Here is a 113,333-nt window from a genome sequence, read left to right as displayed (position 1 = left end):
CGTGCGGACATGCGCGGGGTTCCTCTCTGCTGAGCGGTGCGGGCCGGAAGGTGCGGGTCACACGGCCGATGCGGCGTGCCGGGCGACGGTGTCCTCGTAGATCTCCCGGAAGAACATCGCGAGGATGTCCTGGACGTCGTCGATGTACTTGAACACCTGCTGGAAGTCCTCCTCGCTGAAGATCAGCTGGCGGAGGATGTCCCACATCTCCTGCGAGTGGTCCTCGGTGCTGTCGACGTGGAGGTGGGCGGCCTGCCCCTTGACGTTCTCCTTGCCGAGGCGCTTCTGGAGGTTGTCGACGATGGCCGGCTGGAGCTTGATCTGGGTGTACTCCACCAGGTAGTTGGAGACGACCGGGGCGAGGGCCGACTCGTGTTCCAGGGCGTAGTAGAAGAAGCCCTCGAAGAGGCGGGTGGAGAGGTAGGGCTCGGTGGCGAGGATCTCCTCCTCGGTGACGCCGGCGGCCGCGGCGTCGCTGATGTACAGCTTGTCGTGGAGCATCTCGTCGGCCTGGTACTGCGCGTAGTCGCGGGCGGCCCTGGGCGCGACCTGGGCGATCTTGTAGATGGCCTTGGACTGGCTGACCCGGGAGAGGCGGATCCGCCACACGTGTTCGATGAGGGTGCGGCGGTAGTACGCCTGGTGGAGTTCGGGCTCGGTCAGGTGGGAGGCGAAGGGAACGGTGGCCTTCCACTCCGCCATCTTCTTGTCCAGGTAGCGGTCGAGCTCGGCCTTCTTCAGACGGCTCTGCTCCTCGTCGTAGAACGGCTTCGGGTGGGTGATCCCGGTGCTCCGCACACGGTTCATGGTGGTTCTCCTTCTGGGTCAGCGGTAGCGGACGTGGAAGTGGTCCGTCGCGTGTCGGTCGAGGAAGTCGGTCTCGGCGTCCAGGCGGTCGGAGTCGGCGTCCCAGAGGGCGTCCATCAGGCAGATCCCCCGGTCGGACGCCTCGAGTTCGGTTCCCTCCGCCACATGGACCCGCAGGATCCGGGGCGGGCGGGTGGGCGGCTCGAAGCGGATCGCGTCGACGGTCCGCCCCTTCTCGCCGTACTTGCTGAGGAACACGGTCGCCCGGGTGGGCGCGCCGGTGCGCAGGGCCTCCAGCTGGGAGGCGTGGGCGAGCCGGTCGTGGAAGGCGTCCCGCGCGTCGTCGGGGAGCAGCAGGGACTCGGTCCACAGGTCGAGGAGGGAGTGCCCGGTGACGGTCTGGACGCTGGCGTTGATGAGGCTGCCGCCCATGCGGGGGTTGATCTCGATGATCTCCCAGCGCTTCCTCGACTCCCAGTACTTGACCTCGACATGGAAGGCGCCGTCGGTCAGACCGTGCCCCGCGAGGGCGGCGAGGCAGCGGGTGACGTGGTCGGATCCCTCCAGGACGAGGTCACGGCCGAGGCTCACGGGCGGGCTGACCGACATCCCCTCCAGGACGGTCCGCTCCAAGCGTTCCACCCGGGCCTTCTCGTGGACGCACAGGTGGTGGACCCGGCCGTCGAGGAGGAACGTCTCGAAGCTGAACTCGGGTCCCTCGACGTACTCCTCGACCAGGAAGTCGTACCGGTCCATGAAGATCGCCTTCATGCGCCGGTCGGCGCGCATCTGTTCCTGGATCGCGGGCAGGTCGGCCAGGTCCTCGACGTCGTCCAGGACGAAGGTCGCGAAGGACGAGGCACCGCGCACCGGCTTCACGAACCAGCGTGCGGAGGCGTCGAGTTCGGGGGGCGAGCCCGGGGTGATCCGGTGGACGCGGACGTCGCTCAGTTTCTCGGCGAAGAGGTGGCGGCGCAGTGCGTACTTGTCGAGGCAGAGGCGCAGCGCGGGTTCGGCGCAGTCGCGCGCGCCGAGCCGGTCGTTGAGTTCGGCCATCAGGAGCCGGTAGCCCTCGAAGGTGGCGAGGGCGGCCTCGACGCGGTAGCCACGGTCGGCGAGTTCGCGCACGGCCTTCTCGACGTCGCCGGAGTGCAGTTCGGGTTCCTCGGTGACCACGCAGTCCGCCAGGTGGCGGCGGCTCGCCTCCAGGGCCTCCGGCAGCTCCGGCCGGGAGCTGAGGGCGACCAGGGTCAGGCCGAGCCCGGTGGTGGCCGCGGCGACCTCCTCGGTGTACGACTTGCCCTGGTGCATGAGGAGCAGGATCGCTTTCTTCATGGGTGCATCTCCTCCAAGTCCCGGGTCTGCCGTCATCGCTGGCGGACCAGCTGCCGGTCCGCGGTCCGCTGCCGGTGGGCGCGCAGGATGTCCACGAGCCGGGCGGCGCCGCCCTCGCGGACCGGGTCGACGACGGGCAGTCCGGTGTCGGCCTCCAGCTTCTCGGCCTCCCGGCGGTAGTCCTCCTCGCTGAAGCCGACGCTGTTCACGCTGACGGCGGCGACCTCGGCGGGCCGTTCGAAGACGGTGAGCTCCTCGTTCATGCGGATGAGCTCGGGGATGGGGATGATGGGCGTCTCCCAGACCTTGGTCCGCTCGGCGCCGAGGCGATGGCAGAAGACCAGGGCGTGCGGCAGGGCACCGTGGAGGATGGCGAGGGCGACGCCGCTGAACCCGATGTGGTTGAGGGAGCCCTGGCCCTCGACGACGACCCACTCGTTGCCGGCGGCGGCCTCCATGACGACGTGCTCGACCGCGCCGGCCATGAAGTCGCCGGGTACGCCGTCGACCGCGATGCCGTGTCCGGAGATCAGCATGCCGGTCTGGCCGGTGGCGGCGAAGCCGGTGGGGGTGCCGGTGCGGTTGGCCTCGTGCCAGATCTGCAGGGCGGCGGTCTTCTTGCCGATGTTGGAGTCGCTGCCGCACGTGTGGATGACCCAGGTGTCCAGGTCCAGGACGCGGGCCCGGTTGAGCGGCACCGTCGGGGAGTCCTTGGTCTCCCACACGGTGACGCCCTGCGCGCGGACGGCGCGGGCGATGTCCGGGTCGTCGGTGAGGCGGTAGTGGATCGAGTTGATCAGGTGGAGTCCGTTGCGGACGGCCGCGAGGAGGTGCGGCTTCCATCCCGAGGGCAGTTCGGCGGAGTGCAGTCCCTTGCCGATGACCATGACCTCGGGGCGCAGGGGCAGCACGTGCTCGACGCGGCCGACGATCGGGATCGCGCCGCCGTAGCCGAGGACGTCCTGGACGGTGTGGCCGGCCTTGCGGCTGTCGATCACGGCGACGCAGCGGTCGCCGCGGTAGCGGATCAGCGAGGCGGCGATCTTGCTCGTGAAGAGTCCGAAGCACCCTTCGGCGAACAGTACGAAGTTCTTGTCGACCAGCTCCGCGTGGTTCAACTGATCCACGTCTTCCTCCATGGACTCGACGGTCGGATTGCCGTTGGCACGAGTGGCACGAGATGGTTCGGGCGCCCTACGCGACGGGCTCGGTCGTCAGGCGGTACCGCGCCCGCGCCTGGCGCACAGCCCGCTCGATCTGCTCCTGGGTGCCGCCCCGGAACAGGAAGCGGCCGCCTTGGAGCGTGGCGTACGAACCGGGCCGGGAGACCAGGACCTCACCCGCCCTCGGCACCAACTCGCGGTACACATACGGCACGTCACCCAGCAGCGAGGTGGCCGCGGTGACCCGCTGGGGCAGCGGCCTCGGCCCCGGGACGATCAGCCAGCCGCCGCCGAGATCCGGGTCGGTGACCGGCGGCTCCACCGGGCGGCCGAGCAGCACGTCGACCCACAGCCGGAAGAGGTTCACGCCATGGACGTCGTGGATGACGTACGGCACCTCGGCGCCCGGCACCCGCGCCCCGACCTCCAGGAACACCAGCTCGTCGCCGGTGTCGAAGAGTTCGAGGTGGAAGGCGGAGCCGCGCAGACCGAGCGCGGTCAGGCACTTGAGGGCGAAGTCCTCGCAGCGGCCGCGCACCGCGGGGTCCGTCTGGAGGACCGAGCCGAGCGGTTCGCCCTGGAGCTCGAAGTCCAGGCAGGTGGAGACGTAGCGCGAGGTGCACAGGAACAGCGGTTTGCCCCCGGCGTCCAGGACGCCGTCGACGTGCAGGATCTCGCCCCGTACGAACTCCTCGACCTCGAGGTCGTGCAGGCTCCGTTCGGCGCACAGGGCCCGCAGTTCCCCGGCCGAGGCGATCTCGCGCACGCCCTGGCTCGACGCCCCGCGCACCGGCTTGACGATCACGGGGTAGCCGAACTCCTCGGCAGCCGCGAGCATCTGGGCCTCGGTGCGGCAGGGTGCCCAGCGCGGCACGCGGAGGCCGGCCCGCGACACCGTCTCCTTCATGACGGTCTTGTCGCGGAAGCGGGAGGTCTCCTCAGGGGTCGCGCCCGGGACGCGGTACCGCTCGCGCAGGGTCGCCGCGAGGTCGAGAAGCATCTCGGAGAAGCCGATGACGTGGTCGAACGGGCCTTCGTCGCGAACGACGGCGTCGACGAGCGCGAGGACGGCATCCAGGTCGCCGAAGTCCCGTACGACGTGGACCCGTTCGGCGTCGGCGGGCACTCCGGCGCGGCCGCCCTCGTCGCACACGTACGTGACGCGGTCGGTCTCCGGGTCGAAGACGATCTCGGGAGCGGCGAGGCGGTTCTCCCAGCGCCGCTCGTCCTCGTACAAGGGCCAGCGGTTCAAGTACAGGATGGCGCCGGACATGGATGTGTCCTCACGGTTCACAGGATGCAGGGACGTGACCGGCCGGGCGGCCGGTTGACGGCGGCAGCGACGGCGGGCCTTTCGGAACCGAAGAATGAACCCGGACCTGAATACCGGGAACGGTCCCCCACGCGTTCTTCGCGCTGCCTCAGCCTGGCATGGGTCCGGCTCGGCCAGAATAGGACCTAAGTCCCAACGCCCCCGGCAGCAGGTGCTTCGGGCCCGCGAAGACCCGCTGCCGGCCGAGAGCGCGACAGGGTCCGGAACGCCGTGCGGGAAACGCCATGGGCAGATGGACCTATTGCCCGCGCAGCGCCCGGGACACAAAATTCTTGTCGCGCCCCCACCGCCGGAGGCGACTATTCCCGAACTGCCGCCCGACAGCGAAGCGGCAAGCGGTGGGATGACATGTTCTCGCTCCGCGGATATCGCCACTGCCGCGCGCAACGGGGACACGGCCCTGCGACTGGGCTTCGAAACCGGACGGAAATTCCGCGGGACAGGTGGTGGTGCTGCCGTGACGCAGCAGAGGACAGAGACGGTACGGCGGGCGAGTTCGGAGGACTTCCGGGACGCGATGGCCCGGTTCGCGGCCGGGGTCGTGGTGGTGACGACTCTGGGCGACGGCGGCTCGCCGCGCGGCTTCACGGCGAGTTCCTTCTGTTCGGTTTCGCTGCGTCCGCCGCTGGTCCTGGTCTGTCTGGCGAAGTCGGCCGACTCCTTCGCGACGTTCGCCTCCTGCGGGCGCTTCGCGGTGAGTGTGCTCGGTCCCGAACACCGGCCGCTGGCCGAGCGGTTCGCGACCAAGGGCGCCGACAAGTTCGCAGCGGACGGCCTGTCCCGTACGCCCGGCGGACTACCGGCGGTGGCGGGCGCGCTGGTCGAGCTGGACTGCGACATGTACGCCCGGCACCCGGCCGGTGACCACACGATCCTGATCGGGCGGGTATCGGGCGCGCGCCTGAGTGAGGGCGCGGGGACCCCCATGGTCTATTACGAGAGGTCCTTCCGGTTCCTGGCCTGAGGGAAACACACCATGGGCAATTGGGCCTATTGCCCGCGCAGTGCGCGGGACACAGAATTCATACCGCGCCCCCACCGTCGGGCGAATGATGGGAAACGGGAGATACGAGGATGCTGCTGCAGGTTGATCCGGTCGATTCCTTTTCCGGAACGTTCCGCGTCCCTTCTTCGAAACCGGAGACGCAACGGGCAATTCTTACCGGCACACTGGCCGATGGCACGTCACGGGTTTTCAACGATCTCCGCTGCGACGAGACGGAGACCATGAAGAACGCCTGCCGCGCCTTCGGCGCCAAGATAGTCGAGCACGAGGGATTCCTGGAGATCCAGGGCATCGGGCAGTCGTTCCCGCACGTCCAGCGCGTCATCCGGGCCCACGGCTCGGGTCTGGTGTTCCGCATCGTGACGGCGCTGGCCTCCGTACAGCCGTCTCCGGTCGTGGTGACGGGCGACGCGACCCTGCGCAACCGCGTGATGGAGCCCCTGCTGCAGGCGCTGCGCGAGCTCGGCGCGGACATCGAGTCGATCGTCAGCGAGAACAAGGCCCCGGTCGTCAACTGGGGACGCGGCCTGAAGGGCGGCACGTGCCGGCTGCCGGGCGACATCAGCTCGCAGTTCATCACCGCCATCCTGTTCGCCGCGCCGCTCGCCGAAGGACCGGTGGAGATCGAGGTGACGGGCGAGGTCTACTCCCCGTCGTACATCCGGCAGACGCTGGCGAGCCTGACCGACGCGGGCATCAAGGTCTCCGCGTCAGAGGACCTGCGGCACTTCCAGGTGGAGCCCTCCTCCTACCAGGCCCAGGACGTCACCACGCGCGAGGACTACACCTCGGCCTCGTACCTGCTGGCCGCCGCCGCGCTCTTCCCGGGCCGGACCGTCCTGACGAACGTGTACGGCGACAGCATGCAGGGCGAGTTCGCGATCGTCCCGATCCTGGAGCGCCTCGGAGTGAGCGTCACCTTCGACCGGGCCACCTCGTCGCTGACCGTCGACAACCCGCCGGGCAGCCTGTGCGGCGACTTCGAGGTGGACGCGCGGGACTGCCCGAACATCGTGCCCACGCTCGCCGCCCTCGGGGCGTACGTGCGGGGCAGCCTGCGGGTGACCGGCGGCCGTCTCACCCGCTTCCACAAGGCGTCCCGCATCGAAGCCATGGCCGCCGAACTGACGCGCGCGGGCGTGGACATCGAGGTCCTGTACGACGACGGGATCTGCGACGGCTTCGAGGTCCGCGGCGCGCGGACGTACCCCGGCGGAGTGACGCTGTCCAGCTGGGGCGACCACCGCATCTTCATGTCGCTGTTCGTGGCGGGCCTGCGGATGCGGTCCGCCAACCGGTTCTCCGGCTTCGAGGACGTCCGGCTGTCCTTCCCCACGTTCCTGGAGGAGTTCGCCAGGGCGGGAGTGCGGACGGCTGCCGTGGAGGAGGAGAACGCACCCGCCGAGACCGTCGGCTGACCGTGGCAGAGGTGTCGGCGCGCGGGCCGGATCTCCCGCCCGCGCGCCCCGTCCGGTTGCGCGCCGACGTCTCCGGGCTGCCGCGCTACGTCCCCGGCCGCGCCGCCCCCAGCGACCTGGTGGACAAGCTGTCGTCGAACGAGAACCCCTACCCTCCGCTGCCGTCGGTCGTCGCCGCCGTGCGCGCGGAGCTGGAGCGCGTCAACCGCTATCCCGATCCGGCGAGCGGCGAGCTGGTCGCGGAGCTGTCGTCCGCTCTCGCGGTGCCCCGGGAGCACCTCGTGCCCGGCACCGGATCTCTCGGGGTCACCAGGGACCTGTTGCGCGCCGCGGCCGGCGACGGGGACGAAGTCCTCTTCGCCTGGCGGTCGTTCGAGGCGTACCCGCTGCTCGTCTGGGGCACGGGGGCGACTTCGGTGCGGGTTCCGCTGCGTGACGAGCGGCACGACCTGGAGGCCATGGCCGACGCGGTGACCGACCGGACCCGTCTGATCCTCGTGTGCAACCCCAACAATCCGACCGGCACGGCCGTGCGCCGCGCTGAGCTCAGGTGTTTCCTCGACCGGGTGCCGGGTCACGTCCTCGTGGTGCTCGACGAGGCGTACCGCGAGTTCGTCGACGACAGGGACGTGCCCGACGGCATCGTGCTCCACCGCGACCGCCCCAACGTCGCCGTGCTGCGCACCTTCTCCAAGGCGTACGGCCTTGCGCGACTGCGCGTCGGGTACGCGGTCGCACATCCGCCGGTCGCGGCCGCGCTGCGGGCCTGCGCCGTGCCGTTCGGCGTCAGCGGACTCGCCCAGGCCGCCGCGCGGGCCTCGCTGAACGCGGGATCCGAGCTCCTTGAGCGGGTACGCACCCTGGTGGCCGAGCGCGCCCGGGTCACCCGCGCCCTGCGGGCCGCGGCCCTGGACATCCCCGACAGCCAGGCCAACTTCGTCTGGCTGCGCCTCGGTTCGCAGACACCGGCGTTCGCCGACGCGTGCGCGGCGGCGGGAGTCATGGTGCGGCCCTTCGGTGACGAGGGGGTGCGGATCACCATCGGCACTCCCGAGGAGAACGACCGTCTGCTGCGGATCGTGGGCGACTGGCGGGTGTGAGGCGGCCGGATTCCGGAATTCTGTCGACGACGCTGGACGGACCCTGGAATTCCGTCGACGACGCTGGACGGACCCTGGAATTCCGCCAACACCTTTTTGACGGACCCCCGAATTCCGTCACCACTCCCCCGTCGCACCAGGCATGATCATGGCCAATTCACGACCTTCGCCGATGTCTCCTTTCACAAACAATCCATGATTCAACCGAGAAGCACTACCAACTGCCCGCTGAAGCGTGTAGCTTTCGAGCCACGCTTGAGCAGATTCGGTCTAGGACTCGAGCGTCAAGTGGGACGCCCCGTCGGCACGATGCGCGCCGCTTTCCAGTCGCGCCTCCGATTCTTTGCAGCGTTCCCGTTTTCGTCTACGAGCGATCTGACGCGCTCACACGGGGGAGATTTCCTTGACGTCGGCCGTAAAACTCACCTGCCGGGAGGCAGACGTACTCCGCCTCCTCGCCCTGGGATTAAGCAACCGACTCATCGCCCGGAAACTCGACATATCCGAGAGGACCGCGAAGAACCACCTCAGCAGCATCTACCTGAAGATCGGCGCCACCCACCGCACGCAAGCCGCCCTCTACGCCCGGCAGATCGGCCTGATCGGCCCCGGGGAAGCAGCTCCGTACGCCCCGGAGACCACTCCCACCCCCGAGAAGCACGCACAACCCGCCTGCCCCACCCTCACCGCACGCGAGCAGGGCGTACTCCGCCTCCTCGCCCTGGGGTTGAGCAACCGACTCATCGCCCGCGAACTCGGCATATCCGAGAAGACCGTGAAGAACCACCTCAGCAGCATCTACCTGAAGATCGGCGCCACCCACCGCACGCAAGCCGCCCTCTACGCCCAATACGCCGGACTCGCCTCCTGACCGGCCCTCATCAGATCGGTTGGCGCCCGGCCCCAGGCGTCAGAGAATCGGCTGGCGGGCCCGCGCCGCCTCGATGTCCCGCACATGCTCTTCGGCCCAGAGCCGAACGGCGCGGAGCGGGACAAGCAGGGAGCGGCCCAACGGTGTCAAGGCGTACTCGACGCGAGGCGGATTCTCGTCGAACTCATGACGGCTGATCAAACCGTCGGCTTCCAGAGAACGCAGCGTTTCGGTCAGGACCTTCGGGGTGATGCCCCGGATGTGCCCCTTCAATTCACCGAAGCGGCGCGGCCCTTCGTCAAGAGCGTTGACGACGAACACGGTCCAGCGGGCGCCGATGCGATGCAGCACCGTGCGGCTCGGGCAGGTCGCCGCCATCACGTTGTACGCCTTGCCCATTGCTGCTCCCAGTTTCGTTGAAGATACCGGTATCAAATCCATACCGTAGTGCGCGATCCCGCGAGAGGGAAAGCCGTCTCGCACGCCCGGAACGCCGATGCCCTTGATCCGGAAGGACAGCCAGTTGGACACCAGCAGGCAACCCGAGCACAGCGAAGGGGCCGAGACGGCGGCCGCGGAGGACAGGGGAGGAGGGCCGGCGGCCTGGCTGGTGGCCCGCGGCCTCATCCCCGAGACGAGCCCCAAACGCGTCTTCGCCGCCGCGACCTTCGTCAACCAGATAGGCAAGGGCCTCTTCATCGCCGGGGCCGCACTGTTCTTCACCCGCTCCGTGGGCCTCCCGGTCTCCCAGGTCGGACTGGCCCTCGGCGCCGCCGCGCTGATCGGGCTCGCCGCCGGCATCCCCGTGGGCCGCCTGGCCGACCGGCGCGGCCCGCGCGAGGTCTTCCGGCTCGCGGTCGTCGTGCAGGCCCTCGCCGTGGCGGGACTGGTGTTCGTGCAGTCCTTCATCTCCCTGGTCGCGTGCGTGTGCGTGGTCGAACTCGCCACCTCGGCCGGTACGGCCGCCCGCGGCCCGCTGACCCGCACCCTCGGCGCCCCGAACCCCACCCGCTACCGCTCCTACCTGCGCGCCCTCAACAACATCGCCGTCGGCTGCGGAGCCCTCGCGGCCGGCGTCGCCGTCCAGGTGGACACCAGGACCGCGTACGTGAGTCTCATCCTCGGCACCGCCGTCATGTTCCTGCTCTCCGCGGCCGTCGCCTCCCGCATTCCGTCCGTGGCACCCAAACCCGTCCCGCCGGAAGGCAGCCGCTGGCCTGCCCTCAAGGACAAGCCGTACGTGACGCTCACCGCCCTGGACGGCATCATGACCATCCAGAACCAGGTGCTGATCTTCGCCCTGCCGCTGTGGATCATCGGGCACACCGACGCGCCGCGCTGGTTCGTCGGCGCGAGCGTCGCGGTCAACACCGCCCTCGTGGTCTGCCTGCAGGTACGGGTCAGCCGTGGCGTGGTCAGCAACGCGTCGGCCGGGCGGGTGGCGCGCCGCGCCGGGGTGGCGTTCCTGCTCGCCACCGCCCTCATCGCGGCGGCGGGCGGCGCGCCCGGCTGGGTCGCCGTGGTCGTCATCGTGCTCGGCGTGGTCGTCCACACCATGGGCGAACTGTGGCACGCCGCCGCCTCGTTCGAGCTGTCCTTCGGCCTCGCCCCGGAGCACGCGCAGGGCCAGTACTCGGGTCTGTTCGCCATCGGCCAGGGCCTGTCCAACGCGGTCGGGCCGCCCCTGCTCGGCGTGCTCTGCCTCGGCTGGGGCGAGCCGGGCTGGCTCGTCGTGGGAGCCCTCCTCCTGGTCGTCGGCCAGTTCGTACCGCTCGTCGTGCGCTGGTCCGACCGCATGCGCGTCCACAGCCCCGGCTGAGGCAACGCCGACGCCCCGCCCCTGGGGGAAAACCCCCAGCTCAGTCGGAGGAAAGCCGCGTTACGGCGGTGCCTGCCCCAGACCTAGCGTGAGCGACATGACAACGCCAGGTTCCCGGCAGGAGCAGTGATGATCGAGGTCAAGGGCCTGACCAAGCGGTACGGGCCGAACACCGCCGTCGACGGCTTGCGTTTCGACGTGACACCCGGCGCCGTGACGGGCTTCCTCGGCCCGAACGGTTCGGGCAAGTCGACCACCATGCGCATGATCATGGGGCTCGACCGCCCCGACGCCGGACACGCGCTGATCGCGGGCCGCCCCTACGCCGGACTGCGGCGGCCCCTGTGCGAGGTGGGCGCGCTCCTCGAAGCGCGCACGTTCCACCCGGGGCGCAGCGCGCGGGCGCACCTGGCCGCCCTGGCCGCGGCGGCTGACCTCCCGGCCGCGCGCGTCGACGAGGTCCTCGCCACCGTTGGCCTGAGCGACGTCGCCGGGCGCCGCGCCGGAACGTACTCGCTCGGCATGGCGCAGCGGCTCGGGATCGCGGCCGCGCTGCTCGGCGACCCCGGGGTGCTGCTGTTCGACGAGCCGGTGAACGGGCTCGACCCGGAGGGCGTGCGCTGGATCCGGGACCTGATGCGGTCGCTCGCCGCGGAGGGCCGCACGGTGCTGCTCTCCAGCCACCTCATCAGCGAGATGGCGCTCACCGCGGACCACTTGGTGGTGATCGGGCAGGGGCGGCTGCTCGCGGACACGTCCGTGCGGGAGCTGACCGGGCGCGGGCGGTCGCTGGAGGAGGCGTTCTTCGCCCTGACGGAATCCGCGTCCGCGTACCAGGGCACGGCCCACCCCACCGCCCGCCACGAGAACGCGTCCCACATCGAGCCCGGGAGGAACCCCCAATGACCGCCCTCGTCCCCACCGTGCACTCGACCCCCTTCGCGCGCGCGGCCCGCATGGAGTGGATCAAGCTCCGCAGTCTGCGTTCCACGGCGTGGGCGCTGCTGCTCACCGTCGCGGGCATGGTCGCCGTCGGAGTCGTCACGATGGCGCACACCAAGGCGCCGTCGCCCGCCAAGGCCGCCGTGTTCGACCCGACGAACAACGTGCTCGCGGGCGTCGCGCTCGGCCAGTTGGTCGTCGGCGTGCTCGGTGTCCTCGTCGTCACCGGGGAGTACTCCTGCGGCTCCATCCGCTCCACGCTCGCCGCCGTCCCCGACCGGCGCACGATGCTCGCGGCCAAGGCGGCCGTGTACGGCACCGTCACGCTGGTCGTGGGCGAGGCGGTCGCCCTCGTGACGTTCTTCGCGGGCCGCGCGGCCCTCGCCGACGGCGTGCCGCGCCCCGGCATCGGCGACCCGGGCGTGCTGCGGGCGGTGCTGCTCGCCGGCGCCTACCTGAGCCTCGTCGGGCTGCTCGGCATCGGCATCGGCGCCCTGACCCGGCACACCGCGAGCGCCATCGCCGCGCTCGTCGGCGTCACCTTCGTGCTGCCCGCGGTCATCGGCGGCCTCTCGGGCCCGACCGTCGCGAAGTTCTTCCCGACGATGATCGCCGGGAACTCCCTGGCCGTCGCCAAGCCCGTCGCCGACATGCTCACGCCCTGGACCGGCTTCGCCGTGCTGTGCCTGTACGTGGCCGTCACCCTCGGCGCGGGCGCCCGGCTGTTGGCCCACCGCGACGCCTGACTGGAAAATGATCACCATGCACGACTCCTCACGTACCGCCCGGCCCACCACCCCGCACCCCGCACCCGGCGCGCTCGGGGCGCGCGTCGCCACGGTCCTGCGCGCCCCGCTCACCCGTCGCGCCTGGGCCGAGGCGGCGTACTGCCTGCTGGCGTTCCCGCTGAGTCTGGCGGGCGGTGTCGTGCTGCTCGTGCTCCTCGCGCTGGGCGCGGGTCTGACGGTGTCTCTGGTGGGCGCGGTGATCGGCGTGCTGGTCCTGGTGGGGTGCCTGTGGCTGGCGCGCGGGCTCGGCGGGCTGAACCGGGGGCTCGCGTCGGGGCTGTTGGGAGAGCGGGTGCCGGCTCCGGTGCCGCCGCGCCCCGGCTCCGGGGTGTTCGGCCGCCTCGACGCGCGGCTGCGGGACGTCGCGGGCTGGCGGGCCGTCTGGTACGTCCTGGTGAAACTGCCGGTGGGCGCCCTCGGCATGTACGCGGTGCTCTTCTGGGTCACGGGCCTGATCAATCTCACGGCGCCGCTGCGGTGGGGCGTGTTCGGGCAGCAGGAGGCGCCCGCCGAAGGGGGCGGCATGCCCGTCCTCACGCCCGTCCCGATCGGCGGCTTCGAGGTGCACAGCCTCGCCGGTACGTTCGTGGCGGTTCCGCTCGGCCTCGCGCTGCTGCTGCTCGCGCCGTGGACGACGCGGCTCGTCGTGGAGGCCGACCGGCGGCTGCTGCGCACCCTGCTCGGGCCGAACCGCCTGGCGGCGCGCGTACGGGACCTGGAGGAGACCCGGGCGCTCGCGGTGGACGACTCGGTGGCGCTCCTCCGCCGGGTCGAGCGCGATCTGCACGACGGCGCGCAGGTACGGCTCGTGGCGGTGGCCATGGGCCTGGACATGATCAAGGAACGCCTCGGCGCGCCGGACGGCGGGAGCCGTGACGAGCCCGTCGACCTCGACCGCGTACGCCAACTCGTCGACGGCGCGCACCGCAACGCCACCGAAGCCCTCACCGAACTGCGCGACCTTGCCCGGGGCATCCACCCCCCGGTCCTCGACGACGGCCTGCCCGACGCCCTCGCCACCCTCGCCGCCCGCAGCACCGTGCCCGTCGACCTGACCACGGACGTCCCCCGGCGCCCGACCCCCGCCATCGAGACCATCGCGTACTTCTGCGCGGCCGAACTCCTCACGAACGTCATCAAGCACAGCGGCGCGTCGCAGGTCGTGATCACCGTCACGCAGAGCGCGGCCGACGACGGCGCGAGCGCCGGCGGCGTGCTGCGGCTGAGCGTGACCGACGACGGGCGCGGGGGCGCCGCCGTCGGCGCGGGCAGCGGCCTGACGGGGCTGACGCAGCGGGTGCGCACGGTCGACGGGAGCCTGCGCGTGGACAGCCCCGAAGGCGGGCCGACGACGGTCGTCGTCGAGCTGCCGCCGCACGCGTGAGATCATTTCGACATGCGTGTCGTGATCGCCGAGGATGCCGCCGTCCTGCGGGAACTGCTGGCTCAGATGCTGGTGGAGCGCGGCCATGAGGTGTGCGCGGCCGTCGGCGACGCCGACGCGCTGCGGGCCGCCGTCGCCGAACACCGCCCGGACGTCACGGTCGTCGACATCCGGATGCCGCCGTCGCACACCGACGAGGGCCTGCGCGCCGCCATCGACATCCGGCGCGACCACCCGGGCACCGGCGTGCTCCTGTTCTCCCAGTACGTCGAGACGAAGTACGCCACGCGGCTGCTCGCGGCCGGGTCGGCGGGCGTCGGCTATCTGCTCAAGGACCGGGTAGCCAACATCGCCGAGTTCACCGACGCGCTGGCCCGGGTGGCCGGCGGCGGCACCGCGCTCGACCCGGAGGTCGTCACCCAGCTCGCGGGCGCGAGCCGGCACGCGGCGGAGCTCGCGCCGCTCACCCCCCGCGAGCGGCAGGTCCTCTCGCTGATGGCCGAGGGCCGCTCGAACGCCGCCATCGCCCAGACCCTCGTGGTCTCGGCGGGCACGGTCGAGAAGCACGTGGCCGCGGTCTTCGACAAGTTGGGCCTGCCCGCGTCGCACGACGCCAACCGGCGGGTCCTCGCGGTGCTGCGCTACCTGCACGGCTGACGGGGCCGGGCGCCGGGCCCCGCGGACGGCCGGGACACCACCCCCGTCGGTGTCCCGGCCCGCGGACGTCCGGCTCAGGCGGCGGGCGGGGCGTCCACCGGGAGGTTCTGGCCGACGACGATCTTCCAGCCCTCCTGCTGCCGCGCGATCACGTAGGTCGTCACTCCGTGAGGGCCCGCGACCGGGTTCCCGGAGCTGTCCGTGGGGGTCTGCCGCACGTTCACGCCGATCACCTCGGGCGTGATCTCCAGGAGCTTGACGACGTCGTAGCGGGCGTAGGAGTCGCGCAGGAAGCCCTTCATCGCGGGACCGCTGAACTCGGCGATGGCCGCGCGGCCGTCGAGGCGCGTGCCCACCGCGTTGGTCCAGGACGTCTCCCGGGCGAACTGCTCGCTCAGGGCGACGGGGTCATGGGCGTTGAAGGCCTGCTCCAGATCCTTCACCACTGCCGTCACCGCCGCCTGGGTCCGCGCCGGAATGGCCCCCACCACAAGGATCTCGTTCGTCATGACCGCGCCCTCTCCTCACCCGGTCCGACCGACCGGATGCTCGTCACCGGATCCCTCCGGGGCGACGTTCTCGCCGCCAGAAGCAACTCAACAACCTCAAGTGGACTTGAGGTCAACAGGACCCGGCGGGCGTCCCGACAGGCGACGACCAGGCCCGCATGTCAGGTGCTGCCATCGCAAGGACAGCGACATATGCCAGAAGCACCACCGCATCGGGTGTTGCCAAATCCCTTACGAGCGTGGGCGCGCTGTGCCAGAGTCGTTACCGGTCGAAGAGTTGTCACTGAAGTCAGTACGGAACCCGGCACGCACGTCACCCCCGTCACGCGCGTACGTCACGTACCCGACGCACGAAGGCCAGTACGAACGCCACACCGCTACCGGTCGAGGAGCCATGACCGGCGATCCCCACAGCAACCCCGGTCGCACCGCATCGTCAACGGAGCACCCCATGCCGTCCCATGTGTTCGCGGACCGCCCCGACCGGCCGCAGGAGCACGGCGCGGTCGACGCGCTCATCTCGCAGACGCGCCGACTGCGGGGCGAGGTCGACGCCGTGCGCCGCGAAGCCGTGGCCGACCACAGCGACCCCACGGGCCGCTGGCAGCGCGCCCTGTGCGAGCTGGCGGTGCATCAACTCAACGACCTGCACGGACACTTGGCCCAGCTGCGGGACGGCCCGCCGCGCACCCACACCCCGGACACCGGGCCCGCGCGGCCGGAGCCGCAGCACGGCTCCCTGCTCAGCCGGGTCGGCAGCGCCGAGTGGAACCTCCTCACCGACGAGGCCACCTGGTCCGGCGAGCTGTTCCAGATCCTCGGCCGGGACCCGTCCGCGCCGCCCCTCTCCCTCGACGAGCTGCCCTCCCTGGTCCACCCCGACGACCAGCCGATGCTGACGGCGATGGTCACGGACTGCCTGGTCGACGGCAAGCCGATCGACGGCGAGTTCCGCGTCGTCCGCCCCGACGGCGTCGTGCGCCAGGTGCACATGATGGGCGAGCCCGTGCTCGCCCCCGACGGCTCCACCGCCTCCATGTGGGCGGTCCTCAGAGACGTCAGCGAACTGCGCCGCAGCCAGCGCGTGGTGCGCGAGACCCGGGACTCACTGCAGCGCCAGCGCCACATCGCGCAGACCGAGCACCGCCTCGCGGTCGAACTCCAGGAGGCCGTCCTTCCGCCGTGGCGCGGCTCCCTGCGCTTCCCGCACGGCGGCTCCGCGAACCTGGACCTCGCCGCCCACTACCTCCCGTCGTCCTCGACCGCCCTCATCGGCGGCGACTGGTACGACGCCCTCGAACTGGCCGACGGCCGCACCCTGCTGAGCGTCGGCGACCTCACCGGCCACGGCGTCACGGTCACCTCCGGCATGGCGATGCTCCTCGGCGCCCTGCGCGGCATGGCCGTCGCCGGCGCCGACCCGGGCCGTCTGATGGGCTGGCTGAACCAGTTACTCGACGCGTCCGTGCAGCCCGCACTCGGCAGCGCCGTCTGCTGTCTGTACGACGCCGACGAGCACACCCTCACCTGGGCGCAGGCGGGACACCCCGCCCCGCTGCTGTTCCGCGGCGGGACGGGGCGCGCGCTCACACCACCGGACGGCGTGCTCCTCGGCGCGACGTCCGGTGCCGCCTACGAACAGGCCCAGGAGCGACTGCGCCCCGGCGACCTGCTGTTGCTGCACACCGACGGCCTGGTGCCGCGGCGTTCCCGAGAGGCCGCGACCCACCGGCTGCTCGCCCTGGCACCGCGCTTCGCCGAGGCGAAGGTGGCACAGGACTGCGTGCGGGTCGCCGTGGAGGAGTTCGGCGTGGCCCCGCGCGAGGACGACGCCTGTCTGCTGGTGGCCAAGGTCGAGGCCTAGGCGCTGTTGCCAAGCGCTGCTTGTGGTCTGGGCCGAGGCCGGTGGCCGACGGTCCGTGCCCGGGCTCGCCTGCTCGTGGCCGGGTCCGGGGACCGGGCCGGCCGTGCGGCCGAAGACGAAGACCTAGCCACGACTTCGTCACCGCCGTACCCACCGGCCCCGCGCCGGCCGGGCGCTAGGCCCGGACCCACTTGCCTCCCCCCGGCCGACCCGCCGCCCTGGGCAGCGCCTGCTTGATCTCCGCACGCAGGTCCTCGATCTTCGGATAGCCCGCGTACTGACCGGTGAGCCGGTACATCTCGCGCAGCCGGTCCCAGGTGCGGTGCGAGGAGTTGGCGCCCATCGACACCAGCGCCAGGCGCGCGTACCGGTCGGCCTGCTCGGGGTCGTCGGCGATGAAGCACGCCGAGGCCAGCGAGATGTAGTCGAAGATCGTCGAGCGGTCGCGGCCCTTGGTGCGCAGCTCGATGGCCTCCTTGGCGTGACGCTGGGCGAGCTGCGCCGCGGCCGGCTCGTGCTCGGCGAGGGTGCGGTACGCCAGGGCCTGCATCCCGTGCAGGTCCGCCTCGTCGAACATCTGCATCCAGCTGGGCGGTGGCACGTCGCCCTTGTCGGAGACGAACAGGTCCTCCGCCCGGCCGAGCGTGCGCCGCATCGCCTGCCCCTTGCCCATCGAGGCCTGGGCCCAGGCCTCGATGGTGTGCAGCATCGCCTGGGTGCGCGGCAGGGTCTGCTCGCCCGAGCCGGACTTGGCGAGCTTCATCAGGTCCAGGGCCTCGTCGGGCTTGCCCAGGTGCACCATCTGGCGTGCGGCCCGGGACAGGGCTTCGCCCGCGCGTGGCCGGTCGCCGCCCTCGCGGGCCGCGTGCGCGGCGATCACGAAGTACTTCTGGGCGGTGGGTTCGAGGCCGACGTCGTGGGACATCCAGCCCGCGAGGACGGCGAGGTTGGCGGCGACGCCCCACAGGCGCCGCTGGAGATGGTCGGGGTGACGGTAGGCGAGCATGCCGCCCACCTCGTTCAGCTGCCCCACCACGGCCTTGCGCTGCAGGCCGCCGCCCCGGGACGCGTCCCAGGCGCGGAACACCTCGACCGAGCGCTCGAGGGCCTCGATCTCCTGTGACCCGATGGGGGCGGCCTCGTAGCGGTCGAATCCGGCGGGGTCGGCGTGCAGGGGGTCGTCGGTGCGGGGGGCGTCGGCCTTCAGGGTCGGATCGGTGTGCAGCCAGTCGTGCATGGCGCTGCTGAGTGCGGAGCCGGCGGCGAGCGCGGCACCCGCGCCCACCAAGCCGCGTCGGTTGAGCATGAGGTCCATTCCCGTGAATTCGGTGAGGACCGCGGCGGTTCGCTCGGGCGCCCACGGCACGCCGTCCGGGGATTCCACGCTCCCGTCGCCGCGCTGTCTGCCTACGCGCCCGTGCCGGACCAGACCGAGGTCCTCGATGGTCACGACACGGCCGAGACGCTCGGTGAACAGAACAGCCAGGACCCTGGGTACCGGATCGCGCGGGATCTCTCCCATGTCGATCCAGCGCCGCACCCGCGAGGTGTCGGTGGCCAGCTGCGGATGACCCATCGCTGCTGCCTGCCGGTTCACCATTCTGGCGAGTTCACCCTTGGACCAACCCGCCAGGCCGAAGAGATCCGACAGGCGGGTGTTGGGTTGTCCGTTCACGTCAAGCCCCCAGGTTCTCGGCTGAATTGACAGTAACCGTCTGTCAGTTGCTGAGCGACTATTCGCCAGGGTTCGCCAGGGTGCGCCACATGGTGTGCCACGGGCTCACGGGTGTCAGGTAGGAGTGCGCCACCCCGACCCGGCCGCCTCAAGGCACTCCCCAGGGTGCACCCACAGCGGCCGGGGCGGGAGGGCGCCGCAACTCGCTGGCACACGAAGGGATCTGTATCGCCCATGTACGCAGCATCGTCCTCCGTGTCCGCCCCGCCTCGGCCGCTGCGCCCGCTCCCCTCCTCCCGCGGCCCGGCCCGCGCGGCGGAGGTCCCGCTGACCGGCGGCGGCCCCTATCTGGCCCCGGCGCGCCCGGCGGCCGCGCCGCTCGGCACCGGCCGGTCCCGGCGCGTGCCGGCACCCGGCGCCGGACCGCTCAGCGGGAGACTCGACCTGTCCGGGCCCCAGGGATCTCAACTGCGCACCGCGATCGCCTCGGTGCACCGCATCTGTCCGGAGTTCCAGCCGGTGCAGGTACTGCGCCGCAGCGGGCGCACCGTGCTCCTGGTCGGCACGGCGGGGCGCGCCACCGTCGTCGCCAAGTGCCTGCTCGACCACTCGCCCCTGTGGGCCGAGCGGATCCGGCACGAAATAGCTGCTTACCGCTCGTTCGTCAGGCATCGTCCGCCGGTGCGCGTGCCGCGTCTCATCGCGGCCGACCCGGACGACTGCACCCTGGTGATCGAGCGGGTACCGGGCCGGGTGGCGGCCCTGCAGCGCCACCCCGCGGACGCCCCGCCGCGCGCGGACGTCCGGGCGGCGATGGGAGCCGTGTGCCGCCTCAACCAGTGGCGGCCACCGCAGGAGATGTTCGGCAGGCCACTGGACTACGGCCGTCGGATCTCCCGCTGCCACGAGCTGGGGCTCCTCACGGACCGCGACATGGGCGACCTGCAGAAGCTGCTGCACGGGATAGCGCACGCCCACCCGTCGGGTCCGCAGCTGACCTGGCAGTTCTGTCACGGCGACGCGTTGCTCTCGAACGTGCTGCTGTCCCCGGCGGGCCCGGTCCTCGTGGACTGGGAGCAGGCGGGCTGGTATCTGCCGGGCTATGACCTGGCGACGCTGTGGTCGGTGCTCGGCGACTCGCCCATGGCGCGCCGCGACATCAGCCAGCTCGCCCAGGCGGCGGGTCCGGCGGCGCGGGACGCGTTCCTGGTCAACCTGATGCTGGTCCTCACCAGGGAGATCAGGATGTGCGAGACAGCCGTGCAGCGCACGCTGCACGAGCCGACCCCGACGGCATCGGGCCAGGCCCACCCCGGTGCCGCGCCGTCCGGCGAGGAACAGCGGCTGCTGCTGCGGCGGCTGCACGACGACTGCCAGATGGCCCGCCGGGCCGTGCGCGCGGCGGTCGGCACTCGCTGACGGGGAGACGGGGGCCCGCGGCGCGCTGTTGGACAGGGAGCGCGCCGCGGGCCCCCGTGTGACCAGTGCGCGGGCCCCGCGTCGGACGCGTCTGCCCCGGTCGGCCGACCGGGGCAGACGGGTGTCGCGGTCGTCAGCCCGCGGGGGCCGAGAACGCGACGGCGTCCACGTCGAAGGAATTGTCCTGCGGCGACTTGAAAACCACGTACAGCTTGTGGGTGCCGGTCAAGGCCTCGATGTCGACGGCCGGGGTGTTCTGGTACGTGTCCCAGCCTCCGGTGTTGAGCACCGGTGTCGTGGCGAGGAGCTTGCCGTCGGGAGCGTCCACGCGGAGCTCGATGGAGCCCACTCCGTACGGGGACGACATGCGGTAGGCGACCTTGCTGACGCCCTCGACGCTCATCGGCGCGAACGCGATCCAGTCGCCGTTGCTGACGTCACCGATGCGCTTGCCGTTCTCGGCGCCCGCCTGCGAGACGATCCGGGTGCCCGACTGGTCGTCGTAGTACTCGGCCTGCTTGTGCTTGGGATGCATGACCGAGCGGCCGTAGCCGGTCAGGGCGCTCGTCCCGGACCCGCCCTTGTCGGTGTACTTGGCGTTGAGGACGTACGTGAGGTCGGCGCCCTCGGGGTGGCCGCCCAGGTCACCGGTGTCGACGGTGCCCTCGCAGCCGGGGATGTCGGTGGTCGGGTGCTCGTGGTCGTCGTGGCCGAGGGCCGGGTTCACGAAGACCTTGGAGCAGTCGATCTCGCCGTCCTCGGGGTCGGTGACCTTCACCTTGTACGGGATCTTGTCGCCGAAGGTGATGAGCTTGCCGTCGACGGGGGTCTCGACGGTCACCTTCGGCGCCGTGTTGCCCGCCGTGACGGGGATGTTGGCGTAGCCGGACTTCCCCGTGGAGTCGGTGACCTTCAGCTGCGCGTTGAAGTCGCCCTTGGTGGTGTAGGTGTGCGAGGGGTTGGCCTCGGTGGAGTCGTAGGTGCCGTCGCCGTCGAAGTCCCAGGCGAAGGTGAGCGGGTCGCCGTCCGGGTCCTTGCTGCCCTCGCTGGAGAAGTCGGCCTTGAGGGGCACGGGTCCGTTGGTGGCGGACGCCTTGGCCTTGGCGATGGGGATGCGCTGGCCCTGGGCGTAGTCGATCCGGTAGAGACCCGAGTCGTTGTTGCCGCCGCCGAACTCGCTGCCCCACTCCAGGACGTACAGCGAACCGTCGGGTCCGAAGGTCATGTCCATGGGCTTGGCGAACTTCGCCGACTTCAGGAAGTCATTGATCTTCAGGAGCTTGCCGGAGTCGTCGAAGCGCATCTCCTTCACGGAGTCGCGCGCCCACTCGTAGAAGAAGTTCGCGCCGTCGAAGTACTGCGGGAACTTGGTCTTGGACGGGTTCTTGGGGTCGTAGCGGTAGACGGGTCCGCTCATCGGCGCGGAGCCGCCGGTGCCCATCTCGGGGAACTCCTTGGAGGCGCCGTAGCCGTACCAGACCTCGGGGAGCGTCAGCGGCGGCAGGTCCTTCAGGCCGGTGTTGTTGGGTGAGGGGTTGACCGGCTTCGCGCAGTCGAACTTCGGCCCCGGCTTCTGGGTGTCGGGGTCGTAGGGCGCGTACGCCTGGTTGTTGCCGTGGCAGAACGGCCAGCCGAAGTTGCCGGGCTTCTTGATGACGTTGTACTCGACCAGGCCCTCAGGACCCCGGTCGGTGGTGGGGGCGCCGCGGTCGGGGCCGTAGTCGGAGACGTGCACGTCCCCCGTCTTCGGGTCGACGGTGAAGCGGAAGGGGTTGCGGAAGCCCATGGCGTAGATCTCGGGGCGGGTCTTCTTCGTGCCGGGCTTGAAGAGGTTGCCCTTGGGGATGGCGTAGCCGCCCTTGTCCTTGGGCTTGACGCGCAGGATCTTGCCGCGCAGGTCGTTGGTGTTGCCCGCCGTGCGGGCGGCGTCGAGCATCTGCTTGCCGGGGCGCCAGTCGAGGGGCGCGTAGCCCTGCCAGTTCGGGTCGAGGTTCGGCGGGACGTCGTCGCCGACGCCCAGGTACAGGGTGCGGTCGGGGCCGAACTCGACGGCGCCGCCGGTGTGGCCGGGCTCGGGGAAGGTGCGGTCGCGGTAGGCGGGGACGTCGAGGATCTTCTTCTCGGAGGCCAGGTCGAGGGTGTTGTCCTTCTTGACGGTGAAGCGCGACAGGCGGTTCACGTCGTCCTTGGCCGTCTTGGGCGCGTAATAGAGGTAGATCCAGCGGTTCTTGGCGAAGGCCGGGTCCAGCTCCATGCCGACGAGGCCGTCCTCGCCGCCGGTGTAGGTGTCGACCTTGCCCGCGGTGGTGGTGGCGTGTGTCTTGGGGTCGAAGATCTTCACCTCGCCGCTGCGCTGGACGTAGAAGACCTTGCCGTCCTTGGCTACGTCCAGCTCCATCGGGTCGGCGGTGTTCTCGTCGAGGGCGATCTTCTCGTAGCCGGACCAGACGGTGCCGCCGCAGTCACCGGGCTTGTTGCCCGCCGCCCACTGGATGCCGCCGAGCACGTGGTCGCGGAAGGCGGGTTCGCTGTACGAGGCCTTGTCGTGGCCCATGGCGGTGGCCCAGACCTTGCCGCCCTCGGCGTTGCGGCACCAGGAGATGGGGTGGTCGGCGCCCATCGCGGACCCGCCGGGGTTGTACGTCGTCTCGTCGGCGGAGACCAGGACGTGGACGTCGCCGCGCGGGTTCTTGTCGAAGTTGTACCACTCCTCGGGGCGCTCCCAGCGCTGCGGGAGGCCCTTGGTGGAGGGGTGCACGTGGTCGGCGACCTTCGCGGTGCCCTTGAGGACGCCCGGGGAGTGGGCGGGCATGTGGGCGCCGCCGTTGACGGTGTCGTCCCACCACGGGAAGGAGTCCTCGATGCCCATGTCGAGGGTGTTGTGGAGGGCCACGATGCCCTTGCCGCTGCGCACGTACTTCTGCACGGCCTCGCGCTGGGCGTCGGTGTCCCAGACCATGCCGGAGTTCTGCAGCATGACGATGACGTCGAAGTCCTTGAGCTTGGCGTCGTCGAAGACCGTCGAGTCGTCGGTCTGGACGACCTCGAAGTCGTTGGCCGCGGCCTGTTCCTTGACCATCTGGATGCCGGCGGGGATGGAGTCGTGGACGTAGCCGACGGCCTCCGTGAACAGCAGCGCGCGGAAGGCCGGGGCCTTGTCGGCGGCGGTGGCTCCGGTGGCGGGCAGGAAGCCCACGGACAGCAGCAGCGCCGTCAGGACGGCGATGACCGCTCTTCGTACGCCTCTGATGTCACGAGCATGACATCCCATGAGGTGGTCCTCTCTGTGGGGTCGGAGGGTGCGGGTGCCGGATGCCGGAAGTGCGGGGGCCCGGGGGCCCGGTTCACAGGGCCGCGACGGTGCGGCGCAGGAAGCTCAGGCCGTCGGTCGCGAGGGCGTCCTGGCTCGGGGCGAGAGAGCGCCACACGGAGGCGGCGACCGCGATGGCGTCGTTGTGCGCGGTGAACGACTCGACGCACAGCGCGCCCCGGTAGCCGACCGCGCGCAGCGCGCCGAGAAAGCCCGCCCAGTCGAGGTGGTCGGCGCCGGGAGTGCCGCGGTCGTTGGCACACACCTGGACGTGGACGATCCGGTGCCCGGCCGCCGCCACGGCCGCGGGCAGGGAGCGCTCCTCGATGTTCTGGTGATATGCGTCCAGGGCGATGCCGATGCCGTCCGCAGGCAGGCCTTCGAGGGCGTCAAGGGTCTGCGCGACGGTGTTCAGGAGGCTCGTCTCGTAACGGTTGAGGGGTTCGACGGCCAGGCGGACGGCGGCCTGCGCGGCGTGCTCGACGACCGGCGCGATGTGCTCGCGCCACTCCTCGTACGCGGCCGCCCGTTCGACGGCGTCCATCCGCCAGGTGCGGCCCACGGCCGCGTACACCGGACCCGCGACCACCGGCGCGGCGATCTCGTGGGCGGCGTCGACACAGTGGCGCAGGTAGTCCTGGGCGGCCCGCACCGCCGCCGAGCCGGCGCGCACGAGGTCGCGTCCTGGCGGCATGACGGCGATGACGGCGGCGGGTGCCGGGCCGGTGGTGTCGAGGAGCTTGGCGACAGCCGTGGGCTCCCAGTCGCCGGGCTGCTCCAACGGCAGTTCGACGCAGTCGAAGCCCCATCCGGCAAGCCGTGGCAGCACGTCGGCCAGGGCGTCGGCGGTGACGGGCGAGTGCCAGATCCACGGGTTGGCGCCCAGCGGCCAGCCTCCGTCCGGGACCCCCTGCGCGGGCCGCGTCACTTCTTGCCTCCCCAGGCCCCGGGGAACCCGGGCAGCTTCTGGCAGCCGCACATGGCGTAGTGCAGCGGCGGCATGCCGTCCTGGAGGTAGTCGTCGAGGTTGTCCTCGGTGACGGTGGGCTGCGGGAGCTTCCACTCCTTGGGCACCTGCTCGCCCTTGAGGATCCGCAGGGCGGCGATCACCGGGGTGCGCCACTGGAACGTGGGATAGGTGGGGGCGATCGCGGTGAGCTTCTTGTCCTTCCAGGTCTCCAGGAAGTCCTGCTGGTCCTCGCCCGTGAGGGGCGGCACGTCGGCGCCCGAGTCCTCGAAGGCCTCCACCGCGGCCACCGCGGTGGCGCCGGAGTCCATCCACACGCCGTCGATCGCACCGTGCCGGGCGATCGCGTCGGACACGACGGACTTGGTCTTCGCGGGGTCACCGTCGGTGAACTTCACGTCCACGACGTCGAGTTCGCTCTTTTCGAAGGCGAGCTTCGCCGCCGACCAGCGGGTCTCGAGGACGTCGACGCCGGGCGAGATGCGCAGCGCGAGGATCTTGCCCTTGGGCTTGACCTCGTCCACGAGGAAGTCGGCGGCGACGGCGCCGTAGCCGTAGCCGCCGATGGGGTTGATGAACGTGACCGCGCAGTCGGTCTCCACGCCCCGGTCGAAGACGATGACGGGCAGCTTGCCGCAGGCCTCCTTCACCGCGGGGGTGAGGGTGGCGGTGGTGTTGGGCGAGACGATGAGCGCGTCGCAGTCCTTGTTGCCGGCGAGCTCCTGGATGTCGGAGATCTGCTTGTCGTCCTTGCCCTGGGCGTCGAGGACGGTGAAGTCGTCGATCTCGTCGTGCAGTTCGACCTCGGCCTTCATGTTCTTGAGGCCGACCTGCCGCCAGGGGTTGAACACTCCGGCGTTGGAGAAGCACAGGTCGACGTCGTCGGCCTCGCCCTTCTTCCGGTACCGGGCGGTGTCGGTCATCTTCGGTGCGAGCATCTGCTCCCAGGGCCTGGCTGCCGGGCCCTTCGGGGTCTGCCCGCTGAGCGTCAACTGCCGGTCGTACTCGGCCCGGTCGAAGAACTTGGACGGCTTGTCCCCGCTGTCGTCCTTCTGCTCGGCGTTCTGCCCGGACGCGGCGGGCGCCTCGGCGGGGGCGTCGCTCGAGCAGGCGGTGAGCGCGGCGAGCAGGGCGGTGGCGAGGACGGCGGCGGCCGTGGGTGCGGTGGGGCGGCGGCGGGGTCGCGGGCTACGGTTGCGGGTCATGGGGGTGTCCCTCCCGGTGGGTGCGCGATGGGGTGGCCGGTGCGGGTGGTGCGGCCGTGGGCGGGCCCGGCGGGTGGGCGCGGCGGCGCAGCCGGGAGAAGTCGGCGGCGCCGAGCCCCACGGCGGCGATGACGATGACGCCCTGGACGGTGGACTCCAGCGCCCCGGACACGCCCTGGAGGTTGAGGAACGTGAACAGCGCCTGCAGCGAGAAGGCACCCGCCATCGCGGCGACGACGCTGCCGCGCCCGCCGCCGAGTGCGACCCCGCCGAGCACGACGGCGGTGATCGCCTCGAACTCGTAGCCGCGGCCCGCCTGCGCGGACACCCCGGAGAAGCCCCCGACGAGCACGGCGGCGAGGGCGGCGGCGACACCGGACAGCACGAACGCGAGGACGCGGACCCGGCGCACCCGCACCCCCGCGAGGCGGGCGGCGCGTTCGCTGTCCCCGGTGGCGACGAGCGTGCGGCCGAAGTCGGAGCGCATCAGGAGCACCACGAGGACGCCCGCGACGACGCAGGCGAGCACGGCCCACGGCAGCCAGCCGAGCGCCGTGTCCCGGCCGAGTCGGCGGAAGTCCTCGGGGAGGCGGCCCTGCGGGGAACCGCCGGTCCAGTAGAAGACGGCGCCTTCGAGGATCAGCATCATGCCGAGCGTGGTGATGAACGACGGCACCCGGAGCACGGTGGTGATCAGCCCGTTCAGGAGCCCCGCCGCGGCGCCCGCGAGCAGCAGTCCGGCGGTCATCAGCGCCCAGGGCGCGTCCGGGTACGTGCCGTAGACCTCGGCGGCCGCGACCACCCCGGCGGTGACGATCGCGCCGACGGACAGGTCGAACTCGCCGCACACGATGACCAGGTACTGCCCGGCCGCGAGGATCACCAGCGGCGCCGCGCGCTTGACGAAGGCGAGGAAGCGGTCGGGTTCGTAGAAGCCGGGGTCGGTCGCGGCGAGCGCCACGAGGAGCACGATCAGGAGGGCGTAGACGGGGGCGCCGGTGCCGAGGACGCGGGCGATGGTCCGGTACGTGGCGGTGGCGGGCGCCGGGGCCCGCTTCTGCGGCGCGTCCGTGGCCGTGCCAGTGCTCATGCGGACCTCCTGGCGCCGCGCCGGGCGTAGAGGGCGACAGCGGCGATGATGACGACGCCGCGCACGACGTTCTTGAAGAAGGGGTCGACGCCGAGCTGGTTGAAGACGGAGTCGAGGACGGCGAGCACGAGGACGCCGCCGAGCGTGCCGACCACTCCCCCGCGCCCGCCCGCGAGCACGGTGCCGCCGAGGACGACGGCCGCGATGGACTCCAGGTCGTAGCGGGCCTCGGTGCCCGCCCACGGTGCTCCGGCGCCGAGGCGCGAGGCGAGGAACAGAGCGGCGGCGCCCACGCACAGCGAGCACAGGACATGGGCGGCGATCACGGTGCGCCGGGTGCGGACGCCGGACAGGCGGGCCGCGTGCTCGTCGCCGCCGGTCGCGTACAGGTGATGGCCGAAGCGGGTCCGCCGGGTGATCACCCACAGTGCCACGGTGACGGCGAGGAGCAGGAAGAGGGAGACGGGGACCGGGCCCATGCGGTCGTATCCGAGGTGCTGGAAGGAGGCGGGGACCTTGCCCGCGGGGCCGGTGTAGTTGTCCTCGATCCAGCCGCGCAGGATGAAGGCGGTGCCGAGGGTCGCGATGAAGGCGTTGACCTTCAGGCCGGTGACGATGAGCCCGTTGGCGAGCCCGACGGCCGCGGAGAGCGCGAGGACCGCGAGGACCCCGGTGACCACGGAGCCGTCCTCCATCGTGGTGGCGGCGACGAGGGTGCCGAGGCTGATGAGGTACGCCACCGACAGGTCGAGGGAGCCGGTGAGGATGACGGCGGTCTGGCCGACGGCGACGAGGCCGAGGGCCACGCTGTTCTGCAGGATGCCGACGACGTTGGTGAGGGTGAGGAAGTCGCCGCCGCGGGCGTCCACGACGATCCAGCCGAGCGCGGTGACGGCCGCGGCGGCGAGCCAGACCCCGACGGCGGGGTCGGCGAGCCGATGACGGCCGAGCGGGGTGCGGCTCTTCGCCGGGGCCGCGGCGGGCCGCGGGGCGAGGGCGGTGCCGGTCATGCCGCTCCTTCCTGCGGTGTCGGGGTGGAGGGGGGCGGGGTGGGGTCCGGGGAAGGCGGGGGCGGGGTGGCGCCATCGGAGGTGGGGCCGTCAGGGGCGGCACCACCCGGGCCGGTCGTCGCGGCGCCCTGAGAGCCGGCCGTCGCGAGGCGCATGACCTCCTCCTCCGTCGCCCCGGCGGGCAGTTCACCGGCGACGCGTCCCTCCGCCATGACGAGGATCCGGTCGCTCATGCCGATCAGTTCGGGCAGTTCGGAGGAGACGATGAGGACGGCGAGACCTTCGCGGGCGAGGTCGCGCACCAGCGTGTGGATGGCCGCCTTGGCGCCCACGTCGACACCCCGGGTCGGCTCGTCGAAGAGGAGCACGCGGGGGCGGGCGGCGAGCCACTTGGCGATGACGACCTTCTGCTGGTTGCCGCCGGACAGGAAGCGGGTCTCCTGGTGCTCGCCGCGCGCCTGGAGGCGGACCTTCTCCAGGAGAGCGGTCAACTCCCTCGCTGCCGGTGGCCGTTCGCGGTCGGGGACGGCGCGGGTGACCAGCAGGGCGTTGTCCCGCACGGACTGGCGCAGGGCGAGCCCCTCCGCCTTGCGGTCCTCCGTGACGAGGGCGACACCGGCGCGGATGGCCTGCCGCGGCGCGGATGGCCTGAGCGCCGCCCCGTCGACGGTCATGGTGCCCGTGGTGAAGGGCGCGGCGCCGAACAGGGCCCGGGCGAGGGAGGTGCGGCCCGCGCCCTGGAGGCCCGCGACGCCGGTGATCTCGCCCGCGCGCAGCGTCAGGTCGATGCCGGTCAGGCGCGCGTTGCCGCCGCCGCGCACGGCGAGGCGGGTCTCGCCGACCTCCTCGGGGCGGGCGCGCGGCGGGTAGTAGGCGCTCAGCTCCCGGCCCACCATGGCCCGTACGATCCGGTCGGTGTCCGTGTCCTCGGTGCGTACGGTCGTCACATGGCGGCCGTCCTTGAGGACGGTCACGCGCTGGGAGAGCTCGAAGACCTCGCGCAGCCGGTGCGAGATGTACAGGATGCCGAGTCCGCGCGCGGCGAGGCGGCGCACCAGGGCGTGCAGCAGCCCCGCCTCGTGGTCGGCGAGCGGCGCGGTCGGCTCGTCCATGACGAGGACGCGGACGTCGGAGGCGAGCGCCTTGACGATCTCGACGGTCTGCTGCCGGGCGACGGACAGGTCGCGCACGTACGTCCGCGGCCCGATGCCGTCCTCGCCGAGGTCGGCCAGGAGCCGGGCGGTGCGGTCCTCCATCGCGCGGCGGTCGACGAGGCCGTAGCGGGTGGGCTCGCGGCCGAGGAAGACGTTCTCGGCGACCGTGCGGTGCTCCAGGAGCGCGAACTCCTGGTGGATGATGCCGATCCCGGCGGCCTGGGCCTGGGCGGGGTGGCTGAAGCGGTGGCGGCGTCCGTCGAGCGTGATGACGCCTTCGTCCGGTACGTGTTCGCCCGCGAGGACCTTCATGAGCGTGGACTTGCCCGCGCCGTTCTCCCCGACCAGGGCGTGCACCTCGCCCGCGGCGAGGTCGAGCGAGACGCCGTGCAGCACGCGCACGCCGAGGAAGCTCTTGGACACGCCGTGCATCGCCAACATCGTGTGCGTCGCCTGCTTCGCATGCATCGCCTGCACCCTCAGCTCCTTCGGCAGCGGCCTGCAGAGCAATGTGATGAGGACCCTTTGACCTGTCAAGGGCCCAAGCACGTTTGTTTACGCGGGATTTGACGGCGACTTAGGTCGACGATCAAACATCATCGGCCTTGTGAGCAGCGAAAGTCGTCCCTAGGGTGACTGGCATGCCTGGAGCGTCGGATCTTCCCCCGTCCGCCCCGTCCCCCGACGGCTCACCCGCGCCGGTGGCCTCCTCGCCCGGGGACGTCCTCGCCCTGCTGCGCGCGGGCGCGGCCGCCACCCGGGCGGACCTCGCCCGCCTGACGGGCCTCGCGCGTTCGACGGTCTCGCAGCGGGTGGACGCGCTCATCGCGCACGGCTTCGTGACGGAGGAGGCCGACGGCAGCTCCACGGGCGGCCGCCCGCCCCGGAAGCTGCGCCTGCGGACCCGTGAACACGCCGTCGCGGGCGTCGATCTGGGCGCCTCGCACTGCCGGGTCCTGCTGATGGACGTCGGCGGCCAGACGCTCGCCCTGCGTGAGGATCCGCTGTCGATCGCGGACGGACCGCAGTCGGTGCTCGGCCATGTGGAGCGCACCCTGCACGCGCTCCTGAAGGAGGCCGGGCGCGATCCTTCGACGCTCCAGTCCATCGGCGTGGGCGTGCCCGGGCCCGTCGAGTTCTCCACCGGCCGCCCCGTGGACCCGCCGATCATGCCCGGGTGGCACCAGTACCCGATCCCGGAGTTCTTCGCGGACCGGTTCCAGGTGCGCGCGCTCGTCGACAACGACGTGAACGTGATGGCGCTCGCCGAGCAGCGCCGAGCGTTTCCGGACACCCGCTATCTGCTCTACATCAAGGTCGGCACGGGCATCGGCTGCGGGATCGTCGCCGACGGCAGGCTGCACCGGGGCGCCCAGGGCAGCGCGGGCGACATCGGCCACATCCGCGTCGGTGAGCTGGACGAACCGTGCCGCTGCGGCAACTCCGGCTGCCTGGAGGCGGTCGCGGGCGGCGCCGCCCTGGCCCGCCGTCTGTCGGACCTGGGCCTCGCGGCGGCGTCGGGCAGCGATGTCGTACGCCTAGTGAAATCCGGCCACCGGGACGCGGTCCGCATGGTCCGGGAGGCGGGGCGGGCGGTGGGCGAGGTCCTCGCGGGCCTGGTGAACTTCTTCAACCCCGACACGGTGGTGGTCGGCGGCGCGCTCGCCGCGGTCCACGACCAGCTCCTCGCGGGCGTACGGGAAGCGGTGTACCGCCGCTCGCACCCCCTCGCGACGCACGTCCTGCGCATCGAGCCGAGCCGCACCGGCGAGAACGCGGCGGCGATCGGCGCGGGCATCCTCGCGGTGGAGCACGCCCTCTCGCCGCGGGAGGTGGACCGGGTGGTGGCGGGGGGCGGGTACTGAGGGGCGTCGTCGCGGGTGGTCGGCGTGCCCTGGCGCGGGCGGTCGGCCCGGCCCTCACCGCTGCCGCCACCGCGGTGCCCGCCTCGACGGCGCACGCCTCCGACGGGTACGACCGGTGCCCCGACGGCCACTACTGCATGTTCTCGGGCCTCGACGGCACCGGCGACATGATCGCGCTCAGGGGAGACACCCCGGATCTCGCGTCCCTCGGCATGGACGACCGCGCCAAGTCGGACTGGAACCGCACGGCGTCGACCATCCACCTCTGGTCGGACGCCCGGTACGCGGGCTGCACGGCCGTGACGTCCTCCGGCCCGACCGGCAAGGGCAACTTCTTCCCCACCTACCGGGACTTCTTCAGCTCGGTGCAGTTCGACGGTCCCGGCGGCCCCAGCTGCGGCACGCCGCCCGGCGAGGGCGGCTGAGCGACGGGCCGGCCGCGCGGACCAGGGCGGGTCGTTGTCAGTGGCTCCTCCTACGGTGTGAGCAGTGGGGCCCGGCGGAGAAGCCGCGGGTCCGCCCTGGGGAGGGGTCTGCCATGCCTGCCGCGACCACGCTGTCGACGACGTACCTGGAGCTGTCGCAAGAGGGCGAGGGCGCGCACAAGTTCTACGAAGTGACCGTCGCCGACCAGACGGTGACGGTGCGGTACGGACGCATCGGCGCCGCCGGGCAGACGCAGACCACCTCGTTCGCCTCGGCGGCGAAGGCGCGGGCGGCGGCCGCGAAGAAGGTCGCGGAGAAGGTCCGCAAGGGGTATGCCCCGGCCGTGCCCGGGCTGCGCGCGCCCCGCGCGGTGACGCGGCGTCAGGTGGCGTCGGCGCCGTCCACCGCGCGGGCCGTCGCCCCGGTGCTTTGGCGCTTCCGCACCGGCTCGTCGGCGTTCGGCATCCACGTCGACGACGACCACTGCTGGGTGGGCAACCAGGCGGGGGATGTGTACACCCTGGACCACAACGGCGGCGTCCTCGCCCGCTTCCAGCTCCCGGACGGCGTGAAGTGCCTGGTCGCCGACGACTTCTGGATCTACGCGGGCTGCGACGACGGCAGCGTCTACGACCTGTCGTCGAAGCTGCCCTTCGCGGCGTACGACATCGCCGCCGACGTCGACATCTTCTGGCTGGACATCCACGAGGGCGTCCTGAACGTCTCGGACCGCGAGGGCCGCCTGACCGTCATCGACCACGAGGACGAGCACCAGTGGGCGCGCCGCAGCCAGGGCGAGCACGCCTGGATGGTCCGCGCCGACGACCGGGCGGTCTACCACGGCCACACCGGGGGGCGTCACCGCCTACGCACCCGACGGCGGCGGCGAGTTGTGGCACACGCCCACCCGCGGCGGCGTCCTGTTCGGCTGGCAGGAGGACGACGCGGTGTACGCGGGCACCGCCCACCGCGCGGTCCAGCGCCTGTCGAAGGCGACGGGCGCGGTCGAGGCCACGTACGCCTGCGACAGCCCGGTGTACTCGTGCGCCACCTCGCCGAGCGGCCGGTTCGTCTTCGCCGGTGACGCCGCGTCGTCCGTGTACTGCTTCGACCGGGACGGCACGCGCCTGTGGAAGCTCGGCACCGGCGGCGGCTCGGCCCTCTCGATGCAGTACCGCGACGGGCGGCTGTACTTGGTGACGACGGACAGCTCGCTCGTCTGTGTCGACGCGAGCGAGGCGGCCATCTCCGCGGCGCAGCAGGGCACGGTGCCGCAGCCGCGGGACGTCAAGCTGGCGGCGGCCCTGCCCACGTACGCACCGGCCACGACGGCGACCGCGGTGGCCACCGTCACCCGGGTCCCGGCGGGGGCGGTCGTCGTCGAGTGCGTCCAGGACGGCGGCAGGCTGCGCGTGCACGTGGTGTCCGAGGGCTACGACGGCTCCTGGAACGTGCAGTTCCCGCGCGCGATACGGCAGCCCGGGGCGCGCTATGTGGTGGACGCCCTGCACCCGGCCGCCGGTGGCTTCTACCGCGTGCGCGGGGACATCCGCCGGCTTCAGTGAGCCGCGGTGACCGGAACCGGAACAGATGGCGGTAGTTCTGGTCTACACCAACCATCCCCGTCCCAGTATTCTCATGCGTGGCCAGTTGCACACCATCCCCCACCCAGGTTGCGTGCTGGCACGGGCGACACCCCCTCACAACTGCCCCTAGCAGCTGGGTGACTTCCCCCATTCGCCGCCTCCAGGAGGATCACGGTGAAAGTTCGCACCAGAAGCTCGGCGATCGTCGGCACCCTCTGCCTCGTCGCCTCCCTCGCCCTCACCACGGCGTCCGCCGACGAGCCCGCCGCGTCGAAGCAGGCACCGAAGGTCACGCTCACGAAGGTGACCACGGCCAAGAATCCGATCGCCGGGACCGCGGGCCCCGGCGGCACCGTCTGGATAGCCGAACGCGCGGGCACCGTCCGGGTCCTGGACAGCGAGGGAGGCCTCAGCAACCCCGTCGTCGACATCACGAAGGAGACCACCACCGACGGCGAGCGCGGCCTCCTCGGCATCGCCTTCGACAAGAAGTTCGCGCACTTCTACATCTCGTTCACGAACCTCCAAGGCACCAGCACCATCGACGAGTTCGCCGTGCGGAAGGGCAAGATCCAGCCGCAGACCCGGCGCACCGTCCTCACCCAGACGCAGCCCTACTCCAACCACAACGGCGGTGACATCAAGTTCGGCCCGGACGGCTATCTGTACATCGCGTTCGGCGACGGCGGCTCGGGCGGCGACCCGCACGGCTACGGACAGAACCTCGACACGCTGCTCGGCAAGCTCCTGCGGATCGACCCCAGGGGCGCCAAGCCGTACGCGATCCCGAAGGACAACCCGTTCGTCGGCGACCCGAAGGCGAAGGACGAGATCTGGTCGTACGGGCTGCGCAACCCGTGGAAGTTCTCCTTCGACGCGGGCTCCGGCGACCTGCTGCTCGGTGACGTGGGCCAGAGCGCCTGGGAGGAGATCGACTGGTCCCCGGCGAGCAGCGACGGCGGCGAGAACTACGGCTGGTCCCGGATGGAGGGCACCCACCCCTTCCGGGGCGGCACGGAGCCCGCGAACCACGTCCGGCCGGTCTACGAGTACGACCGCACCGGCCTCGGCTGCTCGGTGACGGGCGGGTACGTGTACCGGGGCAAGGCGATCCCGGACCTCAAGGGCCAGTACCTGTACAGCGACTACTGCGACGGCACCGTCCGCGCCCTGAAGATGGAGAACGGCAAGGTGACCGGGGTGAGCGACCTCGGGGTCAACGGCGGTGAGGTCGTCTCGTTCATCGAGGGCGGCAACCGCGAGCTGTACGTCCTCGACATCGGTGGCAGCGTCTACCGCATCGACCGGGCGTAGCACTCGGGCGCGGGAGCTCGGCCTGTCGTCCGGTCGACAACCGGCGGCAGGCCGTTTCGACTACCGGCGGCAGGCCGTCTCGGCAACCGACGGCGGGCCGTTCTCTTCGCCGCGGCCCCGGCGGGGAAGGGTGTACGGCATGACAACCGATGATGTTTCCGGTGCCTCCCGTCGGACGATGCTGGGCGCCGGTGCGGCCGCGGCGGCGCTGGCCGCCCTCGGGCCGCTCGCGTCGACGGCCCGCGCCGGGACCGCGGGCGCCGCCTGGCCCACGGACTTCCCCCTGCCGAACGGCTTCCAGCCCGAGGGCATCGCCATCGGGCCCGGCGCGACCGCCTGGTTCGGCTCGCGGATCGGCGGGGACCTGTACCGCGCGAGCCTCGCCACCGGGCGCGGCGAGCGGATCCCGACCGGGGCGGACGGGATGAGCCTCGGCCTCAAGAGCGACGGGCGGGGCCGGCTGTTCGTCGCCGGGGGCTTCACCCGCGAACTGCGCGTCGTCGAGGGCCGCACCGGCCGCGTCCTCGCCGCGTACGAGGTCGGCACGCCGAAGACCGTCGTGAACGACGTCGTCCTCACGCCCCGCGCGGCCTGGTTCACCGACTCCACCCAGCAGCAGCTGTACGGCCTGCCGCTCGGACCCCGCGGCGAGCTGCCCCCGGCGCGGGAGATCGTGACGCTGCCCCTGGTGGGCGAGTGGGTCTCGGCGCCCGCCGACGGCTTCACGACCAACGGCCTCGAACGGACGCCCGACGGCCGCGGCCTGCTCGTCATCAACGTCCACGCCCACGGCGGCAGCCTCTACCGCGTCGACCCGCGGACCGGCGACACCCGCCGGGTCGACCTCGGCTCCAGCAAGCTCCCCGACGGCGACGGCGCCCTCCTCCTCGGCCGCACGCTCTACGTCGTCCAGCAGGTCCAGAACGCCGTGGACGTGTTCCGCATGCACCCCACGGGCCTGCGCGGCTCGGCCCTCGCCCGGATCACCGACGCCCGCTTCCGCATCCCCACCACCGTGGCCGCGTTCGGCGACCGTCTCTATCTGCCCAACTCCCGCTTCACGGAGGAGACCACGCCCTCGACGCCGTACAACGCGGTGGCGGTCAGGCAGGTGCGCTAGTCCGGTCGCTCTGACGGCCCCGGTAGGCGCGCTGCCGGCACGCGCGTGAGCAGTACGTCCGGGGCCGCCCGCGCGGGGACCGTGTCAGCGGTCCCCGGCAGCCGGGACAGAGCCCCGGGTTTCTGTCACGCGCAGGGCGCTCCGCCGCCGGATTTACGTCACGGGCCGACGCGCCCTCGTGCCGCTCTCCGCCACTGCGGGCCGTGCGTGCGGCGGTGACGAGGTCGGTGGCGGCGACGCGACCCCGGGGAGTGCGCGCGGACAGCTCGCCCTCCAGGACGGGGCACTCGGCCATGTCGTCGTCCGTGCAGCTCAGGAGGTGGCGGAGGTAGTCCCGCGCGGCCGTCAACTCCTCGATCCGCTGTTCCAGCTGCGTGATCTGGGCGCCGACCGTGCCCTGCCAGGCGCTGTTCGTGGACTTCCCCGAGGTGACGACGGCCGCCTGGTCCAGCGGCATCGCCCCGACCACACAGCACAGATAGGCGACGCCGATGCGGCGCAGGTCGGGGTCGCCGTAGCGCCGCTTGCCGCCGTCACGGGCGGGCGGATTCAGCACGCCCCGGCGCTCCCACCACCGCACCGTGGACGGCGCGAGGCCGTACAGCGCCGCCGCTTCACCGATGGAGACCGCACCAGGCATCACAACTCCCGTTGACATCAAGCCGACTTCACGAGGCAAGGTTCAGGTAAGGCAAGCCTAAGTAGCCATGTCCTCGCAACAGAAGGGGTCTGTCATGACTGCCATCGAGTACGCGGAAACCGTCGTCATCGGCGCCGGGCAACAGGGGTGCGGGACGGCCGCCGCCCTGCAGGAGCTCGGCCGGGACGCGCTCGTCCTGGAGCGGGCGGAGATCGGTCAGGCCTGGGCGCACGAACGGTGGGACAGCCTGCTCGTGGGCAGCGGAAACCGCTCGGTCCGCTTTCCCGGCTGGGACTACGACGGCGACGACATCGACGGCTTCATGTCGGGGCGGGAGCTGGCGGACCACTTGCGCCGGTACGCCAAGGAACGCGAGCTGCGCGTCCGGGAGCACACGCCCGTGCGGCAGGTCGAGTGCCCGCCGGACGCCGACGACCGCGACGACGTGCGGTTCCGGACCCATCTGGCCGCGGGCGGCGTCGTCGAGTCCCGCAACCTCGTCGCCGCGGTGGGCGGTTACGCGGCGCCCCGTGTGCCCGGGCTCGCGTCCGCGATCGACCCGGCCGTGCGCCAGCTGCACTCGCGCGACTACCGCAACCCCGGGTCCCTGCCGGACGGAGCCGTCCTGGTCGTGGGCGCGGGCATCAGCGGCCAGCAGATCGCCGACGAGCTCGTGGACGCCGGGCGCGCGGTCTTCCTCTCGGTCGGCAGGCACCGGGCGTGGCCGCGCCGCTATCGGGGCCGGGGGCTGCATGAGTGGATGTTCGCCCTCGCCCTGTACGAGGACTTCGTCACGGTGGGCGCGGGCGGCACGTCCGTGCTGCCCGGCCTGCCGGTGACCGCCGTGCGGGACAAGAGCGGCGACCTCAACCTCGCCACCCTGGCGGCGAAGGGAGTCGTCCTCGTCGGCTCCGCGCGGGCGGTGGACGGGGGAAGCCTCCTCCTAGAGGACAATGTCGTCGCCGTCGCGGAGGAGTCCGCACGCTCCTTCCGGGAGGCGACGGACCTCATCGACACCCGCATCCGGCAGCGGGGTTTCGTGGCCCCTGAGGAGCACCCCGCACCGGTCGTCGACATGGACCGCATCGCCGGTTTCGGCGAGCGACTGGACCTGGCACGGCATCGCGTCACGAGCATCGTCTGGTGCACCGGTTTCGGGCCGGACTACCGCATCCTGCCCGCGCACGTGCTCGACGAGCACGGCGCGCCGCTCCAGCAGAAGGGTCTTCTCGGCGCGCTTCCCGGCCTGTACTACGCCGGGCTCCCGGACGGGAACTCGCTCGCCCCGGTCGCCATCTCGGCCAGCGTCGAGAACGGGCGGTTCATCGCCCGCCAGATCCACATCGACCACGTCCTGCGGTCCGGCACCTCCGCGTCCGTGATCACTCCCTGACGCACAATGCGGACATGACGACCAAGCGCTCCCTCGACATCCAGGTCAAGCGGATCTACGACTCCCCAGCACCGGACGACGGCTCCCGCGTCCTCATCGACCGGCTGTGGCCCCGCGGCGTGTCGAAGGAGCGGGCCGGTCTCGACGCCTGGGAAAAGGAACTCGCCCCGTCGGACGAGCTGCGACGCTGGTACAGCCATGACCCCGACCACTACGACGAGTTCGCCGCGCGCTACCGGCAGGAGCTCGCGGAACCGGCCCGCGCCGCGGAGCTCGACCGGCTCCGCGCGCTCGCCCGCGCGGGCCGGCTCACCCTCCTGACGGCCACCAAGGACCTCCCGCACGGGCACGTGCGGGTCCTGACGGACGTCCTGACCTCCAGCTGACCGAGGAGCCACCGTGTCCCGGACACCGCAGCAGATCTTCGAGAGCTACGTCCACGCCGGCGCGCTCACCCGGAACGCCGCCGCCCTGGCCGAGCAGTTCACCGAGGACGGCGTCTTCGAGCTGCCGCTGATGCCGCCCGGGGCCGCGCTCCCCCGGAGGATGGTGGGACGCGAGGACATCCGCGACGCGATGGCGGCGTACTACGAACGGCAGGCGAAGGACCAGCGTGCGCCGAATCTGGAGAAGTCCGGGTTCGTGCTGCACACCACCGCCGACCCCGACGTGTTCATCGCCGAGATCGACACGGTCTTCGACGGAGACGGAGACGGAGATGAGGAAGGAGGTGCGGCCGACGAGGGAGGCTCGGGCGGGCGGGACGTGACCGTCTCCCTCGTGCAGATCTTCCGGATCCGCGACGGGAAGATCGCGCGACTGCGTGACTACTTCGCACCCGAGCTGACGGGCTGAGGGTCCGCCGACCCGCGTCGGCGGACCCCTCGGCCCGGACCACCGCCAGCCCGGGCCGCCCGTGCTAAGAACCGTCCTCGTCCGCCCACAACTCGGTGCTGTGGGCCTCCACGAGCGCGCCGACACGGGCGAGGACGTCGGCCGCGGGGCGCGGGGCGAGGCGGCGGCCGTCCCGCAGACGCAGGGCGACATGGTCGTCGGCGGCCTCCTTGGCGCCGACGACGGCCTGGTACGGGACCAGGCGGGCCGCCCTGATCCGGGCCCCGAGGCTGCCCCGCTCCGGCCCGGCGACCTCGGCGCGCAGGCCGCGGGCGGCGCAGCGCCCGACGAGCGCGTCGGCGTTCGGCACCTCGCTCTCGGAGACCGGCAGGACGACCAGTTGGGTGGGCGCGAGCCAGGCAGGGAAGGCGCCGCCGTGCTGCTCGATGAGGTGGGCCACGGCCCGCTCGACGCTGCCGATGACGCTGCGGTGCACCATCACCGGGCGGTGTTTGGCGCCGTCCGCGCCGATGTAGTGCAGGTCGAACCGCTCGGGCTGGTGGAAGTCGACCTGGACGGTGGACAGGGTGGACTCGCGGCCCGCGCTGTCGGCGACCTGGACGTCGATCTTGGGCCCGTAGAACGCGGCCTCGCCCTCGACCGCCTCGTAGGGCAGCCCGGAGCGGTCGAGGACCTCGATCAGCAGGGCGGTGGACCGCCGCCACAGCTCGGGCGCGGCGACGTACTTCCCGCCGGGGCCCGGGAGGGAGAGCCGGTAGCGGGCGGGGGTGAGGCCGAGCGCCCGGTGGGCGGCGCGGATCATCTCCAGCGCCCCCTGCGCCTCCTTCTCGACCTGGTCGAGAGTGCAGAAGATGTGGGCGTCGTTGAGCTGGATGGCCCGAACCCGGGTCAGACCGCCGAGGACACCCGACAGCTCCGCGCGGTACATCCCACCCAACTCAGCCATGCGCAGCGGCAGTTCGCGGTAGCTGTGCGAGCGCGAGCGGTAGATCACCGCGTGGTGCGGGCACAGGCTCGGCCGCAGCACGACCTGCTCTCCGCCGATGTCCAGCGGTGGGTACATGTCGTCGCTGTAGTGCGACCAGTGCCCGGAGATCTCGTACAGCTCGCGTTTGCCGAGCACCGGCGAGTACACGTGCCGGTATCCCGCCCGGCGTTCGGCGGCACGGATGTACTCCTCAAGGGCGTGCCGTACGGCCGCGCCGTCGGGCAGCCAGTACGGCAGGCCCGCGCCGATCAGCGGGTCGGTGTCGAAGAGGTCGAGCTCGCGGCCGAGCCTGCGGTGGTCGTGGGCGGTGGTCATCGGGGGTCTCCTCACTGATGGCGGAGCGAGTGAGGAGCCGCACGACGAAGCCCCGGGGCACTCGCCCCGGGGCTTCGCTTCGGATCAGCTGTCAGCGCGCCGGGACTCTGTCCGGCGTCGTCGTCACTGCGGCGCGCTTCATGCCGGTCACCGTAACAGAGCCACCGGTGACGGTGCCCGGCGGTTTCGCCGCCGGACCGGGTGTCGGCACCGGGGGCGGGCGCTCTCAGGCGGCGTAGCGGTTGGCGCGCACCGACCAGTCGAGGTTCCCCCGCATCCAGGCCTTCATGCCGTCGGACAGCAGGGCGAGCGCCGACTGCTCGGCGTCGGTGACGCCGCTCCAGTGCTCGCACATGCGCCACAACTCGGCTTCGGCGTCGAGGAATTCCTCGATGTCGCGGTCGACGGCGCGGTAGACGTGGTCGATGGCGCCCTGCGTGTCCAGGCCGAGCTCCCGTCGTACGACCACGATCCCGTTGTTGGTGTCGCCGATGCCCAGCTCCTTCCGCAGGGACACGACGTCGTTGACCCACGCCACGACGTCGGTGGCCTTGCCGAACATCGTCCGCAGCTGGCGGGTCTCGTGCAGCAGCGACGGGACCTCCCGCCCCGTCGCGTACTCCAGGAGGTCCAGGCACGCGGTCACCGAACTCGACGCGCGGCGCAGTTCGGCGTACGCGCGGAGCCCGGGCGGGAGGCCTTCGCGCCGGTGCATGCGCTCGTGGCGGAACGCCGTCAGGAAGTGCGCGACGTGGGTGGCGAAGCGCATGCGCCACCAGCGGCTCAGCTGCGGGGCGATGTGCCGCCAGAGGCGGGCCAGTTCGCGGGCCAGCGGGGCCTCGTGGTGACGGATGTGTCCCCGCGGCTCCACCGGAAGGGCGTCGATGATCTCCTCGGTGAGGGTGTCGGGGTACTCCTCGCCCTGGACGTCGAGGCGGTCGTAGTAGTCGTCGATGACGAAGAGCCAGGAGATCCAGCCGGCCAGCGGGGCCGCCCGGTCGGGCCGGAGTCCCGGGTAGCAGGACGTGATGAGGTCGCCCACGGCGGCGTCGCCGAGCCGCTTGTGGGCGGATGCGTCCTCCAGGAGGCCGCACGCGTCCGCCCAGTGCCGGACCAGGTCGTCCAGGCGGTGGCCGTCCGGCTCGGTGCGGGACGGCAGTCGGTACAGGAGGTGGTCGGGGCCCGGGAAGATCCGCAGCGCGTCCAGGTCGTCGTACGGGAGCGTCATGGCCGCGCGCCGCCCCTTCTGGTCCGCGGGGACGGCGCGAGCAGCGTGAGGGGGGACGCCGTCATGTGCTGTACGGCGAGGAACCTCCGGTACAGCTCGGGGTCCTCGGGGACGCGGCGCAGCAGGCGTGCCAGGTAGCGGCGCGCGAGCAGGGCCGCGACGGGGGCGCGCTCGGGGCGCCAGCCCAGGTCGAGGCTGGTCGACAGGTACCAGGGCAGGAGCAGGGTCCGGGCGGAGCGGCGCTGGAAGTGCCCGCAGGCGGCCGGTCCGTGGGCGTCGAGCATGCGGGCCAGGAGGACGGCCTGCTGTGCGGCGACGGTCATGCCGTGTCCGTACAGGGGGTTGAGCACGCACAGGGCGTCGCCGAGCACCGCGAGGCCGCGGGGCCAGGGGCGGATCCGGTCGTAGCGGCGCCACTGACCGCCGAGCCCGCCGTAGCGGTAGATGGCGCCCAGGGGCTCGGCGTGGCTGACGACGTCCTTGATGTGGGGGTTCGCGAGGGAGGCCGCGTACGCGCTGAACCCCGCGGGGTCGGTGGGCGCCGACTGCCCGTCCGCGCCGAACAGGCACACCAGCCACCGCTCGTCCTCCAGCGCGACGACGGTGCCGCCGCGCCTCGCGGTCGGCGCGAGGGTGGCCTGCAGGGACGCCTGCCAGGGTGGCGGGGACGCGGTGTCGCGCCGGTAGACGCGGGAGGTGTACGAGAGGTTGCCGTCGACGCGGAGCAGGTCGGGCGCGGGGAGGCCGCCGGCCAGGAGGCCCGCGGGGAGGCGCGAGGTGCGGCCGGTGGCGACGACGACCAGGCGGGCGGGGTGCAGGGCGTCGTCGTCGGTCCGTACGCCGATGACGTGGTCCCGCGCCGCGTCGAGGACCACGCGCGCCACCCGGGTCCGGTCGAGCAGGCGAACCCGGGGGCGCGCGAGGACGCGTCGTCGCAGCGCGGCCTCCAGCAACGGGCGGCTGAAGGTCTGCAGGGCGAGGTCCGTGTGGACGCGCGGCGACCATCCGGCCGGGTACAGCATCGGGAACTGCCCGAAGTCGGACACCGGGGCGCCCGCGTCCCGCAGTTCGGCGCGCAGCCCCGGGAAGAGGTCCTCCAGGAGTTCCGCGCCCCGGGCCAGGAGCGCGTGCGGGTGACGGCTCTGCGGGGTGCCGCGGCGGTGCTCCGGTGCGGCGGTGAGGTCGTCCTGCTCCAGGACGACCACCTCGTCGAAACGGTCGGCGAGGACGCGGGCGGCGACGAGGCCGGCGTAGCCGCCGCCGACGACGAGGGCGCGCTCGTTCCCCTCAGACGTCATGGCCGGCACGCCGGTTGAGCTCCAGGCGGAGCCTGCGGGGGCGGTAGAAGGCGGCGAGGGGCACCGGGCGGATGTCCGCCCCCGGCGCGCAGCCGATGGACCAGTGGCTCGCGACCGCGGTGAGGGCGAGGACGCACTCGGCGACGCCGAAGGTGTCCCCGATGCACTTGCGCGGCCCGGTGCCGAATCCGGCGAACGCCCCGCGCGGCAGCCCCGAGGTGCGCTCCGGCAGCCACCGGTCGGGGTCGAAGTCGGCGGCCCGCCGGAAGATGCCGGTGTTCCGGTGCACCGGGACCGGGCTGATGACGACCGTGGTGCCCGCCCGCAGATGCCGCCCGGCCAGGGTGACGTCCGCCGTCGTGACCCGCGTGAACAGCCAGCCCGGGGGATACAGGCGGATCGTCTCCGTGATGACGCGGTGGGTGTGGGGCAGGCGCGGGAGGTCGTCCCAGCGGGCCGGTCGGCCGCCGAGCACGGCGTCGGCCTCCTCCTGGAGCCGGCGCTGGGCCGCCGGGTTCCGGGCCAGCAGATACATCGCCCAGGTGAGGGTGGACGCCACGGTCTCGCTGCCCGCCGCGAGCACGGTGACGACCTGGTCGTGGATCTCGGCGTCGGCCGCTCGTCCGTCGGCGCCGGTCGCGCCCGCCGCGCCGTCGCCCGTGCCCGCGCCGCCCGTACCCGTGCCACCCGTACCCGCGTCGGCGTCTCCCGTGCCCGGGTCGGCAGCGCTCCTCCGGGACGCGAGCAGCACCGACAGGACGTTCCGCGCGTCCTCCTCCCCTGACTCCCCTGACTCCCCCGCCGTGGAGTCCCGCAGCACGCGGTCCACGATGCCGTTGAGGTTCCGCAGGGCACGCTGGTGCCGGAGGTTCGCGGGCAGCGGCAGGCGCAGCAGGGCCGGGGGCATGAACATCTGCCGGAAGAATCCGCTGAACGCGATGTCGAAGGAGTGCTGGATGTCCGCGACGACCGCGTCGGTGACCCGGGTCGAGAAGAGCGTGCGCGTCACGGTCCGCAGGGCGAGTGCGTAGAGCACGGGATACGCGTCGATGATCTCGGCGTCGCCCCAGGAGTCGGTCAGCGCCCGCACTTCCTGTTCCATGGTCGTCGCGTAGGCCTCGAGGCGCGTGGGGTGGAACGCGGGCTGGAGCAGCCGTCGTTGCCGCCGGTGGTCCTTGTGCGCGCAGGTGGCCACACCGTTCCCGGCCATGGCCCGGGCCCGGTCGTAGTACTTCCCGCCCTTGTCGAAGGTGCGGTCGTCGGTCAGGGTCTGCCGCAGCAGCTCGGGGTGGCACGGGACGTACACCCGCGTCGGGCCGAGCCTGATCTCCACCAGATCGCCGTGGGCCGGCAGGGAGGTCAGGAACTCGATGGGCCGTCGCATCAGGGGCCAGACGTGCCCGAGGCCGGGCAGTGCGCCGGGAGCCGTACCGGTGGTGAAGGGCTGACTGGACATGTTTCCCTCCTGCCGACGGACAGGCATCCCACTCAACTCAGCCTGTGCCAGGGCAACAAGGCGCCCCGCGGGGCGCATCGATCACCGTCGGCGCGGGGCGGCCCGATCGGCGGGGCCGGAACACGCCGCGTACAGAACCGCTCCTTCCGCACTTCCGTACGCCGGACGGGCCCCGCACTCCAGCGGGCTCGGCGTACTTGGCGAAGGAGCTGGTCACAGGGCGTTGGGGCGGGGACTGGGGGCCCGGGGCCGGGGGCCGGGGGCCCGGGGCCGTCGAAAACGCGGTGGAGTCCCGGTGGGCCCGTGTCTAGGGTCGGGCCATGAGCACTCGCACCTTCCGCGTCACCGTCCGCGGCGTCTTCGACGGGCTGAGCGGCGACCAGCGGGCCGAACTCCTGGCCCGTGCCGCGGAGCACGACATCCTGCGCGCGGCCTTCACCCCCGAGGGGCACCTCAGCTACGACCTGGCCTCCCGGCCCGCCTTCACCTTCCGGTTCCTCGACTCCGGCGAGGCGGAGGAGGACATCCTCGACGCGACCGAGCACGCCGAGGAGACGGCGAAGGCATGGCTGGCCGAGCGCGGCTACGGCTACAAGAATCTGCGGTCCCAGGCCGAGGACCTCTCCCAGGCTCCCCTGGGCAAGAGGCAGCGCCGGGAGGCGGCCCGCACCCAGGGCTGAGCACACGCGACCCGCACGGCACGCCGGGGCCTGCTTCCTTCGGGCGTCCCCGGAACGTGCGGGTCGGTCAGCTCCCCCGGAACCTACGGCGTCGGCACGCCGGTGTCCCAGAGGAGTTCCGCCACCAGGAACCGGCACGTCCAGCGCCGCCTGCTGCGCACGCCCTCCGTGATCATCATGAAGCCGTCGACGGTGCGGTAGAGCTGCGTCCGCTTCCGGTTCCAGGGGTGCTCGGGCACGTAGTGGCGGGCCCGGTCCGCCAGCATGGCGAGCGCCTGCTCCCGGGTCCCGACGCACTCCCCGAGGAGGTCGGTGCCCCAGAAGCCGCCGCCGGTCGCGGTCTCGTGCCGCTCGACGATCAGATGCCACGTCGACTGGGGCGCCTGCGGGCTGCCCACCGGCGGCTGCGGAGTCCCTTGGGGCATGTTCACGGTCTCGCCTCTCCCCTCACCTCCGCGGCGGCGTCCGGGCACCGCCGTCCGCCGCCGCGCGCGCTGTCACCTGGCTGATCGCTCCGTAGAGCATCACCCGGGGAGATCACACGCCGACCGCCGTCCCGTCACGGGCCTGCCACAGGAACGGCCGCGACCCCACCGCCCGCCACGGCCGTTTACCGCTTCTTGCGTACGAACACGAACACGTCCGCGACCCCGTTGGTGTCGTCGGCCACGAAGTTCGCGCTGTCGAACCCGGAGAAGACGACGGTCCGCGCGGCGGCGTCCGTCCGCGCGTCGATTGCGTTGCCGGGCCGTCCGTCCTTGTCGGGCGAGACCAGGACGTTGGAGCCGGTGCGCAGGTCACGGACGTACTCGGCGTCCTCGACGGTGAGGATCGGCCAGGTGTCGAGCAGCAGCTTCGACCCGTCAGCGGACACCCCGTCCACGGAGAGCACGCCTTCGGGTCCTGGCAGCACCGCGTCGACCCGCTTGAGGGTGCCGGTGCGCAGGTCGCACACGAAGGGGTTGTGGCTGCTGTTCGGGTCGCGGCCGGGGACCAGGTTCGAGGCGCTGGAGTCGAAGGCGAGGGTGGATCCGTCGGCGCTGAACAGCGGGTTGACGGCCGCGCCGTCGGCGGGGCTGCCGTCGTGGGGGGTGTCGATCTGGGTCTCGCCACCGGTGCCACGGTCGTGGACGTAGATGTCGGACCAGTCGCCGCGCGGCGGGGTGCCGTGCGTGTACTGGTAGGCGACGCGCTGTCCGTCCGCGCTCAGGGTCGGGGTGCGCAGGCCCAGGAAGGTCTCGTCCTGCTCGGCGGGGAAGCTGACGAGTTCGGTGCGCTGCGCGCGCAGGTCGCGCACATAGACGGCCTGGGCGCCGGTGCGGGTCGAGTCGGTGCCGAGGACGGCGAACGCGACCGTGCGGCCGTCGGCGGAGACGGTCGGCGCGTGGGCGTCGATGTGCTGCATCGGGAGGTCCACGTCGGCGCGTTCGGTCCCGCCCTTCCACAGGTCCCGGACGAAGACGGCGGTGCCCTCGTCGTCGCGGATCGTGTAGGCGACGTACCGGCCGTTCGCGCTGAGCGTCGGCGAGGAGATCTCGCCGTGGGGGTCGACCACCCGCCGGAGCTCACCGCCGCGCAGGTCCCGTACGAACAGGTCGGACCGGTCGTTGGTGTCCCCGGCGACGAGGTTGGTGGCCTGCGACATGAACGCGACCACACGGCCGTCGGCGCTGACGACGGGGCGGCCGGAGGGGCCGTCGGCCTGACCGCCGTCGGTGGCGGCGCTGAGCAGTCGGGTGGTCCCGGCGGCCACGGCGGGCCCTCGGGGTGCCGGGGCGTCGGCGGGTGCGGCGGCGGCCGTGGGCAGGGCCCCGGCCGACAGTAAGACGGCGAGCGCGCCCGCGCCCGCCGTCCGTACGAATCCGCCACGTCTCTTGAGCGGGCCGGTTCCGGCCATGTGTTCCCCCCACGGAGCGCGGGCCCCGGCCCGGTGCCGGGGCCCCTCGGGGATGCAAGCGCACACCGGGCGGACGGTCAATCGGTCGGACCGCGTGCGACTCCGTACACGTACGGGAAGTTCCGGCGGCCGGGCAGTCGCCTTTTCGCTGCCGCCGTCGGCTCTATAGACATGAGCGAAGCCGCACAAGACGCTCGGAACGGTACTGTCCGCGAGCTCGGGCGGACCCGGACGAGGGGTGGGCACCCAGTGATACGCCGTGCCCTTCCGCTCCGGCCCGAACTGAACGCCCTGTTCACCGAGACGTACAAGAAGTATCGGCCCGGAGTGCGCTCCGTGATCTACACGGTGGCCGGACCGGGAGCCGATGTCGACGCCGTCGCCCACGACACGTTCCTGCGCTACCTCCAGATCCTCCGCGAGGACGGACCCGTCGCCGCGCCCTGGCCGCTGCTCCGCAGGATCGCTTCCGGCAAGGCCATCGACGCCGTCCGCGCCGCCCGGCGCAGCCCCTGGTCCCCCGCGGGCGAGCTCCCCGAGGACAACGGGGAGTGGACTTCGGTGAGCAGGACCCTGGGCCCGGACCGGGCCCTGGAGATCGCCGAAGTGCTCCGGGACATCAACTCCCTCACCGAAGAGCTGCGCTGGGCCCTGCTCCTGCGCGAATACCTGGGTCTGTCCCGTACCGAGACCGCAGAGGCCCTCGGGATCGCCCCCGCTTCCGTCTCCGCCTCCGTGCGGCGCGCGAAGAAGAAGCTCCGCCAGCGCGCCGCCGAGACCGAACTGCCAGGACCGCCCCACCGGGTGGAGGGAGGCTCCCAGTGAATCCACACGACCGCGACCGTCGAGCCGACCGGATCGACGAGCTGCACACCGCCCTGGTCCAGCACTACGAGGACCACCCCGGCGACCTGGCACGCGAGCTGCGGGCGCTGCACGCGGCACAGCCGGGCGCGGCGGACCCGCCGGAACCGGACACCGCGCCCGACGCCGTGGTCCTGCTCCACCCCACGGGCCACGCCACGGGCCACCCCACCGGCCACGCCCCGGCTCCGTCCCACACGCGGATCCGGCCCCCACGCCGCGCCTGGCTGGCGAGCCTCGGGATAGCGGCCGCACTGGCCTGTGTCACCGTCGGCTGGCAGGCCCGCGACCTCCGGGCCGCGGCCCCGGAACCGGCCGGGTCCGCCGCACCGCACGGGGTCCTGTCGCAGTCGAACCCTCTCAACGCCCGATGGATCGCCCAACTGGCCTCCGTGGCGCACCAGGAGGGCGAGAAGAGCGCCCGCCGGACGCTCGCGGAGATACGGAGGTCCGTCCCGTACGCCCAACTGCTCGACAGCGGCGACTTCGCCTCGCTGCGCCCCGGCTACTGGGTCGTCTACGAACCCGGCCCCTACCCGGACGGCACCCGGGCGCTGAGGTTCTGCGAGTCCGTCGGCCGCACCGCGCCCGACGACTGCGTCGGCCGCTATCTGTCCCACGACCGGCGCGACCGGAGCCTGGTGTGCCTGCCGCGGTGGCCCGCCGAGCCGGTCGGCGGCTGCACCAGGGAATCCGCGTCCGGGCGATAGCCGCCCCCGCCGCTCCTCCCACGGCGCCCCGCGTGCCCGGGAGGAGCTCGGCCGGGGGACAATCGACCCATAGCCCCACCGCACACCCGAGCCCCCAGGGCACGCAGAGCCCCAGAGCACCAGAGCACCAGGAGCCACCACCTTGTCCGACTCGTCAGCCTCATCAGGGTTGTCAGGTTCGCCCGGCTTGTCCGAGCGCACCGCGCACGCCGACCAGCCCGAGCTGAGGGCCGACTGCGGCAGCTGCTTCGGGCTGTGCTGTGTGGCGCTGCCGTTCTCGCGTTCGTCGGACTTCCCGGTGGACAAGGCGGCGGGTACGCCGTGCGGCAACCTCCAGGACGACTTCCGCTGCGGGATCCACGAGCGGCTGCGCGACAAGGGCTACCAGGGCTGTACGGTCTTCGACTGCTTCGGCGCCGGCCAGAAGGTCTCGCAGGTGACGTTCAAGGGCGTCGGCTGGCGCGAGGCGCCGGACACGGCCCGCACGATGTACGAGGTCTTCCCCGTCGTGCGGCACCTCCAGGAGCTCCTGAAGTACACCGCGCAGGCCCTGGACCTGGCCGCGGCCCGCCCCGTGCACCGGGACCTGCGCCGGGCGTACTCCCGGATCGACGCGCTCACCCGGGACACTCCCGAGACGCTGCTCGGCGTGAACGTGGACGCGCTCCGCGGTGAGGTGAACCCGCTGCTGCTGCGGGCGAGCGAGCTGGCCAGGTCGGCCGTGCCGGGGCGCAAGAAGGACCACCGGGGCGCCAACCTCATGGGCAAGCGCTTGCGCGGCGCGAACCTGCGGGGCGCCAGCCTGCGCGGCGCCCTGCTCGTCGCCGCCGACCTGACGGACGCAGACCTGCGGGGCGCCGACCTCATCGGCGCGGACATGCGGGACACGAACCTGTGCGGGGCCGACCTGACGGGCGCCCTGTTCCTGACCCAGCCGCAGCTGAACGCCGCGCGCGGCGACGCGCGGACGAAGGTGTCGAGCCCGCTGGAGCGGCCTGGGCACTGGACCCCGGCAGGCTGACCTCGCCCCCCCGGGGCCGCCCCCGACGCTCAGCCCGCGGGCGACGCGGACGGCACCGGCTTGTCGAGCATGGCGCACATCGAGGCGACCTGGAGCTCCTGGGACACCTCGTTGATCTCCGGGAAGGCGTCCGGGTGCTCGGCGAAGGCCTCCGTCGAGACGAGGACGGTCGCCGTGCGCCTGCCCGTGGGGTCGGTGAAGTTGGTGCTGAGGTAGCCGGGGATGCCGCCCTCGTGGGACCACACCGTGCCGCAGGGGCTCGGGAACCTCTGGATGCCGAGACCGCCGCCGGGCCCCTCCGGCCGGTCCGGGAAGACCGGCACGGTGGTGCGCATCTGGGCCAGCTGGGCGGCGGGCAGCAGCTCGCCCGACATCAGCGCGCGGTAGAACCGGCCCCAGTCGCGGGCGGTCGACACCATCGCACCGGCCGCGCCGCCCCACGACGGTGAGTTGTCGGAGACGTCCACGTGGCCCTCGCGCGCCGCCCCGGCGTACTCCCGGTACGCGGGCGGCACGCCCGGCGGCATGTGCGCGGCGTCGGGTTCGTAGCCGCGGGCGTGCCGGCCCCGCCAGGCGGAGTCCGTGGCGTAGTAGGTGTGCCTGAGGCCGAGCGGCCGGGCGATCCGCTCCCGGACCAGGTCGGCGAGGCTCTTGCCCGTGACTCGTTCGAGCAGGGCGCCGACCGCGACGTAGTTGGTGTTGCTGTACGCCCATCTGGCGCCCGGGGGGAAGGGCCGGTCGCGCTTCACGCCGACGGCGAGCAGTTGCTCCGACGTCCAGGGCCGCCGGTCCTTGCCGAGGATCGACGGCAGGAGCTCGGGGGCTTCTGTGTAGTCGCCGATGCCGCTGGTGTGGTTGAGGAGCATGCGCAGGGTGATCTCGTCGCCGTGGGGCACCCGGCCGGGCAGCCACTTCTCCACGGGGTCGGTCAGGGCGAGCCTGCCCTCGGCGACCAGTTGCAGGACGAGGGTGGCCATCACGGTCTTGGTGTTGGACCCCATCCGGAACTCGTCCCCGCCCCGCAGCCGGTGGTCGGCCCGGGCCCAGGGCGCCTGCTCGACGACCTCGACCGGCCGGCCGCGCCCGTCGTCCACCCGCACGATCACGCCGGGCGCCCCGGCGGCCACCAACCTCTCAGCCATTTCCTCCAGTTGGGCGCGCTGCTGCGGCAGGGCTCCGTCCGTGCGCATGAGCGCCTGGCCCGGCAGGGCTCCGTCCGTGCGTACGAGCGCCTGGCCCGGCTGGGCGAGCGCGACGACGAGGCCGGTCGCGGCCAGGAACGACGACGCCGCGAGCAGCCGGGCGCGGCGACGGCGGTGGGCGGGTCGGGTGCGGGACGGTTCGTGCCCGCTGACGGAGTGGGCTCTCATCGGCATGCCGATCACTTTCACGCACCCACGGCCCCGGGTCACTGGGGCACACCCGACCCTTGAAGCTGGGGCCTGCCCCCCCTTTCGGGTCAACCACCGGCAACGCTGGGCACGTTCCGCCCGGCCGGGAGCCCAGCGGGGCCGTGCGACCTTTGGTCCACTCCACTGACGCGCCGCAGGCGATGGCACCGCCCGTGGCGAAAACCGCTGGTGAAAACACGCCAGACCGGCGCTGACATGGGAAATCCCTTCTCCTGGGCATGATTGACGGATCGTCGGCGAGCCGGTACCACTGACGCACGCCCGGCCCCGCACGCCCCGTCACGCCGCTTCGGCCCGGAAGTCCCAGGAGGCTGCCTTGCGAGGATCCGTCACCGCATCCGTCCCGCCCACGCGCAGACGTGCCGCAAGGGCGGCGGGCGCGCTCGCGTCGGCCGCCCTGCTGGTGCCCCTGCTCGGCGCGGCGCCGTCGTCGTCCGCGTCCCGGCCCGCCCCGGACGCCGGGCACGGGAGCCTGCAGAGCGCCTTCGCGGCGGCGGCCGCCGAGTACGACGTACCGCAGAGCGTGCTGCTCGGCGTCTCCTACCTCCAGTCCCGCTGGGACGCGCACGGCGGCGCCCCGAGCGTCACCGGCGGCTACGGCCCGATGCACCTCACCGACGCCCGCACCGCGCTCGCCTCCGCGCCGCACCACGCCGACGGCGCCGAGGACCCGCGCGGTGACTCCTCGCGGGCCACGCTGCGGCCCAAGGCGAAGCCTCCGACGGAGGCCCAGCTTCCGGCGCGCTTCAAGACCCTGAAGCGGGCGGCGAAGCTCAGCGGGCTGTCCGCGGAGCGGCTGCGCGAGGACTCCGCGGCGAACGTCCGGGGCGGCGCGGCCCTGCTCGCCGCCGCGCAGAAGCAGCTCGGCAAGCCGCTCAGCGCCGACCCGGCCGACTGGTACGGCGCCATCGCGCGCTTCTCGGGAGCCGACGACCGGGCGAGCGCGGCCACGTACGCCAACGACGTGTTCGCCGTGATCCGCGACGGGCAGCGGCGCACGACCGACGCGGGCCAGCAGGTCGCTCTCGCCGCCCGGCCCGGACTCGCCCCGGAGGCGGCCCAGTTGCGCGGCATGGGGCTGCGCAAGGCGAAGGCGGCAGCGACGGACTGCCCGAAGACGCTCGCGTGCGAGTGGATCCCGGCGCCGTACGAGGAGTTCGGCGACGGCGACTACGGCAACCACGACAAGGCCGACCGCCCCAAGAGCCAGGGCATCAAGTACATCGTCGTGCACGACACCGAGGGCACCTGGGAGGGCGTCCTCAAGATGGTGCAGGACCCGACGTACGTGTCCTGGCACTACACCCTGCGCTCCTCCGACGGCCATGTCGCCCAGCACGTGCGGACCAAGGACGTCGCCTGGCACGCGGGCAACTGGTTCGTCAACGCCAAGTCCGTCGGCCTGGAGCACGAGGGCTTCCTGACCGCCCCCGACACCTGGTACACGGAGGCGATGTACCGCTCGTCGGCGCGCCTGGTGAAGTACCTCGCCAAGCGGTACGGCATCCCGCTGGACCGCCAGCACATCCTCGGCCACGACACGGTGCCGGGCACGACGGCCGCGACGATCCGCGGCATGCACACCGACCCCGGCCCGTACTGGGACTGGCAGCACTACTTCAAGCTGCTCGGCAAGCCGCTGCACCGCACGGCGGGCCCCCAGGGCGGCCTGGTCACGGTCGCGCCCGAGTTCAGCAAGAACCAGCCGGAGTTCACGGGCTGCGCGAAGCCGGGCGAGAAGTGCGTGCCGCACGGCTCCAGCGCGGTGCGCGTGTACACGGAGCCGCGCGAGGACGCGCCGCTCATCAAGGACATCGGGCTGCGCCCGGGCGGTGAGCCGTCGACGATCGACGTCAACGACATGGGCTCGCGCCTGTCCACGGGCCAGCAGTACGCGGTCGCCGACCGGCAGGGCGACTGGACGGCCGTCTGGTACCTCGGCCAGAAGGCCTGGTTCAAGAACCCGAAGAAGCAGCCGACGGCTGTCGACGCGCGCGGCTGGGTCCTGACGCCGAAGGACGGCGTGAGCGACGTCCCGGTGTACGGCCGCGCCTACCCGGAGAAGGAGGCCTACCCGACAGGGGTGCCGGTGCAGGCCGTGTCGCCGCTGCCGTACAAGCTCCTCGCGGGCCAGAAGTACGCGGTCGGCGACAAGCTGCCCGGCGAGTACTTCTACTCACCGACGTTCGACCTCGCCCCGCACCGCGTGGTGCGCGGCAAGGACATGTACTACGAGGTCCAGTTCGGCCACCGGGTGGCGTTCGTGCGCGCCGCCGACGTGAAGGTGGTGCCGTCCAGATCGTGACGCCGTCAGGCACGACGGCGTGACCGTGTGAACTCGTCGGGCCCGGACCTGCGTGGGGGCAGGCTCCGGGCCCGACGTCGTACGCGGACCGGCTAGGTCCTGTCCGAGGGGAAGGCGTAGCGGCGGCCCGCCACCGCCTTGAAGGAGTGCTCGCCGCCCGGCACCAGCGGGCAGCGCACGGTCAGTTCGCGGGTGCGCGACGCGTGCACGACGAGGCGGGTGGCGCGGCCGTCGGCCCAGGTGATGTCGACGCTGGCGCCGCCGCGTGCCCGCAGGCCGCGCGCCGAGCCGGACGGCCAGCTCGCGGGCAGGGCGGGCAGCACGTCGATGACGTCGTGCTGGCTCTGCAGGAGCATCTCGACGATCCCGGACGTGGCGCCGAAGTTGCCGTCGATCTGGAACGGCGGGTGGGTGTCCCAGAGGTTGGGCAGCGTGGAGGTCTTGAGCTGTTCGGCGAGCATCTTGTGGGCGTGGTCGCCGTCGCGCAGGCGCGCCCAGAAGTTGATCTTCCAGGCCTTGGACCAGCCGGTGCCGCCGTCGCCGCGCGCCTTGAGGGAGACCTCGGCGGCCTTCGCCCACTTGCTGCCGGGTCTGATCTGTCGACCAGGGTGCAGGGCGAAGAGGTGCGAGACGTGCCGGTGGTCGTCGCCGGGGTCGTCGAGGTCGTCCTTCCACTCCTGGAGCTGCCCCCAGGAGCCGACGCGCAGGCCTGGGTCAAGCCGGTCCAGACTCTGTTCGAGGCGGGTGCGGAAGGCGGGGTCGTCGCCGAGGACGCGGGCGGCCTCCAGGGTGTTGGTGAGCAGGTCGTGCACGATCTGCTGGGACATCGCGGCGCCCACGGTGAAGTCGCCGTGCTCCGGCGAGTAGCTGGGCGTGACGACGAGGGTGCCGTCGCGCGGGTCGGTGCGCAGCTGGTCGAGCCAGAACGCGGCGGCCTCCTTCATCACCGGGTAGGCGGTGTCCCGCAGATAGCGCGTGGACCCGCCGAAGCGGTAGTGCTCGTAGAGCTGCGCGGTCAGCCAGGCGGCGGCCTCGGGGAACCAGAACGCGGTCGCCCAGTCGTGGACGCCGGTGAAGCCGTAGGGGTTGGTCTCGTTGTGCACCACCCAGCCGGGCGCCCCGAACACCTCCCGCGCGGTACGCCGCCCGGGCTCGCGCAGGGCCTCGACGAAGCGGTCGTAGGGGGCGGTGGTCTCGGCCAGGTTGGCGGCCTCGGCGGGCCAGTAGTTCATCTGGAGGTTGATGTTGACGTGGTAGTCGGCCGACCACGGCGGGGCGGTGCTGTGGTTCCAGCCGCCCTGGAGGTTGGCGGGCAGCGAGCCGGGGCGCGAGGAGGCGATGAGGAGGTAGCGCCCGTACTGGAAGAACAGCGCTTCGAGGGCCCGGTCGGCGGCGGGTGCCTTGCCGTAGTCCTTCAGGAGCTGGTCGGTGGGGACGTCCGGTGGCGTGCTCTGGCCCAGGTCGAGGGCGACGCGGTCGAACAGGGCCCGGTGGTCGCGCACATGGCGGGCGCGCAGCTCCGCGTGGCCGCGGGCGAGTGCGGTGTCGACGGCGCGGGTGACGGTCCGGTGCGGGTCGTCGCCGCGGTAGCGCGGGTAGGTGTCGGCGTAGTCGGTGGCGGCCGCGAGCACGAACCACACCTGGTCGGCGCCGGTGACCGTGAGGCTGCCGTCGGCGCCCGCGGTGAGCGTCCCGCCCCGGTGGGCGACGCGGACCTGGGTCTCGAACTTCAGGCCGTTGTCAGCGAGTTGACCCCGTACGGTGATGCGGTCGCCGTCGGCTGTGGCGGTGACGTCGTCGCGCGGCGAGGTGGTGCGCAGGGTGCAGGTGAGGGCTCCGGGGCGGTCCGCGCCGAGCCGCCCGACGAGCACGGCGTCGGGGTGGGAGGCGAAGAACTCCCGGGTATGGCGGGTGCCTTGGTGGGTGTACGCGACGCTCGCGACGGCTTCGCGCAGGTCGAGGGCGCGGCGGTAGGAGGTGTCGGGGGCGTCCGGTGCGCCCGCGATGTCGATGCGCAGGTCGCCCAGGGTCTGGTGGGCGCCGTAGCCGCGCCGGGGCTGGCCGAGGGCGGCGGCGACGGCGTCCGGGGCGAGGCGGCCGCGGTCGTCGAGGTCCCCCCGGACGGCGGCGAGGGCGTCGGGGCGGGGTGCGCGCCAGTTGCCGTGGTCGTAGCCGCCGTCGGCGCCGGGGCCGCCGGTCCACAGCGTCTTCTCGTTCAGCTGCAGCCGCTCACTGGCGAGGGATCCGAAGACCATGGCGCACAGCGCCCCGCCGCCGACGGGCAGCGCCTCGCGTTCCCAGTCGGCAGCCGGGGCCCGGTACCAGAGCCTCAGGTCATCGGATGACTGGAGGGAATCGCCGGTGGCGGCGGCACCCTCGGATGCCGGTCCGCTGAGAGCCAGGACGGCTCCTGCCCCTACGGCCGACTGAAGTGTGGTGCGTCTGGTGATGCCTTGCCGGATGGAATCCAGGAACTGTGGCCTCATGGGCCGCCACGCTAAAAGTCCGATGACTCGCCTGACAAGGCGCATGACAAACCCACTCCTTGGACGGAGTGGGCGGACACTTGGACTTCGGGGGTGCGGGTGGGCCTCGGGGGGCTGTCAGCCCTGCTGGAACAGCTCCGCGGGCAGCGGCTTGAGGAGCGCGTACAGGTCGTCGGTGATCGGGCGGTCCCAGGCCGCGATGGTCACCAGGACGTTGTCGCTGCGGTCGAACTGCACGCAGGAGACGCGGCTTTCGGACAGCCGCAGACGGCGCACGATCAGGAGGTTGTCGCCCTGCATCACCGGCACGTCCTCGCTGGCGACGACGGTGACCTCCTCCTCGTTCTCCAGCGCGAGCAGCAGCTGGGCCACCTCGAAGGGCACCTCGCCGTCGGCGAGCTCGCGGGCCGGGGAGCCCTCCGGCAGATTGCCGATCACCATCGCGGGACCGCGGCCGCCGAACAGGTCGTAGCGCAGGAAGACACCCTGGCAGCTGCCGTCGGGGGCCGGCAGCAGGCCGGCGCCGAGATTGCCGGGCCAGTCACCCGGGTCCATGGCCAGGACGTCGAAGTCCGGGCCCGCGGGAGTGGCGGAGCTGCGGCGGCGGAGGAAGGACATGCCGCCATGGTACGTGTCCGGCGCGCCCGACCCGGCCCGGGGGCAGCGGCGGGAAAGCGCCGGTGGGGATGCGGTTCCCGGCCGGTCGCGGCTCAGCCGCGCCCCCTGCTGCGGTCGTGGTGGCGGGCCACCCGGGCGCGGTTGCCGCACGCGGGCTTGCACCACTCCTGGCGCGGGTGGTCCTTCAGGAAGTACCGCACACAGCGGGGCGCGTGGCAGGCGCGCAGCCGCTCCCGGTCGGGTCCGGCGAGGAAGGTGAGCGCGGCGCGGGCCAGGGCGGCGTTCAGGAGGTCGGTGCGCTCGACGGCCCCGGCCGGGACGACGGGCTCGTCGCGGACGACGGGAGCGGCGCCGCGCGGCCAGCTCAGGACGGGCACGGTGGGCACCCGGGCGGCGGCCTCGTTGAGCCTGGTCAGGGCCTGGCCGAGCGGCAGCAGCCGCCGGGCGTCGGCGGGGCTCGGCTCTCCCGGACGCACGGCGCGGGCGAACAGCGCGCGGACGGCGGCGCGCACCCCCCGCACTGCTTCCAGTGCGCTCTCGTCGGCCCGGAAGCGCCGGGCGGCGAGGGCGCCGGGCAGCGCGGCGGCGTGGGCGCGGACCCAGGCGGTGAGGCCGTCCGGCGTGTCGAGGTCGTCGGCGACGCCGCCGTGTCCGTCGTGGCGGATGGTGGCGGTGAGGTCGAGGGTGAGGAGGGTGGCGGCGGGGGCGGGAGCGGGAGCGGGAGCGGGTGACGCCGGGGATGCCGACGGCTCGGCAGGTGCAGGCATGGGACTAATGGTAGGTTCCCCGACAACCATTAACAGGGGGTGGCTCACGGTGGCGGACGGGACCGTACTGGACTACTGGCGCGCGGGGCTGGACACCGTCCCCGATGCGGTCTGGCACCACCCCCGCGTCGAGTCCCTGCTCCTCGCCGACAACGCGCTCAGGCACCTGCCCGCCCGCGTCGCCGCGCTCACGGCCCTGCGCACCCTGGACCTCGGCCACAACCTGCTGACCGAGGTCCCGCCGGAGCTCGGCACCCTGCCCGCGCTGACCGACTTCCTCTACCTGCACGACAACCGGCTCACCGCCCTGCCCGACGAGCTGGGCGGCCTGAACCGGCTCGCCTACCTGAACGTGGGCGAGAACCGGCTCACGACACTGCCCGACGCGCTCGGCCGCATGGCGTCCCTCGTCGAGCTGCGCGCCCAGCGCAACCGGCTCACCACGCTCCCCGCGACGCTCGGCGGACTGCGCCGACTGCGCGAGCTGTGGCTGCGCGGCAATGAGCTGACCGCGCTCCCCGACGACGTACGCCACCTCGGCGAACTGCGCGAACTGGAGCTGCGCGAGAACGCGTTCGAGACCGTGCCGGACGCCGTGCGCGGGCTGCCGCGCCTGCGCCGCCTCGACCTGCGGGCCAACCGGCTGCGCGAAGTGCCGCACTGGCTGGCCGCGTTGCCGTCCCTGGAGAAGCTCGATCTGCGCTGGAACGACGTGCGAGGCAGCGAGGACACCGTGGCGGCCCTGCGCGCGCGGGGGTGCGTGGTGCTGCGGTAGAGCCGAAGGCCCTAGCCCACCATGCTGCCGCGGCGGCGCTCGATCAGCGAGGCGCGGATCTCGCCCGCCCTGACCGCCGTGTTGGACAGGAGCGTGGAGGTCAGGCCGTGGGTGTGCTCGGTGCCGCCCTGGAGGTAGATGTCGGCGGCGACGTTGGCGTGCGTGGCGACGCGGTGGTCACGGCCGACGACGAGGGCGTCCTCGTCGTCACGGCGGCACAGCTTGCCCAGCTCGCCCATGCGCTCGTCGATGCCGCGCGGCTGGTAGCCCGTAGCGCACACCAGGAGGTCGGCGTCCAGGACGTCGTGTTCGGCGGTGGGCAGGAACTCGATGCCCACGCGCAGGCCGTCGTCATGGGTCTCGATGTCACGGATGCGGGAGATGTTGAGCATCCGCATGCGCTGGCGGCCCTGCACCTTCTCCTGGTACATGGTGCGCGAGAGCGACTCGATGAGGTCCATGTCGACCACCGAGTAGTTCGTGCCGCGGTGGTAGTCGAAGAGGGACTGCTTCACCTCCGGCGGCGCGTTGTAGAAGATGTCCACCGCCTCCGGGTCGAAGATCCGGTTGGCGAACGGGCTGTCGTCGGCGGGCGTGTAGCCGTACTTCGCGAACACCGAGCAGATCTCGGCGTCGGGGAAGTGCCGGTGCAGGTAGTCCACGCTCTCGGCGGCGCTCTGGCCCGCGCCGAGGACGACGGCGCGGCGCACCTGGGTGCCCGACTCCAGGAGCGCGCCGACCCGCGGGATCAACTCGCTGTTGTGGAAGACCCGTTCGGAGCGGGTCGCGCTCGGCGGCAGGTGTGGCTCCATGCCGGTGGCGACGCAGAGGCTGCGGGCCCGGCGCACGATCTTCTGCCCCGGGTCGCCGGGGTCGCGGCTGACCACGTCGAAGGCGACGACCTCGCCGTTCTCGGTCACCGGCTTCACCGCGACGACCTCGCAGGAGTACTCCACGAGCCCCGCGACGCGGCCCGCGGCCCACTCCAGGTAGTCGTGGAACTCGATGCGCAGCGGGAAGAGCGTCTTCTGGTTGAGGAAGTCCACGAGCCGGTCGCGCTCCTGCAGGTAGCACAGGAAGCTGTAGCTGCTCTTCGGGTCGCGCATCGTGACGAGGTCCTTGAGGAAGGACACCTGCATCGTCGCGTCGTCGATGAGCATGCCCCGGTGCCAACCGAACCGCGGCTGCTTCTCCAGGAACCCGGCGCGTATCCGGTCGCCCTCGGCGGCCTGCGCGTTGTGCTCCTCGACCGCGATCGCGAGGGCGAGGTTGGACGGCCCGAAGCCGATCCCCAGGACGTCGTACGTCACTTCCGGTCCCCCGTGTGCCGACCCCGTGCCGCCGCCTGCCGGCTCCGTGCCGCCGTACGTCGAATCCTGTTCGCTGTGCAAGGTGTTCACCCGCGTCATCGCCTCCCTAAGCAGGCACATGTTAGATAAGGTTAGCCTTACCTTGCAATGTCTGAGGAGGATTCACATGCGGGTCGTCATGTTCGGCTATCAGACGTGGGGCCACCGCACGCTGCAGGCCCTGCTCGACTCCGAGCACGACGTACCCCTCGTCGTCACGCACCCCAGAAGCGACCACGCGTACGAGAAGATCTGGGACGACTCGGTCGCCGATCTCGCCGCGAAGCACGACGTGCCCGTACTCCTCCGCAACCGCCCAGGAGACCCCGAACTCCTCGAAACTCTCAAGTCGGTCGAACCGGACCTCATCGTCGCCAACAACTGGCGCACCTGGCTGCCCCCGGAGATCTTCGACCTTCCCCGGCATGGCACGCTGAACGTACACGACTCGCTCCTGCCGACCTACGCCGGCTTCTCGCCGCTGATCTGGGCCCTCATCAACGGCGAGCCCGAGGTCGGCGTCACCGCCCACCGCATGGACGCCGACCTGGACATGGGCGACGTCCTGCTCCAGCGCGCGGTGGCCGTCGGCCCGCGGGACACGGCCGCGGACCTGTTCCGTGCGACCGTCGCCCTGATCGCGCCGATCGTGCGCGAGTCGCTCGACCTGATCGCCTCGGGCGCGGCGGTGTGGACGCCACAGGACCGGTCGCGGGCCAGCTTCTTCCACAAACGCGCCCTGGAGGACAGCCGCATCGACTGGACCTGGCCGGCCGAGGACCTGGACCGCCTCGTGCGCGCCCAGTGCGACCCGTACCCGAACGCCTTCACGCACCACCGCGGCAAGCCGCTGCGGATCGTGGAGGCGACGGTGTCCGAAGGCCGGTACGGCGGCACGCCCGGGCGGATCTTCATCCGCGAGGGCGACGCCGTCGTCATCGTCGCCGGCGCCGACGCGCGCACGGGCCGCCGCCACGGCCTCGCGATCAGGCGGGTGCGGACGGAGGACGGGACGGAGTACGCGGCGACGGACTACTTCCGCACGATGGGCGGGTACCTGACGGCCCGTCCGACCTGACGCGACCCGTCCCGCCGGGCTCCCCCGCCCCTCCGCTTGCCCCCTCCCCCAGGGCGACCTCCTGATTAGGCAACCCTTACCTTAGTATGGCGTCGGATCTCCGGACCCACCGACACCGACCCTCAGGAGTGACCACAGATGAGCAACCCCTTCGACGACGCCGACGGCCGGTTCTCCGTGCTCGTCAACGACGAGGGCCAGCACAGCCTGTGGCCCGAGTTCGCCGAGGTGCCGGCCGGCTGGACCGTGACCCACGGCCCGGCCGACCGGCAGTCCTGCCTGGACCACGTCGAGGCCAACTGGACCGACCTGCGCCCCAGGAGCCTGCGGGAGGCCACGACCGGCTGACGCACGGCGGCCCGCGCCGTCAGGACGCGGGCCGCCACCAGGAGCCCCAGGCACCACAGGAGCCCCGGGCGCCCCGCCCGGCAGCACCTCGCGCACCTCACGAGTCCCCCGCACCCCGCGCATGCGCCAGCGGCCCGTCGTCGACCCGCACCAGGCGGTACCCCCGCCCGCCCACGGGCCCCCCGCGCCGCTCCGCCCTGCGGGCCCGCGCCCGGGCGCGACGGGCGGCGGCGAGGAGCGCCGCGACCTCCGGGCTGCGTCGGCGCAGCCGCAGGAAGGACCGCTCCGACCAGCCACCGAGCACGGCGGCCGAGGGCTGGGCCACCCCGTCGCGCACGGCCCGCAGGACGACCCGCAGGGCCGCGGCGCCCGGTCCGGCCGAGGTTGCCACCGGGCGCCCCCGCTCGCGCTCGGCCGCCGCCATCAGGGCCGCCGCCGCCATCGCCTCCGCGAACGAGGGGTCCTTGGCCTGCCAGTTGAGCAGCAGCCGCTCCGTCACCCCGGCCGCCGCGGCGCAGCCCGCCGGTCCGAGGCCGAGCGCCGCCGCACGCAGAGCGTCGGCCCTGCGCACCGCGGTCTCCTCGCGCAGACTCGGGTCCACCCGCAGGGCCTGCAATAAGGAACGATCGATATCTTCTTGCGCGTCGAGGCCCGCGACCACACCATCGGCCCAGGCCTCAAGGCGGTTGACCGCGGCTGTCCGCCGCTCCGCCCGTCCGTCTTCCACCAACTCACCACCAAAGCAACTTAGGCTAGCCTCACCTAACAATAGAACAATAGCCCGTCGGAATCCCGTACGGACGAAGACCGGACCCGACACTCCGCTGCCTCGAAGGGATCTGTTCGTGCTCTGCACCAGGATCACCAACGCCCGCGTCGTCACGATGGACCCGGACCGTCCCACCGCCCGCCAACTCGGCATCTGGCGGGGGCGGATCGTGGGGCTCGACTCCGATGTGGCGGACCTCCCGGCCCGCCGCGTCCTCGACCTCGGCGGCGCGACCGTGCTCCCCGGCTTCATCGACAGCCACGTCCACCTCGTCTGGGCGGGCCTGAAGGCCAAGGCGCCGAGCGTGGCGCCGAGCACCCGGGTCGACGACGTCCTCAAGGTGGTGGCCGACGCCGTCGCCGCGGCCCCCGGCGACGGCTGGGTCACCCTGGCCGGCTACGACCAGCGCGAGCTGGACCGGCCCCTGACCGCCAAGGAACTCGACGCGGTGAGCGCCGGGCGCAAGGTGTACCTGGGGCACATCTCGGGGCACGCGTGCCTGGTCAACACGGCGATCCTGGACCTGCTCCCGGCGCACGTCGCGGGCTCCGACGGGTTCCTCGCGGAGGAGGACATGGGCGCCGTGCTGCGGCTGCGCCCGCCGCACGCGCTCGGCGAGCTGGCCGACGCCATCGAGCACGCGGCCCGCCAGTGCCGCTCGGAGGGCGTGACGGCGGTCGCGGAGGCGGGCATCGGCAGCGAGCTGTTCGCGCACAGCCCCATCGAGGCCGCGGCCTACCAACTCGCCCACGAGTCGGGCCGGTTGCCGGTGCGGGTGCAGCTGATGGTGGCCGCGGACGCGCTGCGCCCGGTCGAGGCGGCGCGCGAGGACACCACGACCCGCGCCTTCGGGCTCGGCCTGCGCACGGGCTTCGGAGACGGCGGGCTCTCCCTCGGCGCCCTGAAGGTGTTCACCGACGGCGGCATGATGGCGCGCACGGCCGCGCTCACCGACCCCTATGTGGGCAGCGAGTTCAACGGCCAGCTCCAGATGGCCCCCGACCTGCTCAAGGACACCATCGTGGCGGGCCACCGCGCGGGCTGGCAGCTCGCCGTGCACGCGATCGGGGACCGCGCGGTCGACGTGGCCCTCGACGGCATCGAGGCGGCCCAGCGCTCCCGGCCACGCCCCGACGCCCGCCACCGCGTGGAGCACGCGGGCCTGGTGCGCCCGGACCAGCTGCGCCGGTTCGCCGAGCTCGGCGTCACGGCCGTCGTCCAGCCCAGCTTCCTGCGGTACTTCGGCGACGACTACGCCACGATCATGGGCGCGGAGCGGGCGCCGTGGATGTACCGGGGCCGGGGCTTCCTCGACCACGGGGTGCGCCTGGTGGGCAGTTCGGACCGGCCCGTGGCCGACGGGGCGCCGCTGCGGGCCATCCAGTTCATGGTCGAGCGGGCCTCCGCCTCGGGGCGGGCCATCGGCCCGGCCGAGGCCGTCGACGTGGACGCGGCGCTGCGCGCGTACACGATCGACGCCGCGTACGCCTGCCACTGGGAGGACAGCGCGGGCAGCATCACGCCCGGCAAGCGCGCCGACCTGGTCGTGCTCGGCGAGGACCCGAGGGAGGTGGAGCCGGGGCGGATCGGGGACATCGAGGTGCTCGGCACCTTCGTCGAGGGCGAGGACGACCTGACCGCGCCCGCCGCCGGGACGCCCTGACCCCCTGGCGAACCGCGGTGGCCCCGGCCCCCGCCGTACGGGAGTCCGGGGCCACCGGCCGTCACGGCGCACGCGCGCCGACGCGCGGCCTACGTCAGGTCGAACCGTCCCTCACGGGCGCCGTGCACGAACGCGCCCCACTCGGCGGGCGTGAAGATCAGGGACGGGCTCTCCGGCCGGCCGCCGTTGCGCATCGCGATGAACCCCTCGACGAAGGCGATCTCCACGTCGCCGCGACCCTCGCTGCTCGACCGCCATTCGGCGCTGCTGAGGTCGAGGTCCGGCTTGTCCCAACCCGCGAGCGGATGCTGCTGGGTGATGGTGCTGTCGGCCACGTCCGTGCTCCTCCCGATGCGTCGTCCGCCCGCCAGCCTAGCTTTCACCTCCGGCGCAGCACAGGCCGCGGCACAGGCCATGAAAACGGGCGGAATCACGCCCGCCGGGAGCGCGTGTCACGTCGTGGGCGGCTCCGAGCCGACCAACCACATGGCGAAGAACTGCGATCCCCCTCCATAGGCGTGCCCAAGTGCCCTGCGCGCACCGGGCACTTGGTGCGCACCGGCCTGTCCCCGCACCTGGAGCGCGGCCTCCGCGAAGCGGATCATCCCGGACGCCCCGATGGGGTTGGTGGACAGGACGCCGCCCGACATGTTCACCGGAAGGTCACCGTCCAGTTCCGTCACGCCGGACTCGGTGAGCTTCCAGCCCTCGCCCTCCGCCGCGAACCCCAGGTTCTCCAGCCACATCGGCTCGTACCAGGAGAACGGCACGTACATCTCGACCGCGTCGATCTCCCGGCGCGGGTCGGTGACGCCCGCCTGCCGGTAGACGTCGGCCGCGCAGTCCTTCCCGGCCCGGGGCGACACGAAGTCCTTGCCGGCGAACATGGTGGGCTCGCTGCGCATCGCGCCGCCGTGCATCCAGGCGGGCGGCCGCGGCGCCCGGGCCGCGCCCGCCCGGTCGGTGAGGACCATCGCGCAGGCGCCGTCGGAGGAGGGGCAGGTCTCGGAGTAGCGGACGGGGTCCCAGAGCATCGGCGCCGACTGCACCTTCTCCAGGGTGATGTCGTGCTCGTGCAGGTGGGCGTAGGGGTTCTTGAGGGCGTTGCGCCGGTCCTTGTACGCGACGAGCGAGCCGATCGTGTCAGGGGCGCCGGTGCGCCGCATGTACGCGCGGATGTGCGGCGCGAAGAAGCCGCCCGCGCCCGCGAGCAGCGGCTGCTGGAACGGCACGGGCAGCGAGAGGCCCCACATCGCGTTGGACTCCGACTGTTTCTCGAAGGCCAGGGTGAGGACGGTGCCGTGGACGCGGCCCGCGACGAGGTTCGCGGCGACGAGCGCGGTGGAGCCGCCGACGGAGCCCGCGGTGTGGACGCGCAGCATGGGCTTGCCGACGGCGCCGAGCGCGTCGGCGAGGTACAGCTCGGGCATCATCACGCCCTCGAAGAAGTCGGGCGCCTTGCCGATGACGACGGCGTCGATGTCGGCCCAGGTCAACTCCGCGTCGAGGAGGGCGCGTTGCGCGGCCTCGCGGACCAGGCCCGCGATCGATACGTCCCGGCGCGCGGCGACGTGCTTGGTCTGCCCGATCCCGACGACGGCCACGGGTTCCTTGGCCACCCTCGTGCTCGCTGCCACGCCGCTCATCGCGGGTCTCCTTCCAGGACGGCGACCAGGTTCTGTTGCAGACAGGGGCCCGAGGTGGCGTGGGCGAGGGCGCGCTCGGACGCGCCGCGGTGGATGCGGGCCGCGGCCTCGCCGAGCCGGATGAGACCGGCGGCCATGACCGGGTTGGCGGCGAGGGCGCCGCCCGACGGGTTGACCGTCACCCGCTCGTCCAGGCGCAGCGCCTTGCGCAGGACGACCTCCTGCGAGGTGAACGGCGCATGCAACTCGGCGGTGTCGACGGGCCGTTCGAAGGCGCCGGCCCGCTCGGCGGCGAGCCGCGTGGAGGCCGAGTCCGTGAGGTCGCGCACGCCGAGGCTGTGCGCCTCGATGCGGTGGTCGATGCCGCGGATCCACGCGGGCCGCTCGCACAGCTCCCGGGCCCGCTCCCCCGCGGCGAGCACGACGGCGGCGGCCCCGTCGCCGACCGGCGGGCAGTCGCCGGTGCGCAGGGGGCGCACGACGTAGTCGCCGTGCGGCACCGAACCCCGCAGCTGGGCATGGGGGTTGGTGCGCGCGGCGGTGCGGCTGCGGGCCGCGACCCCGGCCAGGGCGGGCTCGTCCGTGTCGCCCGCGTCGATCAGCGCCCGCGCCTGGAGGGCGGCGAGCGCGACGGAGTCCGGCCACAGCGGCGCCACGTAGTACGGGTCGAGCTGGCGGGTCAGGACGTCGCGCACCGACCCCGGCGACGACTTGCCGTAGGAGTAGACGAGCGCGGTGTCGCACTCGCCGGTCTGGAGCTTCACCCACGCCTCGTACAGCGCCCAGGCACCGTCCATCTCCACGTGCGACTCGGAGATCGGCGGCCAGGCGCCGACGCCGTCGAGGGCCATGGTGAAGGAGAAGGCGCGCCCGGCGAGGTAGTCGGACGAGCCGGAGCAGGTGAAGCCGATGTCGCCGGTCTTCAGGCCGGTGGCGGCGAGGACCTCGTGCAGGACGGGCATGAGCAGCTCGACCTCGGACAGCTCGTCGGTGCTGCGCCGGTGGTCGCTCTGCCCGAAGGCGACGATCGCGACGTCCCGTGCCCCGTGCGCGGCGGGCGCCATCTAGATCAGCTCCTTGTACGTGTCGTAGTCCGCGTCGGGCTCGCCGGTGGGCCGGTAGTGGTCGGGGTAGCGGCTGTCCTTCGAGGAGTCGTCCCACACCGGCTCGACGCGCAGGCCCATCCGGACCTGGTCGTAGGGGATGCCCGCGATCCTGGCGTGCAGGGCGAGGTCGGCGCCGTCGAGGGCGATGTGCGCGTAGACGTAGGGCACTTCGATGTCGAGGTTCTTCGCCTTGATGTTGACGATGCAGAAGGTGGTGACGGTCCCGCGCGGTCCGACCTCCACCTGCTCGGTGGTCGCGACGCCGCAGGTGGGGCAGGCCCCGCGCGGCGGCACGTACACCTTGCGGCAGGACGGGCAGCGCTCACCCACGACCTTGCGTCCGGACAGGGCGTGGATGTACTGGGACTGGGCGCGGCCGGGGCTGTAGGTGTAGTCGAGCCGGGCGTGCGCGACGATCCCGGTGACGGCCTCGCCCGCGAACTCACCCTCGTGCGGCGCGGCTTGAGGTTCCGTCACTTCACCTTCGTACGGCTCGAAGCAGGCGATGTCCGTGATGGCGCCGGTGCGTTCGGCGGCCCAGCGGACGCGGACGCGCAGGCCGGTGCGCACGGAGTCCGGGCCCGGGGCGTCGAGGGCGTGCAGCAGGGCCGTGTCGGCGCCGTCGAGGCGTACGAGGACCCAGGCGAAGGGGGTGTCGAGGGGCTGGCCGCAGCGGGGCTCGTGGTTCCACGCCCAGGTGGTGACGGTGCCGGTGGGGGCGACCTCGACGAGGTCGCGCAGCTCTTCGGCGGTCGCCGGGTCGTACTCGACGGGCGGCACAAGGACCTTGCCGTCGCCGGTGCGCACGCCGAGCACGGTGCGCTCGCGCAGGCCGGTGAGGAAGGCCGACTGGACAGGGCCGAGGGAGCGGGTGAAGGGGAACTCGACGACGAGGGGGGCGCTGAGGACTTCGGTCACGGGGGTGGCTCCTCGGGTCAGGCGCGGCGGTAGACGGGCGGGCGCTTCTCGGCGAAGGCGCGGGCGCCCTCCTTCGCGTCGGCGGTGTCGAACACCGGCCAGCCGCGCTCCAGTTCGGCCGCGAGTCCGTCGGCCTCCGTCATGTCGGCGGTCTCGTACACGGAGGCCTTCACGGCCTCGACGGCCAGCGGCCCGCAGGCGTTGATCCGCTCGGCGACGGCGAGGGCCTTCTCCAGGGCGGTGCCGTCGGGTACGACATGCCCGATCAGGCCGACGCCCGCCGCCTCCGCGGCCGTGTAGGGACGGCCGGTGAGCAGCATCTCCAGGGCGTGGGTGCGCGGGATCTGGCGCTGGAGGCGCACCGTGGAGCCGCCGATGGGGAAGAGGCCCCGCCTGACCTCGAAGAGCCCGAAGGTCGCGGACTCCCCCGCGACGCGGATGTCGGTGCCCTGGAGGATCTCGGTGCCGCCGGCCACACAGGCGCCCTCGACGGCGGCGAGCACGGGTTTGCGGGGCCGGTGCTGGCGCAGCATGGCCTTCCAGTGCAGGTCGGGGTCGGCCTTGAGCCGGTCCCGGTACTCCTCGCCCACCATCTGCCCGCCCGCGAGCGCCTTCAGGTCCATGCCCGCGCAGAACGCGCCGCCCGCGCCGGTGAGCACGACCGAGCGCACGCCGTCGTCCTCGTCGGCGGCCAGCCACCCGTCGTACAGGCCGACCAGCATCGGCAGCGAGAGCGCGTTCCTGGCCTCCGGCCGGTTGAGCGTGAGTATCAGCGTGGCGCCTTCGCGCCGCACCGAGAGATGTTCCGTACCACCCATAGCCGTCCTCCCGTCTTCAGACCTGGAACAGGTTGCAGGAGGGGAGGTGGCAGTTCAAGGGTTTTCTGACAGGTAGTCAGTTTTCTTCTACGCGGGCCCTTCCCACTTGTGCGCGCCTCTGCTCTCATGACCGCCACACGCGATGGCGCCGGGGTCAGGAGGAGCGGTGGAGTACAACCTTGCCGACCTGTTCGAGTCGGTCGTGGACGTGGTGCCGGACCGCGCGGCGCTGCTCTACATCGACCACCCCGGCACGGGCGCGGAGCGCGCCCTCAGCTACGCCGAGCTCGACGCGGCCGCCAACCGCATCGCGCACCATCTGATGGACCACGGCGTCAAACCGGGCGAGCACCTGGGCCTGCACCTCTACAACGGCGTCGAGTACCTCCAGACGGTCCTGGCCTGCCTGAAGGCACGGATCGTGCCGGTGAACGTCAACTACCGGTACGTGGAGGAGGAGTTGGCGTACCTCTACCGGGACGCGGATCTGGCCGCGCTGGTCTTCGACGGGGAGTTCGGCGAACGGGTGGCCGCCGCGCTGCCGCGCGCGGAGAAGCTGCGGCATCTGATCCGGGTCGGCGAGGCGCCGCCCGGCACGCCGGGCCCGGACGCGGTGCCTTTCACGGAGGCGGAGGCGTCCGGGTCGCCCGGGCGCGGGTTCCCCGAGCGCTCGGCGGACGACCTGTTCATCATCTACACCGGGGGCACCACGGGCATGCCCAAGGGCGTCATGTGGCGCCAGGAGGACCTGTTCTTCTCCGGGCTCGGCGGCGGCGCCCCCACCGGCGAGCCGGTGACGAGCCCGCAGGAGGTTGCCGAGCGGGTGGCGGCCGGGGGTGACGGCATCACCTTCTTCCCCACCCCGCCCCTCATGCACGGCACGTCCACGCTCACCGCGTTCATCTGCTTCCACTTCGGCCAACGCCTGGTCATCCACCGCAAGTTCAGCCCCGAGGATGTCCTGCGCACCATCGCGAAGGAGAAGGTCACCAGCGTGTCCCTGGTGGGCGACGCGATGCTGCGGCCCCTCATCGACGCCCTGAACGGACCACTGCGCGGCACCGACCTGTCCGCCCTCTTCAGCGTCTCCTCGTCCGGCGCGATCATGTCGGAGACGGTCCGCGCCCAGTTCGCCGCGCTCGCCCCGAACGTGATGCTCCTCAACAACTTCGGCTCGTCCGAGTCCGGCTTCAACGGCACCGCCACGGACGACTCGGGACCCGAGAAGGGCTTCCGGATCCAGGTCAACTCCCGTACGCAGGTGGTGGATCCGGCGACGTACACCCCGGTGGCCCCCGGCGAGCCGGGACGCATCGCCCAGCGCGGCCACGTGCCGCTCGGCTACTACAACGACGCCCGCAAGACCGCCGAGACCTTCTTCCAGCGCGGCGACGAACGCTGGGTGCTGCTCGGCGACATGGCGACGGTCGACGCGGACGGCATCGTGACCGTGCTCGGCCGCGGCTCCCAGTGCATCAACACCGGCGGCGAGAAGGTCTACCCGGAGGAGGTCGAGCAGGCCCTGAAGTCCCACCCCGACGTCTATGACGCGCTGGTCGCGGGAGTGCCGGACGAACGCTGGGGCAACCGGGTCGCCGCGGTCGTGCAACTCCGTGACGGCGCCGACCAGTTGGACCTCTCCGCGCTCCAGAGCCACTGCCGCACGCACCTCGCCGGGTACAAGATCCCGCGGGCGGTGGTCTTCACCGACCACATCCAGCGCTCGCCGAGCGGGAAGGCGGACTACCGCTGGGCGCGGACGGTGGCGGCCGGGGCGTAGCGGCCGCCGCGGCCGGTCACCCGCACACCCCGTACGCCCGGCCCCTCACCCGCACACCGACCGCGAAGCCCGCACCAGCGCCCCCGCGTGCAGCGCGTCCAGGCGCCGCTCGTGCACCACCACGGCGGTGCTCGCGGCGAGCAGGCCGCGGCAGTACGGTGCGGTGCGGGCGGGCTCCGACGCGGCGACGGCGTGGACCAGTTCGCCGTTGACGCGGTTGATCTCCTCGCGCACCTTCGCCAGGTCGGGCCGCTCGGTCGGGGCCGACGCGGGGTCGGCGTCCCAGCGCCGGTGCAGGGCGCGCTGCACGACCTTGTTGGCCTCGATCTGGTCCCGGAAGATGCGCACGGTCGCCTCGGGGTCCGCGCCGATCTGCTCCGCCTGGCGCGCCACGGCGTCCAGGACCTGCCGCTCACGCGCGGGGTCGTCGATGGGGCTGCCCGTGCCGTACTTGGCCGCGGCGACGAGGTCGGCGGTGGCGAGGCGCCGCGCGGAGAGGTCGGCGAGCGGGCGCAGTTGCGCGTACGGGCTCACGGAGACGGCCCGCGCGTCGGGCGCGGCAGGGGCGGCGACCGCCGTGCCGCCGCCCACGAGCAGCGCCGCGGCGACACCCCCGGCAGCGAGCAGACGTCCGACGGATGAGGCAACGCGCACGAGAAGTCCCCTTGCTGACGGCGGCCGTTGAGCGAGTGCGCGCCGAGGCGGCACCCGCGATGACGCGGCTATCGTAAAGCCGCCCCTCCGGTTCAGCGGGCTGGCCCGCCATGCAGCCCGCTGAAGGATCCCTTGTCATGCACCTTGTGAGGCGTACCCGCTCTTTGCTATTCCTTGGTTAGGAAAGGTTCCTAACCTTCAATGGCTTGGAGTCCCCCATGAGACCAGCCCGTCTGGCCGCCACTCTCGCCGCAGCACTCGTCGCCGCCCTCGCCTCCGCCGCCCCACCGGCCGCCGCGACCGCGTCGGACCCCTCCGCACCGCGCGCCGCCGCGCCGACCCCGGTCGCCGCGAACGGCCAGCTCACCGTGTGCGGCACCAAGCTCTGCAACAAGAACGGCAAGGCCATCCAGCTGCGCGGCATGAGCAGCCACGGCACCCAGTGGTACGCGCACTGTCTGACCAACGGCTCGCTCGACGCCCTGTCCGGCGACTGGGGTGCCGACGTCCTGCGTGTCTCCACGTACGTACAGGAAGGCGGGTACGAGACCGACCCCAAGAAGTACACCGATCTCGCGCACTCCCTCATCGAGCAGGCCTCCGCGCGCGGCATGTACGTGATCGTCGACTGGCACATGCTCAGCCCCGGCGACCCGCACGCCAACCTGTCCCGGGCCAAGACGTTCTTCACCGAGATCGCCAAGCGGCACCAGGGCAAGAGCAACGTCCTGTACGAGATCGCCAACGAGCCCAGCGGGGTGAGCTGGTCGCGCATCAAGTCCTACGCCGAGCAGATCATCCCCGTGATCAGGAACATCGACTCCAACGCCCCGGTGCTCGTCGGCACCCGCGCCTGGTCGTCGTTCGGAGTCTCGGAGGGCGCGAACGAATCCGAGGTGGTCAACAACCCGGTGAAGGCCGCCAACATCATGTACACCTTCCACTTCTACGCCGCCTCGCACCGCGACGAGTACCTGGACACCCTCTCCCGCGCCTCCGCCAAGCTCCCCGTCTTCGTCACGGAGTTCGGCACCCAGAACTACGCGGGCGAGGACGCCAACGACTTCGGCATGTCGCAGAAGTACCTGGACCTGATGGCCTCCAGGAAGATCAGCTGGGTCAACTGGAACTTCTCCGACGACAACCGCTCCGGCGCCGTCTTCAAGACCGGCACCTGCGACAAGGGCGGCCCCTGGACCGGCACCGCACCGCTGAAGCCGGCCGGGGTGTGGATACGCGAGCGGATGCGTACCGCCGACGACTTCTGAAGCCCGCGGGGACCGGCGCGGCACGTCCGCCGACCGGCGCCGGTCCCCGGCCACACCCGCACGATCCGCCGCCCCGGGAACCGGAACACCACCCCTGTCCCGGGAACCACCCGTCCGCCGCGACACCGCCCATGCCACCTCGGACGAAACCCTTGCCAGAAGCCATGAAACCTTGAATAACTGACCCCGACACAAGATCGGCCAAGGGCCGGTCGCCCGGCGTGGGACGGGGGTACTCCAGATGGCGCGCACACCGGCACTGCTGGACGCGGGGGAGCGGCTCGGCCGCGCGGAGCTGGAGGCACTGCAACTGGACCGGCTCCAGGACACGCTCCTTCACGCCTACGAGAACGTGCCCTTCTACCGGGCGGCCTTCGACGCGGCGGGGCTCGGCCCCGACGACTGCCACTCGCTCGCCGACCTCGCCCGGTTCCCGTTCACCACGAAGGCGGACCTGCGCGCGAACTACCCCTTCGGGATGCTCGCGGTCGAGCAGTCCGAGCTGCGCCGCCTGCACGCGTCGAGCGGCACCACCGGGCGCCCCACCGTCGTCGGCTACACCGAGCAGGACCTGAGCATGTGGGCGGACGTCGTGGCCCGCTCCATCCGGGCCGCGGGCGGGCGGCCGGGGCAGAAGGTGCACGTGGCGTACGGGTACGGCCTCTTCACGGGCGGGCTCGGCGCGCACTACGGCGCGGAGCGGCTCGGCTGCACGGTGATCCCCGCGTCCGGCGGCATGACCGCGCGCCAGGTGCAGCTCATCCTGGACTTCCGGCCCGAGATCATCATGGTGACGCCGTCGTACATGCTCACGCTCCTGGAGGAGTTCGAGCGCCAGGGCGTCGACCCGCGCAGCACCTCCCTTCAGGTCGGCATCTTCGGCGCGGAGCCTTGGACGGAGGAGATGCGCCGCGAGATCGAGGAGCGGTTCGCGATCGACGCCGTCGACATATACGGGCTCTCGGAGGTGATCGGTCCCGGCGTCGCCCAGGAGTGCGTGGAGACCAAGGACGGCCTGCACATCTGGGAGGACCACTTCTATCCGGAGGTCGTCGACCCGATCACCGGCGAGGTCCTTCCGGACGGCGAGCACGGCGAGCTGGTCTTCACCTCGCTCACCAAGGAGGCGCTGCCCGTCATCCGGTACCGCACCCGGGACCTGACACGGCTGCTCCCCGGCACGGCCCGGGTGTTCCGGCGCATGGAGAAGGTCACCGGGCGCAGCGACGACATGGTGATCCTGCGCGGTGTGAACCTCTTCCCGACGCAGATCGAGGAGATCGTCCTGCGCACCCCCGGGCTCGCCCCGCACTTCCAGCTGCGGCTGACGAAGGAGGGCCGCATGGACGCCCTCACGGTGTGCGTGGAGGCCCGCGCGGACACCCCGCCCGGGCGGCGTGTCACGGCGGCGCGGGAGATCTCGTCGGCGGTCAAGGACGGCATCGGCGTCTCGGTGTCCGTCGAGGTCGTGGACCCCGAGACGATCGAGCGCTCGGTGGGGAAGTTCAAGCGGATCGTGGATCTGCGGGGGAAGTGAGGGGGGCTCCCGCCGGGGGCGAGTGTCGGGCGCGGTACCGGTCGATCGTGTGCAGGGCGGCCCGGAACGCCTCGTCCTGCTGGTGCTCGGACAGGGCTCCGGGCAGGACGACGGGGCGGCCCTGGACCAGGTGCGCGCGGATCACGTACCAGCAGCGGCCGCCGCGGCCCGTACGTCGTTCCGCCTCGATGCGGGTGACCGTGTGCCACGGGATCAGGCGTCGGCTCACCGCCGTCCTGAGCCGCATCCCCTCGGGGGTGAGCGTGGTCGTCCCCGACGCACGGTTCAGCGCGTAGAAGGCGGTCGGCAGCCAGATCCCGGCGAGCACGGTCGTGGCCGTGCGGCCGCTGCTCGTCGAGTGCGCGTAGGCGCCGGGAAGCACGAACAGAGCGATGAGCCCCAGGGTGACGGTGACCACCGCGAGGCCGAGGTGCAGGGAGCGGCGGCGGGGCCGAGGGAGCGCTGTTCGAACTGTTTCCACCGGTTCATGGTAATTCGGTGGTACGGGTCCCTCGCGTCTCGGCGTTCCGGGCCACGGTAGCGCCGTCAGGCGGGTACGGCCCCGACGAGACCTCCGTCGACGATCAGGTCCTGGCCGTTGACGTAGGACGCGTCGGACGAGGCGAGGAACGCCACGGCCGCCGCGACCTCCTCGGGGCGGCCGAAGCGCCCGGCGACGATCCGACCGGTCACCGCCGCCGCTTCCGTCGCACTCAGCGAGGCCGCCGGGTACATGGGGGTGTCGATGTACCCGGGGCTGACGGAGTTGACGCGGATGCCGCGCGGGGCGAGCCCCGCGGCGAGGGTCCTGGCCAGGTTGTGCGCGGCGGCCTTGGTCGCCGAGTACAGGGTGAGGACGCTGTTGCCCCGGTGCAGGGTCCAGGACGCGTTGACGACGACCGAGCCGCCGTCCACGAGCAGCGGCAGCGCCTTCTGGACCGTGAAGAACACGCCCTTGAGATTGACGTCGACGGCGTGGTCGAAGTCCGCCTCGGTGATGTCCTCGAAGGGCAGGAAGGTGCCGGTGCCCGCGTTCGCGAAGAGGGTGTCGAGGCGGCCGTGCCGGTCCCGGACCGTGTCCATCAGCGCCTCCACCGCGCCGAGCTCGGCGACGTCGGCCACGGCGCCCGAGGCGTTCGGGCCGAGTTCCGCGACGGCCGCGTCCACGCGGGCGCGGGTGCGGCCGGTGACGACGACGTGGGCGCCTTCGGCGACGAGGCGGCGCGCGGTCGCGAGCCCCATGCCGCTGGTGCCCCCGGTGATGAGGGCGGTCTTTCCGGTGAAGCGGTTCATGCCGGGGCTCCTGTGCGTTATGGGGAGGTGGTTCATGCCGGGGCTCCCGTGCGTGCCGGGGAGGTCGTTCATGCCGGTGTCCCTGTCAGTGCTTGCGTGATCCAGTCCGCGACGTGGGGCAGCCAGTCGGGGCGCGCGTTGCCCAGGAGGTGGTCGCCGTGCGGGACGGACAGGTGGACGCCGTGCGGCGCGAGGCCGGCCAGCGGTTGCCCGTTCGTCACGCCGGGGATGACGTCCTGGCCGCCGTCCACGGTCAGGAGCGGGGCCGTGATGCGCGGCGCCAGGTCGGAGAGGTCCACCTGCCGGGCGAACGCGCGGGCGGCCTCGGCCGATCCGGCGCGCCGGGTCAGGATGTCCCGTACGGGGCCCGGAAGTTCGTCCCAGTCGAGGCGGAAGGGGCCGCTGACGGTCGCGGCGGCGGCCACGCGCGGCTCCCGTGCGGCGGTCTCGGCCGCGTAGTAGCCGCCCAGGCTGAGGCCGACGACGGCGACGCGCGGGGCGCCGAGGGCGTCGATGGCCCGGCCGACGACCCGGTGGTAGTCGGCGCGCACGGTCGTCGTGGCGGCGAGCGCGCCCTGCCCGGGTCCGTCCATCGCGAACACCGCGAGGCCGCGGGCCAGGAGCGCGGAGACGAGGTCGAGGAACTCCTCCTTGGCCGAGTCCAGGCCGGGGACGACGATCACGGTCCCCGCCGGGTCCGCGGGGCCGCGCAGCCAGCCGGTGAACTCCGCGCCGCGCACGCGCCGGGCATCGGGCTCGAGGAGGGCGAGCGCCCGGCCGAGCGCGTCGTCCGCCGCGGCCGCGGCCCGCTCGGCCCCGGCGAACGGAGCCAGCGTGGCGACGTGGAACCACCGCGCCGCCGTCAGCAGCCGCTCCCCCGCCGACAGCGGGGAGCCCTCGTCCGCCGCGCGCCGGAGGTGCTCGCGTCCGGCACGGTCGAAGGCCGGGCCCCAGTCGGCCACGGACTCCAGGGCGCCGGTGACGCGCTGGTACTCGTGCGGGTCGAGGCCCGCTCCGGTGGCGCGGCTCCACTGGGCGGCGGCGAAGTCGGCGGCAGCCTTCGCGGCGGCGAAGTCGGCGGGGGCCCTCGTGGCGGCGAAGTCGGCGGCAGCCCCGGTGGAAGCGAGATCACCGGCGGCGGCCTTGGCACCTGCGAAGTCGGCGTCGGGCGCGGCGGCGGAGCATGCGGCGGCGCTCATCGGGCGGCTCCCGTCGTGAGGACGGCCTTGCCTCGTACGCGGCGCTCCCGCAGGTCGACCAGGACGTCGGCGGTCTGGTCCCAGTCGGCGACCCGGCCGATCTCGGGGTGCAGCCGCCCCTGCTCCACGAGGCGCACCAGGGCGGCGAGGTCGGGGCCGTAGGGGGCGCCCGCGTAGTGGAAGTGCTGGATCGTGACGCCCGCCGGTCCGCCGAGGAGGTCGAAGAAGTCGAGGCTGACCGGGGTGCGGCTCGCCTGGCCGAACCAGATGAGCAGGCCTCCCGGGCGCACCTTGGACAGGGCGGTCGGCAGCTCCGGGCCGCCCGTGGACTCCAGGACGACGTCGAACGGCCCCTGGGCCGCCGCCACCTCGTGCACCACCTCGGCCGCGCCAAGGTCGGCGAGCCGCCGTCCGCGCTCCGGGGTGGCCGTCACCACGGTGAGGTCCGCCCCGGCCGCGGCGGCCAGCTCGGTGACGTAGTGGCCGACACCGCCCGAGGCGCCGGTCAGGAGCACCCGGCGGCCGGCCAGGGAGCCCGCCGCGCGCAGCAGGCGCAGCGCGGTGATGCCCGCCAGGGGCAGGGCCGCCGCCCGGGTGCTGTCGATCGCGTCCGGGAGCACGGCGAGGGAGTGGGTGGGGACGGCGGCGTACTCGGCCCAGCCGCCCTGTGGTGGATGCCCGGCCACGCGGGTGCCGACGCCGGGGCCCGAGCCGTCCGCGGCGGCCTGGACGACGAGCCCCGCGATGTCCTTGCCGGGCAGCGGTCCGGGGCCGGGGCGTTCCAGGAGGAATGTCTCGCCCCGGTTGGGCGCGAACGCCTCGACCTTGATCAGTGCCTCATGGGCCTGCGGTGCGGGCTGGGGGACGTCGGTGAACTCCACCGGACGCGCCGCCTCCCCCGTGGGAATCAGTCTTCGCATGCCGACGATGCAATCCCGCCGGCCGCCCGGTGATCCAACAACGGACCGGAAAGTCCGACAACCATCGGTTGTCACCTATGGTGATGGGCGTGGATCTGGACATGGCGCAGGTGCGTGCGTTCGTGCACGCCGCCCAGGAGCTGCACTTCGGACGGGCCGCGGCGAAGCTGGCGATCACGCAACAGGCCCTGTCCAAACGGATCGGACGGCTGGAGTCGCTGCTCGGCGCGCAGCTCTTCGCGCGCCTCGGCCACGGCGTGGCGCTCACCGAGGCGGGGCACGGCTTCCTCGAACCGGCGCGGCGGGCCCTCGGCGCCGCCGACGACGCGGTGGCCGCGATGGCGCGGCAGGACAGCCCGCTGCGCGTCGACGTCTGGGGCCATCTCTACGCGCCGATGCGGACGCTGGCCCACGTCGCCGGACGGACCGAGGAGCTGGAGCTCGGCCACGGGCGCGATCTGCCGACGGTGCTCGGCGCACTCCTGCACGGCGACATCGACGCGGCCTTCGGCCGGGTCCACCCGCCGCTGCCCGCCGAGCTGACACACCGCCTGGTCCGCCTCGAACCCGTCGACGCCGTCCTGAGCGCGGACCATCCGCTCGCCGCCGAGCCGGCACTGCGCCCCGGTCAGCTGCGCGACAGCGTGCTGTGGGCCCCCGGCGCCCTGGACCGGCTGGACTTCCTGCGCCGGTTCGCCGACCGCTTCGACGTCCGGGAGCGGGCCGTCGGCGTCAATCTGGGCCTCGCCCACTTCCTCGCCGAGGTGGCGGCTCACCCGCGCCGCTTCTCCCTGCTGCCCGCCGACGTGCCCCTGCCGGACGTCCCCGGCCTGCGCTCCGTCCCGCTGGTCGACCCCACGCCGCTGTACGCGTGGTCCCTGCTGTGGCGCACCGGGAACACCCACCCCGGCCTCGACGGACTCGCCGCCGCGTGTGCCGGGGAGGCGGGGCGGAGCCGGTGGCTGGAGTACGACCCCGCCAGGGACTGGCTGCCCGAACAGCCCGCCCACGGTCCCGACGCGGGCACGGCGTGACACGGGAGCCCCGTCAGCGGGCTCCGCCGCCCGACGGCCCTCACCACTCCTCGCCGCCGCCCGACGGCCCCCGGTCACTCCGAGCCGAGGCTGTCCCGCAGCTCCCTCTTGAGGATCTTCCCGCTGGCGTTGCGCGGCAGCGCGTCCACGAACACCACGCGCTTGGGCGCCTTGAAGTGCGCGAGGCGTTCGCGGGCGTGGGCGATCAGTTCGGCCTCACTGACCTCGCCGCCGCGTACGACGACGGCGGTGACGGCCTCGATCCAGCGCTCGTCGGGCAGGCCGACGACGGCGGTCTCGGCGACGGCCGGGTGGGTGTAGAGCGCGTCCTCGACCTGGCGCGAGGCGACCAGGACCCCGCCGGAGTTGATGACGTCCTTCACCCGGTCGACGACCGTGAAGTAGCCCTCCGGGTCCCGCACCGCGAGGTCGCCGGAGTGGAACCAGCCGTCCCGGAACGCCTCCGCGGTCTCCTCCGGCTTGTCCCAGTAGCCCTCGCACAACTGCGGCGAGCGGTAGACCACTTCGCCCCGGGTGCCGTCGGGCACCTCCTTGCCCGCCTCGTCGACGACCCGTGCCTCGACGAACAGGACGGGCCGCCCGCAGGAGTCCATGCGGCCCTCGTGCTCGTCCGGGCCGAGCACGGTGGCGAGCGGGCCGATCTCGCTCTGCCCGAAGCAGTTGTAGAAGGCGAGGCCGGGCAGGCGTGCGCGCAGCCGTTCCAGGACCGGCACCGGCATGATCGACGCGCCGTAGTAGGCCTTGCGCAGGGCGCTCAGGTCGCGCGTCGCGAACTCGGCGTGCTGCGAGAGGCCGATCCACACGGTGGGCGGCGCGAACAGGCTGTCGGCGCGGCCCGCCGCCACCAGGTCGAAGATCCGCACGGCGTCGGGCGCGTCGAGGATCGTGTTCTCGGCGCCGACCGCCAGGTAGGGCAGCAGGAACACGTGCATCTGGGCCGAGTGGTACAGCGGCAGGGAGTGCACCGGCCGGTCGGACTCCTTGAGGTCCAGGGCGTGCACGGCGCTCATGTACTCGTGGACGAGGGCCCGGTGGGTGAGCATGGCGCCCTTGGGGGCGGCCGTGGTGCCCGAGGTGTACAGGAGCTGCACGAGGTCCTCGGCGTCCGGTGCGGGGCCGTCGTAGGGCGCGGTGGTCGCGAGGCGGGCGAGGAGCGCGTCGTCGGCGTCCCTGAGCGGCAGGACGGCCACGCCGTCGGGGAGGCGCCCCGCGAGGTCGGGGTCCGCGAGGACGAGGGTGCTGCCGGACTGCCGGACGATGTACGCGAGGTCGTCGCCGGTGAGGTTCTGGTTGACCGGGACGTGGACGAGGCCCGCTCGGGCGCAGGCCAGGAAGCCGATGAGGTACGCGTCCGAGTTGTGGGCGTAGGCGCCGACGCGGTCGCCCCGGTCGAGGCCGGTGGCGCGCAGGACGGCGGCCGCGCGGGAGACGGCGTCGTCGAGTTCGGCGTACGTCCAGGCGCGGTCGCCGTAGCGCAGTGCGGTGCGGGCCGGTGTCCGGCGCGCGCTGCGCCTGAGGACGCCGTCGACCGTGCTGCCGCGCGCCGCCGCGGTGGCCGTGCCGTCGCCCGCTGTCGCCCTGCCGCTCTCACCCGTCATGGGCGTGATCCTGCGGGCGGTCCGGTCCGGTGGTCAAGGGTCCCGCGCCGCGCGTCGACTTCACGTCAGGCACCGTCGCCCCACGTCAGGCGCTCGGGACAAGATACATACCGCTTGGTACGCTCCAACGTCCACCGCTCTGAGACCAGTTGGGAGGCTTGATGCGCATCCGCACGAGACCCGCCGTGGCGCTGGGCGCCGCGCTCCTCACCGCCTCGGCCCTGCTCTCGCCCATGGCGTCCGCGCGCGACGACGACCGCTCCCCCGACGCCGGCCCGTCCGGCGGCGGCCTGTCCGCCACGATCCGCTACACCGAGTACGGCATCCCGCACATCCGCGCCGACGACTACGCCGACCTCGGCTTCGGCACCGGCTGGGCCCAGGCCGCGGACCAGGTGTGCACGCTCGCCGAGGGGTACGCCACCGTGCGCGGTGAGCGGTCCCGTTACTTCGGCGCCGACGGCGACCCCGGCGGCGAGCTGTCGTCGGCCACCACGAATCTCGCGAGCGACCAGTACTTCCGCGGCGTACGCCAAGAGGGCACCGTGGAGCGGCTGTTCAAGCAGTCCGCGCCGCTCGGCATGAGCCGGGAGAGCAAGGAGCTGGCGCGCGGGTTCGCCGCGGGCTACAACGCCTGGCTCAAGCAGAACCGGATCACGGACCCGGCGTGTGCGAAGGCCGACTGGGTGCGCCCGGCGACCACCCTCGACCAAGTGCGGCTCACCTACGCGGCGGCGGTGCTCGGCGGCGAGGGCCGCGGCGTCGACGGCATCATCGGGGCCACGCCGCCGGCCGCGGACACCACCCGCCGGGCCCCGGACCCCCGCCGGGCCGCCGCCGCGGCGCGTGACCTCGTCTCCCCCGACGGCAACGCCGACATGGGCTCCAACGCCGTCGCCTTCCACGGCAGCACCACGGCCAACGGCCGCGGCCTGCTCCTCGGCAACCCGCACTACCCCTGGCACGGCGCCCGGCGCTTCTGGCAGTCGCAGCAGACCATCCCCGGCGAGCTGAACGTGTCGGGCGGCTCCCTCATCGGCACCCCCGTGATCAACATCGGCTTCAACGGCCAGGTGGCGTGGAGCCACACCGTCGCGACGGGCGTCCCCTTCAACGTGCACGAGCTGACCCTGGACCCCGCCGACCCGACCGCGTACCTCGTGGACGGCAAGCGCGAGCGGATGACGCGGCGGACCGTGACCGTGCCGGTGAAGGACGGCCCCCCGGTGACCCGCACCCAGTACTGGACCCGCTTCGGCCCGGTCGTGACCTCCCTCGGCGGCCAGCTTCCGCTGCCGTGGACGAAGACGACGGCGTACGCCCTCAACGACCCCAACTCCCGCAACCTGCGCGTCGGCGAGGCCGACCTCCGCTTCGGGCAGGCCCGTTCGACCCATGGCATCCAGCGCGCGCTGCGCTCCACCCAGGGCCTGCCGTGGGTCAACACCGTCGCCGCCGACCGGCACGGCAACTCCCTGTACACGCAGTCGCAGGTCCTGCCCCGGCTCACCGACGACCTCGTCGGGCGCTGCTCCACCGCCCTCGGCAAGGCCACCTACCCGGCGGCGGGCGTCGCCGTCCTCGACGGGTCCCGCTCGCAGTGCGCCCTCGGCAAGGACAAGGACGCGATCCAGCCGGGCACCTTCGGCCCGTCGCGGATGCCGACCCTGGTGAACGCCCCGTACGCCGAGAACTCCAACGACAGCGCCTGGCTGAGCAACGCCGACCGGCCGCTGACCGGGTACGAGCGGGTCTTCGGCACCATCGGCACCCAGCGCTCGATGCGCACCCGCGGCGCCGTCGAGGACGTCGCGGCGATGGCCGGGCGCGGCGGCCTGACGGTCAGGGACCTCCAGCGCCAGCAGTTCTCGAACCGCGCGCCGACCGGCGACCTGGCCGCCGCCGACGTGGCGCGCGCCTGCGCCGCGCTGCCGCCCGGGGCCGCGCGGACCACCGACGGCAAGGCCGTCGACGTGGCCGAGGCCTGCCGGGTGATCAAGTCCTGGGACCGCACCATGGACACGTCGAGCAGAGGCGCGCTGCTCTTCGACCGGTTCTGGCGCGCCCTGACAGCGAAGGTGCCGGGCGCCCAGCTGTGGAAGGTGCCCTTCTCCGCCGCCGATCCGGTGCGCACCCCGAACACCCTCGACACCGGCGTGCCCGGCTTCGCGACAGCGCTCGCCGACACGGTGGCGGAGCTGACGGCGGCGAGGATCCCGCTCGACTCCCGGCTCGGGGACCACCAGTTCGTCGTACGGAACGGAAAGCGGCTGCCGATCCACGGCGGCACCGAGTCCCTCGGCGTCTGGAACAAGATCGAGCCGCGGTGGAACGCACCGGGTGGCGGCTACACGGAGGTGGCGCACGGATCCAGCCACATCCAGGCCGTCGGCTGGGACGACTCATCCTGCCCCAAGGCCCGTACGCTGCTGTCGTACTCGCAGTCGTCGAACCCCAACTCGCCGCACTACAGGGACCAGACGCGGCTCTACTCCGAGGAGCGCTGGGTGACGTCACGCTTCTGCGAGAAGGACATCCGCAGCGCGCCCGGCCTGAAAGTGGTGAAGGTCCGCGGGCGCTGACGCCCGCAGGGGCGGGTGCGCGGCGGTCTCAGACCGCCCGCTCCCGCCCTTCCCAGTACGGCTCCCGCAGCCGGCGCTTGTACAGCTTGCCGTTGGGGTCCCGGGGCATGGACGCGATGAAGTCGACGCTCTTCGGCCGCTTGTAGGCCGCGAGTTGACGCTCGCAGTGGCGCAGGATGTCGGCGGCGAGCGCCTCGTCCGCCGGGTGCCCCTCGGCGGGCTCGACGACGGCCTTGACCTCCTCGCCCCAGTCGTCGTGCGGGATGCCGAACGCGGCGGCGTCGGCGACGGCGGGGTGGGTGAGCAGCGCGGACTCGATCTCCGCCGGATAGATGTTGACGCCGCCCGAGATGATCATGTCGATCTTGCGGTCGCGCAGGAAGAGATAGCCGTCCTCGTCCAGGTAGCCGAGGTCGCCGACGGTGAAGAAGTCGCCGATGCGGTTCTTGCGCGTCTTCAACTCGTCCTTGTGGTACGAGAAGCCGCCGGTGCTCATCTTCATGTAGACGGTTCCCAGCTCGCCGGGCGGCAGCCTGTTCCCGTCGTCGTCGAAGACCGCCAACTCGCTGATGGGCCAGGCCTTTCCGACGGTCCCGGGCTTCTTCAGCCAGTCCGCCGCGGTGGCGAAGGCACCGCCTCCCTCGCTGGCCGCGTAGTACTCCTCCACGCACGCCCCCCACCACTCGATCATCGCCCGCTTCACATGGTCGGGGCAGGGCGCCGCCCCGTGGATGGCGTGCCGCATCGACGACACGTCGTACGCCGCGCGGACCCCCTCGGGCAGGGCGAGCAGGCGGTGGAACTGGGTGGGGACCATGTGGGTGTGCGTGCACGCGTGCTCGTCGATGAGGCGCAGCATCTCCTCGGGCGCCCACTTGTCCATGAGGACGAGGGGATGGCCGATGTGCAGGGCCGCGCCCGCGAACTGGAGCACGGCCGTGTGGTACAGCGGCGAGCACACCAGGTGGACGTTGTCGTCGAAGGGCTTGATGCCGAAGATGCCGAGGAAGCCGCCCAGATAGGACTCCTCGGGCGGCTTGCCCGGGAGCGGGCGGCGGATACCGCGGGGCCGTCCGGTGGTGCCGGACGTGTAGTTCATGACCCAGCCGAGGGTGCGGTCGTCCGGCACCGACTCCGGCTGCCCTTCGACGAGTTGGGCGTACGGGCGGAATCCCGGGATGTCGCCGACGGCGTAGCGGTGCGTGCCCGGGAGCTTCGCCTCGTCGGCCGCCGAGGTCGCGGCGTCGGCGAACCGCTCGTGCGCGATCAGGACCTTCGCGCCCGAGTCGGCGACGATCCAGGCGATCTCCGGGCCCACCAGATGGTGGTTGACGGGGACGAGATAGAACCCGGCCTGGCTCGCGGCGAGGTACGCGGTCAGGAACTCGACGCCGTTGGGCAGCACGAGGGCGAACGCGTCGCCGCGCTCCAGGCCCGCCGCGCGCAGGCCGTGCACGAGCCGGTTGACGTCGGCGTGCAGCCGGCCCGCCGTCCACTCCTCGCCGCCGGGGCCGACGAGGACGGTACGGCCGGGGTCGGCGCCGGCCTGGGCCCAGAATCCGTTGGGCGGGGTGCTCATCGGTCCCTCCTCGGGGATGTGGGGCGGGTGGGTGTGGCTTGGCGGCAGGTGTGGGGTGCCGGGGGGGCGCCCGATCGGCGCGGCAACCGCTCGGGATCCCGCTCGGGATCCCGCGCCGCGGCCCTCTCAGGCCCGACCCGCGATGCGGTTCAACCGGTCGATGGCCCGCTCGAAGCCGCGGGTCAGGTCGTCGAACACGGCCTGGACGCTGCGCTCGCTGTTCATCCGGCCGACGATCTGCCCGACGGGCGTGCCGAGCAGCGGCTCCACCTCGTACTTCTGGATGCGCGACACGGCCTCGGCGACGAGCAGTCCCTGCAGCGGCATCGGCAGCGCGCCCGGTCCCGCCGGGTCGTCCCACGCGTCGGTCCACTCGGTGCGCAACTGGCGTGCGGGCTTGCCCGTGAGGGCCCGGGAGCGGACGGTGTCCCCGGACCCGGCGGCGAGCAGCTTGCGGGTGAGCGCGGCGGAGTGCAGGTCGGCCTCCGTCGTCGTGAGCCACACCGAGCCGAGCCAGACGCCCTGCGCGCCGAGGGCGAGGGCCGCAGCGACCTGTTCGCCGCTGCCGATGCCGCCCGCCGCGAGGACCGGCAGCGGCGCGACGGCGTCGACGGCTTCGGGCGTGAGCACCATGGAGGCGATCTCGCCGGTGTGGCCGCCCGCCTCGTAGCCCTGCGCCACGACGATGTCGATGCCGGCGTCCGCGTGCTTGCGGGCGTGCCGGGCGCTGCCCGCGAGGGCGGCGACGAGCACGCCCTGGTCGTGGGCGCGGGTGACGACGTCGGCGGGCGGTGAGCCGAGGGCGTTGGCGAGCAGCTTGATGGGGTAGTCGAAGGCGACGTCGAGCTGGCCGCGCGCCACCTGCTCCATCCAGCCGGTGATGCGCCAGCCGGACGCCTCGCCCTCGGCGAGCGCGGGCACGCCGTGCTTGGCGAGGGTCTCCTCGACGAACTGCCGGTGCCCCGCGGGGATCATCGCCTCCACGTCGGCCTCGGTCAGCGACTGCCCTCCGGGGACCTCGGCCCGCTTCGCGGGCATGACGACGTCGAGCCCGTAGGGCAGGCCGTCCGCGTGCTCCTGCATCCAGTCGAGGTCGCGCGCGAGGTCGTCGGGCGCCGTGTAGCGGACCGCGCCGAGCACCCCGAACCCGCCCGCCCGACTGATGGCGGCCGCAACGGCGGGGAACGGCGTGAAGCCGAAGACGGCGTACTCGACTCCGAGTTGCTTGCTCAGCTCCGTCTGCATGGGCGCAGGATGCCGTAGCGGCGCGGCCGAGGGAAGAGATTTTCTGATGCCGCGTCAGGTTCTTTGCGGCATGTCGTTCCGACGCAACAGCCTCAGCTGGGCGACCACCGTGGACACCCCCGCCACGAAAGCGTCAGCTGTCTCCCGCGTGGGACCGCGCCCCACACCCCGCACCCCCGCGCCCGCGCACCGCCCGCCTTCCCCATTCCCCGCGGCGCCGCGTCACATATCGAGCAGCCCGGACACCATCGTCTAACCGATCGGTCAGAATGCTGACCGATCGGTTAGAGTCCTCGCACGCGAACGAGAGAGGGGCGTGAACCATGGAGCGCACGACCTGTTGTGTGGTGGGCGGCGGGCCCGCCGGGATGATGCTCGGCCTGCTGCTCGCCCGGGCCGGTGTCGACGTCACCGTCCTGGAGAAGCACGGCGACTTCCTGCGCGACTTCCGGGGCGACACGGTGCACCCGTCGACGCTGCGGCTCCTGGACGAGCTGGGTCTCGGCGAACGCTTCGACCGGCTGCCCGCGCAGCGGCTCACGCAGATGCGGATGCATGTCGAGGGCACCACGTTCGTGGCGGCGGACCTGCGCCGCGCGCCGGGGCGCCACAAGTACATCGCGATGGTCCCGCAGTGGGACTTCCTCGACCTGCTCGCGTCGGCGGCGGCCGAGGAGCCGTCGTTCGAGCTCCGGATGCGGACGGCGGTGACGGGCCTGCGCACGGACGCGACGGGGCGGGTCACGGGCGTGACGTACACCGACGAACAGGGCGCGCCGGGCGAGTTGGCGGCCGACCTGACCGTGGCCTGCGACGGCCGGGACTCCGTGGTCCGGGCCGCGGCGGGGCTCGTGCCCCGGTCGTTCGAGGTACCGATGGACGTGTGGCAGGTCAAGGTCCCGGCGCCGCGGGACGGGCGCAAGCGCGGCCAGGTGTTCCTGAGCGTCCGCGACGGCCAGGTAGCCGCCACGATGGACCGCGGCGACTACTACCAGACCTCCTACCTCATCAAGAAGGGCACGGACGCCCAGCTGCGCTCCCACGACATCGCCTGGTTCCGCGACCGCCTGGGCGCCCTCCTCGGCTGGGAGGACGAAGCGCTCCTCGCGATCCGGTCCTGGGACGACGTCAAGCTCCTCGACGTCACCATGGGCCGCCTCCCCCGCTGGTACCGCGACGGCCTCCTGTGCATCGGCGACGCCGCCCACACGATGTCCCCGGTGGGCGGCGTGGGCGTCAACCTGGCCGTCCAGGACGCCGTGGCCGCGGCCCGCCACCTGGCCGCCTCCCTCCGCCGGGGCCGCCCGACCACCACCGCCCTGCACCGGATCCAGCGCCGCCGCGAGTTCCCCACCACCTTCACCCAACGCTCCCAACTCACCGAACACGAAACCCTCCTCCGCCCCGCCCTCGACGGCACCCTCCACCCCGGCCACCTCCCGACCCCGCTCCGCCTGCTGCGACGGGTACCGGCCCTGCGGATGGTGGCGGGGTACGTGGGCGGGGTGGGGGTGCGGCCGGAGCGTGCGCCGGGGTTCGCGCGGCGGAGTCCGGGCGGTACGCCTCCGGAAAGAAGCCACGCATAGCCTGCGCGGATGAATAACCTGCGCGGATGAAGCAGATGAAGCGGATGACCCGGATACAGCGGGCCGCCGGGGCGGTCGTCGGCTCGGCGGTCGGCGACGCCCTGGGCGGCCCCTTCGAGTTCGGCCCTCAGGGAGCGTTCTCCGCGCGGTTTCCCACGACCGGCGCCGGTGACGAGATGGCCGGAGGGGGCGGCTGGGACCCGGGCGAGGCCACGGACGACACGCAGATGGCGGTCCTGGTCGCGGAGTCCCTGCTTGAGCGGGGCTCGCTCGATCTGCCGGACGTCTTCGCCCGCTTCCAACGGTGGGCGGCGGCGGAGCCCAAGGACATCGGCCTGCAGACCGAGGACGTCCTGACCAGCGGCATGCCCTGGGACCTCGCCGCCGCGACACATTTCCAGGTCAACCTGCGGGCCGCGGGGAACGGTTCGCTCATGCGGGCGTCGACCGCAGCGGTCCACTTCGCGCCTTCGGGCCGGGCCGCCACCATGGACGCGGGCCGCCGCATCGCCGCCCTCACCCACGGCGACCGTGCGGCCTGGGAGGGCACCGCGATCTTCCACGAACTCGTCCGCGTCACCCTGGCGGGCCACGACCCCCTCACCGCACTCCCGGACACCCTGGCCCACATCCATCCCGACCACCGCGTGCGCTACGCCACCATCCTCGCTCCCGACTGGCACCCCGACCGGGCGACCGAGTTCAACGGCGCCGTCTGGCCCTGCCTGGGCTCCGCGGTCTGGGCCCTGCGCACCACCACCGGCTTCGAGGCCGCCCTGCGCGCCGCGATCGACCTCGGCGGCGACACCGACACCGTCGCCGCGGTGACCGGAGGCCTCGCGGGGGCCCGCTACGGGCTGGACGCGATCCCCGACCGCTGGACGCGCCCGCTCCACGTCCCCCTGCCGGGGTTCGGCGGACGGGTGCTGCGGCTGCCGGAACTGCTCGACCTCGCGCACCGACTCGCGGGCAGGCCCTAACGCACCAGGCAAGGCCTCTTCGCGTCGAACGTCCAGCCCGGGACGAGGTAGCGCATCGCGGTGCTGTCGTCGCGGGCGCCCAGGGCCTGTTCCCGGTAGAGGGTGTGGGCCGCGTGGAGGCGGTCCGGGTCGAGGGTGATGCCGAGGCCCGGGGCGTCGGGGACGGGGATCTCACCGTTGGTGATGGTGGGTGGGGTGACGGTGAGGCGTTCCAGGCCCTCCTGCCAGATCCAGTGGGTGTCCAGGGCGTTGTAGGGGCCGGGGGCGGCGGCGCCGCAGTGCGTGACCATCGCCAGGGAGATGTCGAAGTGGTTGTTGGAGTGGCAGCCCCAGGTCAGGCCGAGCGCGTTGCAGAGCTGGGCCACGCGGACCGAGCCCTGCATGGTCCAGAAGTGCGGGTCGGCCAGGGGGATGGAGACCGACTGGAGGGCCAGGGCGTGGGTCAGCTGGCGCCAGTCGGTGGCGATCATGTTGGTCGCGGTGGGGAGGCCGGTGGCGCGGCGGAACTCGGCCAGGACCTCCCGGCCGGAGTAGCCGTCCTCGGCTCCGCAGGGGTCCTCGGCGTAGGCGAGGGTGCCGACCAGGGGCGCGCACAGGTCGACGGCCTCGCGCAGGGACCAGGCGCCGTTCGGGTCGAGGGTGATCCGCGCCTCGGGGAAGCGGTCCTTGAGGGCGCGTATCGCCTCGACCTCCTCAGTACCCGGCAGGACGCCGCCCTTGAGCTTGAAGTCCCGGAAGCCGTACCGGGCGTGGGTCGCCTCGGCCTGGCGGACGATGGCCTGCGGGGTCAGCGCCTCCTCGTGCCGGACGCGGTACCAGTCGACGTCCGCGTCCGGCTCCCGGACGTAGTCCAGGTCGGTGCGGTCCGGGTCGCCGACGTAGAAGAGATAGCCGAGTACGCGTACGGAATCGCGCTGTCGGCCGTCGCCCAGCAGGGCCGCGACCGGGACTCCGAGGTGCTGACCGAGCAGGTCGAGCAGGGCTGACTCGACCGCCGTGACGGCGTGCACGGTCGTCCGCAGGTCGAAGGTCTGGGCGCCGCGTCCGCCCGCGTCGCGGTCCGCGAAGCGACTGCCGATCGTGCGCAACACCCGCTTGTAGTCGCCCAGTTCGGCGCCCATGACCAGGGACTCGGCGTCCCGCAGCGTCTGCGTGATCTCCTCGCCGCCCGGCACCTCCCCCAGGCCCGTCCGGCCTTCGGAGTCCTTGAGGACCACGACGTTGCGGGTGAAGTAGGGGCCGTGGGCGCCGGAGAGGTTCAGCTCCATGCAGTCGCGGCCCGCTACCGGGTAGACGGCGAAGTGCGTGACGGTCGGCTGACTGCTCATGCCGGTCGGGGTCCTTTCGGGAGGGAGGGGGTACGGGTGCCGGAAGCCCGGGTCGTTGACGTGGGAGCAGGCGATCGAGCCGCACGAGACGGCGAGCACCATGGTTTCGGGGTGGACGCCGCCGCCCGCGAGCAGCGACAGGACCACGCCGGAGGCGGCGACGCTGATCCCGACCACGAGGAGAGGCATGTCCGTTCCCCTTCGAACGGTTGGGCAGGCAGGCCGGGGCGCGCTCGACCGCCGGGCGAACCACGTCCTGAATCTCATCCCTGTATGCAGATGGCGTACACGTATGGGAACGCAGGCTATGGGGGTGAACTGGCGGGGTCAATGGGTGCGGCGCGTTCCATGACGCGCGGCTCCACACCGGGGCCGTCGGCGCCGAATTACGATGAGGCCATGGCGAAGACGGGCGGGACCCGCGGGGTGAAGTCGGCGGCCCGCACCGTGGAGTTGCTCGAACTGCTCGCTGCCCGCGGCGACCGGCCCGCCCGCCTGGACGAACTGGCCGCGGAACTCCGCGTACCGCGCAGCAGCATGTACCAACTGCTGCAGACCCTCGTCGACTGCGGCTGGGTGCGCACCGACACGACCGGCTCCCTCTACGGCATCGGGATCCGCGCCCTGCTCACGGGCACCGGCTACTTGGACAGCGACCCGCGTGTCCGCCGGGTCCGCCCCGCGCTCGACCAGGCATCGGACGCGCTCGGCGAGACCATCCACCTGGCCCGGCTCGACGGCCCGGACGTCGTCTACCTCGCGACGCGCGAGTCCCACGCGTACACGCGCAGCCTCAGCCGCGTCGGCCGCCGCGTCCCGGCGCACGCGGGCGCGCTCGGCAAGGCCCTGCTCGCCGAGCGGCCCGACGACGAACTTCCGCTCCCCGAGGGCCCGTTGGCCGCGTACACCAAGAACACGCACACCGACAGGGCCGCGCTCGTCGCCGACCTCGCCGGGGTGCGCGAGCGCGGCTACTCCATCGACCGCGAGGAGACGGTGACGGGCATCGCGGGCTTCGGCTTCGCCCTGCGCTACGACGTCCCGGCCACCGACGCCATCAGCTGTTCGGTGCCGGTGGCACGGCTCAGCGAGGAGCACGAGGCCCGGATCGTGGCGGTCATGCGGGAGACGCGGGCCAGGATCGAGAGTGTCGTGGCGCCCGCGCCGGGCGCTCCCGACTGGCGCTGAGGCTCAGACGGTTCGCAGCCGTACGCTCGCCCTGTCCGCTCGAACCGGCCGTCCTCCCCGGCCGTGGCTCCGCCGCGCCGCCGGCGCTCACTCCGGCGGCCGCCCCAGCCACTCCAGCGCCGCCGTCGTCAGCGCCGTCACACCGGTGGTGACGGCCGGTTCGGGAACGGGCGCGAAGCGCGGCGAGTGGTTCGACGGGATGTCGCTGTCCACCGTGCCCGCCGCCTGCGCCGCGGCGTACGTCTCGGGATCGCAGCCGCCGAACAGCCAGTAGCAGACCGGGGCCTTGGCCGCCGTGCCGAAGATCCCCACGTCCTCGCTGCCGGTCACAGGACCGGGGTCGATCACCTGCCCGTCGCCGACGACCGCGCCGATCGCGGCCATGGTCCTGGCCACCGCCGCCTCGTCGTTGACGAGCACCGGGAACGCGTCGAGCTGCGTGAACTCCGGCTCACGCGTGGCACCCGCCACCCACGCCTCGCCGCGCACGATCCGCTCGACGGCGGCGCGCATCCGGGCCCGGACGTCCTCCTTGTAGGAGCGGATGCTCAGCCGCAGCTCGGCCTCGTCCGGGATGACGTTGTCCACCGTGCCCGCCCGCAGCGCCCCCACGGTGAGCACCGCCGTCTCCCCCGCAGGCACCTCGCGCGAGACGACGGTCTGCAACCGCATCACCGTCGCGGCGGCCATCACCACGGGATCGACGGACGTCTCAGGACGTGAGCCGTGCGCGCCCTTGCCGTACATGACGACCTTCAGCGAGTCGGTGGCCGCGAACGCCTCCCCGGCGTGACAGGCCACCATGCCGGCGGGCAGCGGCGCGACATGCTGGCCGAGCACCACGTCCGGAGTCCCGAAGCGCTCGAAGACGCCGTCGTCGACCATCGCCTGCGCGCCCTCGCCGATCTCCTCGGCGGGCTGGAAGGCGGCGACGATCCGCCCGCGCCAGCTCCCGCGCGCCGCCGCGAGCAGCTTCAGGGCGCCCAGCAGACAGGTGACGTGCAGGTCGTGGCCGCAGGCGTGCATCACGCCCTCGGTGCGGGAGGCGTAGGGCAGGCCGGTGCGCTCGGCCAGGGGCAGGGCGTCGAAGTCGGCGCGCAGCAGGACGGTGGGGCCCTCGCCGTTGTCGAGGACGGCGACGACGCCGGTGCGGCCCACGCCGGGTGTCACGTCGCAGCCGTACGCCGTGGCGTGCCGGGCGATCTCGGCGGCGGTGCGGTGCTCCTCGAAGGACAGCTCCGGGTGGGCGTGCAGGTCCCGGTACAGGGCGACGAGTTCGGGCAGGGCGGCGTCCAGGCCGAGCAGGGCGGGAGGTATGGACCCGGTGTTCGGGTCCTGGGGTTCGGACGGGGGGTTGCTGACGCCCATGCGACGGCTCCTTCGACACGCGGTTGTGCGGCGTCGTCCCGCGAGCCCCGGTGGCCTGCGGCTCACGCCCCCCAAGTGCTGCCCACGGCCCACCGGGCACACACCTGTACGCCCCTGTGCCGCCCCGGGTTCAGCGGTCGCCGCCCGCGGCCCCGATCGCGTTCAGCGTGAACGTCTCCAGCTCGTCGGCCGCCGCGTCCAGGTCGAGGTCGGGGTGGGCCAGCCAGTGGCCGATGACGCCGTCGATGGCGCCGCCGACGGCGAGGGAGACGGTGCGGACGTCGAACGGACGGAAGGCGCCCGCCCGCTGGCCCGCGGCGAGGAGGTCGGCGAGTGCCTGCCAGCGGCCCGCGGTGTCGTGGCCGCCGGGGGTCTTGAGGCGGGTGCCGCCGTGGTCGTCCAGGAGCATCTCCGTGATGACCCGGACGTGGCGGCGGTGCGCCTGCTGGTAGCCGATCATGGCGCGGACGTAGGCCATCACGGCGGCGCGCGGGTCCGCCTCGGCCGCGACACGTTCGCCGACGTACGCGGTGAACTCCTCCAGGACGTGGTCCAGGGTCGCGCGGGTGAGGTTGTCCTTCGAGGAGAAGTGGTACAGGACGGCCGCCTTGGACAGGCCGGCCCGTTCCGCGATGGCGGACAGGGACGTCGCGGGGTAACCCTTGGTGGAGATCAGGTCGATCGTGCACTCGATGAGCTGTCGGCGGCGCGCCTGCTCGGTGAACGTCGGGGAGTCCCCGCTGCGACCGGCGCGTCGGGAAGCCATGGTGAGCACCTCTTGTCTCCGTCACTCACGCGTGGGTCCTCCTCGCGCATCGAACGGTGTCCGACCGTACACCAGCGCGTTCCGCGGGACACCGCCCGGCGTTCCGGCGCACGCAGTACGGCCGCTCACCGTTCCGGCGCACGCGGTACGGCCCCTCACCGCTGCGGCGGCCGCCGCTCACCGCTCCAGGACGGCCATCGCCGCGTTGTGCCCCGGGATGCCGCTGACCCCGCCCCCGCGCAGCGCGCCCGCGCCGCACAGCAGGACGTTCGCGTGCCGGGTCTCCACGCCCCAACGGCCCTCGTGGCCCCGCCCGTCGGGGGCGCTCTCGTCGGCGTACGGGAAGGACAGGTCGCCGTGGAAGATGTTGCCGCCGGGAAGGCGCAGGTCGCGTTCCAGGTCCAGCGGGGTCTTCGCCTCGACGCACGGGCGGCCGTCCGCGTCGGTGGCCAGGCAGTCGGCGATCGGCTCGGCCAGGTGCGCGTCGAGCTGGGCGAGGGCCGACGTCAGGAGTTCGGCGCGCAGGGCGTCGTTGGTGGCGTCGGTGAAGAGGCGGGCGGGGGTGTGCAGGCCGAAGAGGGTGAGGGTGTGGCAGCCGCGGTCGACGAGGTCCTGGCCGAGGATGGTCGGGTCCGTGAGGGAGTGGCAGTAGATCTCGGACGGCGGGGCCGTGGGCGGTCCGCCCGCCGCCGCCTGGGCGTGGGCCCGCGCCAGCTCCCCGTACCCCTCGGCGATGTGGAAGGTCCCGGCGAAGGCCTCGTGCGGGTCGACGTCCGGATCGCGCAGCGCGGGCAGCCGGTCAAGGAGCATGTTCACCTTCAGCTGGGCGCCTTCGGCCGGAGGCGGCGGCGCGTCCCCGGTGAGCGCGGCGAGCTGCTGCGGCGACGCCCCCACCAGGACGTGCCGGGCGCCGACCGTGCCCTCGCCGTCCGCCGTCCGGTACGTCACCTCGGCGTGCCGTCCGTCGGTGTCGACGCGGGTCACCTCGTGGCCGGTGCGCAGCTCGGCGCCGGCCGCGCGGGCGGCGTCGGTGAGGGCGCGGGTCAGGGCGCCCATGCCGCCGACGGGCACGTTCCAGTCGCCGGTGCCGCCGCCGATCACGTGGTAGAGGAAGCAGCGGTTCTGGCGCAGGGACGGGTCGTGGGCGTCGGCGAACGTGCCGATCAGCGCGTCCGTGAGGACCACGCCGCGCACCAGGTCGTCCGCGAAGCGCTCCTCGACGGCCCGGCCGATGGGCTCCTCGAACAGCATGCGCCAGGCGGTGTCGTCGTCGACGCGGCCGCGCAGCTCCTTCTTCGTCGGCAGCGGCTCGGTGAGGGTGGGGAACACCCGGCCGGCGACGTGGGCCGTGCGCGCGTAGAACTCCCGCCAGGCCGTGTACTCGCGGTCGTCGCCGGTGAGCCGGGCGAACGACTCCCGTGTGCGGGCCTCGCCGCCGCCCACGAGCAGCCCCGTGGGGCGCCCCGCGCGGACCGTCGGCGTGTACGACGACACCGTGCGGGTCCGCACCCGGAAGTCCAGGTCGAGGTCCCGCACGATCTTCCGCGGCAGCAGGCTCACCAGGTACGAGTAGCGGGAGAGGTTGGCGTCCATGCCGGGGAACGGGCGCGTCGACACGGTGGCTCCGCCGGTGTCCGGCAGCCGTTCGAGGAGCAGCACGGAGTGGCCCGCCCGGGCCAGGTAGGCGGAGGCAACCAGGGCGTTGTGGCCGCCGCCGACCACCACGGCGTCGTAGCTGGTTCGCATGATTCTTGGTAGCACGGAATCGAGCTGTTGTCCGGAGGCGGAGCGGAAGATCGACGTGGGTCCGCCTGAGTACGCGTACTCATGCCCGTCGTCCCGTGCCGCAGCACGATGCCCGTATGGCAGAGATGAACGTCACCCCACAGAGCCGCCGCAAGGCCGTGCGTGCCACGTCGGCAGGTCTGACAGGGCTGGGGATCGCCGCGGCGCTCGCGGGTTTCATCGGCCTCGCCCGCTGGTTCGAGGGGGTCTGGGTGGGCGATCCGTATCCCGTCGCCGATCCCGCGGCGACGTCCCGGACCTTGGACGAGCGCAGCCAGGCGGTCTACGACGCGCTGGCGCTGCCGGACGCCCGGCTCGACACCGAGCGGTCGGGGGTGCGCGCCTACACCGCCACCTACACCTGCGACCGCAGAGGCCTGCGCACCTGGTCCGACGTGCTCGACCCCGCGCCGCCGAGCGAGCCGGGCGTCGTCAGTGTCAGCTACGACTGGACCCTGCGGGACGTCCCCCGCGCCCGGGCGGTGACCGCCCTCAAGGACGCGCGGAAGGAACTGACCCGCCAGGGCTGGCGGGTGACCGAGCACCGCGACGACCGCTACCGCCTGGAGCTGAGCATGCGGCCCCCGAAGGCCGGCTCGTCGATCGCGGTCACGGCGTACCCGGGCGACCGCCTCGAGGTCTCCGCGTACGGCGAGTGCGCCCGCTACCCCGCGGGCACCGCCATGGACAGCGACGGCGACCCGGAACTCGCCGACATGCGCGCGCCGGTCCAGCTCCGGGGCTGACGGACGCCACGGCCGACCGGAGGAACAGGACGCGTCTCAGTGCGCCCCGGACGCCCGCTGCTGCCGCAGTGCCGCCACCCTCCGGTACAGCTCCACCGCCTCCGTGCCGCGGCCCAGCTGCTCCAGGCAGTGGGCCTCGTCGTTGCGGCTCGCGAGGGTGTCGGGGTGGTCGGGGCCGAGGACCTGTTCGCGGGCGGCCGCCACCCTGCGGTACTCGGTGAGGGCGTCCGGCCACCGCCCGAGCCAGCCGAGGCCGACGGCGACCTCCCGGCGGCTGACGAGGGTGTCGGGATGACCTGCGCCGAGGACGCGTTCACGGATCGCGCACACGTCCCGAGCCTCCGCGAGGGCCTCCTCCCAGCGGCCGAGGCGGCCCAGGTTCACGCCGAGGCCGTGCCGGGCGCGCAGGGTCTCGGGGTCGGCGGGGCCGTTCACGCGGGTGCGGTCCGCGATCAGGGCGCGGTACAGCTCCAGGGCCTCCGCGCTGCGGCCCAGCCGTCCGAGGCTGATGCCGACCTCGTAGCGCGCCGCGAGCGTGTCGGGGTGGTCGGCGCCGAGCGCCCGCGTCCGCGCCTCGGCCACTTCGCGGTACGTCTGGAGCGCCTCCGTCCAGTGCCCCAACTGGCCGAGTGCGTACGCCACTTCGTAGCGGGTGACGAGGGTGTCGGGGTGGGTGGCGCCGAGGACGCGGGCGCGGGCGGCGGCCACGTCGCGGGCCAGCCGGTAGGAGTCCTCCAGACGGCCGAGGCGGCTGAGGTTGAACGCCAGGTTGTGACGGCATCGCAGAGTGTCGGGGTGGTCGGCGCCCGCCGTCCGCTCCCGGGCGCCGAGCACCTGCGTGTAGACCTGGTGCGCCTCGAAGTGCCGGCCGAGCTGGCCGAGGACGTACGCCATCTCCTGGCGGGCGGCGAGGGTGTCCAAGTGGTCGGCTCCCAGGGCGCGTTCGCGACCCTCGGCGACGCGGCCGTACTCGCGCAGGGCGTCCGCGGGGCGCCCGGTGCGGCTGAGCGTGAAGCCGACCTCGTAGCGGCTTGCGAGGGTGTCGGGGTGGTCCGGGCCGAGCACGTGCTCGCGCTCGGCGGCGACGGCGCGGTGCACCTCGCCGGCCTCCGCCCAGCGGCTGAGACGGCCGAGGCTGAGGCCCGCGTTGTGGCGGCTGACGAGGGCGGCGACGACGGACGGCGGGGGTGCGGGCCGCTCCGGCGCGGGCGGCGGCACCACGGTGTGGTGGCCGGTGGGGCGCGGGATCCACTCGCCGGTGAGGCCCGCCGCGGCGTCCGGCGGTGTGCTGCGCAGGCCGGCGCCGGTCGCCTTGTGACCGGTGGTCATGCCGCGCGTCCAGGGCGGCAGGGCGGGCTCGCGGTGCGGTTCGGGGCGTGCCGGGCGGCCGGGGGACGCGGGCTCGGGGCGGCGCAGGGAGGGCGAGACGACGGTCGGTACGTACGCGACGGGTGCGGTGCGGCCCGCGGTGATGCGGCGGCCGAGTTCGCGGGCGTCGGCGGGGCGTTCGTCGGGGCGCTTGGCGAGCAGGTCGAGGACGATCCGGTCGAAGTACACGGGCAGTTCGCCGCGGTGGCGGCGGGGCGGCTCGGGCGCGGTGTCGCGGTGGCCGACGAGGACCGCCCAGGCGTCCTCCATGTCGAACGGCGGGGCGCCGGTGGCGAGTTCGTAGAGGACGCACCCGAACGAGTAGAGGTCGCTGCGCTGGTCGACCTCGGCGCCGCTGATCTGCTCGGGCGACATGTAGTGCGGGGTGCCCATGGCGATGCCGGTGCCGGTGAGGCGGGACGTGAAGCCGATGTCGTGGCCGAGCCGGGCGATGCCGAAGTCGCAGATCTTCACCGTGCCGTCGACGAGCCGCATGATGTTGGCGGGCTTCAGGTCGCGGTGCACGATGCCCTGTTCATGGGTGTACGCGAGCGCGGAGGCGACCTGGTCGGCGATGTCCACGACGTCGGAGACGGGCAGCGGGTGCTGTCTGTTGTCCTCCAGGAGCTGGCTCAGGTTGCGGCCCTCAAGGAGCTCCATGACGAGGAACAGCACGCCGTCGTTCTCGCCGAAGTCGTGCACGACGGTCACTCCGCGGTGCTGGAGCGCCGCCGCGACCCGCGCCTCGCGCCGGAAGCGCTCCCGCAGGACCCGGGTGAACGACTGGTCGTGCTGGGGCCCGAGCGGCTTGAGGCATTTGACGGCGACCTTGCGGCCGAGCGATTCGTCGCGCGCCCGCCACACTTCGCCCATGCCGCCGCGCCCGATCAGGTCGAGCAGTCGGTACCGGCCCTGGATCAGCCTGGTGTCCCCCACCTCTGGCACCTCTGGCATGTCGCGCCATCGCCCCCGTTGCCTCGCTGCGCCCTCCCCGGCCCGTCCAGTATGGCGTCCCGTCTGTCGACTTTGTACGGGACATGGCGTCGGTCGGGGCGGCTGCCGGGGCCGAGGCGGGCCATGGCGCGCAGGATGTGCTTCGGCGGGAGCTGCCAGCGCACCCGGGCGGGCACGAGGCGCAGCAGGGTGCCGGTGGCGGCGAGGCGGCGGGTGACCGTCCGGGGCGGTGGGGCGGGCCTGCCGTACAGCTCGTGGGCGTAGCGGGGCAGGGACGCGTACGCGAGGTTCGCCACGCGCCGCCACAGCAGGGCGCGCGCCGGGATCAGCAGGGCGCGGGTGGGCGGGCGGCGCAGGAAGTCGTCGACGGCGCGGGCCTCGGGGCCGACGGCGAGCTCGGGGCGCACCTTCTCGAAGTAGGCGGCGAGCTCGGCGGTGGAGGCGGGTACGCCGTCGGGGTCGAGGCCGACCAGGCGGGCGCTCTCGCGGTGTTCGGCGACGTACTGGTCGGCGGCCGTGTCGCTCAGCGGGAAGCCGGAGCGGCGCAGGACGTGGAGGTAGGAGTCGATCTCCGCGCAGTGCACCCACAGGAGCAGGTCCGGCTCGTCGACGCCGTAGCGCTCGCCGGTGTCCGGGTCGGTGGCGGAGAGCATCGAGTGGATCTTGCGGACCCGGGCGCCCGCCTTCTCCGCGGCCTGCGTGGTGCCGTACGTCGTCGTGCCCACGAAGTTCGCGGTGCGCATCAGACGGCCCCAGGCGTCTTTCCTGAAGTCGGAGTTCTGCATGACGCCGCGTACCGCGCGCGGGTGCAGGGCCTGGAAGTACAGCGCCCTGATGCCCGCGACCCACATCATCGGGTCTCCGTGCGCCTGCCAGGTCACCGACGAGGGCCCGAAGAGCCCGGCGTCCGCCTCGCGCATGCCGTCACCTCCCCCTCGCAGGTTACGCACACTTCCGCGGCCCGCGATACGGTCTGGGGTCGGTGTTCGCTCAGGTGATCGAACGCGGGCGCGGAACGGCATAGGGTCCGCCGCATGACCTCTGTATGGAGCACCCGACTGACCGTGGCCGGATCCGCGGCGGCCGTCGTCGCCACGCTGCTCGTGAACGCCCCGCCGGCCGCCGCCGCGATGCCGTTCGGGGCGGTGGACCCCGCCACCGTCGCACAGTTCAGACTCAACCAGGTCGTCGCCGGGGGCGGCGCCGACGGCACGGACGCCGCGGTCGCGGCCGTGGAGCGGACCGGCGCCGTCAAGAACGTCGACGTCAGCACCGTCCTCAACACGGGCGGCAGCACCGGCATCGCGGGCCTGTGCCACGACACCGGCCTGTCCGCGAGCCTCAAGCCCGGCGGCCACTGCTGGAAGAAGGAGGACGACCGGTCCAGCAGCTGGAACGCGACGGAGGGCGGCTGGACCCCGCAGGGCCTCTCCCTGCCGTACAGCGACTCCGGCGCTCCGGCCGACGGCAAGTGGAAGGGCGTCCCCGCCCACGCCGTGACCTGGCACCACAGCACCGACATGGGCAATCCCGACCCGGCGAAGCGGCGCGGCGACGAATACGCCCGGCTCACGCTGGTGAACGCGAAGAACGCCGCACCGAACTACCACAACCTGCTCCTCGTCCAGCCCGTCAGGAAGGCCGACGGCACCGGCGACTTCCGCGTCGTCCCGCGCAATCACGTCGACGGTGTCGTCTGGTACGGCGACCGTGCCTTCGTCGCCAACGGCCGCTACCTCCAGGTCTACGACCTGCGCCACATCTGGAAGCTCACCAAGCAGGGCAAGGAGGTGGGCGTCTCCGGCACGACCTCGTCGGGCCTGTGGCACAACTACGCCGTCCCGATGGTCGCGATGTATCAGACCACCACCGGCGACACCCCTTGTTCCGTCACCTCGGGCACCACGCCCTGCCTGAACTCCCTCAGCCTCGACCGCACCGGCGGCCAGGACGCGCTCGTCTCGGCCGAGTACAAGAAGGACGCCGCGGGCGGCCGCGTCGTGCGCTGGCCGCTCGACGCCACGACCAAGCTCCCCAAGGGCACCGCGTCGGCCGCGTACTCGTCCCCGGTCTGGTCCATGCAGGGCGCGGCGACCGACGGCACGAACTGGTACCTGGCGGGCACCTGCCCGACGGGCTCGGGCGGCGGCACGCCCAGTGACCCGTACTCCTGCATCCACAAGGCACGGGCGAACACCGCACCGCACGTCATGACGGCCGCCCCCGTCTACACCCAGAACCTCTCCTACTCCTGGACCACGGACCGGCTGTGGGGCATCAACGAACGCATCAACTCCACCGTGGGCAGGCGGGTGGTGTTCTCCGTCAACACCCCCTGAGCCGGCGCTCCGCGCCGACCGCACGGCACCGGGGCCGCACGCCCCTTACTGCCGACTGTCCGCCAGGGCCCGTGCTCCGGGAGCACAACGCTCCCGGAGCGCGGCGAGCTCGGCGGCGGGCAGCCGCAGGGAGGAGCCACGCCGACTGCCGTCGAGGCGCGCGGCTCCGGTGTCGAGCCACTGCGGGAGCGGCTCCACGCCGATGAAGTCGGCCAGCCGCGTCAGCTCCGCGCGGGGGTCGTCGAGCAGGTCCTCGTAACCGAGCGTGGTCCGCAGCGGGGCGGGCACCTCGCCGAGCCGGTCCACGCCCTGGGTGATCAGCTCCGACCAGAGCGCGCCGAATCCGGTCAGCGGCAGGTCGCTGTCCAGTACGAGGGCCGGGTCGAACCGCTCCCCCAGCAGGGGCGCCAACTCGGGTGGCAGCGAACGGACCTGCTCCTCCGTCAGGTTCTCGACGCGCTCCGCGCCGGTCCGCGAGAGAATCTCCCGCAGCAGGAAGATCAGCCGATACCCCGTGTGCCGACTCATGGACAGGGCACAGTCGGGCCCGTCCCTGAACAGATGCACGAAGCGCGCCTCCGGGAACACCTTGCGCAGCAGCGGCACCCGCTCCAGCGAATACCCGGACCGCTCGACGGCCACCGTGCGCCCGAAGCGCGCGCCCAACAGGTCGAACAGCGCCTCGTAGTGCCCCGCGGCCGTCCGCTCCGGCCACCGGCACACCTCCCCCTCCAACTCGTCGAAGAGCCCGTCCGGGTCGTCGGTCAGGTGCGGGAGCACCATCAGGGACAGCGCGGGAATCCCGGTCGTCTCCGTCGCGAAGCGCCCGGGCCGCCGCGGATAGACGAACTCCGGCATCGGTACGCCGTTCCGGATCATCCTCTCGAACAGCGGATTGGGCTCGGCCAGCAGCCGCCAGAACTCCCCACCCCCGAACACCCCCTCCGGAAACCCCCGGCTCTGCACCGACGACAGCAGCTCGTTGAGACTCAGCACATCCGGATGCGCGTTGACGATCCCGGACAACGCGGTCGACCCACTACGGCCGGTACCGACGACGAACGTCAGGGTGCGCATAGGGTGGTTCTCCTTCGACGACGACCCGTCACGATCACGATCACGATCACGATCACGGGCAGGCTTCCCTGGGGGGCGGGGGTCGACGCCTTCTCCTTCGGGCCACCGGCCGGTCAGGGAGGCTCAACGCCGCAACCAGCCGCCGAAGGCGTCCACGAGATCGGCGTAGAACTTCTCGTCGGGTACCGCTCCCGGGTTCTTGCCCGCGTCGTAGAACGCGACGTTGCTGAAGGTCACGGAAGTGGACGCGTTGAGGTTCTTGTAGAAGGCGAGCTTGCCGCGCCCGAACCCGACGAACAGCCAGAAGACGCCGAGTGACGCGGTGTTCTGCAGAAGGGAGCGGACCTCTGCCTTGTCCCAGGGTTCGGCACCGACCTGGGTCACGACGAAGGCGGGGTCGGCGGCGCCGGACTCCTGGTAGTGGCCGACCGCGCGGCGCATGGCCTCAGCGACGTTGCCCCATCCCCAGTCGACCTGGGTGTGCAACCGCCCGATGCGCCCGCGGTAGTTGTCGAGGCGGATCTCCTCCAGGAAGGGTTCCTCTCCGCTGGAGAAGAGCACGGGCACGGTGCCGTCGTCGTCAAGGTTGGCCGACAGCGCCAGTACCCGCTCGGCGAAGGCCTGCACGGCGAACGACTCGTACAGCGTTTCCATGTGCCAGTCGTGGTCGAGGATCAGGTACACCGCCGCACGCGGGTTCCCAATGCCCCGGTCCGCGAGGGCCTTGCCGGCCTGGCGTGCCGGAGACAGCAGTCCGGGGGCAAGCCGCTCGACCTTCGGCAGGCTCGCCGGGGTCCCTGCGGGGCCCGGGTTCCGCCGCCCTTGGGTGGGCAGCGGTACGGGAGTCGCGGCGGGCTCGGGGTCGACGTCGACACCGTAGTCGGTCGCGAGACCGGCCAGCCCGGAGGCATAGCCCTGTCCCACGGCACGGATCTTCCAGCCGGCGTCCCGTCGGTAGAGTTCCGCGAGCACCACGACCGTCTCGCCGGACGTGAAGTCCGGCGGAGTGAACGACTTGGCCTTCGCGCCTGCCTGGGTGATCGCCACACTCGGAGCACGGGTGAAGACCGCGCCCGGATGCAGCGGATCGGTGCTCGCCACAACGAGCACCCGTTCCGCGTCGGCGGGCACGCGTACGAGATCGACCGTGACCGCCGAGCCGGCGACCGACACGCCGTCTTGAGACGGGTGGTTGTAAAAGACCAAGTCGTCGTCGCTGCGAACCTTGCTGTCCGCGCCGAGCAACAGTGCGCAGACGTCCGCGGTCAGGCCTTGAACCGACACGTCCAGCACCACCGGCGTCATGGTCAACCCGGTGTTCTCGCCCTTACGCAACGACGTCGTCCGCATCCTCGCCCCCTTGATCACCGAGAGGGAAACAGTAGACCTCTGCCGCTCGACCGTCCGGGCTTTGGAAATAACTCACCCTGAGCCGCATGCCGCCCCACCGACACGTCGACGTCTGTGTGATGTCGTGTCCTGGGCAACCGTCGCGGCGCGGCCCCGTCATCCCGTCAGCTTCGCCAGCGCCTGTGCGGCGGCGTGGCGCACGTGGTCGTTCTCGTCGTCGAGCAGGACGGTCAGGTCTTCCACCGCACGCGCGTCGCCGAGGTGCCCCAGAGCCATGGCCGTGTGGCGTCGAACCGGCGCGTGGGTGTCGTGCAGGGCCGCACGCAGGGGCTCGAACATCGACTCTCGGTCAGCGTGGGACAGCTTCTCGGCGAGCCACGGCGTCAGGCCGAGGCTCCCAGTGGAGCGATAGGCAATGTCCGACAGCTCCTGTGCGACGCGTGTCCTCACGTCCGGGCTCGCGGCGCCAGAGGTCAACGTGTCGAGCACGGCCCGGACGAACAGCGTCGATCCACCCATCTTCACCAGGGAACCGGCGACCATGTCGACACGAGATCGGCCGTAGTCATCGCCATGATCCGGTCTCGACCAGGCGTTACTGTCGTGCAGAACGGCGATCAGCGCCTCCTGCGCCTCGGGGCCGCCACATGCGCCCAGCGCGGCGGCGATGTTCTCGAACGCCCTGGGAGACGTCTCCCGCCCGAGGGCCCCGCACAGATCGGTCACCGCTCTCCGATCGCCGAGACGCGCCAGTTGCTCTGCCGCCAGGGCGCGCACGTCGACATCGAGGTCGACCAGCCGAGCGCACACCTCCTCGACCGGATGCTCGCGCCGGAACCGGGCTTCGGCCTCGGCCTCAAGGGACTGGTGGCGCTGCCAACAGGCCGCGCACAGGCGCCCGACGGCCCTGGTCCGCTGCTCAGTCACGTGGACGGTCTTGATGCCCGCGATGACCGAACCCGTCGGCAGCGTCCCCTGACACACCTGGCAGCAGACGTCCGGCACCCGAGCCTTCCTCTTCCACCACGCCATCTCTTCGCCCCCGCGCCCGCTCGTGGCTGTTCCCAGGAGGGTCGCGTGCGGGCCCTCGCGCTCGCAAGTCGGGCCGAGGGTGTGGCGCCCGGCCGGCCGGTGGCGTCGTGTCAGCGGCGCACCCGCGGCATCCCCAAGCCGATCCACGAGATGATCTCCCGCTGGATCTCGTTGTTGCCGCCGCCGAAGGTGAAGATGACCGCCGAGCGGTAGCCGCGTTCCAGTTCGCCGTGGAGGACGGATCCTGCCGAGGCCTCCTTCAAGGCGCCTGCGGCGGCGATGACTTCCATGAGCCAGGCGTAGGCGTCGCGGCGGGCCTCGGAGCCGTAGACCTTGACGGCGGACGCGTCCTGGGGGGTGAGGGTGCCGTCCTGGACGGCGTTCACCATCTGCCAGTTGAGGAGCTTCATCGCGTCGAGCTTGGTGTGGGTCTGGGCGAGACGGCGGCGCACCCAGGGCAGGTCGATGACGCGGCGGCCGTCGGCGAGCTTGGTCTCGGCGGCCCAGCGCTGGACGTCGTGCAGGGCGCGGATCGCCATCGTGCCGTGGGCGGCGAGGGTGACGCGTTCGTGGTTGAGCTGGTTGGTGATCAGGCGCCAGCCCTTGTTCTCCTCGCCGACGCGGCGGGAGACGGGCACGCGGATGCTCTCGTAGTAGCTCGCCGTGGTGTCGTGCGAGGCGAGGGTGTTGATGAGGGTGCAGGAGTAGCCGGGGTCGGACGTCGGCACGAGCAGCATGGTGATGCCCTGGTGCGGCGGCGCGTCGGGGTCGGTGCGCACCGCGAGCCACACCCAGTCCGCGGTGTCGCCGTTGGTCGTCCAGATCTTCTGGCCGTCGACCGTGTAGTGCCCGGTCTCCTCGTCGCCCTCCCGGACCGCACGGGTCTTGAGCGCCGCCAGATCGGTGCCCGCGTCCGGCTCGCTGTAGCCGATCGCGAAGTCGATCTCGCCGGACAGGATCCGGGGCAGGAAGTACGCCTTCTGCTCGTCCGTGCCGTACCGCATGAGCGTCGGGCCCACGGTGTTCAGGGCCATGAGCGGCAACGGCACCCCGGCCTGCGCCGCCTCGTCGAAGAAGATGAACTGCTCCATCGGCGTCAGCCCGCGGCCTCCGAACTCCTCCGGCCAGCCGACGCCCAGCCAGCCGTCGGCTCCCAGGCGGCGGATCGTCTCGCGGTAGAACCGCTTCTGCGCGGCAGGCTCGGCATAGCGGGTGTACGCGCGGCCGGGCACGAGCTCGGCGAAGTACGTGCGCAGTTCGGTGCGCAACCGCTGCTGCTCGGGGGTGTATTCGAGGTGCACGGGCCCTCCTGTCGTCCCTGCGCCCGACCCTGCCGAGGCGCTGCGGCTTGACGGCGGCCAGAGTAGAACGTGTTCCAGTAGGGGGGAAGGGGCGTGCGGGGAGGAGGTAGTGGGCGGCCTGGGCGCGGGGAGTTGGTGACCTGTAGCCACGCGCGGCGTTCCGGGTGGGTTCCGGTGGGCCCGGCCTCGTCACGGCCTCGACGCACCCCGCTCCCTTGAGAGGCTGGCCGCATGACGAACGATCAGCCGGGAACGACGGAAGCGGGCGCCGAGACACCCGGGCCGCGGGTCGGCAATCGGCACCCCCTCGCCCTGGTCCTCTTCGCGCTCACCGCGGTCAGCGGCTTCGTGGACGCCGTCACCTTCCTCGGGCTCGGCCGGGTCTTCGCGGCGAACATGACCGGCAACGTCGTCGTCATCGGCTTCGCCGCGGCCGGGGCGCCCGGGTTCTCCGTCACCGGGTCACTGGTGTCGCTCGGCGCGTTCCTGGTGGGCGCGGCCGGGGCGGGGCGGCTCGCGCGGGCGTTCCGGGGGCGGCGCCGGGTGCCGTGGGTGCGGGCCGCCCTCGTCGGCGAGGCGGTGCTGCTCGGCGTCACGACCGTCCTGGCGTTCGCGGGGGCCGCCGACGCCACGTACGTACTGATCGCGCTGCTCGCCCTCGCGATGGGACTGCGCAACGGCACCGTCCTGAAGCTCAACGTCCCGGACCTGACCACGACCGTGCTGACGCGCACGCTCACCGGGCTCGCCGTCGAGTCCCGGCTCGCGGGCGGCGCGGACCGGCTAGCCGTCCGGCGGATCGGCGCGACCCTCGCGATGGTCGCGGGTGCACTGCCCGGCGCCTGGCTGGTTCTGCACCACGGGATCGGCTGGCCGCTGCTCGCGGGGACCTCGGCGGTGACAGCTGTGGCCTGCCTGTATCGCGAGAGGCCGGAGGGGACCCCTGGGGAGTCGGGCGGCCGGTCCGGCAAGCGCAACTTCAGGACTCGCTCCTAGCTTAGACATTGTCTCGGTTTGGTCACAGCCCCCAGGAGGCTGAACGGGCGTGAGCACGGCGCCCGTACTCACGCCTCGAAGGCCCGCGAAAGCCCGGGCGACCGAGCGACGACATCCCTAGGAGACCTCTCATGTTCAGCAAGAACACCCGGCCGGCCATGCTCCTCACGTCCTTCGCAGCGGCGGGCGTGCTGCTCCTGACCGCGTGTGGCGGCGGTGACGACGGCGGCGACTCGAAGGCCGCGGGCGAGGCCCCCGCGTCCAACGCCCCGGCCGCCGACGGCCAGTCGGGCGGCGGCGACGGCGCCATGGACCTGTCGCTGCGCTCGGGCACCGCCGAGCAGAACAACGCCCAGCGGCGCACCGGCGACTGGGCCAACCCTCCGGGCAAGCCCGCCACCAAGCCCGTGCAGCGCAAGTGGGTCCAGCTGTCGGCGGGCCGGGCGAGCGACCTGAACCCGGTCGTGGTAAATGGCTCGGGCTTCACCCTCTACCGCTTCGACAAGGACACCGCGCAGCCGTCCAAGTCGAACTGCGCCGGCGCCTGCGCCACCACCTGGCCCCCCGTCCTGGTGGACCCGGGCGGCAAGATCTTCGTCGACGGGGTGAAGCCGTCGGCCGTCGGCGTCATCAAGCGGGACGACGGCACGCGCCAGGTGACGATCGGCGGCTGGCCCGTCTACCGCTTCAGCAAGGACACCAAGCCCGGCGACACCAACGGCCAGGGCGTGGGCGGCACTTGGTTCGGCGTGACACCGGAGGGACAGAAGTCGGGGCAGCCCGCGGGCGGCGGCACGGGCGCCGAGGAGGGCGGCGGCGACACGGGCACCGGCGAGGGTAATGGCCAGGCGGGCGGCGGCCAGGCCGCGGCCCCCGCCACCAGCGCGATCCTCTTCGACGACGCCAACTTCCCCGGCGACGGCGTCGCGCAGGGCGTGGCGGGCGAGGGCTGCCAGAACGTGGCGCGCCCGAAGGTGGCGTCCTCCATCTCGGCGAGCGGCTCGCTGAAGCTCTGGTCGAAGGCGAACTGCAAGGGCGAGTCGAAGGTGATCAACGGGGACGTGGCGGACCTGGCGACCATCGGGTTCGACAACAAGACCAGCTCGGTCGCCTTCGGCTGACGGACCGTCATGCCGGGCCGGTCGCTTCTGGCTGACGAGCCGTCACACCAGATCGGCGCCTTCGGCTGACGCATCATCAGACCCGGATCCGCGCCACATGCCCGTCCGGCCGGATCAGCGCCGAGCCCACCCCGACCCAGTCGGGGTGGGCCTCGGCCAGGGGCCCCTCGTGGACGACGGCGTCCGGCGAGGGGCCATCGGCGTGCCCGGCGCCGTCGAGGTCGAGGAGGACGTGGCGGCCCGGGCGCAGCAGGTCGAACAGGGCGCGCCCGCCCGCGAGTCGCAGGTTCGGGGCGCGCCGCCCGGTGAGCGGGTGACTGCCCGATGCGGCCGCGTACGCCACCGAGAGACCCGAGAGCCCCTCGGCGAGCCGCCGGGAGAACTCCGGTACGGCGGCGATGGCGCCGCTGAGCAGATCGCGCAGGGCGGCCCCGTCGCCGGAGTACGCCGCCATCAGGGCGGTCTGAGCGCGGGTGGTCTCGATCAACTCGACGCCGACCGGGTGCCGTTCGGCGTGATAGGTGTCGAGGAGCCCGTCCGGGGCGTCGCCGCGCACGGTCGCGGCGAGCTTCCAGCCGAGGTTGGCCGCGTCCTGCACCCCGACGTTGAGGCCTACCCCGCCCGCCGGGAAGTGCATGTGCGCGGCGTCGCCCGCGAGCAGCACCCGGCCCTTGCGGTACGTCTCCGCCTGCCGTGCCGCGTTCCCGAACCGTGAGAGCCAGCGCGGGTCGCGCATGCCGAAGTCGTCGCCGTTGATCCGCAGGACCTTCGCCCGCAGCTCCTCGAAGGTCAACTCCCCTGGCCAGCCCTGCTGTTGATCCTCCGGCGTGTGGCCGACGAAGCGGTGGATGCCGCCGGGCAGGCGCACGCAGAGCAGTCCGCCCCGCGGCGTCGACACACTGAGGACGGGCCGGGTGAGCGGCGCGTCCAGAACGACGTCGCCGAGCCAGCCCCACACCGTGGCGTCGCTGCCGGGGAAGCCGATGCCCGCCGCGTCGCGCACGGTGCTGCGGGTGCCGTCGCAGCCGACGACGTACGCCGCCTCCGTCTCGTACGGGCCGCTCGGGCCCTCGACGTCGACACGCACGCCCGTCGCGTGCTCGGTCAGGCCCGTCAGGCGGTGGCCGCGCCGGATGTCGGCGCCGGCGGCGCGCGCGTGCTGCTCCAGGAGCGCTTCGGTGCGGGCCTGCGGCAGGGCGAGCGTGAACGGGTACGGCGTGTCGAGGACGCCGAAGTCGAGGCGGTGGTCGAGGGCGGCGAAGTGCCCGTCGGGCAGGCGCACGCCTTCGGCGAGGAACGGCTCGACGATGCCGCGGCACGCCAGGACCTCCAGGGTGCGGGGGTGCACGGTGAGGGCCTTGGAGTGCGGGGACGGCGTGGCGCGCTGTTCCAGGACGGTCACCGGCACGCCGCCCAGGCGCAGTTCGGCCGCGAGCCAGAGGCCCACGGGGCCCGCTCCGGCGATGAGGACGTGCGGGTGCCGCCGGTTTCCGCGGGTCGCTGCTGCTGCGTGCATCGTGTGCACGGGCCTCCCCTTCATCTCACTCTTGGTCAGTGACCAAGTCTCCTGGGCGTCAGTAGACTAGGTCAGTGACCAAAAAGCAAGGGACGGCCGCCCGGACCGAGAGCGGCCACCGCGCGGGGCTCACGCCCGGTGCCGTGGCGCGCGCGGCTCTCGACGTGCTCGCCGACAAGGGCGCCGACGGGCTCTCGGTGCGGGCGACGGCGGAGCGCCTGGGCGTGCGGATGAACACGGTGCTGTGGCACGCCAAGACCAAGACCAGGCTCCTGGAGCTGATGGCCGACGCGATCGTCGCCGAGATCTCCCTCGACGGGCTGCCGGACGAGTGGCTGGCGCGGGCGCGTGAACTCATGCGCCGCTACCGGAGCGCGCTGCTCGCGCACCGGGACGGCGCGCGCATCGTGGCGGGCACCTACGCGGCCGAGCCCGCCACGCTCCGCTTCGCCGAAACGCTCACGACGGCGCTGTTGGCGGGCCTCCAGGCGGACCGGACGAACCCGTCGAACCCGCCGGATCCGGCGGGCTCAGCGGATCCGGCCACGGACCCGGCAGGCCCGGCCCGCGAGCGCGAGGCGGCGTGGACGGCCTGGAGCCTGCTGTACTTCGTCCTCGGCCTGACGCAGGAGGAGCAGTCGCTGCCGGACTCGATCGACCCGCGCCTCGGCCGGTCGCTGGAGTCGGGCGCGTACCCGTCGCTGCGCCGCCTCGCACCGTACTTCCGCGACCCGTCCTTCGACGGCCGCTTCGAGCACGGCCTCGATCTGCTCCTCGGGACCGGGGCGGCCCAGGGCCCGCCCCCATCGGACAGGCCCTAGGCGCCGTCGGCCGCCGCGCGCAGTGCCGCCACGTCGAGCTTCTGCATCTTGAGCATCGCCGCCATGGCCCGCTGCGCCCGCTCCGGGTCGGGGTCGGTCATCAGCGCGCCGAGCTCGTCGGGGACGACCTGCCAGGACAGGCCGTACTTGTCCTTCAGCCAGCCGCACTGGCTCTCCTGGCCGCCGTCGGCGGTCAGCCGGGTCCAGTAGTGGTCGACCTCTTCCTGGTCGGCGCAGCCGATCTGGAAGGAGACGGCCTCGTCGAAGGTGAACTCGGGTCCGCCGTTGATGCCGGTGTAGTCCTGGCCGTCCAGGGAGAACTCGACCGTGAGGACCGTGCCGGCCTCGCGGGGTCCCGCCTCGCCGTAGTACGTCACGTTCGTGACCTTGGAGTTCGGGAAGACGGACACATAGAACTCGGCGGCCTCCAGAGCCTGGGTGTCGAACCAGAGGTTGGGCGTGATCTTGGGCATGGCGCTCTCCTGCCGTCCGCGGGGACCCTCGCTTGGCTGTCTTGTCTGTACTGACCCTCGCTCCGGTCGAAACTCATCGCCACCGGACGCCCCGATGTCTTGGCCGCCCTCCGCCGCGCCCCGATGATGCGTCCAGGGGCCGGGCACGTCGGGGGAGGCCGGAACATGGACAGCGGTCTGATCAGCACCGTCATCGCCACCGTGGGCGGCGGCCTGCTCGGCGGGGGCGGCGCGGTGCTGAGCCACCGCAGCAACACCCGCACCGCCGCCCGCCTCATCTACGCCGAGCTGGCCAGGAACAGCGCGGCCGTCGCCTACTTCCGGCAGACCGGCCACTGGACGGCGCCCACGCTGTCGCGGACCGCGTGGGACGAGCAGGCCGCGATCATCGCCCGCAGGCGCGGCAGCGCGGCCTTCGTCGCCGTGCACCAGGGGTACGAGGCCCTGGAGATCGCCCCCGTGCTGGCGGCGGGCGGCCTCGGCGACGCCGCCCGGGACCGGCTCCTCAGCGGGGCCGTACGCCAGTTGGTGCGGGCGCTCGAAGAGGTCGCCGCGATGGCGCGCATCCCGCCGGAGCTCGTCCGCGAGGCCACGGGGCTGCTCGACGGCTCGCACCCGGCGCCCGTCGAGGAGACCGGCGCGCTCACCTGGCTGCTCCAGGGCGTCGTCCCGCTCGCGCTCCAGGCGCGCCTCGCCCCACAGGACGTGGCGCGCCTCGTCACAGAGCCCGCACCCGAGCCGCCGACCGCGGCGCCCGCCGCCACCGAGGACGCCGACCACGTCGTGTACGACGCCGGGCACAGCCGCGAGACCACGGGACTCGCCGTGGCCCGGCGCACCGGACAGCCGCCGACGGGCGACCCGGTGGTGGACGAGGCGTACGACGCGATGCTCGCCACCTCGGCCTTCGCGCGTGCCGTCCTGGGCCGCGACCCCCTGGTCCGGCGGCCCATGACCGCGGTCGTGCACTACGGCGACGGCTTCACCAACCTGTACTGGAACGGGGAGCTGCTGGTCCTCGGCGACGGGGACGGCCAGACCTTCGGGCGGTTCAGCCAGTGCCTGGACGTCGTCGCCGGCGGCATCTGGATGGGGGTGCGCGAGATGATGGGGCTCTTCTCCCACGCGGGGCAGAGCGGTGCGCTCGCGGTCTCGCTCCGCAACGTCTTCGGGCAGCTCGTCCAGCAGTACTCCGCGGGCCTCGGCGTCGAGGAGGCGGACTGGGTGGTCGGCGCGGGCCTGCTCGCACCGGGCGTCCGGGGCGTCGGGCTGCACTCCCTCAAAGCACCCGGCACCGCGTACGACGACGCCGCCCTCGGCAAGGATCCGCAGGCGGCGACCATGGACGCCTACGTCCGCACGGGCCGCGACAACGGCGGCGTCCACATCAACAGCGGCATCCCCGGGCATGCGTTCTACCTCGTCGCCGAGCGCCTCGGCGGGTACGCGTGGCAGCGCGCCGGGATGATCTGGTGGGACGCGCTGACCGTGCACGCGGTCGGCAGGGCTCTGCTCTTCGAGGACTGGGCGCGCTTCACGACGGTGGCGGCCGTGAGCAGGTACGGCGAGGGGAGCGTCGAGCACCGGGCCGTGCTCGACGCGTGGGAGCGGGTGGGGGTGCGGGTGCCGGAACGGTGAGTGCGGGGCTCCTGGTTCAGCCCCGGCCGCGTGGTGCCGCCGTTCGAACCGGCCGCCCGGCGCCACCGTTCGGCCCCGGCCGCACCGCGCCGCCCCTCACCCCCGGCCCCGCAGCGCCTCCGTCAGCGCGTCGGCGAACTCCTCCGCCGTGGCCTCCTCCGGCCGTGCCAGGGCGGCCCGGGTGAGCTGCCCGAGCCACGGCGTGAACCAGAACTCGCCCTGGGCGGGCGGCTGCCGCGCGTCCCAGTCCGGTACGGGCCCGGCGAGGCGCGCCACGAGCAGCGCCACCCGGTGGACGTCGCGGACCAGGGGCGGCATGCGCGGGTCGTCGCCCCAGTCCGGCTGGTGCATCAGGACGGGGCGCGGGTCGTCCAGGGGCGTGACGCTGTCGATGTCGATGAGGCGTCCGCGCCCCCGGCCCGCCTCGACGCCGTACACGAAGTTCTTCCAGTTGGTGTCGCCGTGCGCGAGCCCCATCGCGTGCAGCAGGGCGTGGGCCGACACCACGTCGAGGAGGAGTTGGGCGCGCTGGAGGGACGAGGGCACCTGGCAGCCGACGTAGTCCGGCTCCTCGGCCAGGAGGTGGTCGCCGGTCTGCGCGCCGCCCTCGCGGAGCAGGAACGGGGCCGCGAGCGGCGGGTACAGGACGCCGACGGCCCGCTCGCCGTCGCCGACGACCGCGCGCGGCCACAGCAGGACGCGGTCGGCGGTGCGGCGCCGGGGCGTGGGCAACGTGCCGACCCGGGACAGGAGTTCGCGGTACGGGGCGAGGGCGCGGACGGGATTGCGCTGCCGCTCTCCCCCGGCCGGTGCGCCCGCCGCGCTCTCCTCGTCGAACTGCTTGAACAGGAACTGCTCGGCGGACCCGGCGGCGCGGGCCCGGCGGATGTGCGGCGGCGCCCCGGGCGGAGGGTCTCCTTTCCACAGGCCTGCCCCGGGCACGAGGTCGATCATCGGGTAGCCGTGGGCGGGCGGGGCGGGTCCGAAGCCCGGCCGTGACCGGCTGTGCTCCGGTGTCCTGAGCGGCTTCGTGGGCGTGGGTCCCGGGGACACCAGGGGCATGCGGTGCGTGGGCGCCAGGGACCCGAGCGGGATGTCGGGCAGGGTGTCGGACCGGCGCACGGACGCGCCCGGGGGCGGGGTGCCGGGCCGGACCCCGACCGGTGTCGCCTGCGGTGCGAGCCGCGCGGGCGGGTCGATCGTGTCCACCAGGGCCGTGGCGTCCACGTCGAGCGGCACCGGGCCCGCGCGCCGCGGCACCGTCGCCACGACCCGGCGTACCAGCGGAGACACCGCGATCACGACGACGCTCGCCGTCGTGCCCTCGGCCGCGTCGTCCGCCCCCGCGGGTCCCGCGATGAGCAGTGCGCCCACCGCCACGTACACGAGGAAGGCCACCGACCGGTCGAGGGCCGCGGGTTGCCCGGCGATCCGGGCCGTCGCCCACAGCGCGAGCAGCAGGACGGCCGGGCCGCCGAGCGCGAGGCCGCCGACGACGTCCTCGTCCCAGCGCCTCGGCTCGGGCCAGCGCGCGTTGACGTCCCACAGCCAGCACGCCGCCTGGCTGCCCGCCCACACCGCAGTGAGGAGCAGCCACCCGGCGGCGCGGCGGCGCCGGGCCCGCCACCGCAGGCCGCGCAGCCTGTGGGCGTGTCCGGCAAGCTCCACGCCCCGCGTGGTGCCGCCGCCGGTGTCCGCGCGCCGCCGCAACTCCGCGGCGGCAGCGGCGAACCGCACCGCGTCGGCCGCCGCCCCGTCCATCGCGCGGCGCACCACCTCGGCGAGGAGCTGGGCGGCGGCGACAACGAGCACGAGCCACCAGCCGAGGTTCACGTCCAACGGCCCTCACCCCGTGCCGGAGCCGAACGTGCCGTCGGGCCCCGCCTCGTGGTGGCCGAGCCAGGCGACCGCGGCGGCCCGGTCGTCGCTGCGGTCGTTGCGCCGCACGGCCAGCGAGCCGAGGAACTCCAGCGGGGTCGGCGGGGTCGCCCAGAGCCGCCCCAGGAAGGCCCGCACCTGCTCGTCGCGGCCGTCGCGCGCGAGCCCGTCGGTGGTCAGGGCGAGCACCTCGCCGTCGCCGAGGTCGAGGACCTGGATCTGCAGGGCCGCGTAGTTGCCGGGCAGGGCGGCGGTGGGCGTGAGGTCCTCGGCCCGGCCGGGGAAGACGGGCGCGAGGAAGCCGGGGCGCAGCCGCCACGCGGTGGAGTCCCCCACCCGGGCGACCACCGCCGCGACGCCGCCGCCGGGCGGGATCCGGGTCGGAAGCGCTGCCACGACGAGCGTCGTGCGGTACTCACCGTGCTCGTGCCCGCCGCCGGCGCGCCGCCGGGACAGCGAGTCGAGGGTGACCGCCACGTCGGCGACCGTCTCGCGCACCCGGTCCGCGAGGTGGTCGCCGGACAGGCCCGGCGCCGGGAGCCACTGCGCGCGGAACGCCGTCACCGCGACCCGGGCGGCGGCGCGGGCGGCGCGGCCCGCGGCCTCCGAGCGGCCCACGCCGTCCGCGACGGCCAGGAAGCAGATGCCGGTCGCCGCGTCGGACCACAGGGCGAAGGCGTCGTTGCAGTTGTCCCGGGGACGGCAGGTCTCGGCGGCCGCCGCGCCCGCCCGCACCGTGACCGCGCCCGTCTGCCCGCCGTCGTACGCGAGCAGCGGCAGCGCGGCCTCCGCGTCGCCGGTGAACAGCGGAGGCTCGTACCAGGGTTGGTCCATGGCGTCGACAGCCGGAAAGTCGGACATGGTCAGTGGTCCTCGTCCATGGTCAGAAGTCCTCGATCAGCAGTTCTCGGTGAGCAGTTCTCGGTGAGCAGTCCTCGGTCAGTAGCCCTCGGTCCGCAGTCCTCGATCAGTAGTCCTCGACGTAGGGCCGCACCGTCCCCGGCGGCGGCACCACCTGCTCGGAGTCCATCGCCACGCTGCGCGCCACGGAGCCGAAGACCAGCTCGGCGAAGCGCTCGATGGCCTGCGCGGGCGAGTCGCTGCGGCCCGCGAGGTACGCGGCGCTCGGGTCGGCGGCGATCGACGCGAGGGTGCGGGGGTCCACGCGGCCGTAGCCGTAGGGCACGAGCAGGACCCGCCGCCCCGCGCCTGCGCTGGCGAGGAGCGCCTGATGCTCCGCGTACCAGCCTCCGGAGCGGTCGCGGTGGGCGGTGGGGCGGCCGTCGGTGAGCATGAACACCAGCGGCGGTCGCGCCGCGGGGCCGAGCGCGGCCAGGTCGTGCGCGACGGTCCGCGCGGTGGCCTCGAAGACCACCGCGAACGACGTCGGCCCGGACGCCTCCAGGTCGGGCACGGCCGTCGTCGACGACAGGCTGGTGAGCGGCAGGTCCACGCGGGCGTCCTCGGCGAAGGAGATCACCGAGAGCCGGACCGCACGCCGGATCGTGGGGTCCTTCGCGAGCCGCGCGAGGAGTTCGCGCAGGACGGTGTTCACCACCTCGATCGCGGTGACGGACCCGGCGGTCTCCGCCATGGACCCGGACCGGTCGGCGAGCACGTAGAGCGGCAGGACGTTCATCCGCCGCTCCTCGGGGCGAGCAGCACCAGGGCCTTCTCCGTCCGTCCTGCGTGTTCCCGCGGCAGCCGTACGACTTGGAGGACGTTGCCGGAGCGCGCCGGATACCCGTCGAGGGTCACGCTGCGCTCCATGTCGACGAGCGCGGTGAAGTCGGCGGAGCCCCTGCGGTCCAGCTCGCCCTCGCCCTCCCTGGCCTCCCCCAGCTCGGCGAGGGCGCGCACGGCGTGCGTGCGCACCGCCGCCATCAGCTGGGCCCAGACGCTGCCCTCGGCCGCCTCGGACACGAACGCCGACGCTGCCAGGTGGTGGGCGGCGATCACCCAGGCGCCCGGGTCGCCGGTGGCCGCCGCGGCCGGGCCGAGCGCGTCGTACTCGGCGAGCAGCCGCAGCCGGGCCGACCAGCCCGGCACGGTGGTGGCCCGGGTGCGGTCGACCAGGGCCACCCCGCGCATGGCGCCGAGGAGTTCGGCGACGGTCGGCAGCAGGCGCTCCACGGCCTCGCGCGGCGCGAGCCCGGACGGCAGCGGGGTGAGGGTGAGGCCCGGAAGGAGCCGTTCGCCGCCGAGCCGGAGGGTGGCGATGTCGACCGCCGACGGGCCCCACAGCTCGGGCTGCTCCCCGCGCTCGGCCGTGCCGGCCCGCACCCACTCGGCGAGCAGCCGGCAGGCGACCTGGCGCGGCCCGGCGGCGGCCACGCCCACCAGGCCGAGCAGGGGCGCCGCCGCGCCGTCGTGGCGGGGGTGCAGGTCGGCGGGGTCGACGGGGGTGCCGAGGACGGTGGCGAGGTCGTCGCAGAGGGCACGGACGAGGGGGGTGGGGGCGGTGTCGGGGGC

97 protein-coding genes and 1 pseudogene (1 of these 98 running past the window's edge) are annotated in these 113,333 nt (G+C 72.8%); 42 read left to right on the top strand and 56 right to left on the bottom strand.

The genetic code is table 11. The features are described 5' to 3' along the window. The 5 genes in view from OO63_RS13690 to OO63_RS13670 are tightly spaced (at most 55 nt apart) and all read right to left on the bottom strand, a layout consistent with a single transcriptional unit that may run on beyond the window. A protein-coding gene (locus tag OO63_RS13690) for a phytanoyl-CoA dioxygenase family protein (RefSeq protein ID WP_030357388.1) crosses the window boundary here: on the bottom strand, positions 1–11 show its 5' portion. The gene continues 871 nt to the left of window position 1, outside the view; 11 of the gene's 882 nt are visible here — the first part of the coding sequence; its start codon is at positions 9–11; its stop codon lies beyond the left edge, outside the window. A 46-nt stretch (positions 12–57) separates the two neighbouring features. After that, on the bottom strand, positions 58–807 hold the full coding sequence (locus OO63_RS13685; protein ID WP_030357389.1) for an iron-containing redox enzyme family protein: 750 nt from the start codon (positions 805–807) through the stop codon (positions 58–60). 18 nt (positions 808–825) lie between these two features. Beyond that, entirely contained in the window at positions 826–2,142 is a 1,317-nt protein-coding gene (locus OO63_RS13680) for an ATP-grasp domain-containing protein (protein WP_030357390.1), read from the bottom strand. A gap of 32 nt (positions 2,143–2,174) precedes the next feature. Continuing rightward, positions 2,175–3,281, bottom strand: a complete 1,107-nt coding sequence (locus tag OO63_RS13675; RefSeq protein ID WP_030357391.1) for a DUF1611 domain-containing protein — start codon at positions 3,279–3,281, stop codon at positions 2,175–2,177. Positions 3,282–3,336: 55 nt separating this feature from the next. After that, positions 3,337–4,578, bottom strand: a complete 1,242-nt coding sequence (locus OO63_RS13670; RefSeq protein WP_030357392.1) for an ATP-grasp domain-containing protein — start codon at positions 4,576–4,578, stop codon at positions 3,337–3,339. Positions 4,579–5,095: 517 nt separating this feature from the next. Between OO63_RS13670 and OO63_RS13665 the strand changes: the two genes are divergently transcribed. The 4 genes from OO63_RS13665 to OO63_RS42195 all read left to right on the top strand — a co-directional run bounded on the left by OO63_RS13665 (position 5,096) and on the right by OO63_RS42195 (position 9,033). After that, a complete protein-coding gene (locus OO63_RS13665) occupies positions 5,096–5,602 on the top strand; it encodes a flavin reductase (protein ID WP_030357393.1) in 507 nt (168 codons plus the stop codon). A gap of 110 nt (positions 5,603–5,712) precedes the next feature. Beyond that, complete coding sequence (gene aroA, locus OO63_RS13660) at positions 5,713–7,062, top strand: 3-phosphoshikimate 1-carboxyvinyltransferase (protein ID WP_051810835.1); 1,350 nt, start codon at positions 5,713–5,715, stop codon at positions 7,060–7,062. Between the two features lie 11 nt (positions 7,063–7,073). Further along, a complete protein-coding gene (gene hisC / locus OO63_RS13655) occupies positions 7,074–8,162 on the top strand; it encodes a histidinol-phosphate transaminase (RefSeq protein WP_051810843.1) in 1,089 nt (362 codons plus the stop codon). A 403-nt stretch (positions 8,163–8,565) separates the two neighbouring features. Beyond that, on the top strand, positions 8,566–9,033 hold the full coding sequence (locus OO63_RS42195) for a helix-turn-helix domain-containing protein (RefSeq protein ID WP_051810834.1): 468 nt from the start codon (positions 8,566–8,568) through the stop codon (positions 9,031–9,033). Positions 9,034–9,072: 39 nt separating this feature from the next. Here OO63_RS42195 and OO63_RS13645 read toward each other — a convergent pair whose 3' ends face one another. Next, positions 9,073–9,432: a winged helix-turn-helix transcriptional regulator gene (locus OO63_RS13645; RefSeq protein WP_030357397.1), complete on the bottom strand. Its 360-nt coding sequence runs from the start codon at positions 9,430–9,432 to the stop codon at positions 9,073–9,075. A gap of 124 nt (positions 9,433–9,556) precedes the next feature. Here OO63_RS13645 and OO63_RS13640 point away from each other — a divergent pair, with 124 nt between their 5' ends. The 5 genes from OO63_RS13640 to OO63_RS13620 all read left to right on the top strand — a co-directional run bounded on the left by OO63_RS13640 (position 9,557) and on the right by OO63_RS13620 (position 14,623). Further along, positions 9,557–10,852 carry an MFS transporter gene (locus OO63_RS13640; protein ID WP_199819462.1) on the top strand — a complete coding sequence of 432 codons (1,296 nt, stop codon included), beginning with the start codon at positions 9,557–9,559 and terminating at the stop codon, positions 10,850–10,852. A 129-nt stretch (positions 10,853–10,981) separates the two neighbouring features. Continuing rightward, positions 10,982–11,758 carry an ABC transporter ATP-binding protein gene (locus tag OO63_RS13635; RefSeq protein ID WP_030357399.1) on the top strand — a complete coding sequence of 259 codons (777 nt, stop codon included), beginning with the start codon at positions 10,982–10,984 and terminating at the stop codon, positions 11,756–11,758. After that, positions 11,755–12,540 carry an ABC transporter permease gene (locus tag OO63_RS13630; protein WP_051810833.1) on the top strand — a complete coding sequence of 262 codons (786 nt, stop codon included), beginning with the start codon at positions 11,755–11,757 and terminating at the stop codon, positions 12,538–12,540. The genes OO63_RS13635 and OO63_RS13630 overlap by 4 nt, the downstream gene beginning before the upstream one ends. Before the next feature lie 16 nt (positions 12,541–12,556). Next, positions 12,557–13,966, top strand: a complete 1,410-nt coding sequence (locus OO63_RS13625; protein WP_030357401.1) for a sensor histidine kinase — start codon at positions 12,557–12,559, stop codon at positions 13,964–13,966. A gap of 12 nt (positions 13,967–13,978) precedes the next feature. Further along, positions 13,979–14,623: a response regulator transcription factor gene (locus OO63_RS13620; protein WP_030357402.1), complete on the top strand. Its 645-nt coding sequence runs from the start codon at positions 13,979–13,981 to the stop codon at positions 14,621–14,623. Between the two features lie 74 nt (positions 14,624–14,697). Here the strand turns inward: OO63_RS13620 and OO63_RS13615 are convergent, their stop codons facing one another. Continuing rightward, complete coding sequence (locus tag OO63_RS13615) at positions 14,698–15,132, bottom strand: SgcJ/EcaC family oxidoreductase (RefSeq protein ID WP_030357403.1); 435 nt, start codon at positions 15,130–15,132, stop codon at positions 14,698–14,700. A 451-nt stretch (positions 15,133–15,583) separates the two neighbouring features. Between OO63_RS13615 and OO63_RS13610 the strand changes: the two genes are divergently transcribed. Then, positions 15,584–16,996: a PP2C family protein-serine/threonine phosphatase gene (locus OO63_RS13610; protein ID WP_030357404.1), complete on the top strand. Its 1,413-nt coding sequence runs from the start codon at positions 15,584–15,586 to the stop codon at positions 16,994–16,996. A 175-nt stretch (positions 16,997–17,171) separates the two neighbouring features. Here the strand turns inward: OO63_RS13610 and OO63_RS13605 are convergent, their stop codons facing one another. Next, positions 17,172–18,671 (bottom strand): DNA-binding protein NsdB, encoded by a 1,500-nt coding sequence (locus tag OO63_RS13605; RefSeq protein ID WP_030357405.1) that lies wholly within the window; start codon positions 18,669–18,671, stop codon positions 17,172–17,174. Between the two features lie 234 nt (positions 18,672–18,905). On the opposite strand from OO63_RS13605, the gene OO63_RS13600 reads away from it, so the two are divergent. Continuing rightward, positions 18,906–20,090, top strand: coding sequence for an aminoglycoside phosphotransferase family protein (locus tag OO63_RS13600; RefSeq protein WP_030357406.1), 1,185 nt, complete (start codon positions 18,906–18,908; stop codon positions 20,088–20,090). 133 nt (positions 20,091–20,223) lie between these two features. On the opposite strand, the gene OO63_RS13595 is transcribed toward OO63_RS13600, so the two are convergent. From OO63_RS13595 to OO63_RS13570, 6 genes are all read right to left on the bottom strand, one after another. Beyond that, complete coding sequence (locus OO63_RS13595; protein WP_030357407.1) at positions 20,224–23,361, bottom strand: ThuA domain-containing protein; 3,138 nt, start codon at positions 23,359–23,361, stop codon at positions 20,224–20,226. 73 nt (positions 23,362–23,434) lie between these two features. Beyond that, a complete protein-coding gene (locus OO63_RS13590) occupies positions 23,435–24,328 on the bottom strand; it encodes a sugar phosphate isomerase/epimerase family protein (RefSeq protein WP_051810832.1) in 894 nt (297 codons plus the stop codon). Continuing rightward, a complete protein-coding gene (locus OO63_RS13585) occupies positions 24,325–25,572 on the bottom strand; it encodes a substrate-binding domain-containing protein (RefSeq protein WP_030357409.1) in 1,248 nt (415 codons plus the stop codon). The genes OO63_RS13590 and OO63_RS13585 overlap by 4 nt, the downstream gene beginning before the upstream one ends. Continuing rightward, the gene (locus tag OO63_RS13580; protein ID WP_106983299.1) at positions 25,556–26,662 is read right to left on the bottom strand and encodes an ABC transporter permease; all 1,107 of its coding nucleotides are present in this window, start codon (positions 26,660–26,662) and stop codon (positions 25,556–25,558) included. The genes OO63_RS13585 and OO63_RS13580 overlap by 17 nt, the downstream gene beginning before the upstream one ends. Further along, positions 26,659–27,672 (bottom strand): ABC transporter permease, encoded by a 1,014-nt coding sequence (locus OO63_RS13575; protein ID WP_030357411.1) that lies wholly within the window; start codon positions 27,670–27,672, stop codon positions 26,659–26,661. The genes OO63_RS13580 and OO63_RS13575 overlap by 4 nt, the downstream gene beginning before the upstream one ends. After that, the gene (locus OO63_RS13570) at positions 27,669–29,267 is read right to left on the bottom strand and encodes a sugar ABC transporter ATP-binding protein (RefSeq protein ID WP_078619121.1); all 1,599 of its coding nucleotides are present in this window, start codon (positions 29,265–29,267) and stop codon (positions 27,669–27,671) included. The genes OO63_RS13575 and OO63_RS13570 overlap by 4 nt, the downstream gene beginning before the upstream one ends. A gap of 200 nt (positions 29,268–29,467) precedes the next feature. Between OO63_RS13570 and OO63_RS13565 the strand changes: the two genes are divergently transcribed. From OO63_RS13565 to OO63_RS13545, 5 genes and pseudogenes are all read left to right on the top strand, one after another. After that, positions 29,468–30,691: an ROK family transcriptional regulator gene (locus OO63_RS13565; RefSeq protein ID WP_030357413.1), complete on the top strand. Its 1,224-nt coding sequence runs from the start codon at positions 29,468–29,470 to the stop codon at positions 30,689–30,691. Positions 30,692–30,765: 74 nt separating this feature from the next. Continuing rightward, a complete protein-coding gene (locus OO63_RS13560) occupies positions 30,766–31,116 on the top strand; it encodes a peptidase inhibitor family I36 protein (protein WP_234311090.1) in 351 nt (116 codons plus the stop codon). Between the two features lie 113 nt (positions 31,117–31,229). Then, a pseudogene (locus OO63_RS41440) lies at positions 31,230–32,682 on the top strand (WGR domain-containing protein). A 195-nt stretch (positions 32,683–32,877) separates the two neighbouring features. Further along, positions 32,878–34,017: a PQQ-dependent sugar dehydrogenase gene (locus tag OO63_RS13550; protein ID WP_030357414.1), complete on the top strand. Its 1,140-nt coding sequence runs from the start codon at positions 32,878–32,880 to the stop codon at positions 34,015–34,017. A 139-nt stretch (positions 34,018–34,156) separates the two neighbouring features. After that, a complete protein-coding gene (locus tag OO63_RS13545; RefSeq protein WP_030357415.1) occupies positions 34,157–35,137 on the top strand; it encodes an NHL repeat-containing protein in 981 nt (326 codons plus the stop codon). Here the strand turns inward: OO63_RS13545 and OO63_RS13540 are convergent. After that, positions 35,121–35,777, bottom strand: coding sequence for a MerR family transcriptional regulator (locus OO63_RS13540; RefSeq protein WP_169786609.1), 657 nt, complete (start codon positions 35,775–35,777; stop codon positions 35,121–35,123). The two genes, OO63_RS13545 and OO63_RS13540, sit on opposite strands and share 17 nt — an antisense overlap. Before the next feature lie 94 nt (positions 35,778–35,871). On the opposite strand from OO63_RS13540, the gene OO63_RS13535 reads away from it, so the two are divergent. The 3 genes from OO63_RS13535 to OO63_RS13525 are packed head-to-tail and all read left to right on the top strand — an operon-like array spanning position 35,872 to position 38,025. Next, on the top strand, positions 35,872–37,170 hold the full coding sequence (locus OO63_RS13535; protein ID WP_030357417.1) for a flavin-containing monooxygenase: 1,299 nt from the start codon (positions 35,872–35,874) through the stop codon (positions 37,168–37,170). 14 nt (positions 37,171–37,184) lie between these two features. Continuing rightward, positions 37,185–37,556 carry a DUF488 domain-containing protein gene (locus OO63_RS13530; protein WP_030357418.1) on the top strand — a complete coding sequence of 124 codons (372 nt, stop codon included), beginning with the start codon at positions 37,185–37,187 and terminating at the stop codon, positions 37,554–37,556. Between the two features lie 13 nt (positions 37,557–37,569). Next, positions 37,570–38,025 (top strand): nuclear transport factor 2 family protein, encoded by a 456-nt coding sequence (locus tag OO63_RS13525; RefSeq protein ID WP_030357419.1) that lies wholly within the window; start codon positions 37,570–37,572, stop codon positions 38,023–38,025. A 64-nt stretch (positions 38,026–38,089) separates the two neighbouring features. Here OO63_RS13525 and thrS read toward each other — a convergent pair whose 3' ends face one another. The 4 genes from thrS to OO63_RS13505 form a co-directional block, all read right to left on the bottom strand. Continuing rightward, complete coding sequence (gene thrS / locus OO63_RS13520) at positions 38,090–39,328, bottom strand: threonine--tRNA ligase (RefSeq protein WP_030357420.1); 1,239 nt, start codon at positions 39,326–39,328, stop codon at positions 38,090–38,092. 226 nt (positions 39,329–39,554) lie between these two features. Then, entirely contained in the window at positions 39,555–40,556 is a 1,002-nt protein-coding gene (locus tag OO63_RS13515) for a terpene synthase family protein (RefSeq protein WP_030357421.1), read from the bottom strand. Beyond that, positions 40,553–41,854 carry an FAD-dependent oxidoreductase gene (locus OO63_RS13510; protein ID WP_051810831.1) on the bottom strand — a complete coding sequence of 434 codons (1,302 nt, stop codon included), beginning with the start codon at positions 41,852–41,854 and terminating at the stop codon, positions 40,553–40,555. The genes OO63_RS13515 and OO63_RS13510 overlap by 4 nt, the downstream gene beginning before the upstream one ends. Beyond that, positions 41,844–43,310, bottom strand: a complete 1,467-nt coding sequence (locus OO63_RS13505; protein WP_030357423.1) for a cytochrome P450 — start codon at positions 43,308–43,310, stop codon at positions 41,844–41,846. Before OO63_RS13505 ends, OO63_RS13510 begins: the two co-directional genes overlap by 11 nt. A 320-nt stretch (positions 43,311–43,630) precedes the next feature. Between OO63_RS13505 and OO63_RS13500 the strand changes: the two genes are divergently transcribed. Further along, positions 43,631–43,990 carry a DUF6204 family protein gene (locus tag OO63_RS13500; RefSeq protein ID WP_030357424.1) on the top strand — a complete coding sequence of 120 codons (360 nt, stop codon included), beginning with the start codon at positions 43,631–43,633 and terminating at the stop codon, positions 43,988–43,990. Positions 43,991–44,073: 83 nt separating this feature from the next. Here OO63_RS13500 and OO63_RS13495 read toward each other — a convergent pair whose 3' ends face one another. Both OO63_RS13495 and OO63_RS13490 read right to left on the bottom strand, forming a co-directional pair. After that, on the bottom strand, positions 44,074–44,421 hold the full coding sequence (locus tag OO63_RS13495; protein WP_157853994.1) for a hypothetical protein: 348 nt from the start codon (positions 44,419–44,421) through the stop codon (positions 44,074–44,076). Between the two features lie 179 nt (positions 44,422–44,600). Further along, positions 44,601–45,887 (bottom strand): TolB family protein, encoded by a 1,287-nt coding sequence (locus OO63_RS13490; RefSeq protein ID WP_051810830.1) that lies wholly within the window; start codon positions 45,885–45,887, stop codon positions 44,601–44,603. Positions 45,888–46,136: 249 nt separating this feature from the next. On the opposite strand from OO63_RS13490, the gene OO63_RS13485 reads away from it, so the two are divergent. The 3 genes from OO63_RS13485 (at position 46,137) to OO63_RS13475 (ending at position 48,482) form a co-directional block, all read left to right on the top strand. After that, positions 46,137–46,712 (top strand): RNA polymerase sigma factor, encoded by a 576-nt coding sequence (locus OO63_RS13485; protein ID WP_030357427.1) that lies wholly within the window; start codon positions 46,137–46,139, stop codon positions 46,710–46,712. After that, positions 46,709–47,461 carry a hypothetical protein gene (locus tag OO63_RS13480; RefSeq protein ID WP_030357428.1) on the top strand — a complete coding sequence of 251 codons (753 nt, stop codon included), beginning with the start codon at positions 46,709–46,711 and terminating at the stop codon, positions 47,459–47,461. Before OO63_RS13485 ends, OO63_RS13480 begins: the two co-directional genes overlap by 4 nt. Before the next feature lie 187 nt (positions 47,462–47,648). Continuing rightward, the gene (locus OO63_RS13475) at positions 47,649–48,482 is read left to right on the top strand and encodes a pentapeptide repeat-containing protein (RefSeq protein WP_030357429.1); all 834 of its coding nucleotides are present in this window, start codon (positions 47,649–47,651) and stop codon (positions 48,480–48,482) included. Between the two features lie 29 nt (positions 48,483–48,511). On the opposite strand, the gene OO63_RS13470 is transcribed toward OO63_RS13475, so the two are convergent. Beyond that, on the bottom strand, positions 48,512–49,858 hold the full coding sequence (locus OO63_RS13470; protein ID WP_234311091.1) for a serine hydrolase domain-containing protein: 1,347 nt from the start codon (positions 49,856–49,858) through the stop codon (positions 48,512–48,514). Positions 49,859–50,210: 352 nt separating this feature from the next. On the opposite strand from OO63_RS13470, the gene OO63_RS13465 reads away from it, so the two are divergent. After that, entirely contained in the window at positions 50,211–52,199 is a 1,989-nt protein-coding gene (locus OO63_RS13465) for an N-acetylmuramoyl-L-alanine amidase (RefSeq protein ID WP_030357431.1), read from the top strand. Between the two features lie 92 nt (positions 52,200–52,291). Here the strand turns inward: OO63_RS13465 and OO63_RS13460 are convergent, their stop codons facing one another. The 3 genes from OO63_RS13460 to OO63_RS13450 form a co-directional block, all read right to left on the bottom strand. Then, complete coding sequence (locus OO63_RS13460) at positions 52,292–54,685, bottom strand: glycoside hydrolase family 95 protein (RefSeq protein WP_051810829.1); 2,394 nt, start codon at positions 54,683–54,685, stop codon at positions 52,292–52,294. Between the two features lie 117 nt (positions 54,686–54,802). Further along, positions 54,803–55,303: a hypothetical protein gene (locus OO63_RS13455; RefSeq protein WP_030357433.1), complete on the bottom strand. Its 501-nt coding sequence runs from the start codon at positions 55,301–55,303 to the stop codon at positions 54,803–54,805. Between the two features lie 92 nt (positions 55,304–55,395). Next, positions 55,396–56,070, bottom strand: a complete 675-nt coding sequence (locus OO63_RS13450; RefSeq protein WP_078619113.1) for an ABATE domain-containing protein — start codon at positions 56,068–56,070, stop codon at positions 55,396–55,398. Between the two features lie 7 nt (positions 56,071–56,077). Here OO63_RS13450 and OO63_RS13445 point away from each other — a divergent pair, with 7 nt between their 5' ends. Next, the gene (locus OO63_RS13445) at positions 56,078–56,845 is read left to right on the top strand and encodes a leucine-rich repeat domain-containing protein (protein ID WP_199819469.1); all 768 of its coding nucleotides are present in this window, start codon (positions 56,078–56,080) and stop codon (positions 56,843–56,845) included. 11 nt (positions 56,846–56,856) lie between these two features. On the opposite strand, the gene OO63_RS13440 is transcribed toward OO63_RS13445, so the two are convergent. Beyond that, positions 56,857–58,254, bottom strand: a complete 1,398-nt coding sequence (locus tag OO63_RS13440) for a lysine N(6)-hydroxylase/L-ornithine N(5)-oxygenase family protein (protein ID WP_078619112.1) — start codon at positions 58,252–58,254, stop codon at positions 56,857–56,859. Between the two features lie 67 nt (positions 58,255–58,321). On the opposite strand from OO63_RS13440, the gene OO63_RS13435 reads away from it, so the two are divergent. Beyond that, positions 58,322–59,272: a methionyl-tRNA formyltransferase gene (locus OO63_RS13435; RefSeq protein ID WP_030357437.1), complete on the top strand. Its 951-nt coding sequence runs from the start codon at positions 58,322–58,324 to the stop codon at positions 59,270–59,272. Positions 59,273–59,410: 138 nt separating this feature from the next. Continuing rightward, a complete protein-coding gene (locus OO63_RS13430; protein ID WP_030357438.1) occupies positions 59,411–59,620 on the top strand; it encodes an MbtH family protein in 210 nt (69 codons plus the stop codon). A 97-nt stretch (positions 59,621–59,717) separates the two neighbouring features. On the opposite strand, the gene OO63_RS13425 is transcribed toward OO63_RS13430, so the two are convergent. After that, a complete protein-coding gene (locus tag OO63_RS13425) occupies positions 59,718–60,347 on the bottom strand; it encodes a hypothetical protein (protein ID WP_063750402.1) in 630 nt (209 codons plus the stop codon). A 118-nt stretch (positions 60,348–60,465) separates the two neighbouring features. On the opposite strand from OO63_RS13425, the gene OO63_RS13420 reads away from it, so the two are divergent. After that, on the top strand, positions 60,466–62,052 hold the full coding sequence (locus OO63_RS13420; protein WP_030357440.1) for an amidohydrolase: 1,587 nt from the start codon (positions 60,466–60,468) through the stop codon (positions 62,050–62,052). 89 nt (positions 62,053–62,141) lie between these two features. On the opposite strand, the gene OO63_RS13415 is transcribed toward OO63_RS13420, so the two are convergent. The 5 genes from OO63_RS13415 to OO63_RS13395 all read right to left on the bottom strand — a co-directional run bounded on the left by OO63_RS13415 (position 62,142) and on the right by OO63_RS13395 (position 66,540). Beyond that, positions 62,142–62,387, bottom strand: coding sequence for a DUF397 domain-containing protein (locus OO63_RS13415; protein ID WP_030357441.1), 246 nt, complete (start codon positions 62,385–62,387; stop codon positions 62,142–62,144). Between the two features lie 117 nt (positions 62,388–62,504). Continuing rightward, the gene (locus OO63_RS13410) at positions 62,505–63,671 is read right to left on the bottom strand and encodes a thiolase domain-containing protein (protein WP_030357442.1); all 1,167 of its coding nucleotides are present in this window, start codon (positions 63,669–63,671) and stop codon (positions 62,505–62,507) included. Positions 63,672–63,694: 23 nt separating this feature from the next. Next, positions 63,695–64,762 (bottom strand): thiolase domain-containing protein, encoded by a 1,068-nt coding sequence (locus OO63_RS13405; protein ID WP_030357443.1) that lies wholly within the window; start codon positions 64,760–64,762, stop codon positions 63,695–63,697. Beyond that, positions 64,763–65,722, bottom strand: a complete 960-nt coding sequence (locus tag OO63_RS13400) for a Zn-ribbon domain-containing OB-fold protein (RefSeq protein WP_030357444.1) — start codon at positions 65,720–65,722, stop codon at positions 64,763–64,765. A 17-nt stretch (positions 65,723–65,739) separates the two neighbouring features. Further along, on the bottom strand, positions 65,740–66,540 hold the full coding sequence (locus OO63_RS13395; RefSeq protein ID WP_030357445.1) for a crotonase/enoyl-CoA hydratase family protein: 801 nt from the start codon (positions 66,538–66,540) through the stop codon (positions 65,740–65,742). Between the two features lie 166 nt (positions 66,541–66,706). Between OO63_RS13395 and OO63_RS13390 the strand changes: the two genes are divergently transcribed. Then, entirely contained in the window at positions 66,707–68,320 is a 1,614-nt protein-coding gene (locus OO63_RS13390) for an acyl-CoA synthetase (protein WP_030357446.1), read from the top strand. A 45-nt stretch (positions 68,321–68,365) separates the two neighbouring features. Here OO63_RS13390 and OO63_RS13385 read toward each other — a convergent pair whose 3' ends face one another. Beyond that, the gene (locus OO63_RS13385; RefSeq protein WP_030357447.1) at positions 68,366–68,974 is read right to left on the bottom strand and encodes a chorismate mutase; all 609 of its coding nucleotides are present in this window, start codon (positions 68,972–68,974) and stop codon (positions 68,366–68,368) included. Positions 68,975–69,192: 218 nt separating this feature from the next. Between OO63_RS13385 and OO63_RS13380 the strand changes: the two genes are divergently transcribed. Continuing rightward, entirely contained in the window at positions 69,193–70,242 is a 1,050-nt protein-coding gene (locus tag OO63_RS13380; protein ID WP_030357448.1) for a glycoside hydrolase family 5 protein, read from the top strand. Positions 70,243–70,483: 241 nt separating this feature from the next. Beyond that, entirely contained in the window at positions 70,484–71,779 is a 1,296-nt protein-coding gene (gene paaK, locus OO63_RS13375; RefSeq protein ID WP_030357449.1) for a phenylacetate--CoA ligase PaaK, read from the top strand. On the opposite strand, the gene OO63_RS13370 is transcribed toward paaK, so the two are convergent. The 4 genes from OO63_RS13370 to OO63_RS13355 all read right to left on the bottom strand — a co-directional run bounded on the left by OO63_RS13370 (position 71,748) and on the right by OO63_RS13355 (position 75,191). Continuing rightward, complete coding sequence (locus tag OO63_RS13370) at positions 71,748–72,260, bottom strand: PH domain-containing protein (RefSeq protein WP_125262989.1); 513 nt, start codon at positions 72,258–72,260, stop codon at positions 71,748–71,750. The two genes, paaK and OO63_RS13370, sit on opposite strands and share 32 nt — an antisense overlap. A gap of 65 nt (positions 72,261–72,325) precedes the next feature. Beyond that, the gene (locus OO63_RS13365) at positions 72,326–73,072 is read right to left on the bottom strand and encodes an SDR family NAD(P)-dependent oxidoreductase (protein ID WP_030357451.1); all 747 of its coding nucleotides are present in this window, start codon (positions 73,070–73,072) and stop codon (positions 72,326–72,328) included. A 68-nt stretch (positions 73,073–73,140) separates the two neighbouring features. Then, positions 73,141–74,271 (bottom strand): alpha/beta hydrolase family protein, encoded by a 1,131-nt coding sequence (locus OO63_RS13360; RefSeq protein WP_078619111.1) that lies wholly within the window; start codon positions 74,269–74,271, stop codon positions 73,141–73,143. Further along, positions 74,268–75,191 carry a zinc-binding dehydrogenase gene (locus tag OO63_RS13355; RefSeq protein WP_030357453.1) on the bottom strand — a complete coding sequence of 308 codons (924 nt, stop codon included), beginning with the start codon at positions 75,189–75,191 and terminating at the stop codon, positions 74,268–74,270. The genes OO63_RS13360 and OO63_RS13355 overlap by 4 nt, the downstream gene beginning before the upstream one ends. Before the next feature lie 89 nt (positions 75,192–75,280). On the opposite strand from OO63_RS13355, the gene OO63_RS13350 reads away from it, so the two are divergent. Then, positions 75,281–76,225 (top strand): LysR family transcriptional regulator, encoded by a 945-nt coding sequence (locus OO63_RS13350; RefSeq protein ID WP_030357454.1) that lies wholly within the window; start codon positions 75,281–75,283, stop codon positions 76,223–76,225. Positions 76,226–76,299: 74 nt separating this feature from the next. Here the strand turns inward: OO63_RS13350 and OO63_RS13345 are convergent, their stop codons facing one another. Next, entirely contained in the window at positions 76,300–77,844 is a 1,545-nt protein-coding gene (locus OO63_RS13345) for an acyl-CoA synthetase (RefSeq protein WP_051810827.1), read from the bottom strand. Between the two features lie 161 nt (positions 77,845–78,005). On the opposite strand from OO63_RS13345, the gene OO63_RS13340 reads away from it, so the two are divergent. After that, complete coding sequence (locus OO63_RS13340; protein WP_030357456.1) at positions 78,006–80,426, top strand: acylase; 2,421 nt, start codon at positions 78,006–78,008, stop codon at positions 80,424–80,426. Between the two features lie 28 nt (positions 80,427–80,454). On the opposite strand, the gene OO63_RS13335 is transcribed toward OO63_RS13340, so the two are convergent. After that, on the bottom strand, positions 80,455–82,005 hold the full coding sequence (locus OO63_RS13335) for an acyl-CoA synthetase (RefSeq protein WP_030357457.1): 1,551 nt from the start codon (positions 82,003–82,005) through the stop codon (positions 80,455–80,457). A gap of 126 nt (positions 82,006–82,131) precedes the next feature. Continuing rightward, on the bottom strand, positions 82,132–83,250 hold the full coding sequence (locus OO63_RS13330) for an NAD(P)H-dependent flavin oxidoreductase (RefSeq protein ID WP_030357458.1): 1,119 nt from the start codon (positions 83,248–83,250) through the stop codon (positions 82,132–82,134). 323 nt (positions 83,251–83,573) lie between these two features. Between OO63_RS13330 and OO63_RS13325 the strand changes: the two genes are divergently transcribed. After that, on the top strand, positions 83,574–84,836 hold the full coding sequence (locus OO63_RS13325; protein ID WP_033264102.1) for an FAD-dependent oxidoreductase: 1,263 nt from the start codon (positions 83,574–83,576) through the stop codon (positions 84,834–84,836). 44 nt (positions 84,837–84,880) lie between these two features. Continuing rightward, positions 84,881–85,816: an ADP-ribosylglycohydrolase family protein gene (locus OO63_RS13320; RefSeq protein ID WP_030357460.1), complete on the top strand. Its 936-nt coding sequence runs from the start codon at positions 84,881–84,883 to the stop codon at positions 85,814–85,816. Here the strand turns inward: OO63_RS13320 and OO63_RS13315 are convergent. Then, positions 85,813–87,144, bottom strand: a complete 1,332-nt coding sequence (locus OO63_RS13315; RefSeq protein ID WP_030357461.1) for an enolase C-terminal domain-like protein — start codon at positions 87,142–87,144, stop codon at positions 85,813–85,815. The genes OO63_RS13320 and OO63_RS13315 overlap by 4 nt on opposite strands. A 399-nt stretch (positions 87,145–87,543) precedes the next feature. Between OO63_RS13315 and OO63_RS13310 the strand changes: the two genes are divergently transcribed. Then, a complete protein-coding gene (locus tag OO63_RS13310; RefSeq protein WP_030357462.1) occupies positions 87,544–88,332 on the top strand; it encodes an IclR family transcriptional regulator in 789 nt (262 codons plus the stop codon). A gap of 87 nt (positions 88,333–88,419) precedes the next feature. Here the strand turns inward: OO63_RS13310 and OO63_RS13305 are convergent, their stop codons facing one another. From OO63_RS13305 to OO63_RS13295, 3 genes are all read right to left on the bottom strand, one after another. Further along, complete coding sequence (locus OO63_RS13305; RefSeq protein WP_106983301.1) at positions 88,420–89,700, bottom strand: amidohydrolase; 1,281 nt, start codon at positions 89,698–89,700, stop codon at positions 88,420–88,422. 130 nt (positions 89,701–89,830) lie between these two features. Next, positions 89,831–90,466, bottom strand: coding sequence for a TetR/AcrR family transcriptional regulator (locus tag OO63_RS13300; RefSeq protein ID WP_030357464.1), 636 nt, complete (start codon positions 90,464–90,466; stop codon positions 89,831–89,833). A gap of 177 nt (positions 90,467–90,643) precedes the next feature. After that, positions 90,644–92,212: a phytoene desaturase family protein gene (locus OO63_RS13295; RefSeq protein WP_030357465.1), complete on the bottom strand. Its 1,569-nt coding sequence runs from the start codon at positions 92,210–92,212 to the stop codon at positions 90,644–90,646. Positions 92,213–92,328: 116 nt separating this feature from the next. On the opposite strand from OO63_RS13295, the gene OO63_RS13290 reads away from it, so the two are divergent. Then, positions 92,329–92,997, top strand: a complete 669-nt coding sequence (locus tag OO63_RS13290; protein WP_030357466.1) for a hypothetical protein — start codon at positions 92,329–92,331, stop codon at positions 92,995–92,997. A 36-nt stretch (positions 92,998–93,033) separates the two neighbouring features. On the opposite strand, the gene OO63_RS13285 is transcribed toward OO63_RS13290, so the two are convergent. Together OO63_RS13285 and OO63_RS13280 are read right to left on the bottom strand one after the other, a co-directional pair. Next, positions 93,034–95,301 (bottom strand): serine/threonine-protein kinase, encoded by a 2,268-nt coding sequence (locus tag OO63_RS13285; protein WP_030357467.1) that lies wholly within the window; start codon positions 95,299–95,301, stop codon positions 93,034–93,036. Next, positions 95,283–96,239 carry an oxygenase MpaB family protein gene (locus OO63_RS13280; protein ID WP_051810826.1) on the bottom strand — a complete coding sequence of 319 codons (957 nt, stop codon included), beginning with the start codon at positions 96,237–96,239 and terminating at the stop codon, positions 95,283–95,285. Before OO63_RS13280 ends, OO63_RS13285 begins: the two co-directional genes overlap by 19 nt. A 114-nt stretch (positions 96,240–96,353) precedes the next feature. Here OO63_RS13280 and OO63_RS13275 point away from each other — a divergent pair, with 114 nt between their 5' ends. Then, positions 96,354–97,658: a hypothetical protein gene (locus tag OO63_RS13275; RefSeq protein WP_063750401.1), complete on the top strand. Its 1,305-nt coding sequence runs from the start codon at positions 96,354–96,356 to the stop codon at positions 97,656–97,658. Positions 97,659–97,703: 45 nt separating this feature from the next. On the opposite strand, the gene OO63_RS13270 is transcribed toward OO63_RS13275, so the two are convergent. The 4 genes from OO63_RS13270 to OO63_RS13255 all read right to left on the bottom strand — a co-directional run bounded on the left by OO63_RS13270 (position 97,704) and on the right by OO63_RS13255 (position 102,418). Next, the gene (locus tag OO63_RS13270; protein ID WP_030357470.1) at positions 97,704–98,735 is read right to left on the bottom strand and encodes a sulfotransferase family protein; all 1,032 of its coding nucleotides are present in this window, start codon (positions 98,733–98,735) and stop codon (positions 97,704–97,706) included. 123 nt (positions 98,736–98,858) lie between these two features. Then, positions 98,859–100,085 (bottom strand): VWA domain-containing protein, encoded by a 1,227-nt coding sequence (locus OO63_RS13265; protein ID WP_030357471.1) that lies wholly within the window; start codon positions 100,083–100,085, stop codon positions 98,859–98,861. 156 nt (positions 100,086–100,241) lie between these two features. Then, positions 100,242–101,090: a HEAT repeat domain-containing protein gene (locus OO63_RS13260; protein ID WP_030357472.1), complete on the bottom strand. Its 849-nt coding sequence runs from the start codon at positions 101,088–101,090 to the stop codon at positions 100,242–100,244. A gap of 137 nt (positions 101,091–101,227) precedes the next feature. After that, the gene (locus OO63_RS13255) at positions 101,228–102,418 is read right to left on the bottom strand and encodes an acyl-CoA dehydrogenase family protein (RefSeq protein WP_030357473.1); all 1,191 of its coding nucleotides are present in this window, start codon (positions 102,416–102,418) and stop codon (positions 101,228–101,230) included. 231 nt (positions 102,419–102,649) lie between these two features. On the opposite strand from OO63_RS13255, the gene OO63_RS13250 reads away from it, so the two are divergent. Both OO63_RS13250 and OO63_RS13245 read left to right on the top strand, forming a co-directional pair. Next, positions 102,650–103,414, top strand: a complete 765-nt coding sequence (locus OO63_RS13250) for a YoaK family protein (RefSeq protein WP_051810825.1) — start codon at positions 102,650–102,652, stop codon at positions 103,412–103,414. 131 nt (positions 103,415–103,545) lie between these two features. Then, the gene (locus OO63_RS13245; RefSeq protein ID WP_030357475.1) at positions 103,546–104,535 is read left to right on the top strand and encodes a hypothetical protein; all 990 of its coding nucleotides are present in this window, start codon (positions 103,546–103,548) and stop codon (positions 104,533–104,535) included. A 76-nt stretch (positions 104,536–104,611) separates the two neighbouring features. On the opposite strand, the gene OO63_RS13240 is transcribed toward OO63_RS13245, so the two are convergent. Then, positions 104,612–106,051, bottom strand: a complete 1,440-nt coding sequence (locus tag OO63_RS13240) for an FAD-dependent monooxygenase (RefSeq protein WP_051810838.1) — start codon at positions 106,049–106,051, stop codon at positions 104,612–104,614. Positions 106,052–106,125: 74 nt separating this feature from the next. Here OO63_RS13240 and OO63_RS13235 point away from each other — a divergent pair, with 74 nt between their 5' ends. Next, positions 106,126–106,872: a TetR/AcrR family transcriptional regulator C-terminal domain-containing protein gene (locus tag OO63_RS13235; RefSeq protein ID WP_030357477.1), complete on the top strand. Its 747-nt coding sequence runs from the start codon at positions 106,126–106,128 to the stop codon at positions 106,870–106,872. Here OO63_RS13235 and OO63_RS13230 read toward each other — a convergent pair. After that, on the bottom strand, positions 106,869–107,345 hold the full coding sequence (locus tag OO63_RS13230) for a VOC family protein (RefSeq protein WP_030357478.1): 477 nt from the start codon (positions 107,343–107,345) through the stop codon (positions 106,869–106,871). The genes OO63_RS13235 and OO63_RS13230 overlap by 4 nt on opposite strands. Positions 107,346–107,510: 165 nt before the next feature. Here OO63_RS13230 and OO63_RS42190 point away from each other — a divergent pair, with 165 nt between their 5' ends. Then, positions 107,511–108,983, top strand: coding sequence for a M4 family metallopeptidase (locus tag OO63_RS42190; RefSeq protein WP_051810823.1), 1,473 nt, complete (start codon positions 107,511–107,513; stop codon positions 108,981–108,983). Positions 108,984–109,079: 96 nt separating this feature from the next. Here the strand turns inward: OO63_RS42190 and OO63_RS13220 are convergent, their stop codons facing one another. The 4 genes from OO63_RS13220 to OO63_RS13205 form a co-directional block, all read right to left on the bottom strand. Beyond that, the gene (locus OO63_RS13220; RefSeq protein ID WP_030357480.1) at positions 109,080–110,822 is read right to left on the bottom strand and encodes a hypothetical protein; all 1,743 of its coding nucleotides are present in this window, start codon (positions 110,820–110,822) and stop codon (positions 109,080–109,082) included. A 6-nt stretch (positions 110,823–110,828) separates the two neighbouring features. Next, positions 110,829–111,722: a protein phosphatase 2C domain-containing protein gene (locus OO63_RS13215; protein WP_030357481.1), complete on the bottom strand. Its 894-nt coding sequence runs from the start codon at positions 111,720–111,722 to the stop codon at positions 110,829–110,831. A gap of 106 nt (positions 111,723–111,828) precedes the next feature. Further along, positions 111,829–112,500: a vWA domain-containing protein gene (locus OO63_RS13210; protein ID WP_030357482.1), complete on the bottom strand. Its 672-nt coding sequence runs from the start codon at positions 112,498–112,500 to the stop codon at positions 111,829–111,831. Continuing rightward, a partial coding sequence (locus OO63_RS13205; RefSeq protein ID WP_033264101.1) for a hypothetical protein occupies positions 112,497–113,333 on the bottom strand: 837 nt, incomplete at its 5' end. The genes OO63_RS13210 and OO63_RS13205, both read right to left, overlap by 4 nt.

The organism is Streptomyces alboflavus (assembly GCF_000716675.1).
GTDB classification, from domain to species: domain Bacteria; phylum Actinomycetota; class Actinomycetes; order Streptomycetales; family Streptomycetaceae; genus Streptomyces; species Streptomyces alboflavus.
This window is presented reverse-complemented; position numbering and strand designations above follow the sequence as displayed.

Bases quoted from the DNA above. Each gene is read 5' to 3' on its own strand.
- OO63_RS13570 (WP_078619121.1), bottom strand. From the start codon at position 29,267: ATGTTGGCGATGCACGGCGTGTCCAAGAGCTTCCTCGGCGTGCGCGTG.
- OO63_RS13365 (WP_030357451.1), bottom strand. From the start codon at position 73,072: ATGAACCGCTTCACCGGAAAGACCGCCCTCATCACCGGGGGCACCAGC.
- OO63_RS13615 (WP_030357403.1), bottom strand. From the start codon at position 15,132: ATGACGAACGAGATCCTTGTGGTGGGGGCCATTCCGGCGCGGACCCAG.
- OO63_RS13530 (WP_030357418.1), top strand. From the start codon at position 37,185: ATGACGACCAAGCGCTCCCTCGACATCCAGGTCAAGCGGATCTACGAC.
- OO63_RS13395 (WP_030357445.1), bottom strand. From the start codon at position 66,540: ATGGGTGGTACGGAACATCTCTCGGTGCGGCGCGAAGGCGCCACGCTG.
- OO63_RS13215 (WP_030357481.1), bottom strand. From the start codon at position 111,722: ATGTCCGACTTTCCGGCTGTCGACGCCATGGACCAACCCTGGTACGAG.
- OO63_RS13265 (WP_030357471.1), bottom strand. From the start codon at position 100,085: ATGCGGACGACGTCGTTGCGTAAGGGCGAGAACACCGGGTTGACCATG.
- OO63_RS42190 (WP_051810823.1), top strand. From the start codon at position 107,511: ATGGACAGCGGTCTGATCAGCACCGTCATCGCCACCGTGGGCGGCGGC.
- OO63_RS13435 (WP_030357437.1), top strand. From the start codon at position 58,322: ATGCGGGTCGTCATGTTCGGCTATCAGACGTGGGGCCACCGCACGCTG.
- OO63_RS13670 (WP_030357392.1), bottom strand. From the start codon at position 4,578: ATGTCCGGCGCCATCCTGTACTTGAACCGCTGGCCCTTGTACGAGGAC.
- OO63_RS13625 (WP_030357401.1), top strand. From the start codon at position 12,557: ATGCACGACTCCTCACGTACCGCCCGGCCCACCACCCCGCACCCCGCA.
- OO63_RS13505 (WP_030357423.1), bottom strand. From the start codon at position 43,310: ATGTCCAGTCAGCCCTTCACCACCGGTACGGCTCCCGGCGCACTGCCC.
- OO63_RS13540 (WP_169786609.1), bottom strand. From the start codon at position 35,777: ATGCCTGGTGCGGTCTCCATCGGTGAAGCGGCGGCGCTGTACGGCCTC.
- OO63_RS13610 (WP_030357404.1), top strand. From the start codon at position 15,584: ATGCCGTCCCATGTGTTCGCGGACCGCCCCGACCGGCCGCAGGAGCAC.
- OO63_RS13490 (WP_051810830.1), bottom strand. From the start codon at position 45,887: ATGGCCGGAACCGGCCCGCTCAAGAGACGTGGCGGATTCGTACGGACG.
- OO63_RS13630 (WP_051810833.1), top strand. From the start codon at position 11,755: ATGACCGCCCTCGTCCCCACCGTGCACTCGACCCCCTTCGCGCGCGCG.
- OO63_RS13470 (WP_234311091.1), bottom strand. From the start codon at position 49,858: ATGCCGATGAGAGCCCACTCCGTCAGCGGGCACGAACCGTCCCGCACC.
- OO63_RS13620 (WP_030357402.1), top strand. From the start codon at position 13,979: ATGCGTGTCGTGATCGCCGAGGATGCCGCCGTCCTGCGGGAACTGCTG.
- OO63_RS13305 (WP_106983301.1), bottom strand. From the start codon at position 89,700: ATGGGCGTCAGCAACCCCCCGTCCGAACCCCAGGACCCGAACACCGGG.
- OO63_RS13440 (WP_078619112.1), bottom strand. From the start codon at position 58,254: ATGACGCGGGTGAACACCTTGCACAGCGAACAGGATTCGACGTACGGC.
- OO63_RS13445 (WP_199819469.1), top strand. From the start codon at position 56,078: ATGGTAGGTTCCCCGACAACCATTAACAGGGGGTGGCTCACGGTGGCG.
- OO63_RS13315 (WP_030357461.1), bottom strand. From the start codon at position 87,144: ATGAGCAGTCAGCCGACCGTCACGCACTTCGCCGTCTACCCGGTAGCG.
- OO63_RS13290 (WP_030357466.1), top strand. From the start codon at position 92,329: ATGGCAGAGATGAACGTCACCCCACAGAGCCGCCGCAAGGCCGTGCGT.
- OO63_RS13515 (WP_030357421.1), bottom strand. From the start codon at position 40,556: ATGACGCTCCCGTACGACGACCTGGACGCGCTGCGGATCTTCCCGGGC.
- OO63_RS13545 (WP_030357415.1), top strand. From the start codon at position 34,157: ATGACAACCGATGATGTTTCCGGTGCCTCCCGTCGGACGATGCTGGGC.
- OO63_RS13585 (WP_030357409.1), bottom strand. From the start codon at position 25,572: ATGACCCGCAACCGTAGCCCGCGACCCCGCCGCCGCCCCACCGCACCC.
- OO63_RS13565 (WP_030357413.1), top strand. From the start codon at position 29,468: ATGCCTGGAGCGTCGGATCTTCCCCCGTCCGCCCCGTCCCCCGACGGC.
- OO63_RS13645 (WP_030357397.1), bottom strand. From the start codon at position 9,432: ATGGGCAAGGCGTACAACGTGATGGCGGCGACCTGCCCGAGCCGCACG.
- thrS (WP_030357420.1), bottom strand. From the start codon at position 39,328: ATGACCACCGCCCACGACCACCGCAGGCTCGGCCGCGAGCTCGACCTC.
- OO63_RS13580 (WP_106983299.1), bottom strand. From the start codon at position 26,662: ATGAGCACTGGCACGGCCACGGACGCGCCGCAGAAGCGGGCCCCGGCG.
- OO63_RS13595 (WP_030357407.1), bottom strand. From the start codon at position 23,361: ATGGGATGTCATGCTCGTGACATCAGAGGCGTACGAAGAGCGGTCATC.
- OO63_RS13535 (WP_030357417.1), top strand. From the start codon at position 35,872: ATGACTGCCATCGAGTACGCGGAAACCGTCGTCATCGGCGCCGGGCAA.
- OO63_RS13300 (WP_030357464.1), bottom strand. From the start codon at position 90,466: ATGGCTTCCCGACGCGCCGGTCGCAGCGGGGACTCCCCGACGTTCACC.
- OO63_RS13635 (WP_030357399.1), top strand. From the start codon at position 10,982: ATGATCGAGGTCAAGGGCCTGACCAAGCGGTACGGGCCGAACACCGCC.
- OO63_RS13430 (WP_030357438.1), top strand. From the start codon at position 59,411: ATGAGCAACCCCTTCGACGACGCCGACGGCCGGTTCTCCGTGCTCGTC.
- OO63_RS13345 (WP_051810827.1), bottom strand. From the start codon at position 77,844: ATGACGGGTGAGAGCGGCAGGGCGACAGCGGGCGACGGCACGGCCACC.
- OO63_RS13230 (WP_030357478.1), bottom strand. From the start codon at position 107,345: ATGCCCAAGATCACGCCCAACCTCTGGTTCGACACCCAGGCTCTGGAG.
- OO63_RS13325 (WP_033264102.1), top strand. From the start codon at position 83,574: ATGGAGCGCACGACCTGTTGTGTGGTGGGCGGCGGGCCCGCCGGGATG.
- OO63_RS13340 (WP_030357456.1), top strand. From the start codon at position 78,006: ATGCGCATCCGCACGAGACCCGCCGTGGCGCTGGGCGCCGCGCTCCTC.
- OO63_RS13575 (WP_030357411.1), bottom strand. From the start codon at position 27,672: ATGACCGGCACCGCCCTCGCCCCGCGGCCCGCCGCGGCCCCGGCGAAG.
- OO63_RS13680 (WP_030357390.1), bottom strand. From the start codon at position 2,142: ATGAAGAAAGCGATCCTGCTCCTCATGCACCAGGGCAAGTCGTACACC.
- paaK (WP_030357449.1), top strand. From the start codon at position 70,484: ATGGCGCGCACACCGGCACTGCTGGACGCGGGGGAGCGGCTCGGCCGC.
- OO63_RS13270 (WP_030357470.1), bottom strand. From the start codon at position 98,735: ATGCGCACCCTGACGTTCGTCGTCGGTACCGGCCGTAGTGGGTCGACC.
- OO63_RS13460 (WP_051810829.1), bottom strand. From the start codon at position 54,685: ATGAGGCCACAGTTCCTGGATTCCATCCGGCAAGGCATCACCAGACGC.
- OO63_RS13380 (WP_030357448.1), top strand. From the start codon at position 69,193: ATGAGACCAGCCCGTCTGGCCGCCACTCTCGCCGCAGCACTCGTCGCC.
- OO63_RS13510 (WP_051810831.1), bottom strand. From the start codon at position 41,854: ATGACGTCTGAGGGGAACGAGCGCGCCCTCGTCGTCGGCGGCGGCTAC.
- OO63_RS13405 (WP_030357443.1), bottom strand. From the start codon at position 64,762: ATGGCGCCCGCCGCGCACGGGGCACGGGACGTCGCGATCGTCGCCTTC.
- OO63_RS13685 (WP_030357389.1), bottom strand. From the start codon at position 807: ATGAACCGTGTGCGGAGCACCGGGATCACCCACCCGAAGCCGTTCTAC.
- OO63_RS13360 (WP_078619111.1), bottom strand. From the start codon at position 74,271: ATGAGCGCCGCCGCATGCTCCGCCGCCGCGCCCGACGCCGACTTCGCA.
- OO63_RS13210 (WP_030357482.1), bottom strand. From the start codon at position 112,500: ATGAACGTCCTGCCGCTCTACGTGCTCGCCGACCGGTCCGGGTCCATG.
- OO63_RS13330 (WP_030357458.1), bottom strand. From the start codon at position 83,250: ATGCAGACGGAGCTGAGCAAGCAACTCGGAGTCGAGTACGCCGTCTTC.
- OO63_RS13335 (WP_030357457.1), bottom strand. From the start codon at position 82,005: ATGAGCACCCCGCCCAACGGATTCTGGGCCCAGGCCGGCGCCGACCCC.
- OO63_RS13450 (WP_078619113.1), bottom strand. From the start codon at position 56,070: ATGCCTGCACCTGCCGAGCCGTCGGCATCCCCGGCGTCACCCGCTCCC.
- OO63_RS13250 (WP_051810825.1), top strand. From the start codon at position 102,650: ATGACGAACGATCAGCCGGGAACGACGGAAGCGGGCGCCGAGACACCC.
- OO63_RS13355 (WP_030357453.1), bottom strand. From the start codon at position 75,191: ATGCGAAGACTGATTCCCACGGGGGAGGCGGCGCGTCCGGTGGAGTTC.
- OO63_RS13320 (WP_030357460.1), top strand. From the start codon at position 84,881: ATGACCCGGATACAGCGGGCCGCCGGGGCGGTCGTCGGCTCGGCGGTC.
- OO63_RS13295 (WP_030357465.1), bottom strand. From the start codon at position 92,212: ATGCGAACCAGCTACGACGCCGTGGTGGTCGGCGGCGGCCACAACGCC.
- OO63_RS13240 (WP_051810838.1), bottom strand. From the start codon at position 106,051: ATGCACGCAGCAGCAGCGACCCGCGGAAACCGGCGGCACCCGCACGTC.
- aroA (WP_051810835.1), top strand. From the start codon at position 5,713: ATGCTGCTGCAGGTTGATCCGGTCGATTCCTTTTCCGGAACGTTCCGC.
- OO63_RS13280 (WP_051810826.1), bottom strand. From the start codon at position 96,239: ATGCGCGAGGCGGACGCCGGGCTCTTCGGGCCCTCGTCGGTGACCTGG.
- OO63_RS13310 (WP_030357462.1), top strand. From the start codon at position 87,544: ATGGCGAAGACGGGCGGGACCCGCGGGGTGAAGTCGGCGGCCCGCACC.
- OO63_RS13455 (WP_030357433.1), bottom strand. From the start codon at position 55,303: ATGTCCTTCCTCCGCCGCCGCAGCTCCGCCACTCCCGCGGGCCCGGAC.
- OO63_RS13600 (WP_030357406.1), top strand. From the start codon at position 18,906: ATGTACGCAGCATCGTCCTCCGTGTCCGCCCCGCCTCGGCCGCTGCGC.
- OO63_RS13675 (WP_030357391.1), bottom strand. From the start codon at position 3,281: ATGGAGGAAGACGTGGATCAGTTGAACCACGCGGAGCTGGTCGACAAG.
- OO63_RS13500 (WP_030357424.1), top strand. From the start codon at position 43,631: ATGAGCACTCGCACCTTCCGCGTCACCGTCCGCGGCGTCTTCGACGGG.
- OO63_RS13275 (WP_063750401.1), top strand. From the start codon at position 96,354: ATGACCTCTGTATGGAGCACCCGACTGACCGTGGCCGGATCCGCGGCG.
- OO63_RS13245 (WP_030357475.1), top strand. From the start codon at position 103,546: ATGTTCAGCAAGAACACCCGGCCGGCCATGCTCCTCACGTCCTTCGCA.